The organism is Paenibacillus whitsoniae, assembly GCF_003955665.1.
Taxonomy (GTDB): domain Bacteria; phylum Bacillota; class Bacilli; order Paenibacillales; family NBRC-103111; genus Paenibacillus_E; species Paenibacillus_E whitsoniae.
Genome location: NZ_RXHU01000034.1, coordinates 57672 through 173014 on the forward strand (window position 1 = coordinate 57672; position 115343 = coordinate 173014).

Genomic DNA, 115343 nt, shown 5'->3' on the forward strand with positions numbered 1-115343 from the left:
ATCCAGATAGTTCAGCACCGGATTCCCATCTACGTTCATAATAAAACGTACGCCTGCCGGGGTCTGAATCGCCCCGATGTCAATTTGATATTCCCCATGGGGCAGCAGTGCGGTATTCGGCAGGATTTCCAACATCTTCTGTCCCGGCTTCCAGGATTGCAGCTCAATCTGGTTTTCCTTGATGACTACCAGGTAGCCTGTATTGGACCCCACCCATGCAGGATCACCGGTCCTTTCGGAGCGTACCGCAAAGCCATACCACCCGCTGGTTGGCCCGTACTCGTCGATTTTGGCTTTAAACCGGATCAATCCGCTGCCAAACTTCGCACCGTTGTAGCCATATACACCGTTGCTCTTCATCTTGACGGTGCCGTTGCCGAAAGTCACCGATTCCGACTTCGTCCAGTGCTCTCGGTCGTTAAGATGCTCATCCAAGTTAAAAATGGGGTATTCCGCCGCAACAACCGAAACCGGTATCTCCGCTTTCACCGTTTCATCATCCAGGGAAACGACCGTAATGACTGCCGTACCCGATGCAACAGCGGTGACCATCCCGGTGTCCGTAACCGTGGCCACAGCCGGATTGCTGGTGCTCCAGCGGATCCTGCGATCGGTCGCGTTCGCCGGCATGACCGTTGCCTCGATTTGCCCGCTTCCGCCCGGCTCGAGGGAAAGGTTTGCCGGAGTCGCTTGAATGGCCGTTACAGGTAATTTGACAATCGATACCACTACATCGTCAAACCACATTTCACTGAAGCCGCCCACGTAGAAGCCGATAGTTCCCGATGGATTGGAGGTGGGATTAGAGCCTTCCAGCCGCAGCACGCCATTCACATATACGCGGATATTCGTGCCGTCGGCAATGATGCGAATCTGATATTGGGTATCCGGCTTCAAGTCCTGATCAGGCATATTTACAGCCTTGAGTGTGGCCCAATCCTTGTTATATAAAATCCATTGTGATGTGCCGTCGGCTAATTTCTTGTATCCGATGATGCCCGACTTGCCGGAAACCTGACGGTCATACACATAGAACGATCCCAAATCCGGCATCACGGCCGGCGTCTTCAGCTTGAAGGTCAGATCGTAGTTCTGGAATATTTTCGGATGAAGCGCATTCGCGCCTTTGACAATCCTGTACATCTTGTTGCCATTCACCGTCACGATGCTGCGGTTCGGATCCACCGGCCACCCGTTGGCGCCCGAATCGAAATTCGTGGAGAGCATAATGTCCGATACGTTGATCGTAACAGAAGCGGTGGCAGCCGGATTGACAGCCGATGTAACGGAAATCACCGTCTCTCCTTTAGACAGAGCAGATACTACGCCATTTTCATTTACAGTAGCGATCTCCGGATGGGAGGAATGCCACACGACTGCACGGTCGGCGGTATCCGACGGGTCGTAGCTCACCACAAGCGGCAGTTCTTCTCCCATCACCATGTTGTAACTGCTCTTATCGAACAATAAACCGGTAACGTCCTTACCTGGGACTGAGAACTTGATGTCGTCGAACAGCAGATTGTTGAAGCCCCCGGCATAGAATCCGACTTGGCCCGATGCATTATGCGTCGTGTCGGTAGCCTTCAGCTTGAGCTTGTCGTCAACATATACGCTGATATCCGCTCCCTTGACGATGATTTTGAAATTGTAAACCGTATTCGCCTGCAAGTCCTGGGTAGGGAGCTTATTCTCTTTGACGGTCGCCCAGGTTCCGTTATAGAGAATCCAGGAGGAGGTACCGTCTGCAACTTTCCGGTACCCGATGCGGCCTCCGCTGCCGCTCTTGTTCTGCCGGTCGAAGACATAAAACGTTGCCGTCTCCGGAATAACCGGCGGTGTCTTCATTTTGAAGCTCAGCTCATAATTACTGAATTCGCTTTCATTTAGCGTCGTTGCGCCCATCAACAGCTTATACATATGGTTGCCGTCGCCCATATCCACGATGCTTCGATTGGCATCGCTCGGCCATCCGTTCCGGCCGCTTTCAAAATCCGTATAATCCATGATCCCGTCACCGACTTCAACCGTGACATGAATTTCATCCTTCAACAGCGGGTTGTCTGCAGAAACCGCAGTAATCACTGCTTCTCCCAAATTAACCCCTTTCAGCTTACCGCTCGCATCCACCTTCACGATATCGGGATTGCTGGAAGTAAACTGGACGGCTGGATTGGTTGCGTTCCAAGGAAGAACGGCATAATTCAAGGAATACAATTTTCCGATTCCAATAGCGACCGCATCCTCATATAGTTTGACGCCGTTAACAGGGATCAGGTCGGCGGACAGCAATGGCCCCACCTTGCCTGAGGTTCCCATCTCACTGAACGGGATATTCGGGAATCCCGGAATATGCTGGAATACTTCCGCATCCGGTTTCAGATTCAGATCGCCGCCCGCCAGGTTCACGAAGCCCGGATCCCGGTCCGCCACCCAGTTGCTCGCATACTGCAAAAGATTGCGGGGATCAAGCGCCCCTTGCGCATTTGTGCTGGCATTTCTCGTCTTCGTCGGGTTGTAGACCACATTATTCTGGAACGTGTTGGTATCCGGATAATAGCGGTTTTCCGTGAAGAAGTCTGCCAACTCCGGGTATTTCTCCATATGCGGCGTGCCTACAAAGTTATTGTTTTTCTCGAACAAAGTATGCCACGGCCCCATATAGTTCTTGTTAATCTGTTGATCCGGGCCGTCTCCCAGGTAGAGATCCGCAAATTCGTAAGGAACCTTGGCATCGATGAACAGATTGTTGCGGGTGCTGATATGAGAGCCGCCATTATTCAGAACCGCGGAGTTGCCCATCTTATAGAAGACATTCTCTTCAATGGTAATACCCATAGTGAAGTTGTCGGGATAAATCCCCTGCACCCCGGCTTTGCCTTCCCCGATGTTATGGAAATAGTTCCTCCGGATCACAGAGCCCCGCTCCTGCGGCGATGCGCCCAGATTCATATAGATGGCGCCGAGATCCGAGAAGGTTTTGCAGACATCATAGATATTGTTGTATTCCACCAGATGGTCGTTGCCGAAAATCAGGATACCCGGATGAGGGGCATCATGTATCTCGCTGTGTGTGACTCGGTTCCCCACCCCCGTCAGAATCACAGCCGGGTTATACGCCTTATGATAATAGGCGAAATCATGAATGTGGCTGTTCACCACGGCATTGTTGCCTGGTACGAGCGACTGCTTATCGCCGCCGTTCAGGATGACGGCCGTTCCCCCAATATGGTGGATATGGGTGGAGATGACGGCATGGTTAACGCCATCGGCCTTGGCGAAGTCGTTGTACAACCAACGGCTCGGAGCATTGATCCGTACGCCGCCGTTGGTAAAGTTGCGGATTTCGCTATTTATAATTTGCACATGGTCGCCGCCCATGATCACTGCCGCCGAATCCCGGCCATTCTCCAAGATCAGGTCCTCAAAATTTACAAACGACGTATTGACCGTATTGATAAGCGGAGTTTTCAGCATGGAAACGGTAATCTCGGGATTATCGGCTTCAAAGGCAGCCGTTGGCAAGAAATACAGCTTGCCCTTGCTTCTGTCGATATAATATTCCCCCGGCATATCGATTTCTTCCAGCAAGTTTTGAGCGAAATGGAAATCCGGATACCAGTTTTTGAACAAGCCGCTCATTTCTCCATAGGCCAAGGTGATGGTTTTATTGGTTGTGTTAATGGCGGCAACTTTGTTGTAGGACCATTCCCAGCTATAGCCGAAAATCCCATCCAGCCAAATATCGTCCGCCTGTGTCCACAAATCTGGACGTTCATAGGGGTACTTGAAGGTGCCTCCACGAGTCTGCAGGTCGGCATCCTTGCGGGTCGGGCCCGGATCCAGGATGTCGCCCATCTGGACAGTTCCGTTGTTGGGCCAGCGGGCCAGCGTCATGCCTTGCCCGTCGATGTAGAGCTCCATCGGCGGAACATCGCTGACATCATTGGCCAGGTAATATCCGTGCCGGCTCATGACGCCGTAATCGGTGATGCCATGCCCGCTCAGATCCGCCTGCATCACCTTGGTTCGGGCATCCGTGCTGATGATCCGGTTCAGAACGGCAGTGTCCGTCACAGGGGTGAACCAGCTTTTCTCCAACTCCAAGCCCCCGTTCAATCGTACACTTTCACCCGGATAGGCTTTGTAGGTAATCGGCTTATCCGCCGTTCCGGAATCCTGCTCCCCCAGCAAAAAGCTGGACAACCTGCTGTAGTTCCCGCCACGAAGATAGACCGTCACGCCGCCGTCCGGCAGACCTGAGGTTTGCTTCAGTTGGCGGATGACATCTCTAGCTTTTTCCAAAGTTTGGAAAGGTGACGCCAGTGTGCCAGAATTGGAATCGCTTCCATTATTCGATACATAAAAAATGGCACCGGGTGCAGAAGCCTCCTCCGCCTGAACTCCCCCGAACGGGATGCCGGTGAGCAGCAATGCGGTAAGCAAAAAGACGATAACCTTTCTTCTCCACATGATCTTCATTCCTCCATTCAAATATGGCATGGAAAAGCCGCAGGCCGGCCATCTGTTTCCGTTTGATGACTGAACCTGCAGCACTCCTTAAACCCGATGATTGGCTATCCTTTCATAAACGGCCGCCATCCCAACTGCACAACCGCTTACTTCACCAGTCCCTTTTTCGTCAGGTACTCGTTAAACTGCTTGGTAACCTCTGCCACGTACTTGTCTTCGCCCGCTTTCTTCAGTCTGTCGTACAAAGCCGGCCACGTTGCGTCAAAATCAAGGGTACCTGTCGTAAGACCCTTCTTATATTCGCCCCATACCGCGTTCAGATTGGCGATTTCCGTGATGACCGGCTCGGAATTGAATTTAAAGTCGCCGATCGGATTTACGTTCTTGGTAGCGTTGATTTTCTTAGTCTCCTCCCAGATGTTGGCCGGTTGGCCTTCCTTCAGATAGGAGTTGAACACGCTGCCGAATACCCAATCCATATTCGGTTTGTAGCGGGAATCCGCCTTCGCTTTCACTACATTGTCGGATAGCTTGTCGTAGTGGACACCCTCAATGCCGTTGGCAATCAGGTTGTACAGCGTTTTGTCGGAGTTGACCAGATCAAGCAGCATCATAGCCCGGTCCGGATTCTGGGACGTTCTGCTGATCGCCTGGTTGGTCGTGGCGGAATAGCCGTTAGAGAACCAGTCGGTTACCGGAATGGAAATGATATCATTGCCGCCGTTTTTCGCCTTCACTTCCGCTTCGACGCCCGGCTTCAGGACATTGTTGAATTGAACGGCCATTTGTCCCTTTGTTTCATAATCAGCCATCTTGGCCGTTGCCGCATCTTTAAAGATATAGCCGGCCTTGTACCATTTGCTGGCCAGTCTGAAATTGTCAAGATCCTCTTGCGGGTAGCGGTAGAGCTTGTAGCTGTTATCTCCCTTTTTGATATAGAAGTGATCGTCGAGCCCAGGCACAACCCAGAACATCTCGCTGTTCAAGCCGGTCACCGCGCTGCTGAATGTACTGCCGAACGGAATGATATCCTTCTCGTTTTGCTTGATCTGCTCCAGGAACGGCTCGATATCCGTAATCTTTTTGATCGAAGCCGTATCTAGCTTGTATTTGTCCGCAAATCGCTTTTGAATGAGGAAGCCGAGGCGGTTTCCGTTAATCTGCTGGTTGGGGATGCCGTAAATTTTGCCGTCGATGCTCAGTCCGTCCCACATGACTTGCGGTACATCCTTCTTCAAGTTAGGTGCGTTCTTCGCCAGCAAATCATCCAGGGGTTGAATGGCGCCCTTCCGTACCAGTTCCTCCTGCTTAAGCAGATAGCCGGTCCAGAGAATATCGAACTTCTCGCCTGCGGCCAGAATGGTGTTCATTTTTTGAGGATAGTCGCTGATCGGCACCGGCATCATCTTTACCGTCGCATTCAGTTTTTCCTTGGTGATCTTGTTGACTTCTTGCTCTACCGTCTGTTGATCCGGCTGCATCTGGGACAATGGGTAATACCAGGTGAGCTCGACCGGAGTCAGCTTTTGGTTTGCTGCCGTCGCAGACGCGCTGCCCGAAGGTGATGCGCTTCCTGCAGCGGTTGAACCGCCACCGTCTTTTCCACAACCGGCGATGACCGTAGCGACTAGCGATAGTGCCAGAGATGTCTTTATCCATTTTTTCATTCTGCATGACCTCCTGAAATTCTCGTTATGTTCTATGTTAACCCTTAAGGGAGCCAACCGTTAAGCCTTTTACAAAAAATCTTTGGAAAAACGGGAAGATGACCAGCATAGGCCCCCCGGCCAAAACCGCAATCGCCATCCGGGCGGAGTTATTCGGAAATTCCGACAAGTTAATCCCCATCTGACTGGAAAACTCCGAATTGGAGGTCAAGTACTCCATACTGTTCAAAATCCGTACCAAGAGGAGCTGCAGCGGAACCAGCTTCTGATTGTCGATATACAGCATCGCATTGAACCATTCATTCCAATAGGTGAATGAAATGAGCAGACCCATCGTAGCCAAAGCCGGTTTGGAGAGCGGAATGATGATCGTAAAGAAAATCCGGAATTCTTTGGCACCGTCCATTTTGGCAGATTCAATAATCTCCTGCGGAATCTTGGACATAAAACCTTTCATAACCATAATATTAAAAGGTGAGAGCAGCACAGGGAGAATAAGGGCAAACAGCGTATCCTTCATATGCAGATACTGCGTGATGAGAATGTAGACCGGAACGAGCCCCCCGCTGAACAGCATGGTGAAAAAGACATAAAAAGTGGTAATCCGGTTATAGCGGTAATCCTTCCTGGAGATGACATAAGCGGTCATAGCCGTCACGAACAGACCGGACAAGGTGCCGACTACTGTGATGAAAGCCGTGATGCCGTAGGCTTGAAGGATAATTTCCGGAGTCTCAAGAACATATCGGTACGCATCCAGGCTAAAAGATTCCGGGATAAACCGGTAACCGTTCTTGAGAATACTGGCTTCACTCGTCACCGAAATAATGACAACTAACACAAAGGGCAGCACCATCAGGATGGAAATGATGATAAACACCAGATGGATAAGACCCTGATACGGTTCGAATTTGGTTTTCATACAAGGCCTCCTTTCAGTACTCCCACCAAAGTGACGCCTATGCTCTGAAGCTTATTCCGATTACTTTGGCGGGGACCCTCAATTTTACTTACCATAAAGAGTGATCCGGGTTGATTTTTTTGACGATGCCGTTAGCGAGAAGCACCAGCACCAGGCCCACAACGGACTGGTATAATCCGGTGGCGGCGGACATCCCTACATTGCCCAGCTCGCGAAGCGAACGGTAGACATAGGTGTCGATGACATCCGTGGTCCCATAGATGAAGCCGGAATTATTCGGAATGAAATAGTGCAGACCGAAATCTCCCCGGAACATGCCGCCAATGGACAGGATCAACATGATGATGACCAGCGGCGACAAGAGAGGGATGGTAATGCTTACGGCCATCTGTCTTTTGGTTGCGCCGTCAATCTTAGCGGCTTCGTAATACTCGCTGTTAATGCCCATAATTCCCGCAAAGTAAATCAGCGTGGAGAAGCCGACCGCTTTCCAAATATGAAAGATGACCAGAATAAAGGGCCAGACTCCCGGTCTTTGATACCAACTGATCGGATCCACCCCGAAGGAAGCCAGCATCCCGTTCAGAAAGCCTTCAGAATGATTCAGGAACGCATACGCGATATATCCGACCAACACCCACGAGAGAAAATGAGGCAAAAACAGCGAAGTCTGATAGAATTTCGTCCATTTGGCCCGGATTTCATTCAACAAAACAGCAAATAAGAGCGCGATACAGGTCGTCAATATCATATAAGCGGCATTGTATAGGACCGTGTTGCGGGTGATGCGCCAGGCTGCATCCCCGGTGAACAAGTATTTGAAGTTATCCAGTCCCGCCCAATCGCTTCCGAATATTCCTTTATCGTACCTGTATTTTTTGAAAGCGATGATTAACCCGACCATGGGAAGGTACGCGAAAATCAGTTTGTACACGACACCCGGCAGGGATAAAAGAAACAGCTCCCGGTTTCTCCAGAAATGATGCAGTTCTCTTCCTACAAAGGATTTAGCTTTGGGCTTCCGGCTGAGCGCTCCGGATAAAGCGGCTTGGCTCGTTTCCCCGCTCATAGCGGAATTCTCTTTACTCAGCATTAATTAGCTCCTCCTGTCCGATATGCTTGCTACCGCCTTGCAGGTCTAACAATAGGGGAAGGATGGGAGAAACGCTACTGTACATACGCAAGATTTCTGTAAAAACACCTGTACATATTCCATTTTGCTGAAGCCGAAGGCCTTTCCCGCCAAAGATAAGCTCGCTGACATGTAAAAAAGCCCTCCGTTCATAGAACGGAAGGCTTGGACTGTACAAAGGTTTTGAGCAGGAAAAAGGTTCGAGAAATGTGAACGCTGGGCTGCTTCAGGAATTACGATTGATGGCCGACTTCAGCCGGTACTCCTTGGGGGTTGTGCCATACTGCCGCTTGAACAGCCGGTAAAAATAACTTTCATTGCCGAAGCCCACTTTCTCCATGATCTCCGTCACGGTCAAATCCTGGTATTCCAGATAGATTTTCGCCTGGGCCAGTCGGGTCCGGTTAATGAAGTCCACCACGGTTGCGCCCTCCTGCTCCTTGAAAACCTGACCAAGATAAGTATGACTCATCCGCAGCATGTCTGCAATCTTCTGCACGTTCAGGTCCGGGTCGGAATAGTGCTTCTCTACAATCTCTTTAATCGTATCGGCGATCAGCCGTGACTTCTCGTCGCGTCCGCTTTGACGCTTATCAAATACTTCACCGATCGCATCCATCAGTACTTCATGGATTTCCTCCAGAGTTTCCATTTCCAGGATACGCCGGTTGATGGCCTGCAAATTGACGGAAACCGGATTAAGCTTGTTATGGTTCATTTCACTGAGCGTATTGTTAAGCGTCACTACCATGTGCAGCAGAGCGGAAAACATATTCTCAAAACTGAACGTGCGGACAAGCTCCATCCACTTCAGCACAACATCGTTAATGCTTTCCCTGTCGCCACTTTTTATACCATCTGTCAGTTGGCGTTCCAGCTCCTGAGGGATGTGAAATTGCCCGCACTCTTCGTTATTTTTTACTCTATCGGGATCAATAATTGCCTGCTTGCCCACGATCATCCGGTAATTGGCATGCCGTAGATCCTGCGAATAATGGGCCGTGATGTCCCGGTAAGAGTCAAAGACGCTGCTCAGCGTAACGGAAAAAGTAATGTGGTAATAATTGCGGACGGTCCCCTGCATGTCCCGGAATACCTCATGCAGCCCGTCAAGCCCCATCCCCCCGCTCTTACTGATGACAAAAACCAGATGGTCGCTCTTCATATCAGCAGCTTCACAGCTATAGCGGCGGCGCAGCAGTTCCTGCCCGATGTTCGAAATAGCAAAATAAAGCAGCGACATGGCCGTGTCAGCAGTCCGGCTGGAGACATCGCGCAGGTTGTCGATCCGCACCAGGGCAACAACCAGGCTTCCTTGCGGTTCGATATCGATGTCGTACTGCTCTCTGCTTTGTAAGAATTCCTGTTCGGATATACTTTGACTCGCCGTGATCAGGCTCCGCAGTTGGTATACCTTGGCGATATTGATTTGGACTGCCTGGTCCTTCTCCAGGTCCTTCAGCTTGTCCATAATCTCCGAGTAACTTGAGGCAATAACAGACAGCTCGTCCCGGGGCTGGTTCGTTTCTTGGAACCCATCGCGTCTGATTAATGTCAGCAGATGGCCTACAGGCCGGTAGAGCCGGATGGAAAAATAGATGGAGATCAGCACCGTCATCAGTACGACAGAAAATGTGACTGCAGCCGCCGTCCATTTCAACTGCCGTACGTTGCTCATCATCCGGTCGTAATCCTGGAGGCTAATAATCTGCCAATCATTCAAGCCCCGGGTAAGGTACGTCACCTTATATTTTTTATCCTCATGACTATAGGTGAAATTATCCAGCATTTTGCCCGAGGAGGTAATGCGCTGAAGCAGGGAATTCTTGATATCCATCTGTTTTGGGAGCATTCGGTCATTGGATATAAGCACCTTGCCTTCGCTGTCCGTTACAAAGATCACATCATTCTCCCGCTCCGCCAGCGCATTAAGCGCTTCCAGATTGTGAAGCATCCAGGTCGGCTTAATATTGAGAACAAGAAAATTCCCGCTAACCGAGTTGACGGAGGGGCCATCGTAGACAAAGAAGGAAAACACGTCAAAGCTATCCTCCTTTCCATCCAGCTCCATAGGAATCAACTGCAGCTTGGGCACCGTTTCATGTGACTCCACATAATGGCTAATGGCGGCGTACAACTGATTGTTATCGAGATCATGATTAAGGGAGGAATAATAGCGACCTTGCTTGGAATTATAAAAGACAATCGAATGGAGATACGGGGATGTCGCAACAAGCCGGTTCAGCTTATCCAGCTTCAGGATGCTCTGCTCGAAATCGGTCCCGGATTTTAATGCGATCATATCATCCTCGTTAAATAAAGAAATGGCCAAATCCTTGACGATGCCATTCATGTTCTCGATGTTATAATTGATCTGGGTCAGCAGCTTGCGGTCCGCGTCATTCTGCATGCTGATTACTTTGCTTTGGGCATTGAAATATTGGACGACCGACGTGACCACGAGGATAACGACAACCAGCATGAAGCTCAGCACAATCCGCTGCAAATATTTCCGTGACCGAAGCGATTGAAGGACCCTCATTTGAAACCTCCCCGAAGTAAACTTGTGCCAATACTATATATTGTAAGGTTCCCCTTGTCAATCTTAGTTACAACCTAAATATATAATTTCCGCGCTCGGCCGGACAGGTTCATGGGCGACTTTTTATAGCACATTTTCTACCATTCAACTCATTCGTGACCACCATCAAGAAAATCCGATGATTGCAGCACGATCTATGTCTGTACCGGTGGATGTTCATTGACAGATTTGGTAACACTACTCCTGTCCATTCTGTTTCTCATCCTACTCTCATGAACTCTTCTCCTTCTTGTGATAACATAACGGTAAGGCAGGTGAGAAAACATGCATCATCTTCACTTCATCACAATGTTGACTCATTACGGTTATGCAGGAATGTTCCTGTTGCTCTTCTTAGGCATCGTAGGACTACCTTTTCCCATTGAAATGATCCTGCTGGGAGCAGGCTATATCGTTACAAAAGGGCATATGCAGTTCGCTGCACTGATCGGTATCGCTTGGCTTGGTGCTAGTGCTGGAATGATGTTTAATTATATGTTGGGCAGAAAGATTGGAATTCGTCGTATCAGCCGGATCACGAAGTGGATCGGCCTGACAGAACGTAAACTTGAGGGGTGGGCAGCCCGTTTCACCAAGCATGGCTCCTTCATTCTACTCATTGGATTTTATATTACAGGGTTCCGTCATGCCGCTCCTTTTATCGCTGGGGCAACCCGAATGCGGCCGATTAAATTTATGACGATTTCAACGATCGGCGCTTTATCCTGGATTCTAATCCTTGTTTTTCTAGGTCAAAAGCTCGGAATCGTCTGGGATCTTCTTGCGCATCATCTAGATCATCCAAGAATGGTTGTTGCAACTGCAGCTGGTGTTTTACTTAGCCTAGCAGTCGTTAAACTTCTAGTTCGCCAAAGAAGGTTATTCGCATGAAAAAAAACCTTCAAAACCATGACTATCCAAGTCTTGAAGGAAGCTCCCAGCCCATAAAATTTAAATTTCGACTTGCGTTTGCACTCGTTTTAAGCATCGTTTGTGCAACTGGATTTGGCTTAATCGGAGTTATCATATCTGAGAAACACATCAACTATTTCGATGAAGCGATCATAACGTCTATACAAGGGCACGAGTCACCCATGATCACCTGTATGATGAAGGTATTCACGTTTATAGGTGGCGGCATTCCCGTAGGCATTATCACGATCCTTGCGATTCTATTTCTATATTTCGTGCTCCACCACCGGGTGGAGTTGACCTTACTCATTGCCGTTGTGATTGGATCGGCTCTAATTAACACTGTGCTTAAAACAGCCTACCATAGATCCAGACCCATGATTCACCGCATCATTGAAGCAAATGGCTTCAGTTATCCAAGTGGACATTCTATGACTGCATTTAGTTTGTATGGCGTTTTGGCGTTTTTACTTTGGCGCCATATCAAGACGAGTTCAAGCCGCATCACGCTGGTTGTGCTTAGTAGCTTGATGGTTCTGCTCATTGGTGTCAGTCGCATTTATCTCGGTGTCCACTATCCGACAGATGTTCTTGGAGGTTTCCTGGCAAGCGGTTGTTGGTTGACGGTTGCAATCTGGTTCTATCAATGGTTACAAGAAAAAAGGTGGGAGAGACGAAAGTTCGGACAGTAGCTGTCCGGACTTTTTGTTAGGCCTAACGCTTTTTTGGAGATCCCTCGCCGCGACTAAGCTGGAGCTTACTCCTCCACCCGGCTGTACAGCAGCGGGTTCTGCGGCGAAGCGGCCAGGTCCCCCGGCTTCAGGCCAGGCAGCCAGCTGTTCAAATCATTTTCGCGCGCCCGGCTGTCCGGCTCTGCAACTTTCGTGCCGTCAGCGAAGTAAATGACGGTCATCACCTTGCGCATCGCATCCGTGGGATTGCCCGGCGCGCTGTGCAGTGTCCAGCCGCATGGAACGTTGCATCCCCGGCAGCCATGGCGCCATGCGACACCGTTGCAAAGCCTTTGCCCTCGATGTAGCCGGCGAGCGTACGATGGGACTCATCCGAGATGACCATCTTGTTGATATAGCCTATGAGCTGCGACTCCGAGGCAAACGTCATCGAGCCGACTTCCTCCGGAATAGGTACCAGCGGCATCCACATCGTGATCGTTTTGTCCGTATCGAGCGGCCAATAGATCTGATCCTGATGCCACGGCGTGTGCCCGCCTTGCGGCTCTTTGTACAGCGCTTGATCATGATACATGCGCACGCCCTCCACGCCCAACAGCTCCGCGGCGATGCGAGCAAAGCGCTTCGCAAAAACAAAACGGCGGATCTCCTCGCTTTTTTCCCACAAATTCGAAATCTGAATGAACGCTTTCCCGTACGTGTCACGCTGATCCAGCGGTTTGTCCTGATTGTTCAGCTGCTGCACCCATCGCGTAATAATCGGCTCATACATCTCAATCACAGCCGGGCTCGCTACGCCGCGCAGTACAATGTGCCCATCCCGCTGATAAGTGGCCACTTGCTCCTCCGATAGCGCATAAGGGTCTGCCAATTCCGGTAATTCTCGTTCTGACAACTTTTCTTGATTGCTCATCTCTTAACACCTCATTATTTGTCGATTTCTATTATGAGTATAGCGGTGAGAGCGATAACAATCTTTGTCAAACCTCACTGAATGATTGTCAAAAACAACTGGATTTTCCTCCCCGTCGCAGCTACAATGGAAGCTGATCCTGACCAATTCCCAGCAGAAGGGAGTCGCTCCGCCATGTCATTACCTCCCGGCCCCACGCAGTTCCCCCAGGCTTTAAGCCCGATCGTTCCTTACATACGCGAATCCGATTTTGCCGTAAGAAAACCCTGGAACTATCCCAAACGCAGGCTGCTGGATTATTTGCTCGTCTACATTCAGGAAGGCACCTGTCGGTTCTGGATAGATGACGTGCCTTATTTGTTCACGCCGGGGCAATTTTGCCTGGTTCAGCCGAACCGCCTGCTCTCCCTGGAAGGGCTGACCGCTACCGTGACCCCGTATCTGCATTTTGATCTGGCCTACAACTCTGACCGCGAAAACAGTTTTCCCACACGCCCCGGCCAGATCGACCTGTCTGCCTATCAGCATCTCATGCAGCCGGATCTGCTTGAGCTGTTCGGCATCCAGGTGCCGGTTCATGTGCAGCCCCTGAACCCGACGCACGTGAAAGAAGCGATGCTGCAAGCGATCGAAATCACGCACTTGTCTGACGCGCTTGCCCAGCTGCGCATTCAGCATCAGATGCTGGACATTCTGATGGCTTTGCTAGAGCCCTATCACAGAGCAGTTGCCAAAACGCCGTCGCTGAACTGGATGACTTCCTATTTATCCAACTACCTGAGCGAGCCGATCTCGATCCGGGATATGGCAAACCGGGCGAATTTGTCCGTGTCCCGATTCAGCGCTATATTCAAACAACGTTACGGGCTGCCGCCGCACCAGTACTTGATGAATTTGCGGATCAACCATAGCAAAGAGCTGCTGACAGGCACAGATCTCTCCCATGAGGCGATTGCCGCGTACTGCGGATTTGCCGATTTACATCATTTTTCGAAAATATTCAAGCAGCGCACCGGCTCAACGCCAGGCGATTACCGGAAATCGACGCAGAAGTAGATCTGGGGGCTGCCGCTCCTTCCCCATACAAAAAAGCCTCCCTCCCATACCGTGTACAGGAGAGAGGCAATTGCCCGGGAAATAGACTTCGATTAGTCGAAATAAACAGCTTGTCCCGTCCGCGCCGATTCGTAAATCGCTTCTAAAATCTCCGACACCACGCAAGCCTGCTCAGGCGTTACCACTGGCTCGGTATCGTTTTCGATCGCCTGAATCCATAGACGCATTTCCAGATCGGAAGGACTTTCCGTCTTCCCATCATAGAATGCAACGCCGCCGGCCTTCAGCTCTACTTCCGTCGTGAACAAGCGGCTATGCTTCTCGCCGTTGATGCGCAGACCGTCCTTCATGTCGGCGCCGCCTTCCGTTCCGCAAAGCGTACATTTCGCTTCATCGACTTCCAGCGTATTCAAAGCCCAGCTCGATTCCAGAATAATCGTCGCGCCATTCTTCATCGTTATCATACCGAATGCGGAATCCTCTACAGTGAACTTGCTAGGGTCCCATGGGCCCCAAGCGTTCGCTGCGTTCTCGCGCTGCGATAACTTATGGTACGACGTACCCAGCACGACCTTCGGCTCATAGTTGTTCATCATCCAGAGCGTCAAATCCAGGGCATGGGTGCCGATGTCGATCAACGGGCCGCCGCCTTGTTTCTCCTCATCGAGGAATACGCCCCATGTCGGAACTGCGCGTCGGCGAATCGCATGCGCCTTCGCAAAATAAACCTCGCCCAGCTCGCCATCCTGGCACAACTTGTACAAGTGCTGGCTGTCGCTACGGAATCGGTTGTTGTAGCCAACCGTCAGCTTTTTGCCGGTACGCTTGGCCGCTTCCACCATGCGTCTTGCATCCTCCGACGTTTTCGCCATCGGCTTCTCGGACATCACGTGCTTGCCCTCTTCCAGCGCAGCAATCGTAATCTCCGCATGCGAGTCATTCGGCGTACAGACGTGCACAATGTCGATGGAGCCGTCTTGCAGCACCTCGCGATAGTCCTCGTAGACACGCGCTTCGCCTTTGCCGTATTTCTCCGCGGCTTCACGCGCACGCTCCGGCACGATGTCGCAGAATGCGACCATTTCCACATTGTTCAGCTTGCTGAGACTCGGCATATGCTTGCCGTTCGCAATGCCGCCACATCCGATAATTGCGATACGATACGTTATTGACATAATAATCCTCCTCGGGACGTTCTTGGATTGAGTCCTACATTCATTATGTAACCTACTCTTCCAATTATACGAAACCCGATATGGAAAGAAATTTCAGATTGTGCGGAGATCCTATTCAATTGTGCTGTTTCACTTTTTGATCATGCTGGCGATCAGCTTGTAGCCGACCCCGCGAATCGAATCGATCTGCACCGATTGCTGATTCATTTCCAGCTTCTTACGCAGCGAGCTTACGTGAACGTCCACCGTCCGCTGCCCGCCGATGTAATCGAAGCCCCAGACGATGTTCATCAGATCGTCCCGCGTCACGACGACGCCAGGGCGCTGCACCAAATAGAGCAGCACTTCGAACTCCTTCGGTCGGAGCGGAATCGACTCGCCGTTCAGCACGACTTCATATTTTTCCGGATATATATAGAGCTCGCCGGCTTGAATGACCTTCTCGTTCGACTTCATCATGTCTGGCGCCGCATCATCCGATTGCGTACGGCGAAGCACCGCCGCGACGCGCGCCAGCAGCTCGGCCACCCCGAACGGCTTCGTGATATAATCGTCTGCGCCATGCTTGAGCCCCTGCACGACCTCGTCTTCAGCGTTGCGCGCCGTTAAAATAATGACCGGCGTGCGGTTCCCCTTTTGCCGCAGCTTCGTCAACACCTCAAACCCGTTCAAGCCCGGCAGCATAATGTCCAAAATGATCAGCTCATAAGACTGCTGCAGCGCCTCTTGAAGGCCATCTCCGCCATGGTCGATGACTTTCGTGTCGTAGCCTTCCTGCGAAAGGTTATACGAAAGCAGGCGAGCCAGCGTCGGCTCATCTTCAATGACTAAAATCTTGTGTGCCATGGGATCCCCCGCATTTACAGATTATTAACAATTGCACAGTTCCAGTGTACCACAGGTTTGTAAAATCATTGTAAAGCGATTGTTACCCCCGTGTAAATCCGCTCGATAATCCGTCTTTTTTTAATGAATCACGGGCAGTTCAATCGTAAATCTCGTGCCGATACCGACCTCGCTGTGCACCCGAATCGTGCCTTTATGCAGCTCCACCAAATGCTTGACAATCGACAAGCCCAGCCCTGTGCCGCCTGAGCTGCGCGAGCGCGCCTTGTCCACACGGTAGAACCTTTCGAAAATGCGCGGCAAATCCTTCTTCGGAATCCCCATCCCGGTATCCGAGACGATGAGACGCAAGCGTTCGTAATCGCCGTCCGCGTTGGCATCCAGCGGTTCAACGCGAACACGCACCTTGCCGCCCTCCTGCGTATACGCAATGCCGTTCGACAGCAAGTTGATCATAATTTGCCGCAGCCGATCCTCGTCCGCTTCAATATATATATCGTCATCGACCTGCATGCTCAGCTCAATATGCTTCTTCTCGGCTTCTTTGCGCAGCACGCTCAGCGATTTTTCCAGAAATTCGGGCAAGTATATTGGGGAAAAATTCATCGGAATCCGCTTCGACTCAATCTTCGAAAGCTCCAAAATATCGCCGATCAACCGGTTCAACCGTTCACTCTCGTCCAAGATAATTTGCAGAAACGACACCGCCGTTTCCTTATCGTTCAGCGCGCCCGCCAGCAGTGTTTCCGCAAAGCCTTTAACGGCCGCAATCGGTGTCTTCAGCTCATGCGACACGTTCGCTACGAACTCGCTGCGCATCCGCTCCAACCGCCGCACGGCGGTAATGTCGTGAATAACGATCAGCACGCCCGACCATTCCTCATCCTCATGCGCAATCGGGCTGAGATGAATGTCCAGAATGCGCTCCTCCGGATAATAAAAAATCATTTCATCCCGAATGGTGTCCTGCAGCTCGATACATTCCTGAATCAGCTGCGCAAATTCGTACTGCTGCTTCGCCTCATTGTACCGCTTGCCCAGCAGCTCTTGCGAAGAGAAGCCGAGAATCGTCTCCGCCGAAGGATTCATCAGTGTAATCCGCTCGTCGCGGTCGATCATCATAATGCCGCTCATCATATTTTCCATAACGCCATTCAACCTGCGCTCGTTCTCTTGAATGCGCGCCATTTGCGCCTGAAGGCTTTCAGACATCCGGTTGATCGCCTGCCCGAGTTGGCCAACCTCGTCGTTGCTGTAGGCGGGAACGCGCGACGCATAGTTCATATTCGTAATCTGCTGCGCCACCTTCGTCATCCGCTCAATCGGACGCGTAATGCCTCTGGCAATCCGATAGCTGACAATACCCGCGATCAGGAACAGCAGCGCCAAGCCGCCGATCAGAAACAGCCACACGCTGCGGATCGTTTCCTCCACCTGTGCCAAACTCATGGAGATGCGCAAGTAGCCGAGGATTTGTTGATTCTTATCCTTAATCGGGATGGCTGCATACAGCATATTCACATGGAGCGTATCGCTGAATCGGGTCATATATCCGACCCCCTCGCTCCTTGCTGCAGCGATTTCCGGGCGAGTGAAATGATTATCCATGTGCGTCGGATTCTCGTCGGAATCCCCGAGCACCTTGCCGTCTGCGCGCACGAACGTCACCCGCTCATTCGTCGCCTGTTTCAACCGAATGGCCTGGGATGAGTAGTACGACACCAGTTCCTCTTCGGTCCCGGTGCGATCCCAAACGTTTGTGGCAGCGATGACCTGGAGCTCGCGCTCCATATTTTGCTTTAAAGATTCGGTATGCGAATTCTCCAGTACTTTCGCCATAAAAATGCCCGCAACCAGCATCGAACAACCTATCAGTACAATCAAAATCAACGTGAGCTTCGCTCGAAATTTCGTCATCATAAATGGAAAACCTCCGGATGGTTGTCTAACTCCCTTAAACGATGAATAAAGAAAAAAGGGCTACTCTAAATAGTAACCCTTTCCATCCGGAATAATCCAGTTATTATTTTGTAAAGATGCGCTTATTTGAACACGGGTTCTTTAAGCAGAGACAGCTTCTCGAATGCATTTTTTTCCACGTCGGCATGCAGGCTGTTGCCGTGTGAATCCATCGTCACAATGGCCGCAAAACCTTCGGTCTTCAGGTGCCACATCGCTTCCGGAATACCGAATTCCATGAAATCGACGCCTTCGACTTTTTTGAAGCAGCGTGCGTAGTATTGTGCGGCGCCGCCGATCGCGTTCAAGTACACCCCGCCGTGCTCTTTGAGCGCAGCCAGCGTCTTCGGACCCATGCCGCCCTTCCCGATGACCGCGCGGATCCCGAATTTCTTGATAATGTTGCCTTGGTAAGGCTCCTCCCGAATGCTCGTCGTCGGGCCGGCCGCCTTCACATGCCATTCGCCCGCCTGATCTTTGCTCATCACCGGACCGCAGTGATAGATCGCAGCCCCGTTCAAATCGAGCGGCGCATCGTGATCCATCAAATATTTGTGCAGCGCGTCGCGGCCTGTGTGCATCGTGCCGTTGATGACGACCACGTCGCCGACTTTCAAGCTGCGGATCTGCTCTTCGGAGATCGGCGTCGTCAGGACGATTTCACACGGCTCTTCATCCGGATTTTGCGCTTCCGCACTGCTGGCTTCGAACGCATCCTTGAAGGAAACTTCAGTGCCGCGCGGGTAGGACCAGCCGTTGATTTCGCCGGTTTCCGCATTCAGGATCACGCCCTGACGACGGAACGCCCAGCAGTTGTACGCCACGGAGACGAAGAAAGAAGCCGGCAGACGGTTCATCACGCCGACTTTGCAGCCGAGCAGGGTCACTTGGCCGCCGAAGCCCATCGTGCCGATCCCGAGCGTGTTTGCGTGCTCCATCACGTACTCTTCCAGTTGACGCAGCTCCGGATGCGGGTTCACATCGTCCACATGGCGGAACAGTTGATGCTTCGCCAGCTCATAGCCGGTCGTACGGTCGCCGCCGATGCCCACGCCGATAAAGCCGGCGGAGCAGCCTTGGCCTTGCGCCTGATAGACCGCGTGCATGATGCATTTGCGGATGCCGTCGAGATCGCGGCCTGCTTTGCCAAGCCCTTCCAGGTCGGCCGGAAGGCTGTATTGGATGTTTTTGTTCTCGCAGCCGCCGCCTTTGAGAATCAGTTTCACTTCAATATCCTCGCGTTCCCACTGCTCGAAGTGTACAACGGGTGTTCCTGGTCCAAGGTTGTCCCCGCTGTTCGCCCCTGTCAAGGAATCGACCGAGTTCGTGCGCAGCTTGCTCGCTTTCGTCGCATTCGCGACAGCTTCGAGAATCTGCTTTTTCATAATGATTTGGTTTGCCCCGACCGGACAGTGTATAATAAACGTTGGCATGCCCGTATCCTGGCAAATCGGAGATACGTTGCACTCCGCCATATGAATGTTATCCGCAATTCGGGACAGCGACAGCGCGGAACGCGTGCCTTTGTCTTCTTTGTCCTGCGCAGCCTGCACGGCGCGGCGTACGTCGCCCGGCAAATTCGTGGACGTTTCCACAATCAGATCATAGACGCTTTGATAGAAATGCTGCATGATGATTTCCTAGCTCCTCTCAATTTGAAACAAAATTCATTGCCCTCGTATCTATGATTATATCATACCTTTTTAGAAGAGTTCGAATCTTATTCCACTTCAAGGATACTCTTTCCGATATGCTGAGGCAAACAAGGAGATTCTCTGACATGTCCAAAAGATTGCTGCTTACAGCGCTCATCGGCCTGATCGGCATGACGCTTCTGCTCTCGCCCTTGCAAGCCGAAAAGGCGGGCGATGTGTATTACCAAGACCAGGTTGCAGTACTGATGTACCATCACGTTCACGATACGGATACAAGCTCCAGCACCATCACCCGCAAGCTGCTGCAGGATCAATTGCAGACGCTGCTGAGCCGCGGGTTTCATTTTATCACGCTGGATGAATTCAGGCAGTATATGAACGGCGCGTCCGTGCCGTCCAATGCGGTGCTCGTGACGTTCGACGACGGCTATCAAAGCTTCTATACATCCGCTTATCCGATTCTAACGAGCCTGCGTGTACCCGCGGTGAATTTCGTCATTACGACGGATCTGGCGAATCCGCTCGGTTCTTACATCCCGTCCATGTCCAAGGAGCAGATCAGCGAAATGACGCATAACACAAACTTCATTGATATCGGCTGCCATACGGACAATATGCACCATAAGCTGCCCAGCGGTGAAGCCGCCCTGATCGGCTTGGACCGCGGCGAGAGTGAAGCCGATCATGAGCAGCACGTGCTCAAGGACGCGAAGGCGTGCGTCGGCAAGCTGACGCCGCTGACGGACCGTCCGCTCGACGCGATGGCGTACCCATTCGGCATCACGTCGCCGGCGGCGACGGCGCAAGTGGCGAAGGCGGGCATCCGCTACGCCTTCACGATTTCGCCGGAGATGGCGACGCGCAGCGCCGATCACCTGCTCATCCCGAGGATCAACGCAGGCAGCCCGAACATCACGCCGGAGCTGCTGGTGCGCTCGATCCAGCGCAGGGTTGTCGCGCAGCCGGGGCACAGCCCGCTGCGCATCGATGCGGCCAGCGCCGCCGCGCAGCTCGGCGGCACGGCCGCGGTGGAAGGCGGAGCGCTGCAGCTCCGCCTTGGAGACACCGCATTCACCCTTGAGGTGAATGCGCGGACCGCCACGCGCGGCGACGCGCGCGTGAAGCTGCAGGAGCCCGTGCTGCGCAGCCACGGGCAGGTCACGATCGCGCTTGACGACTTGCAAGCGCTGATCGGCCGGCCGCTCGTGTACAACGCGGCCACAGGCACGATCGCTGAGCGCGTGCCGCTCAGCGTGAAATAAAGGTAGCAAACCGCTTCTATATTAAGGTTAGGTTGTCATCGATTTACTTGGAAATAAGCGTGGCAAACTACGCCTAACGAGGCGGAACGCGGCTATTTTGACTGCGAATCGACATCATAAGCGTGGTTTACTACGTCTATTTTATAAATAAAACCTGATCATCACAAAATAGCGGTAGTTGACCACTTCTAATTTCCCATCTGCCGGCCATCTGTCCCCTTAACAAAAAGCCTTCGAGTCTGCCGACAACGGCAAGCTCGAAGGCTTCTTCTATTGCACAATCACATCGTCGAATTTCGCATTGGCGCGATGGGCGTTTAGTCCGATTTTACCGGAGCTGAGGCTCGTATCGGTTGCCGTTAATTCCAAATTCCCGTTCACCCAGAATTCCAGATTACTGCCGTTCAGCACCGCTTTCAACGTGTACCAGGTGCCGGTCGCAAACGGGTAGCTCTTGACCGCAAGTGTCGTGAACACTCCGCCGATCTCTTTCTGGATCTTCAATTGGCCCGTCAGTTTATAGTACTGGAAGCTGTAGCTATTATTTGCATCCTGGTACCGGGCATCGAGGCCGACACCGGCATAGCCGCCGGGATCGAACGCGTCCACCTTCACTTTGCTGCTTACCGCATAATTCGTCCAGCCCGCATTCCCGTTCAGCGCGTGCGTATCCGTGGCTGTAGAAGCACTTTGCTGATACACTTTCGAGCCATCCGTCACCACAGCCCAGGTGCCGCCGGTCGTCGTCCACCCGCTCGCTGTGCCGGATTCAAAATTGTCGCTGAAGGTAGCCGGCGGCGGCGGTGTCGTCGTCGTTTGGACCAGCTTGATGACGTCGAAGTACAGCTGATAGCCGGTACTTGCCGCATTTTTCCCCGTAACCGTGTACTTGAACGTATGGTTGCCCGCTGTCGTGAACGTGACGGTACCCATATCCGTTTTCTTATAGCCGAGTCCATTCTGGGGGTGAGCCGGCGCCGCTTCATAAAGCGAAACGGGACTGCCTTGATTTACCCCGTCAATACTAAGCTGGAAGTCACCGGCTGCCGGGCCTGTCGCGTTGTAACTGTACAAATGATACGTCCCCGCTGTCGGCACATTGATGTTCAGGTTCACATAGTCGTTGACCGCCGTTGACGTCATCCGCATGCCGAAGCCGTAATTCACGGAATAAGGTACGGTGTAGTCCGAATAGAAGCCGATGCCCGGCGTATGTGTCTGATACGGCCATTGATACGAAATAATGTAGGTCGTCGGCTTCGGAGCCGGCGTACCGGTGAAGCTCCAGTCCCAGCCCGGACTATTGTCAGGCACCGATTCAGCCGGATAAGTCGGGTCTATCACTGTTCGCGTCGTTGTCGTATTCGTCACCGTAAGCGGTGCGGATCTCCTTCGCGTCAGCTCCAAATAAATCGCATTGCTGCCGATAATATACGGACTGAACGTATCCATATCCAGCGCCGAAGCGTAATAAAACCAGGATAAATCCGTGTTCGTGTACAGTGGCGTCCAATCCTGCAGCGTCAACGAAGTTGCCGAAGCAATCGTGTTGTTATACATCATAAGGTACTTGCCTATGACGGAGCTGTAGAACACATAACCGTTTGAGCCATTAACCAGGTCTGAAGCATACCCCCCGCGGCCCAGTTCATTCCAATTGCCTAGATAAAAGTTCCGCCAGCACGTCGGATCGCCGAGCTGATTGATCGGGCATCTCGCCACCCGCTCGCTCTTGAACATGCCTTGCGCAAAGGCCGGAGATCGCAAATCCGCCCAGGCATGCACATAGAAGATATATGCATACCCACCGGCTTCATCCACATAGAAATTATGGTCGCCTGCGCCAAAATCATAGTAATTCCCTGTGTAATCGACATACCCGTGAATGTCCGAGTTATCGCTCGTAATAATATCACCGACTTTAGTCACACTGGCGAGGCCATTCGTCGATTTGTACATTTTAATTTTCCGGTAATGGTGTGCCGCCACGCTGCCGAGGAAATAGTCATACTCCACATGCGCGGTGACATAGAAGGTGCTTGTCGCGTTATCGTAATACAGTCCGACGACCCAATCGTCCGGGTCCATCCCCGTAACCGTCGTTTCCGCGGCCGTTTCGAGTCCGGCATACGACGTAGCCTTGCGCAGCTTGAAGGCGTTGCCCCGTCCCCACACCGCATATAAGTAGCCGTTCGCCGTCGCAAATCCGGGTCTGGCGTCCCCGCCTCCCCAAGTCATCGTCGTGAGCGGCCCCATTGTTGTCTTATACGGCGTGTTTACGGTTGCGGCTTCCGCCGTTCCCGCTTCGATAACAAGCATCCCCACCAGCATGGATACAACAAGCGTGAGCGACAAGAGACTTAACCAAATTTTTCTCACGTTACATCCCTCCTTTTAACATTCAATTTGTAAAGTTTAAGAACCATCATCCCTTCACTGCGCCTAAAGACAGCCCTTTCACGAAATATCTCTGCAAAAAAGGATACAGCACCACGATCGGTGCCGAAGCCAGCACAACCGTCGCCATTTGTGTGGATACCGGAAGAGGAAGCGCCTCCCCTGCACTGAGCTGCGAATAGATGTCGCTCTGCCCGACGAGGACAACCTGCCGCAGCAAAATCTGCAAGGGCCAGAGCGACGATTTGTTTAAATACAAAATCGCGGAAAAATATTGGTTCCAGTTGCTGACCGCGTAAAACAACGTAAACGTAGCCAGCGATGGAACGGATAGCGGCAGCACAATTTTCATGAAAATGCCCAGATCGTTGCAGCCATCAATCGTCGCCGATTCAATAATACTTTCATGAATCGATTCGAAAAACTCGCGCATCACGAGCAGGTTAAACGCCGAGACGGCCGTCGGAATAACGAGCGCCCATAACGAGTTCATCAAACCGGTTGCTTTGACAACCAAATAGGTCGGTATCATCCCGCCGCTGAACAGCATCGAGAACAACACCATGAAGAGAAGCGCCCTGCGTCCGCTGAAACGCTGCCGGGAACACACATAAGCGAGCAAGGCAGTGACAGTCAAATTGACCAAAGTACCTACCACGGTAATCCACACTGTGTTGCGAAGCGACGAGAAGAACACACCTGTGTTGAAAATGTAATGATAAGCCTTCATGTCCATCTGTTTGGGCCACAGGATGAACTTGCCCGAGACGATCTCATTTAACGAAGCGAACGACATCGCGATCACGTTGATAATCGGCAGCAGGCACATGAGCGTCAGCAGCGCGAGCACAATAACAATCGCGATATCCATCAGACGGTTGGACAAGCTGTGCGTTCTCATTGCCGTGCCTTCCAGGCTTCCGTCATTTCGGTCAAGGCATCCTTGCCGCCACGCGCCTTCCACTCCTCGAATATTTGATCCAGATAATCGACAGGCTTATCACCGACGATAATTTTCACAACGCCGTCCACGGTAAATTTGTACAGCTCTGCACCTTTTTCCGCATACGTCTTGGAGTACAAGCCCACATCCTGCGGCGAATAGGCTTTGCCTTGCAGCGCTTTGGCGAAGGAGTCCTGCTTCAGCTTTGTCGTTTCCGGCGTATCCGAAGCGCTCAGAATCCATTCGCCTTCATTGGCATGATTCGTCAGCTGATATTTGTTCGGTCCTTCGGTTGTACCAAGATCGGTAACGACCTTCTTGCCATTCTCGGTTTTATAATGAACGCCATCGACGCCCCATTTGAAGAAATCCGCACCCGCATCCCCGATCTGATCGTCCAACATGTGCAGCATCTTATCGAGCTTCCCGGGATCCTTCTGCAGCTCTTTGTTCAGCGCAAACACCCCGAAATAGCCGCTGCTCTTGACGTAACCACCCTCGGAGCCGTCCGGTGCCTTGAGCGGCGGAACCGCGATCAGCTCAAACTTCGGATTGGCGGCTCGCGCTTTGGCAAGCCGTTCCGGCGTAAAGCTTGTGTAGCCCCAGCTCGCGACAACGCCCGCTTTGCCCAGCAGGAAATCGTCCTCGACCTGTTGGTCCTTTTTAATGGCAAAATCCTTCGCAATCAGCCCGTCTTTGTACAGCTTTGCCAAGTAGCCGACGGCCGTTTTATTGTTCGGTGCAAACTCGCCCGGCACAATGCCGCCTTTGCCGTCTTCGACCCAGCCAACGCTAGGTCCCGCTTTCATGCTCGCCATAAGCCCTACGAACGGGTATGCGCCGTTGACGCCTGCTGCGCTGTTGACGCCGGCCGCCAGTCCGTACGTATCCTCTTTGCCGTTGCCGTCCGGATCTTTTTCTTTAAACGCTTTCATGACCGCATACAGCTCATCGTATGTCGTCGGCACCTGGAGCCCCAGCTTATCGAGCCAATCCTTGCGCATGACAAGCGTTGCCCCAGGAATGCCCCGAAGGCGTGGGATACCGTAAATATGGCCTTTATATTTGAGCGTATTCATCACGTCCTTTGGCAATTTGGCCAAATTCGGATATTTCGCGCTGTCCGCCAAATAGCTCTCCAATGGAAGAAACTGATCGCTGCCAATCGCGTTAAAATAAACCGCATCGAGATAAGGGAACAGCACGGTATCCGGAATATCGCCGGAGGCGAGCGTGACGCCCATCTTGTTGTTATACTCGCCGGAAGCGACAGGCAAATAGTCGAATTCGATATTATAGCGATCCTCAATCGCCTTCTTACCTGTACTGTTGTCCGGCGGCGCGGCCCCGTACAAAATATTCATCGCACGAATTTTATACTTTTTATCCGCTTTCTGCGCAGGCTGCGAAGCTGACGCCGATGGCGAGGTACCGCCGTCCGTCTGCTGCGGCGCCGGATCGCTGCCGCAAGCTGCGAGCAGCAAGCTTATCATCGTTACACCGGTTGCTGCTGTAAGGACTTTCTTCATGCTTTTCATGGTCAAGATCAACCTTTCGCCTATGATATGGTCTTAATACACGCCTTTCTCGCCGAACGACCGCGCCAGCCGATTAGCCGCCACAATCAAAATCATACCGACAAGCCCTTTAAGCAGCCCTACTGCTGTCGTAAAGCTGAAATTGCCGTTAACAACGCCCATGCGGTACACGTACGTATCCAGCACTTCCCCCACTTCGGACACGCTTGCATTCAGCATAAGGTACACCTGCTCAAATCCGACATCGAGCACCGTACCCAACCGCAGGATAAATAAGATAATAATCGTTGAACGAATGCCCGGCAGGGTCACATGATAGATTTGCCTCAGCCGGCCTGCGCCGTCCATTCGTGCAGCCTCGTAAAGCTCGGGATCGATACCGGTGAGTGCGGCCAAATAAATAATCGTGCCCCAGCCGGATTCCTTCCAGATCACCTGCAGCACCAGCATCGCCCGAAAATTATGCTCATTAGACAGAATGTTGATCGGCTGCAATCCCCAGTCCACCAGCAAATGATTCACTTGCCCATCGCTTTGAAAGAGCAGATAGAAGATCCCCGCCACGACGACCCACGACAGGAAATGCGGCAAGTACAGAAAGGTTTGCACGATTTTTTTGAAAAACGCAAACTTCAGCTCATTGAGCAGAATCGCAATGAGAATCGGCACCGTGAAAGCGAATACAATTTGATAAAAGCTAATGATTACCGTATTCATGAAATATCGGCCGATTTCCGGCGAATCAAAAATGCGGCTGAAATTGTCCAGCCCGACCCATTCGCTCCCCAGAAAGCCTTTGGACGGAATGTACTTCTGAAACGCAATGACGATGCCCAGCATCGGGACATACTTATAGATTAAGAAATAAACGATGCCCGGTAAAGCCATGAGCCACAAATACCTTTCTTTTACGATACGCCTCCGCCACGTTACCCCTCGTCTTTCCGCTTGCCTTTCCATAAGCTGTACAGTGCCCCTCTCCTCATTGTCATCTGTTGTCACCCCCTTGCCACTCATCATAGGCAGAGGTTAGCCGCACGGCAATCAACCATTTTTACGCAAAAAAAGCGCATGACAAAGCCGCGTATTCACAGGGAATACACAGGCTTAAACGGGCGGATACACTTTTTTTGCAGCCGGCGCCCCGCCTTGTAAAAAGTGTGTGCGGCCAATCGCACAAGAAAGCTTTCTCGTTGTGATATACTGAAGCCAATAGGATGCGAACTACTACCCGCGAAGGAGATCGAACATGGATACGCATGCATGGCGCCGACTCAAGCATTTCCTCGAAACGAAAACGCCGGGCTGGAAACTCCAAAACCGGCTGCTGATTTCACTCATCCTTTTGTCCAGCATTCCTGTTGCCATAGTGGCGATTTCCTCCTCCCTCATCAGCAACCGGATTCTCAGTGATCAGACCGACCAGATGCACCAGGTCTTCCTGAATCAAGTCGAGAAAGAAATGAACAATCAATTCAAAAAGTTTGACGAGCTAATGCTGCAATACACCTACGATAACTCCTCGCTCAGCCGATTCACGAATGAGGATTTGACCTACCGCAATTTCGGCCTTGTCAACGATCTCTACACCGTTTTGACCAATTTAAGAAGCGGCATGGAAAATGTCGTGGAAATTGATTTTTACAGTACACCGTATCAAAAAATCGTGACCTCCAGCGGTCTGCTGCTGCAGCCCGACGAATTTATGGATCCAGCCGCGCTGCAAAGCTCCCGTTCGTTAACCCGATACGGCAGCTGGATCGATACACGTACGCACCTCAATTCGCGCTTGGAGCGCCCGGTCATTACGTACATCAGACCCACGACGATTGCCGGTTCGAATGTTGTGAACAGCTTTTTTATTGTTTACTTGGACGCTGCTTCGTTAAGCGCCAAGCTGAAAGCCAACGTAAGCGACCCCGCAACGTATTTGGTGATCAACGCTTCCGGCAACGCTGTGATGCATTCCGTTCCGTCCAAGGTGGGGACCGTCGTCGATTTTCCGCATTTTCGCGAGGAGCTCATGAAAGGCAAAAACATGGCGAATTACCGCTTCACCCTGCCGATCGACGGCAAAGCCTCGCTTGTCAATTCGGTCTATTCCGCCAATCGGGACTGGTACTATGTGTCCATTCTGCCAATCGCACTGGTGAAGAAAGAGACGAATCTGCTGCGCAATCTTTTATTCAGCGTCAGCATCGCGTTTATTCTGCTTGCGGTTCTCATTGCCATTCGCACGTCCAAGCGTATTTATCTCCCTGTTCACAAGCTGACGCAGCGGGTGTTCAAGCAGAAAGCTGTTGCCGACAGCAAAGATGAGATCGTTTACATTACCGAACATATCCAACACATGGAAGCGCGCAACGATCGTTTGCAAAAAACGGTCAGCCAGTATCACTCCCATGCCGAGCAATATAGCTTGATGAGTCTCTTAGTCGGTACATCCAGCGACACGACCCTGCATCAGGATACGTTTCAAGATCTGCCGGTCTGCTTGCTTCTGCTGGAAACGGATGCTGTCTACCTGCAGGCGCACTACTCGCGAAACGACCAATTCCTGCTGTACTATGCGATCGAGAATATCGCCCAAGAGGTGTTAAATGCGAAAGGCATCACACGCAGCCTGATGATTCAGCCCGGTCTTTTTGCCATTGTGTATCAGCCGCCATCAGCTTCCCCGCAGCAGTCCCGGGCCGATGCAACCGAGCTGCTGGATGCCGTTCGTTCTTATTTAAAACTGAATATCGTCATCTCTGCCGATTATTCGGAGCGCGGCCTGCAAGGCATCCATGACGTGTTCCAGCAAGCCAAGCATGCGCTCCGGTACAGCTTCTCGCTCGGTACCAATCAAGTTATCATTGGCGGTGAGCTGGACCCTTCCGTCTCCGATCAAGCCGATGCCCTGGTTGAAGTTGAGACCCTCATTTTGCATTCACTGCAAAGCGCCCAGTACGGCGAAGCGCAGGAGTTGTTCGCGCAAATCATTCAACTGCTGAAAGATGACAGCTCGCTGACTTCCGAGGTCGTGAAAGCCTACTGCTCGCAACTGCTCGGCGCCATGATGCACGCTGTCGGAAAAGACTTCCACAGCGACACAGAGACGATGAATATGAAGGCGTTGACCGTCGAGCTGGATCGGCAGCGAAATTTGCAAGAGATCGAGCGCTTCTTCCATACCCGTTTCTTTGACAACTTGATGGCCTCCCATCCGGAGAAGTCCTCCCTGGAACGGCTGCAAATCGAACAAGTCGTCACCTTTATTCGGAATCATTACGATCAGGACATATCCCTGCAATTGTGCGCGGACCTTGTCGGCCTCAGCAGCTCGCAGCTCAGCCGCACTTTCAAAAAAATCATGGGCATGAACTTCGTCGATTATGTCATTCAACTGCGGGTGAACATTGCCAAAGAGCTGCTCAGCGATTCGGCCAATTCGATTCAAGCGGTGACCGATAAGCTGCGATATACGTCCGTCAATAGCTTTATCCGGATTTTCAAGAAAATTACCGGCACCACGCCAGGCAGTTACCGGAAGGATGCGCAGGACATGAAGCTGTAGCCGTAGACGCGCAAGTTGACATCGATTCGCCTAAGTGATATATCTGTTAGGATAATCTTTTGCAGATGCTTTAGGAGGAACCGATGAATCATCATTTTTTTGCCTACTTATACCGTCTCAAATATATTGACCGCTGGAGCCTCATGTGGAACATGCGCCGCGAGAATGTCGCAGAGCACTCGTTCTACGTCGCCTCCATCGCCCACATGCTGTGTACGATTGCCAATGAGGTCTACGGCAAGCAAGTGCCGACCGACCGCGTCGTTTCGATTGCCTTGTTCCACGACGCTTCCGAAGTGCTGACCGGCGACATTCCGCAGCCTGTGAAACACAACAACAAGGAAATCCTGCGCAATTTCCGGGAAATTGAAGATGTCGCCGCCGAGCGCCTCTTGCAGACGATTCCACCGGCCATCCGGGATACGTACCGCAAGCTGATTCAAGAGCCGGAGCCGGAGCTATACACCTGGGTCAAAGCCGCCGACCTGATTGAGGCATACATCAAATGCCTGACCGAGCTGTCCACAGGGAACCGCGAGTTCGTCGTCGCCAAACAGCAAGTGCTCGCTTCCCTGCAAAAAATGAACATGCCGGAAGTCGACTACTTCCTGAAGCATATGAGCGCCTCTTTCGAGAAAACACTCGATGAAATCACGTTGACGGAGACGGATGCCGCGTCCGACAGTCAACCAACTTAACAGATGCTTTAACTCCAGAACTACTTCTCCTGAACGTTAAAAAGCTCCCGGACCCACTTTTGGAAGTGGGGCCGGGAGCTTTTCACTGCGTGGCCTTAGGATAAAATTTGCGGATTCGTCATAATCAGAATCGCCAACACGACTGCGATTGCCGCGATCCAGGAGAACGATTTGATTTTACCTGCATCTTCCGATGCCGATTGGCCTGCTTGGCTGTTCTTCACCATTTTCTTGATGCGGCTGCCCATCATACCGGTTACTGCGCCAACGATCAGCAGAAGCACAACCGCAACACCCATCCACAGACCGGATGGCATCGGATCGATTTGGCTTACCATCGCACCTCCCGATAAGAAAGCGACAATCAAAGCGAATTGTCCCACACGGTTCAGCGAGGACAGCAGTCCTGCAAAGCCTTGCAGCGCCGCGCCGGACAGACTTGCTGCTCGTCCCACAATAAACGGAAACACTACGTAAGCTCCTAGTAATAAGGCACTAAGCACATGCAAAAAAATCATAACCTGATACATTTCGTCAACCTCCGCAAGTTCTTCATTAGAATCGTTCTCTTGTAGTATACAGAATCGATACGATTTGAACAAGAAAGCGATGTCATCCCGAAACGAAATTCACGATTTCTCCATAAAAATGTGACGGAATCGGGCAGCAAGAACCCCGTTCACCAGATTTCCAAAATGCCGCCTCCCCATCCGCATCTGCGCCGTAATGACAAGAGCCCCTCTTCGCATAGGAAGAGGGGCTCTTGCGATTATCGTCGACGGGTGGTTACCCGGTAACGATTTTCACGACATTCCGAACGGAACTCGCCGTTTTATCCAGCGCCGCTTTCTCGGCATCCGTGAGCTCGATGTCCATGATTTTCTCAATGCCGTTCGCGCCAAGCACAGTCAGCACGCCCATGAACAAGTTCTCATACCCGAATTCGCCTTCGAGCAGCGCAATGGTTGGGATAATGCGTTTCTTATCTTTCAGGATCGCTTCTGTCATTTGCACAAGGGAAGCTGCTGGGGCATAATACGCGCTGCCGTTGCCGAGCAGGTTCACGATTTCGCCGCCGCCGGTGCGGGTGCGCTGGACGATCGCTTCAATCCGATCCGCCGGAATCAGCTTCTCGATCGGAATGCCGCCAGCGTACGTATAACGCACGAGCGGTACCATGTCGTCGCCGTGACCGCCGATCACGACCCCTTGAACGTCCTCCACCGACACGTTCAGCTCCTGCGAGATGAACGTTAAGTACCGAGCCGTATCCAGCACGCCGGATTGGCCGATCACGCGGTTTTTCGGGAAGCCCAGCGCTTGATACGCGACGTAGGTCATCGCATCGACCGGGTTGCTCAAGATAATGACGATCGCGTTCGGCGCGACCTCTTTAACATTCTCGCACACCGATTTGACGATTCCCGCATTCGTGTTCACCAGGTCGTCGCGGCTCATGCCCGGCTTGCGAGCGATCCCCGCGGTAATGATCACGATATCGGAATCCGCCGCGTCCGCATAGTTGGATGTTCCCGTGATTTGCGCGTCAAAGCCTTGCACAGGCCCTGCTTCGAGCATATCGAGGGCTTTGCCCTTCGTCGGATTCTCCAGCTGCGGAATGTCCAGCAGCACGATATTCCCCAATTCTTTCTGAGCAAGCATCAGAGCTGTTGTCGCACCGGTGAACCCAGCGCCGACAACCGTAATTTTATTACGACGGATAGCCATTTAAAATTACCTCCTGAACGACAAATTTGCGGATCTATCGTACCTTTTTCAGGTCAGTCAATTACATGTTTTTGATGATTTCGTTCGCGAACTCGGAGCACTTGATTTCTTTCGCGCCTTCCATCAGACGTGCGAAGTCATAAGTAACGGTTTTGTTATTGATGGAAGCTTCCATACCTTTGTAGATCAGCTCAGCCGCTTCCAACCAGCCCAAGTGCTCAAGCAGCATAACGCCGGACAGAATAACGGAACCAGGGTTTACTACGTCAAGACCTGCGTATTTAGGCGCCGTACCGTGCGTAGCTTCGAAGATCGCGTGACCCGTCAGGTAGTTGATGTTAGCGCCTGGTGCGATACCGATGCCGCCAACTTGTGCTGCAAGCGCGTCGGACAGGTAGTCACCGTTCAAGTTCAATGTCGCGATGACGTCGAAGTCAGTTGGACGTGTCAAAACTTGTTGCAGCGCGATGTCCGCGATTGCGTCTTTTACGATGATTTTGCCAGCAGCTTCAGCATCTTTTTGCGCTTTGTTAGCCGCTTCAACGCCTTGCTCTTCTTTGATGCGGTCATATTGTGCCCAAGTGAACGTTTTGTCGCCGAATTCACGCTCAGCCAGCTCGTAACCCCAATTTTTGAACGCGCCTTCTGTGAACTTCATGATGTTGCCTTTGTGAACCAACGTAACGGATTTGCGGCCGTGTTTGATTGCATACTCAATCGCAGCGCGGATCAAACGCTCCGAACCTTCGGAGGATACTGGTTTTACACCGATACCGGAAGTTTCTGGGAAGCGGATTTTCTTAACGCCCATTTCATTTTGCAAGAAAGAGATCACTTTTTTAACCGCTTCGGAGCCAGCTTCCCACTCGATGCCCGCGTAGATATCTTCTGTATTTTCACGGAAAATAACCATGTCAACCAGCTCAGGACGTTTAACCGGGGACGGTACGCCGTTGAAGTAACGAACCGGACGGGAGCATACGTACAAGTCAAGCTCTTGGCGAAGCGCAACGTTCAGGGAACGGATACCGCCGCCGATTGGCGTAGTCAGAGGTCCTTTGATGGAAACGATGTATTCGCGCATAGCTGTCAATGTGTCGTTAGGCAGCCAGTTGTTGAATTTGTTGAAAGCTTTTTCACCGGCATAAACTTCGTACCAAGCGATTTTTTTCTCGCCTTTGTACGCTTTCTCAACTGCAGCGTCAAGCACGCGCACGGATGCGTTCCAGATGTCTGGGCCTGTGCCGTCGCCTTCGATGTAAGGGATGATCGGGTTGTTAGGAACTTGCAGAACACCGTTTTCGATCGTGATTTTTTGACCTTCTGTTGGAAGCTCGTAAGTTTCGAATTGTGGCATGGATATGGTTCCTCCTAATGATATATGTAAAATTAGTTAAACACCTGGACACACAAAAAGTGACGGGAGTCGCGGTACTCCCCGGTAAATCCTGCCGGGATCGGGTACCGAACTGCCCGCACCTTGAGTTTGAAGCTTAGCCAATCAGCGTTCGCTGATGGGTACGTATTTTTGGTTAACCGGACCTGTGTACTCTGCGCGAGGACGAATCAGGCGGTTGTTTTCATACTGCTCAAGGATATGCGCCGTCCACCCGGAAGTACGGGAGATTGCGAAGATCGGCGTGAACAAGTCGCGCGGAATCTCAAGCGTAGTGTATACGGATGCGGAGTAGAAGTCAACGTTTGGTTTCAAACCTTTGAGACCTGTTACGAGTTCTTCCGTTTTGATGGACATTTCGTACCATTTCAAGTTGCCTGTCAGTTTGCCCAGCTCCAGGGACATTTTTTGAAGGTGCTTCGCACGCGGATCGCCGCCTTTGTAAACGCGGTGACCGAAGCCCATGATTTTATCCTTGCGCTCAAGCTTGCCGTTGATGTAAGGCACAACGTTCTCGATCGTGCCGATTTCTTCGAGCATCGCCATAACCGCTTCATTGGCACCGCCGTGAAGAGGCCCTTTGAGCGTACCGATCGCGGATGTGATACCGGAGTAGATGTCAGTCAATGTTGCAACGGTAACGCGCGCCGCGAACGTGGAAGCGTTCAGCTCGTGATCGGCGTGAAGCACAAGCGCTTTATCCAACGCTTCGATCGCAATTTTGTCCGGCTCTTTGCCTGTCAGTTGGAACAAGAAGTTCGCTGCGACGGAGGAATACCCTGGGGACGCGAGCGGCTCTTTGCCTTCGCGAATGCGTGCAAATGCGGCCACGATCGCCGGAATTTGCGCTTGCAGTTTAATCGCTTTACGCACGTTCGCTTCTTGGCTCATGTCGTTCGCTTCCGCATCATACAAAGCAAGTGCGGATACCGCCGTACGCAGTGCTGCCATGGAGTTTACATCTTTTGGAAACAGTTTCATTTGGTTGATCACTTCAGCCGGAATGGTGCTGGCAGCGTTCAAGTCGCTTTGCAGCTTCTCAAGCTCCGCCCCAGTAGGCAGTTTTCCGAACCAAAGCAGGTAAATCACTTCTTCAAATGTCGCATTTTCAGCGAGGTCATCAATATCAATGCCACGGTACGTAAGAACACCATCCACAATGGAGCTGATGGACGAGGTTGTGGCTACAATTCCTTCTAAACCTTTGGTTGCAGTCATTTGGGGAATCTCTCCTTAGCTACTCTATTAGCAAAAAATTGCTGCTTTCCTTTTCTTAATAATAAAGTATTTTACGCGCTAAGTGAACAAAAGAAGGCATAAAACTTTATTTTCACTACCATTAAATATTCTTTTTGGCGAAAATGAGCTATTTTCGTTGCTTTCCGCCTTAAAACACACGATAGAAGTTTTTGTAGATTCCGCCGATTTATGCAGATACCTAGGAAAAAATTTGTAGACGCAAACAGAGATTGATACAATGGGTACACAAAGATTAACGGCTATCCCTCCTATCCAGGACGGAAAGCCAGACCCATGATTCCCGCTAACAAAGGAGATCTGCATGAGCACATCGTCTTCCCAACACATCGGCATTATCGATATTGGCTCCAACTCCATCCGCCTCGTCCTTTACGAAGTGAATTCGTTCGGCGCCTACCGCGTCGTCGGTGAATATAAAAATTCCGCCAGACTCAGTGAGCGCATGGGGCCTGACGGCCTGCTCCCTACAAAAGACATTCTGTCCATCGTGCCGATTCTGGCCCATTATCAGCGACTTTGCCGCCTGCATGGGGTCGGCACCATTCGCGTCGCGGCCACCGCGGCGATCCGCAACAGCGGAAACACCGCCGACATCGTTCGGCTACTGCAAGAGCATACCGGGCTGCACATTGAAGTCCTGAGTGGATACGAGGAAGCCAGATACGGCTATCTCGGCGTCATCAATGCCATCGACATTCGCGATTGCCTCATCATTGACATCGGCGGCGGAAGCACCGAAGTAACCCTCGTGCAGGGCCGCGAGCTGATCCAGAGCGTATCGTTTCCTTTCGGCGCCGTCAATACGACGAGACAATTTGCCAAGGGAGACGTCCTCAGCGAGCAGGCGTCTCACAATATCCGCAGCATGGTCGTGCAGGCGATTGCCGAGCATCCGTGGATTCGGGAAACGCCGGGCTTGCCGATGATCGGACTGGGCGGTACGATTCGAACGCTCGGCAAAATGAGTCAGCGACGCAAAAAGCACTCGCTTTCCCTTGCGCATAACTATGAGCTCAGAACCGGCGAGCTGCGCGAATTTCTATCGCTCCTATCCGCAATGCCTCTGGAAAAGCGCAAGAAAATCGACGGTCTTTCCAAAGACCGCGCAGACATCATGGTACCTGGTTTGCTCATCATGGACACGATCTATGAAGCGGCAGGCGCATCCAAGGTCGTCATCAGCGGCTCAGGGCTCCGCGACGGTCTCTTCTACGAGCTGTTCAGACCTGAGCAGCCGGTCAAACCCGATGTGCTGGAAGCGTGTCTGGATAACCTGCTTGGTTTGCATCCGAACGCCGCTGTGCAGCATGTGCGTCACGTGGATCGCTTCGCCATGCAGTTGTACGACGCACTGGAAGCGACGGCCGGCAACGGCAGCTCCCGCGACAAAGAGCTCCTGCATACAGCAGCTCTGATGTATCGCATCGGCGCGAGCGTCCACTACTATCAGTTCCTCAAACACACCCAATATGTCATTCAGGGCGTTCATCTGGAGGGGCTCAGCCACCGGGAAATCGTCATTGCTTCACTGCTCGCTACGTTCAAAACAAAAAGCCGGACCCAGCAGCAGGCGCTTGCCCACAAAGACCTTTTGCTGGAATCCGACCTCTCTCTGATCGTCAAACTGGGGATATTGTTAAAAACGGCTATTGCGTTGGATATCAGCGAGACACAGCCGGTACAAGAGCTCCGAGTGGCGAAAAGCGGCAACCTTCTTACGCTTCACCTGGTCTGCACCCACGATGTGGGTCTCGAGCTTAAAGAACTGTCCAACATTAGCAAAGATCTGGAAAAAGCCTGGAACCACAAGCTTAAGATTGATGTCGCAGCTTCTTCCAGGAAGTAATGCGCAGCGCTTCGAACTGGCTCCGATAAGGGGTCAGTTCATTTTTTATCCGCGTGTACATGCCATTAGATTGAAGTTCACGGGCTTTCACATTATCGTTCAACGTGACGTTCAGAATCTGAATCATGATCTTCTTCACATCCCGATCCAACACGGGACACATCAACTCGATGCGGCGCGTCAAGTTCCGCGTCATCCAATCCGCCGAAGACAGATAGACGTCGGTGTCCCCACCATTCTCAAAATAATAAATCCGCGAGTGCTCCAGGAACCTATCCACGATGCTGCGTACCGTGATGTTCTCGCTTAGCCCCGGTACGCCTGGACGAAGGCAGCACACGCCGCGAACGATCAGTTCGATCTTCACGCCGGCTTGCGAAGCCGCGTAGAGGTGATCCACCATTTCCTGATTGGAAATGGAGTTCATTTTTGCAATGATCCGCGCCGGTCTGCCTGCTTTGGCATGAGCGGCCTCGCGCTCGATCAACTCAAATAATTTATCCTTCAAATCCGTCGGTGCCACGGCAAACGACTGCCAATCATGCGGGGCCGAATACCCCGTTATCTCGTTGAAGAGCGCGGAAGCGTCCTCCCCGATGATACTGTTCGCTGTAAATAGACCGACATCCGTATACAAACGGGCGGTGCTGTCGTTGTAGTTCCCTGTTCCGACATGCACATAGCGGCGCAGCGTCTGCTCTTCCTGACGAACGACTAACGTGATCTTCGCGTGCGTTTTCAGGCCGACGAGTCCGTAGACGACGTGACAGCCCGATTTTTCGAGCATTCTTGCCCAGGCGATGTTGCGCTCCTCGTCAAATCTTGCTTTCAGCTCCACCACGACTGTGACTTGCTTACCGGATTCCGCGGCCCGCGCGAGCGCCTGAATGATCGGTGAGTTGCCGCTTGCCCGATACAGCGTCATCTTGATCGCCAGCACCTGCGGATCGTACGCCGCCTGAACGATAAAATCCGTCACCGCATCGAACGTCTCATAAGGATGATGAACGAGAACGTCCTTTTGCCGGAGCGTAGTGAAGACGTCTTCCGCCTCTTCAAATTCAATCGGATACTTCGCCGTGAACCGCGGGTATTTCAGATTTTCAAACCCTGTCAAAGACCCCGCCAGCTTCATAAAATACGTAATATCAAGCGGCCCGTCAATTTCGAAAATTTGATCCTCCAGTTCAAACTCCTCTTGCAGCTGAGCCAGCGCGTAGGGATGAATCCCTTGCTGCACTTCAAGCCGCACCGGAGATCCCCAGCGGCGGCGGCGAAGCTCCTTCTCAATCTCCTCCAGCAAATCCTCCGCGCCCTCCTCATTCAGCGTCAGATCCGCATTGCGCGTCACTCTGAAACCATGAACGGAAATCGGAATGTAGCCGCTGAACAGCGACTGGATATGATGTTCGATCAGTTCTTCCAGCAAAATAAATTCCGTCTTCTTGCTGTTCGTCCGGGTCGGCACCGGGATACAGCGCGAGAGATTGCTCGGCACTTGAATAATGGCGAAATACGGCTCCTCATCCAATTCCTCGCCATCGCGAACGAGCAGTACCGCCAAGTACAGCGACTGATTATGTACAAGCGGGAACGGCCGGCTCTGATCCACCGCCATCGGCGTCAGCACCGGAAATACAATATCGTGATAATAAGCGTCCATCGCCTTTTTCTGCGAGATGTTGAGATCTTCATAATCCGTAAAAATGATGCCTTCCTTGCCGAGTAGACGGGTCACTTCCCGGAACGTTTTATATTGCTCAGAGACCATTTTGGCCGTGCGCTTCATAATGCGCTTAATAAGTCCGGCCGGCGAATAGCCTGTAAAATCTTTTTTCGCATACCCGGCTTTAATCTGATCTTTGAGTCCTGCGACACGAACACTCATGAATTCATCCAGATTGCTCGATACGATCGACAGAAATTTGACTCGCTCAAGAAGTGGTGTGCTCGGATCCTGCGCCTCCTCCAGTACACGCCAATTGAACTCAATCCAGCTCAAATCCCGGTTGATATAGCGGGTCGACACCTCTTTGAGTTCCTTGAGCTCTTTAACTTCCCTTAAGTCTGGTTCGCGCGCGATACTCATACGTCCTCCAATTTTATTACAAAATTAAATAGATGATGACATTATTGTACTATGCGACACCTTAAGCGACAATCTAATCCCCCCCATTTCACTATATTAAGATTTTGTAAATCTCATGATATTTCCGTATTTATCCATGTTCATGCTACAATAGAAGCAACCTTAACAAGGAGCGAAAAGGCGTATGGGAATTCTCAATCCGAGGCTGGTTCATCAAATTTTCAGAGGCATTTGGGTCGCCATGATCGTCGCGATGATCGGATTGGCCTTCTACTATATCATTCCCCTCATTTATCCGTTTATTTTTGGCTGGGTGATCGCGCTGCTGCTGAATCCGGTCGTGAACTTCTTTCATTTCAAATGCAAGCTGCCGCGCTGGCTCTCCGTGACGCTCTCGATGGTATTATTCCTGGCGCTCGTTGCCGCGGTCATAACCCTGCTTGTCGCCAACATTATCGTCGAGCTCGGCGCGCTTTCCGACAAGATTCAAATCCAGGTCAACAAATGGGTGGAACAATTCAACGTCTTTATCAATTCCACCACATTTCAGGGCTGGATCAACCGAATGAACGAGTTTTTTGAAAATAATCCGAAATACCAGGAGACGGTAAACAATCATTTGTCTTCCTCTGCCGGCTCCATTGCCGATGTGAGCAAATATGTAATTGCCACAATTTTTGACGCGCTCAAGGCGTTCCTAACCTCCTTGCCGAACATTGCGACCATCACCATTATCGTCATGCTGGCGACGTTCTTTATTAGCAAGGACTGGTACGGGCTGATCACCAAATACAAAGGACTTACGTCCGATGTCATCGTCCGCACGACGAAGCTGATCCGCAACGATTTGCAAAAAGCGCTATTCGGCTATATCCGGGCCCAACTCATTCTCGTCTCGCTGACCGCGCTCGTTGTCATTATCGGCCTGCTGATTCTGCGCGTTGATTATGCCATCACCATCGGACTTCTCACGGGACTAGCCGATCTGATGCCCTATCTAGGTACTGGCGCCGTCATGGTACCTTGGATCCTGTACGTCTTCTTCGCTCAAGGCGACATCGGCCTCGGCATCGGGCTCAGCGTCCTGTACGGCGTCATCGTCGTCGCCCGGCAAATTATGGAGCCGAAAGTGCTCGCCTCTTCGGTCGGGCTCGACCCGCTGGCTACGCTCATCGCGATGTTTGTCGGCCTCAAACTGTTCGGTCTTCTTGGGCTGATCATCGGGCCGGTTTCGCTCATTCTGATCGGCGCCTTCTACCGGGCACGCATCTTCCATGACATTGCAGCGTACATACAAAAAGGCTCGACGCCTCCCTCTTGAGGGGGCCCGAGCTTTTTTATATCGACGTAAGATAGCGAACTTTCCGCTACCTCCGTCGGATGATTTGCATGTTGCCTTTGCTGATCATGCGGGTGATCAACGCAAGCAGCAGCGCCTTGAAGATGGGCCGGGTATACGGAAAAACAAGCAGAAACCCGACGATGTCCGTCAAAAAGCCTGGGGTAATCAACAGTATGCCGCCGAGGAAAATGCAGATGGCATCCATAATGTGCCTTGTCGGCAGTTGCCCCTGCGACCACTCGAATTTGGCATATTCCAGCACTTTACGCCCCTCGCGTTTGGCAAAGAAAGCGCCCAGCACACCGCTGACGATGATTAACGCAAACGTCGTCCAGCCGCCAATGGCATGTCCGAGGGCAAACAATACAATCAATTCAACAATCGGTATTCCGATAAGGATCGCAAGGATGATTCGAAACATCGGCTCCACTCCTTTACGTCATATACGAAGCTAACAGCGCCCATAATTCAGGGGCTTCTCTCTCTATACGTACCGGCCGCCAGGATGGGTTCACCCATACATGACTCGTGGTGCCGGTCACGAGCAGCTCCTCACTCTCTCCGTGACGGATTTCATAGCCGAATTGAAGACGAACGCCGCTAAGCTGTGTGACCCGTGTCAGCACCTGAACCAGATCGTCGTAGCGCGCAGGCTTCTTGTACACGAGATTCGCTTCCGTAACCGGGAGCAGCAGCCCCATTTCCTCGACTTTCCTGTAAGGAAAACCCAAGTCCCGTATCAGCTCCGTTCGTCCAATTTCGAGCCATGCCAAATAATTCGCATGATATACCACACCCATCTGATCGGTCTCGGCGTAGCGCACCCGCAGCTCATGACGGTGCCATTTGTCCTGTGTCATCTCCTGCATCCTCCCTGCTAATAAAAAGAGTGAAGCCACGGCTGGAAGATCAACCTGCTTCACTCTTGGTTCTATGCACTTACAGCACGCTGGCCAGCCCGGAGTAGATCACGCCTACTTCCGGATAAATGGATACTTCCGTGCCGTCTTTAATCAGGTTTACTGCATCCTCAACGCCCACGATAACCGGAATGCCCAGGCTCAACGCCACGACAGCCGCGTGAGAGGTAATGCCGCCGACTTCGGTAATGAGCGCAGCTGCGCGTTGTACCGCTGGCATGTATTCCTTGTCTGTGGATACCGTTACGAGAACAGCGCCGTCTTTCATTTTCGAGATCGCTTCTTCCGGTGTGCGTGCAGTTACGACAGTCCCGGTTGCCGTTTGGCGGCCAATCCCCGTGCCCTTTGCAATCATTTCGCCCACATGGTGAACTTTGATCAGGTTCGTTGTTCCGGAGCGGCCGACAGGCACGCCAGCGGTGATGACAACGAGATCACCATAAGTAACCATGCCGGTCTTGATGGAACTGTCTACAGCAAGGTTGAACAGTTCGTCGGTCGTTTTCGCTTGTGTGCCGAGAACGGGCTTAACGCCCCAGATCAACGACAAGCGGCGAATAACGCGCTCGTCCGGTGTGACTGCGATAATCGGCGCTTTCGGACGGTATTTGGATACCATGCGCGCTGTATAGCCGCTTTCTGTCGCGGTCAAGATCGCTTTCGCATTCAGCTCCAGCGCAGAGTTCGCTACCGCTTGAGAGATCGCTTCTGTAACTGTCACTTGCTGTGCTTGCGCTTGACGAAGGAAAATTTCTTTGTATTCGAGTGCCGCTTCCGCACGCTCTGCAATACGCGCCATCGTCTGCACGGACTCTACCGGATATTTCCCTGCCGCCGTTTCGCCGGAAAGCATGACGGCATCCGTACCGTCGAATACGGCATTTGCCACGTCGCTCGCTTCCGCACGTGTCGGACGCGGGTTGCGCTGCATGGAATCCAGCATCATCGTTGCCGTGATAACCGGTTTACCGACCAGGTTACACTTCTTGATCATTTGCTTTTGGACAACTGGAACGTCCTCTGCCGGAATTTCAACCCCTAGGTCGCCGCGGGCAACCATCAAGCCGTCGGAAACTTCCAAAATCTCGTCGAGGTTGTCGACGCCTTCCTGGTTCTCGATTTTCGAGATGATTTGGATGTGCGATGCATTGTGGCGCTCCAGCAGCTCGCGAATTTCCATAACGTCGCTAGCTTTACGTACGAAGGAAGCAGCGATAAAATCTACACCCTGTTCGATTCCGAACACGATGTCATTCGCGTCTTTTTCCGTAATGCCTGGAAGGCTGATTTTCACACCAGGCACGTTCACGCCTTTTTTACTCTTAATCGTACCGCCGTTGACAATGCGGCATTCGATTTCTGTTCCGCGAATGTCCACAACCGTCAGTCCGATCAGACCATCATCGATCAGGATGGTGGAACCGACCTGCACGTCGTTCGGCAGATCAGCGTACGTCACGGAGATCCGGTCAGCATCGCCGAGAATCTCATCCGTCGTCAAGACGATGTGTTTGTCTTGCACAAGCTCGATCGGCTCTTCTTTCAGTTTGCCCGTGCGAATTTCCGGACCTTTGGTGTCCAGCAAAATCGCAGCGATTTTGCCTGTCTCAGCGGAGGCAGCGCGAAGGTTGCGGATCCGGGAGCCGTGCTCCTCAAAATCTCCGTGGGAGAAGTTAAGGCGCGCAACGTTCATTCCCGCTTCCAGAAGTTTTTTCAGGTTTTCTTTTGATTCGCTGGCTGGTCCGATGGTACAGACAATTTTCGTTTTACGCATGATTACCCTCCTGAGTGAATGTGAAACGGCCGATCTCTCTAAATTTGCGGTAACGGTCCTCTACAAGTTCCTGCTCGCTCATCGCGAGGAGAGGCTGGAGCTGCTCCCATACCGCTGTTTTAATCATGTCCGATTGCGCAGCAACATCGCGATGCGCGCCGCCTTTCGGCTCCGGAATGATGCCGTCGATCACGTTTAATTCCATGATGTGGTTTGCTGTAATTTTCATGGCTTCTGCAGCATGAAGCGCCTTGGAAGCGTCTTTATAAAGAATGGAAGCTGCGCCCTCCGGAGAGATAACGGAGTAAATCGCGTTCTCCAACATTAACACCTTATTCCCGACGCCCAGCGCGAGCGCGCCACCGCTGCCGCCTTCCCCGATCACGATGCAAATAATCGGCACGCGAAAAGAGGCCATCTCGAGCAAGTTGCGGGCGATCGCTTCGCCTTGACCGCGCTCTTCAGCCGCGTTGCCGGGGAATGCTCCCTTCGTATCGATAAAGGTCACAATCGGGCGTTTGAATTTATTCGCTTGGCGCATCAAGCGCAGCGCCTTGCGGAAGCCCTCCGGATGCGGACAGCCGAAATTGCGGGCGATGTTGTCTTTGGTATCTTTCCCTTTTTGATGGCCGACAACCGTCACCGGTATGCCGTTCAGTTTGGCAATCCCGCCAACGATCGCGAGATCATCCCCATACAGACGGTCACCGTGGAACTCAATGAAATCGGTAAAAATCGCACCGATATAATCCAGTGTCGTCGGCCGTTGCGGATGACGAGCCAGCTGCATTTTCTCAGCGGACGACATCGTAGCGTAAAGCTCGTCCTCCAGCTGAGCGTAGCGTTCCTCCAAACGGCGAATTTCCTCGGAAAAGTCGATTTGCTTCTCCGTACCGAATTTACGCAGTTCGGCAATTTTGCTTTTCAGCTCCGCGAGCGGCTGTTCAAACGGCATTTCACCCGGCATTCGTCGTTTCCTCCTTCGCTCCGTGCATCTCGAGCAGCTTAATTAACGTAGGTCGCATATCCTTACGGCTCACGACCTTATCGAGCTGACCATGCTCGAGGTTGAACTCAGACGTCTGGAAGTTGTCAGGCAGCTTCTGCTTAATCGTTTGCTCAATGACACGGCGACCTGTGAAACCAAACGGCGCAGCCGGTTCAGCTAAAATAATGTCGCCCAGCATCGCAAAACTTGCCGACACCCCGCCGAAGGTCGGATCGGTAATAATCGAAATGAAAAGTCCGCCTGCTTCGCTGTGTTTGGAGAGTGCCGCACTGGTTTTCGCCATTTGCATCAGACTGAGAATACTTTCCTGCATACGAGCGCCGCCCGATGTCGAATAAATAAGAACGGGCAGTTTATGCTCGGTCGCATATTCAATCGCGCGCGTAATCCGCTCACCTACAACGGAGCCTAGCGATCCGCCCATAAAGTCAAAGCTCATGGCGGCGACAACAACCGGATGGCCACCAATCGTCCCGTGTCCGGTCAGAATGGCATCCTGCAGCTTCGTCGCGTTCTTGGCTTTATCCAATTTGTCAACATAATCCGGAAATTGCAAGGGATCTTCTGAAATCATGTCCGCATCAAATTCAACGAATTCACCTTCGTCTAGCGTAATCTGGATGCGTTCCGACGCGCTTAATCGATAATGATACCCGCAAGCCGTGCACACTTTCAAATTCTTCTCAAGCTCTTTGCTTGTCTGAATCGTGCCGCACTTCGGGCATTTATTCATTAAACCTTCAGGGATTTCACGTTTCGTACGTTCGGAAGGAATCGTTGCGTATTTCCGCTTTTGAAATAAATCCTTTAGCACATTTCCACCTCTACTTGGCTATTCTCTCGGTTTCCTCGATCAGCCAGGGTTAGTTACTTCTATCATCGCTATTTATGTAAAATAGAGTTCAGCACTTCCTGTACTTCTTCAACTTCACCTGCAGGAACGACGATTTCAAATTGATTCTTGGATAATGAAATGCCCCGGACTTGTACCAAAAACCCCTCATCGGTAAGTCTTTGCTTGATCCGTTCTGCGATCTTCGCAGTAGGAGCTATATAAATCACCGTCCACATGTAAGAAACCTCCTATGACGAACAACTTCAACCATTAAGGCGATTTAGCAAATAGCGATGATAATTATCACAAATACGCATAGGCACACACAATGGAATAATGATAGCATAATTTCACTTTTGCCCGCAACAGAGTGCTGGGGCAAAACAGCTGCCCTATGGAAACGCTTGGAAAAAAGCAACGCCTGAACTTGCCTCGGCTAGTCCAGACGAATTTGGCTACTATAATCGGGCGCATGCTCGTTCTGATGAGCAATGCGGGCGGATGCGGCAGCGGCCAGACCGCAAACCAGGTCATCCAAGAAGACGTGCACGGCGGAACGATTATCGTTCAGTTCGCGAATAATGCCAATTTTTTCTTTGTCCAAAAATCCGAAGCTCGTCAGTCCAATCATGCCGTACACGTGGACGATACCGAGCGCCAGCGTCTCATCGACGCCGTACAACGGTTCGTCGGCCTCGAGAATCGCTTGCAGCGGCTCAGGCAGCAGCTTCTTCTCCGCCATCTCATCGAGGGCGATGCCCGTGTACAACGTGTACTGTACCTCCCGCTTGGACAGTACCGCCAGAACGCTGTCGACGCAATCCTCCATCGCGAGCTGCGCGTTGTAAGGCTTTTGCAGCTTGTAGACGATCTCCGCCACCTGATCGACGGATACGCCGCGTTTTTTTAAAAGCTGAACCATATGTTGTTCGGTCATAGCTCCTCCTCCTTGCGTGGGAACCCGGAAAACAGGACCAGCCCTCTTAGCTACCGCCGTTTCATGCGTAATCAGCTTGCACGGTTACTGTTAAGCGGGGCCATACTGGTCAAGAACTTTCAAAAATACCGGGTTCCTATATCTATGCAGGAGGAGCCTTTTTTATTTCACGCGTACGCAATCTTTTCCCATGATCGTCTCGATCATGCGGAACAAATCGGGCGACGGATTCACCAAATATTGGTCGCTGAGCGCGAGCAGCTTATTGCTGCTTTCGTAGAACAACGCGACCGCGAGCGGGCCCTTATGCAGCTTCAGCAGCGCCTTCAGCTGCAAGAGCTTATCCGGCTGCTCCCGGTCAGCCGGGATCTTCACAAACACCCGCTGCGGCGGCGCAGCCGCAGCGGAGTCCTCGCGCGGCGGGGGCACAGCCCCTGCGCCGCGGGCGTCCGGGCGGCCTCCCGCAGGGGCCGCCGCCTGCGCGGGAGCGGCGCTGCGCGCGCCGCTCGGGCCGGCCGCGGGCGCCGGACGATCGCTGACACGGTCAGCGGATCGTCCACGCGCGCCAAGCGGCCGGCGCAGCCGCTGGATGCCCGCAGGGTCATCCAGCGCGGCAAGCTGCTCCGCGAGCAGCTTGGGCGGGTCCTCGTCCTGCAGCTGCAGCTTCCCGCGGACGAGGACGAGGCGCCCTTTCTGCACCAGCGGAGCGGCGGTTTTCCAGGTCTCGGGGAATAAGACCACCTCGACTTTATCAATGCGATCCTCCATATCCATGAAGGCCATGGGCTGTCCTTTTTTCGTCACGATCGTTTTGCTGCCCAGGATCATGCCGGCGACGAGCACCTCGCTGTTATCCGGCAGCTCGACTAATTGATGCAGCATGACAGCGTCCAGGGCGGCCAGCTGTTCCGTGAAGCTGTCCAGCGGATGACCCGAAATGTACATGCCGAGTAGCTCCTTCTCCAGCTCGAGCTGACGGCTCTGCGGCAGCGGCGGGATGTCCGGGATCTCGACCTCCCAGTTTGGCTCCTCGACGAACCCGAACAAGTGGAGCTGCAAATCGTCCCGCTCCTTGCGCCATTTGGCCGCGGATGCGATCGTTTCGTCCAAAATCGCAAGCAGCTGCGCGCGATGACCGCCTAAGGAATCGAATGCGCCGCCTTGAATTAGCGACTCGATGACCCGCTTGTTGCACACCCGCAAATCGACGCGGCGGCAAAAATCAAGCAGGCTCTCGAACGGACTCTTCTTCCGTTCGCTGAGAATCGCATCAATCGCATGCGTGCCGACATTCTTGATCGCGGCGAGGCCGAAGCGGATAGCGCCAGCCTTCGGATCAGGCGTAAACACTGTGCCGCTGCCGTTCACGTCCGGCGGCAGCACCGCCAACCCGACGCGGCGGCATTCGTCGACGTACTCCGCCACCTTGCGGTGATTGCCCATGACGGCCGTCAGCATCGACGCCATGAAATAGATCGGATAGTGCGCCTTAAGATAGGCCGTCTGGAAGGCCAGGACGCCGTAAGCCGTCGCATGCGCCCGCGGGAAGCCATAGTCGGCGAAGCGCACGATCATATCGTACACACGGTTGGCTTCCTCCGCGGTGAAGCCTTGCTTCAAGCTGCCAGCCACAAAGTGTGCGCGCTCTTCGTCCAGCACTTCGCGCTTTTTCTTCGACACAGCGCGGCGGAGCAAATCCGCTTCACCGAGCGAGAAGCCCGCCATGGAGGAGGCGATCTGCATGATCTGCTCCTGATACACGATAATGCCGTACGTATCCTTCAAAATCCCTTCCAGCGTCGGATGCGGATAGACGACCTCTACCTGTCCGTGCTTGCCTGCTATATATTTCGGGATGAACTCCATCGGGCCCGGACGATACAAGGCCAGGACGGAGATAATGTCTTCGAACTCCGATGGTTTAAGCTCCTTGAGCACCTTGCGGACGCCGCTCGACTCCAATTGAAAGACGCCTGTCGTTTCGCCGCGGCTGAGCATCTCGTAAGTAACCGGATCGCGGTCCATGTCCAACGTCTCGAACGCGATCTCGACGCCTTCCATTTCGGCCAGCCATTCGACGGTCCGTTCAATAATCGACAGGGTCCGCAGACCCAGGAAGTCCATTTTCAGCAGCCCGATCGATTCCAGGTGCTCCATCGTGTACTGCGTCAGCGCAGTTTGCGCTGTGCCTTCCTGCAGCGGCACATACTGCGTCAGCGGCTCCCGCGAAATGATAACGCCTGCGGCATGCGTCGAAGCGTGCCGCGGCATGCCTTCTACGCGCATCGCCATGTTCAGCAGCTCAGCGGTTTTCGGCTGTCGCAGCACAAGCCCTTTGAGATCCGAGCTCGTCTGCAGCGCCTCAGCCAGCGTCACGCCGAGCTGGTGCGGAATCGCCTTGGCCGCACGATCCACATCGCCGTAAGGGATGCCAAGCACGCGCCCTACGTCGCGCACCGCCGCTTTGGCCGCCATGGTACCGAATGTTATGATCTGCGCGACATGCTCGCGCCCGTACTTGGCCACGACATAATCAATGACTTCGTCCCGACGCTCGTCGCTGAAGTCAATATCGATATCCGGCATCGTGATCCGTTCCGGGTTCAGGAACCGCTCGAAGAGCAGCTTATACCCCAGCGGATCCACATTCGTAATCCGGAGCACATACGCCACGAGGCTGCCTGCCGACGAGCCCCGACCCGGACCGGTCATAATGCCTTTTTCATGCGCATAGCGAATAAAATCCCACACGATAAGGAAATAGTCCGAAAACCCCATATTTTCAATGACGCCGAGCTCATAGGCGAGCCGCTCCTCCGCCTGCCGTTTGAGCGGGTCCTCGGCATCCTGCCACTGCGGTTTGGCGCCGTAGCGCTGCTCCAGTCCATTCTGACACAACTGCGCGAGATAAGCTCCCGCCGTCATGCCCTCGGGAATCGGCCGGAAGCTTGGCAAAATCGACTTTCCGAACGTCAGTTCGAGCTCGCAGCGATCCGCGACAACCGCGGTGTTCGCCAGCGCTTCTGGCGCGTGCGCAAAAAGGCGCCGCATCTCCTCGTCGCTTTTCAAATACATTTGACTGGTGCCCATTTTCAAACGATCCGTATCGGCCACGGTTTTGCCCGTTCCAATACAAATCAGAATATCCTGCACGACATGATCCGGTTCCTTCACATAGTGCACGTCATTTGTCGCAATAAGGGGAATGCCGGTTTCCCCGCTTAGCTTGATCATGGCGGCCATCACTTTTTTCTGCTCGATCATCCCGTGATCCTGAATTTCCAGGAAATAATCGTCTCCGAAAATGTTCCTGTACCGCTCCGCCGTGCTCCGCGCCTCCTCATAGCGGTCGTGCAGCAGATGCTGAGACACTTCGCTGCCCAGACAGGAGCTGAGGCAGATCAGCCCTTCGGCATATTGCGCAAGATGCGCCATATCGATGCGCGGTCTATAATGAAAACCTTCCAGATGCCCGATCGAAACGAGCTTCATCAGATTATGATAGCCTTGCATATTCCGGGCCAGCAAAATCAAGTGATAGATCGGCTGCTCCTGCCTCGAGCCTTTGTCATGCAGAGAGCCTGCGGTGATGTACACCTCGCACCCGATAATCGGCTTGATCCCTCGCTGCTTGCAAGCTTTGTAGAACGCAATCGCCCCGTACATGACACCGTGATCCGTCAGCGCCAGCGAGGTCATGCCAAGCTCAGCCGCCCGGCCGACCAGTTCCTCCATGCGTGCGGCGCCGTCGAGCAAGCTGTATTCACTGTGAACATGGAGATGGACAAATGAACTCATCCGCTTTTCCCCCTTCCGTCCATAATTATTCCTTCTATTTTATCATAATCCACCCGGCCAGTCCCATAGAGTATAAGAGGAAGTTGTCCTCATACCATCACTGGAAAGGAAGCGAGCAGACCATGGTTAGCTTTTGGGCCAATGTTATTATGCATTTCGCCATCGCCTTCGGCGTCGTCTTCGGAGGCAGTATGCTCAGCGGCGTCGCTGCCGTCCTCACCCTTCAATCCCCCACGGAAAAAATGCTAACCATCGCCGAAAACATTAAAATCTGGGCAATGGTCGCCTCCATCGGCGGTACCATCGACCCCATTCGCTATATTGAAAGCCATGTCGCCATCGGGCACCTGAACCCGGCGATCAAGCAGATTGTGTATATCGTCGTCGCCTTTATCGGCGCGCATTTCGGCACCTCCTTGATCCAAATGATCTGCAAGGGAGGCACCCAGCCTTGAGAATCCCGCATTTTGCGTTGTATGCGCATCTCTTCAAGGGCTTCGCACTCGTCTTGTCGGGCGCCATTATCGGGAGCGCGGTCTATATGAGCATCCACCAGCATGCGTACAATGAACTATATATTCAAATGCACAAATATTTGGAGGAGAACGCCGAACTCAAGGACGACCTGGACAGCTTGACAAAAACGAAAAACAAGCAATCCCTTGTCAGTGTCGTTAACGTCCACCTGCTCCCCAAAAACCAGAACGAGCTTATCAGCGAGGATATCCAAAAGGAAATCGAAGGTGACGTAAAGGGCGAGCTCAAGCTCGTCATCGGCCAAAAAGCCGCCTATGTCCGCGACTCCCAGCCGCTCTACGAGAGGCTCATCACCCAACGGACCTACATCCTTCACGAAAAAAAATATGTGGTAGAAGTAAAATCCATCGTCCTGATTCAGAACGAGCTGACGGTCTGGATCACGGCGGAAGAGAAGCGCACATAATCGCGAATGCCCGCGAAATATTGCAATCTCCGGTGAAAATCGCTAAAGTTAACAGTAAAACGGACTAAAGGACGGTTTTCACTTATGCTTGCAGCTCAAACGATTCTCTTCTTGCTCATCTGCGTCATGCTGGCGCTGACCGTATTCTACAGCTTCCGGTACCGCCGGGAAGCGGAGCCGGTCAAACGCGGCCTCTATACGGCGCGCATGAACATTTGCATGGGTCTCATGCTGGTGCTCATCGCCATTACGCAAATTTTCTTCTTCAGCGAGTCCAGCTTCCGCCGCATTTTCGGCACCGTGCTTGTCTTGATCGGCGTCTTCAATTTCTTCGTCGGCGTGCGCAACCACGGTCACTACGACCGGCAGCTGCGCGGTTAAGGCGACTTCCCAAAGCCCCCTAAATGACCTGTGCGGTCAGCATCGCCTTGGACACGAGCGAACCCGCGTGATAAATTTCAACATCAATTTTACCGAACTTCCGGCTCACCTCGATGATGGTGGGCTTTATTTCGATTTTTGCATCGATCTGCAGCGGTTTGAGGAAGTAGGTCGACATGTTATCCATCACGAGATCGCCTTTCTTGAACTCCTGCACGATCCGATAAGCGGCCTGCGTCATCAGCGTCGTCAAGACGCCTTCCGATACGGTCCCGAGGTGGTTCGTCATCTGCGGGGTAATGACGCCATGGAACTGCAAAGTCCCCTTCTCATCCCGCACCTCTTCCAGCCCCGACCAGATCAAATCCTCGAACGTCTCGCCGTTCTGCGGCTGCTTCTGGATATACTGCATCGCCTTGAGCACGTCGCTGCGGTTGAGGACGCCAAGAATTTTGCGGTTGCCGTCCACGACCGGCAGCAGTTCAATGCCTTCCCACACCATCATGTGCGCCGCCGAGGCGACGGAGGTTTGCGGTGTGACCGTCAGCGGATTGCGCGTCATTAATTTATCGACCGTCTGCAAGGCATGTGCGCCGACCATGTCTTTGGAAGTTACGACACCGATAATCCGGTTCCACTCGTCGACGACGGGAAACCGGCTGTAGCCGGTATCCTCGGACAGGCGCTGCCAATCCTTCAGCGTACTGTTGGCTTTTAAAGCGGATATGGTGACGCCCGAGGCCAATATGTCCTCCACGAGCATAATTTTCTTCTTAATTAAACGGTCGTAGATCGCCCTGTTAATCATGGACGCGACCGTAAACGTATCGTAGCTGCTGGAGATAATTGGAAGTTCCAGTTCATCTGCCAGCACCTTCACTTCCGTGGAGGTGTTGAAGCCCCCGGTGATCAGCACGCCGGCCCCTTGTTCCAGCGCGCCCAGATGGGCCCGGTTGCGGTTTCCGACGATGAGCAGACTGCCTGCCTCAATGTAACGCATCATCGCATCCTGCTCCATCGCGCCGATGACGAACTTGTTCAGCGTTTTGTGCAGCCCGCGCGCACCGCCGAGCACCTGGCCGTCCACCATGTTGACGACCTCGGCGAACGTCAGCTTGTCGATATTTTGCCGCAGCTTCTTCTCCACCCGCACCGTGCCGATCCGTTCCTTCGTCGAAACGAGCCCCTGATTCTCCGCTTCCTTAATCGCGCGATAGGCCGTCCCTTCGCTGACGTCCATCCCCTTGGCGATCTTGCGCACGGAAATCCGGGTCCCCAGCGGAAGCTCCTCAATGTGCCGCAGGATCTGCTCATGCTTCGTCGTCGTATCTCCCGTTTGCAGTTCCAACTGTACCACCTCACCCATCGTATCCTGTACTATTCTGTACTACCAGTATAGCGTTTTTGCAAGAGGAGGACAATCTGCTTCCGGCTGTGGCTGTGGAAAAAGAAACATCCAACCCTATTCAGGATCGGATGTTACATTCTCATTATAACAAACATATGTTCGATGTCAAAACCTTTAAGGCCTTCTACTTATTTGCGGAATTGCAGCAGCTTTTTGCGGCCTTGGAGCAGCTGCTCCGTTTGCCACTTTTTCATCCGGTTGATCCGGCTGAGCTCTCTGCGCTTCTCCTCGTCAACGCCTAGAATTTGATGCAGATGCGCCGCAACCACCAGCAGCGCCATCACAATCCAGACGCAGCTGAACACCATCTGAATGGAACCGACGTCCCTGAACTCCAGCATCGGAATGGAATAGAACAGCATGCCTGCCGCCATGCTCATGAACACGACATTTTTGAATCCTTTCATGGGATCATCACACCTTTCCCTAGCAAAATAACCACACCTTCTCCCAATGTATGAGACAAGTTGTGGTTATATGACTGGGGGCGGGACGCGCGTTCGCTACTCGATCTCGAAGCCTTGCCCCTGCAAAAAGGCTTTCATATGCTTGCGCGGCCGCTGCGTCTTCGCGGCCATCTCCTTGGACCACGTCGTATCGGCCTTGCCGCCGGTCCGACGGTCCATATAGTCGCGGATCGTCTCGTCGTAGACGTCGATCGCGACGGGGTTGTCCGTGTACCGATTCTCGTGGTACACGGCTTCGAGCGGGAGCCGCGGGCGCAGCAGCGGCTCCTGGTCCGGCATGCCGATGCACATGCCGAACACCGGGTACACGAGCTGCGGCAGGCCCAGCAGCTCGCTGACCTCCGCGGGCTTGTTGCGCAGCCCGCCGATATACACGGCGCCGAGGCCGAGCGACTCGGCGGCAACGGCTGCATTTTGCGCAGCTAATGCAGCATCGACGGTGGCAATGATGAAGTGTTCAGCATTGCCGGTGATCGGAGCGTCCGTGTGACGACCGGCCGCCGCCGCGAAGCGGTGCAGGTCCGCGCACCACACGAGGAAGAGCGGGCACTCGCTGACGTAAGCCTGGCCGCCGGCCAGCTCAGCGAGCTGGTTTTTCAGCGCTTGATTCGTCACATGGATCACGCTGTAGGCTTGCATGTTGCTCGAGGTGGATGCGGCCTGAGCCGCTCGTAAGATCGCCGTACGCTGCTCAGCTGTGACCGGCTCCGACGTAAATTTGCGTATGGAACGGTGCCGGAGAAGTAAATCGATGACTTCGTTCATGATTCAAACTTCCTTTCTGCAAAGCACTACACTTTCAACATGTTCCGCCCCTGCCGATACAGCAAGGTCAACAGCCACGGGATCGTCACGATCAGCACAAAGACGATGAGATTGTATAGGTTAAAAAGGACGATCGAGCCCGGCGTCTGCACTTTATACTTCCAAAGCGAGAGCAGGGCGGGGTGCATGAGATAGACGCCGAAGGAGACCGAGCCGAGGGAAATGAACATTTGCCCGATATGCGCCCACTTCTCCAGCAGCCACTTTGACAACCAGATCAGGCTGATGCCAATGCCGAGGCTGTACAACAGCCAGAACAGCTCGTACCATGTATTTTCAAACGTATAGCCCTTCAGCCCCGCTAGATAGAGCCCGGTATAAATCAGGCCGCACAAGAGGGAGGCGGGAATGAACCAGCTCTTGCTGCGCTCCAGCCACGCCCGAAACGCCGTGTAGTTCATACCGATGGCGCCCCCAATCAGGAAATAGCCGAAATAGGTGATGCACAGCTCAGGCTTATGAGCGATGGTGCCGAACCAATGCGTATAAATGTATACGCCAACTTGGATGGCCAGACCCCAAAAAGCGAGCGTTCGGCGGAACCAGGCCGCATTGCGGACGGCCCACACGAGCAGTGGGAAGAGCAAATAGAACTGCACGATGATGATCATAAAATACAAATGATAGCCGGAGTCAGCCCATTTCAACTGCTTCAGAAAAACTTCCGGTTCGATCTTGATCGGATGTCCGGGCGTCCATAACCACGGATTGTATATATAGTAGAAGAATGACCAGACGATATACGGCACCAACACTTGGCGGACGCGCTTCCAATAGAAGATAAACGCCTGTTTGCCGCTCCAGTTATCGGTATAAATATAGAACAGCACGATACCGCTCAAAAAAATAAACACAGGTACAGCAAAATAGCTGATCTTATTCAAAAACAGAACCAACAGCGCCGTACTGCTCCCTTTCAGCGCCGGATCAACGGTCCAATCGGCTGTGACGTGGATTAACACCACCGCCAGAATGGAAATCGCTCTTACGATGTCGAGTTCGGTAATCTTTGCTTTTTTGGCCACGTTGTGATGCGATCCTCATTTCCTGCTCAGATACCTATTAATATAGCCCCTTTCGACGCTTTTCGCAACGCATCGACACGTAGCGTCCTGCTGTGGCCGCGATGAGCGCGAGCACGGCTGCTGTATACATCGCCTGCACGATGCCGAGATGCCGGTCGGTTCCCAGCATAAGCCCGTGGATCAAAGCCAATACAAAAATCGGATACGACAGCATATGCAGCGTAAGCCACAGTTTTCTGCGAAGCTTCTGGCGCAGATCCGTCGTGAGCAGCACAAGCAGCAAGCCGTACAGCGCCACGGTCCCGATTCCATTCAAAACAGGATTGTGCTCAGCCGTAAAAGGAACCAAAATCTCATGCCAATCAAACGGCATAAAGGTATCGATGATGAGCAGCACGGCATGCAGAAGCGCCAAAGCAGTCCCCGCGTTGTTCAGATACGTATGATAGCGGTGTAGCTGCGCTTTCTTCTTTCCTTTCATTTGCGGATAGCCATACATAATTCCGATAACCATACCTGCCGATAAGCTCAGAAATGAGCCGATGCCCAAAACGCGTACCAGCGTCCATACCGGCAATTGCACGAACCACGTTATCATCCTGTCTTCACTCCCTTCAGTCCGTGCCAAGCGAGCTCCAGCTTTGGACTGCTCGCTTGAATCAAATAGCTGTCTCCGCATTTCGTATAAAGCAAAGCTTCCAAATCCGGCGCATTTTTCTTCAATAGTGCCGCACCTTCCTCCAATCCTCGCAGGCAGAGCACCTTGGCCCACACCTCGCAATCCTGGAGATTGGAGCCTGCAACCGTACACTGTACGACGGAAGCTTCGCTAGGCCGCATCGTCCGCGGATCGATCAAATGATGCCGCCATCCTTCCGCCCCTTGCCATCTGCGGCGCAATGTACTTGAAGTTGCAACCGCGCCCGTCATCAGCTCGGCAACCGCCTCTTCCTCAGGCGGAAGCCCAAACGGGTGCGAGATCCCAATGCGCCACGGTTCATCAGGGGCCGCTCCGCCCCACACCGCAACATCGCCGCCGGCGTTCACAAGCCCTTGCGGCATTGCCCACCATTTGCGAAGGCTCGAGGCGATTTGCGCCGCTGTCCAACTCTTGACAATGCCGCCCAAATCCATCGCGACGTCCGCAGGAATCTGCACGGATTTCATCACCGGATCGAGCTTAAGGCGCACATGTTGAACAGGAGGAATCTCCAGCCCCGCAGTGCCAGTAGCCCTTGCAACCTGCGGCAGCTTTTCAAACGAGCGGTCATAGCCCGCAAGCTGTAAGCTTCGGAGAATAAAAATGTTAAAAGCGCCTTCGGTTACTTCCATATAATGCTGCGACAGCGAAAGCACGTCCAACATCGCTTCGGAAATAAAGCATCGTTTTCCCGCCTCCCGATTCAGCCAGGAAAGTTCACTCTCCGCCAGAAAACGGCTGAAACGCTGCTCGCTGCGGGCAAACCCCTGCTTGATCCGCAACTCCAGTTCCGGCTCATCCCGTTCCGAGCCCAGCACCACTTCAATTGCGGTATTCATGGCACGAAAGTGATACGAACGCATCATGCCTTCTCCCTCCGTCTCGATCAAGATGCCGTGCTCCGCGTATGGGTTCTGGTCTGGCCTTGAGAGGATTGCGGCGATGTCTGCGACTGGGGCTGCTGTATTTGCGGCTCTGTTCGCTCCTGCGTATTCGGCTGTGACTGCCTTTCGCCGCCGAAGCTGCTGCTGCGACCATGTCTCCCCCTACCCTGACTCGGCGGCTCCAACAGCGGGTCGCTTTGGCGTTCCGGAGCTGCCGCAACGGCAGGCTCTTCCTGGGCTTGGGAAGCTTTCTTCACTGCGGTTAGAAATTCGGGGCTGCCTTTAATGTGCTGAAACAAATAAAACAGCACCACAGCCAGTACGATGCCAATTTGCCACTTTGTCCATTTCGTCCATTTCCCTATCGCGTTCATCTATGTTATCCCTTCCTCTCAATCTTGGCGATCTACTAACTTGATTATAGCGGGAACTTTAATCTTCGTCCTGAGTACTCCCTAAATCCTGGCTGAATCTCTGCTGAACGTTTAACAGCCCAAAGATTGGGCGTTTTGGGCTATCCGCCTAAGCACCAAGGAATATATGTCCTCATATGATGGAGTAGTTTACTTTGCTTAAGCAATGCCATTTTTGATGCTGGAAGGAGTGTATGCTAATGACCAGAACGAAAGTTGGAGTATCCATTCAAAGCCCCAGCATCTACTTGGATGATCGGACCGTTGTTCTAAGTGAAGGCATAGCAAGAAAATGGAAAGTTCCGTCTAATCAACCAATGACCTTGCGATTTGGTTCTTCGATTCATGATGTCAGAGTGGTTACAGCGAAAGTCTCGAATTGCCTTCGTGTAGACCCGAAGCTCGCGAGCCGATTAGGGTTACACCAAGGCGCAAAAGTCAACCTCCACTATAAACAGCAAGCCAATACGCTGTCGGTCGGACCTTTAATCGGCGTTATGATCAGCCGTGTCTATGCAGGCTCGCCAAGCCGCCCTTTCGGCGCGATTACGGCCTTTTGCCGTGAATTGACGACTGCTTGCGAGCAGGCAGGCGCGGTCGTTTACTTTTTTCCGCCTCAAGAAATGCATGCCAATGCCCAGTCCATTGCGGCTTATTCCTACTCAGGCGGCAGCTGGACGAAAAAAACGTTTCCGATTCCCAATGTGATCTACAATCGGCTCACTTCCCGCAGATATGAAAATATGCCGAATGTACAGCAATTTCTGAAAGATGCCAAGACGAACCACGGCACGCACATTTTTAACGAGAAATATTTGAATAAAACGGAAGTGTTCGATGCGCTGCGCAAAGACAGTTCGCTTCACCGCTATTTGCCGGAATCGCACCTGTTCAAAAACTATACGATGCTGCGTTCAATGGCTTCACGTCATCCGGTCTTATTTCTGAAACCGATCACGGGCTCGCTCGGCAAAGGCATCATCCGTATCCGCCGTGAAGCGGGAGATGTCTTCACCGCGCATTCCACGACGCTCTCCGGCGTGCGGAGACAGACATTCCCGAGTCTCTCCGCCGCTTTCCAAGCAATCGCCGGCAAGCTGCGGGCGCAGCGCTATCAAATTCAGCAGGGTCTAAACCTGATTACGGCGGAAGGCAATCCGATCGATTTCCGTGCACTTGTACAGCGCGGAGCCACCGGGCAATGGGAGATTACGTCGATCGTGGGGCGCATCGCCGGCTCCCAGCACTTTGTTTCCAATTTGGCGCGAGGCGGCAGCCTAAGCACGGTGCCAACAGCGTTGGCCAAAGCAGGCTTCAGCCCTGAAAACCGTTCAGCCATTAAAAAACGCTTGCGCAAAGCGGCCCTGGATATTGCCAAAGGGGTCGAGACGCAAATTCAGAGCCATTTTGGCGAGTTAGGCATTGACCTCGCCGTCGATACCAGCGGCAGAGTATGGCTGCTGGAGGTCAATTCCAAGCCGTCCAAAGACGACAATACCGCCCTGAATGCCGATAAAAAAATTCGGCCATCTGTCAAAACATTGGTCAAATACGCACGTTATTTAGCGAAGTTTTGAGGTGAGCTTATGCGCTGGACACCGCATCACCGTCCCCGACTCGGGGTTATGGTGACAGAACGAAACCGGCCGCTTCCTTTTGCCGATGCCGCCTTCTACCGCAGGCTGAGCGTCTACGGCGCCGAACAGGGCATCGAGGTGTTCGTCTTTTCGCCGAACCGTATCGATTGGGCGCAATCGGTCGTGCAGGGCTACGTCTACGATGAAGCTGGCGGTTGGCAGGCGCGTCAGTTCCCGCTTCCTTCGCTGATCTATGATCGCTGCTTTTTCTCCAGCAAAGAAGGTTATACCGCTTACCGCCATCACGTTCGCAAACTGCGAGCCCGGCGGGATATCCGGTTTCTCGGCAACGGACTCGGGGGGAAATGGGAAGTCGCCCGGATGCTGGCGAAAGACAGCGCCCTGCTCCCTTACTTGCCTGAAACCGCAAGACTGCACAGCGGCGCACAATTGAAAGCGTGGCTGGCAGAGAAGCAGGAGGCGTTTTTAAAACCGGAAGGCGGCAGTCAAGGCAAAGGCGCCCTGCATGTGCAGCGCACAGAAGAAGCCGGCAGCGAGCGCTACGTGGCGGAAGGGCGCGATGGACGAAATCAGCCGTTATCAAGGGCGTTTCCCGACTTCCTAGCCTGCTGGCAGTGGCTCCGCATGATCATCGGCGCTAGACCTTATCTGCTTCAAGCGTACTTATCGCTTCATACCGCTGAGGGGATCGCCTACGACGTCAGATCGCTCATGCAAAAGAACGGGCGCGGCTTGTGGGAAATGACCGGGGTCGGCGTGCGCGCAGGCAAACCCGGCAGCCTGACATCCAACCTTCATGGCGGGGGCAAAGCAGAGGAAGTTTCTTCCTTTTTGACGCGCCAGTTTGGCGAAGCCAAGGCGAAAGAATTGCTGAGCGTCATCACGGAGCTATCCTTGCGCATCCCGCCATTGCTTGAAAACGACCACGGACGGCTGGTCGAGCTCGGCCTTGATTTTGGCATCGATACCCAGGGGCGTATCTGGATTCTCGAAATCAATTCCAAGCCGGGACGCACCTTGTTTGCCGAGCTGCGCGATGAGCGCGCCCGAGCCGACTCGATCGCCAATCCGATCCGATATGCACGTTTTTTGCTTCACTGAATGCCTGGCTAGGGCAACTTAGCGAACCAGTCCGCGACAAGGAGGCAGAGCGCAATTCGCTGCCTGTTTTGCCACGGAGAGCCCTGGAAGGGCAACAAGTTTAGGAGGGTAACCTAATGAGTTTGACATCCTGTATGCTCCACGCCGTACCTCGAACCGACAAATCCGTCTACTTGACCAGCGATCTCGCCAAAGCTTTGCGGTTAACCGGCAATCGCACGATAACCTTGAAGGTTGGCAGTAAATCCGCCCTGCTCCCGATCCGACTCATCAAAAAAAGCGGCCAGCATATGTACATTCCGGCATCCCTCATGACAACGCTGCGCATCCCGCGCGTCGGCAATGTCATGGTCGTCAGCAATTCCAGCCGAGAATTGCGCATCGGGCCGGTCATCGGCGTCCTCACCAACATCGAAGGAAGCTCCAGACCCTTCGGATCCATAACCGGATTCATTCGGCAGGTCATCAAAACGAATTCCGCCAAATCGTTCAGCTTCGCCTTCAGCCCACGCAACGTGAACTGGATTCAGGGGACGGTGACAGGCATCGTTCCGACCGAAAGCGGCGGCTGGGCGCGCAAAACGTTCCCGCTGCCGGACGTCGTTTACAACCGGCTTTCCTCCCGGAAAGCGGAGAAATCGGCGGGCATGGAGCATTTTAAAAATCGCTTTGTCCGCAAAGGCATTCCGATCTTCAACTGGAGCTTCTTCGACAAATGGGACGTCTATAAGCTGCTCGACGGCCACGACGCGTTCCGTTACGTACCGGAGTCGCGCATCAATCCAACGTCCGAACAGATTCGAGAAATGCTCGATAAACATAAATTCATCTACCTTAAACCAACGGCCGGCAGTCTGGGCATCGGCATCTTTCGCGTTACCTACAATCCGAAGCGCGGCTATTTTGTCCGCTATCGCAAAGCCGGCAAGAACGTCCTGATCCGCTACGCCAAATTCGAAGGGCTTATGGGCATGCTCGGGACCGATCGCGGACGCCTCTCCCATTATGTGGCGCAGCAGGGCATCCGGCTGATCGAGATCGACAACTGTCCGATCGATTTCCGGTTCCACCTGACCAAGAATGGCAGCAATCAATGGGTCGTCGCGGCCATCGGCGCGAAGAAATCCGGCAAAGGCAGTGTTACGACACATATCCGCAACGGCGGTATGTTGATGACACCGGAGCAAGTGCTGCGGCATGTGTACGGCTCTCGTTCGGAGCAGATTTTGCAAAACGCCAAAGATGCCGCGATTCAGCTTGCGTCGGGCATCGAGAGCAATTACAGCCATTTGCTCGGCGAGCTCGGTTTCGATATTGGCATCGACCAGAATGAGCGCGTTTGGATGTTCGAGGCGAATGCGAAGCCGGGACGCTCCATCTTCAAGCATCCCTCGCTCAAAGCCGGTGATACCGCTACGATTCAGAACGTATATGAGCATTGCTTGTTTTTGAGCCGCTTCCGCTCAAGGAGGGATGGCTAGATGGGACTCACCCTTCATGAAAAAAGGCAACGCCCGACATTGGCGATTCTGACGGTGAAAGACAGCGATCGCGTGTTCCGGGGGAATTTAAATAACTTTGTGGATTTGATCCGTACCGGCGAACAGCATGGTGTCGACGTCTACGTGGCCACGACGAAAGACCTCAAGCTCAGCGGCGCGGACATGTACGGTTACCGCTACCACAGCGGTTCCAAACGCTGGATTCGCGAGCTCGTACCTGCGCCTCAGGTGGTGTACAACCGCATTCCATACCGGAAAATGGAAATGAGGCCCGAAGTCCAGCAGACGCTCCAAACGTGCAAGCGAAGCACCAGCGTGGAGCTGTTCAATCCGTCTTTTTTTAACAAATGGACGTTGTTTAGTTGGCTGAGCAGCGCCCCAGAGAGCAAACCCTACATTCCCGAAACGGTTCAGCTGAACGGGGTCAGCGATCTGTCCCAACTGATTCAGAAACATCCCGTACTCTATCTGAAACCTGTCAAAGGCAAGGCCGGCAAAGGCATTATGCGTGTGGACCGACCGGCCGGCCGCCCCGACAAAGCGTATCGCCTCAGCCGCCAAGAGGATAAAAAAATGGTGCACAGCTTCCATCTAACGGCGGACGATATCTGGAGGGAATGGAACCGGCAGCGGATCGGCCAGGACTATATCGTCCAGCAGGGCATCGATCTGGCCCGCCACAATGACCGCGCCTACGATCTTCGGGCGTTGATTCAGAAGAACAGCAAAGGCAACTGGAGCGTCTCCGGCATCGGCGCCAGAGTTGCCGGCAAGGCGAGCATCACGACGCACGTCCCCCGCGGCGGATCCATCGGAGAGCCGCAAATGCTGCTGACGCATGCGTTCGGCGCCAAAGAAGCCAAGAACATGCTCAAAAAAGTTCGCACGACCGCGATCACACTTGCTAAACAGATTGAGAAATCGTCAGGCGCCCAGCTCGGAGAGATGTCCATGGACATTGGCGTTGACAGCAAAGGGCACATCTGGTTTTTTGAAGCAAATTCCAAGCCGATGAAATTTGACGAACCAACCATTCGCCGTAAATCGCTCGACCGGATTATTGAGTACAGCTTGTATTTAATCCACAACCGAAAAAGAAGGTGATGAAGCTTGGCTCCATTACGACTCGGCGTACTAGCGATATATATGGGGGGATCGCGGCTTGAAGAACTGGCGTTCTTTAAAAGGCTCAGCCAGGAAGGCAGAAAAATCGGGGTTCAAGTTGAAGTATTCACGCCAGGCGATGTCAGAGGGGAATCGGCGCGTACGCTGACTTATGTCCCGGAAAAGGGGACTTGGATGCGCAAGCTTGCCCCCCTGCCGCCGATCATCTACGATCGCTGCCGGTACAAAGCCGCAGCGAATTATCAGATGCTGAAAGCTTTCCGCAATCGGCATTCCAAACTGATTTTTTTAAGCAGGCCGCTCGCCAATAAATGGTCGATGCATCAGACGCTGTCCCAAAGCACGGAGATTAAGCCGTATTTGCCGGCGACGGTCCGCTATACGTCGGTCCCCGATCTGCTTCGCTTTTTGAAAAAGCATAAGCTCATTTACGTCAAGCCGAAAAACGGCACCGGGGGCCGGGGCATCCTTCGCATCGAACAGGTCGGGGCCGATCGGTATCTCCTGCAGGGCCGCAATCATAGCCGGACGATCATCTCGCCGTTTCGGGCAAATGAAAGGCAGCTTGAAATCAAGCTGCATTCGCTGCGCCTAAGCCCCGATTATGTCGTGCAGCAGGGCATTCCGTTGACACTGCGCGACGGACGTGTGCATGACTACCGGCTCTTGATCCAAAAGAACGGGCAAGGCGAATGGGAAGTCACAGGCTGTGCCGGTCGGATCGGCCCACATCGCAGCATTACGTCCAACTTGCACGGAGGCGGAAGCGCCGTTCCCCAGGACCGGCTGCTCGGCTATCGATTCTCGCCGGATAAGATTACCGGCATTAAAAACGAAATGAATAATTTCGCCCATAAGCTGGCCGATTTCCTCGAGGGCAAGTTCGGCAAGCTCTGCGAGCTTGGCATGGATATTGCCGTCGACCCCAAAGGCGGCGTCTGGCTGTTGGAAGTGAACCCGAAGCCGTCGCGCGAAGTGTTCCGCCGTATCGGACAGCACGGTGTTTATCAGAAGGCGGTTTCCCGTCCGCTGGAGTACGCGCTGTGGATGTCTAAACAAAAAAAAGCTCCGCTCTCGGAAGAAACCAAGACGGAGTCCAACTAAACGAGAAGAAAGCCTGGTGAGCGTTCAAAAGGCTTTCTTTTCGCGTTAAATGCAGGAAAGCTATGTTTCCAAATGCCCCAGATGCCCCATCGTTTGGACGAAAATTTGCTCGATATGCTCATCGTCCAGGGAGTAGTAAACTGTCTTGCCTTCCTTGCGGCGCTTCACGATACGCAGGTCGCGCAAGTACCGCAGCTGATGGGAAACCGCGGACTGCTCCATGCCAATCAGCGTCGCCAAATCATGGACACAAAGCTCTTGCTCAACGAGGTAAAATATGATTTTTACCCGCGTCGGGTCGCCCAGCGCTTTGAAAATATCGGCCATGCCCGCTGCTTGCCGATCTGTAATCCGGCGGTCAGCCGGAATCGCATCGGCATGTGAGCAGGAGCAGGTGGCTTCCGAGCCTGTTGGCATCACCATGTTTTCCATTGCATGAATCCCTCCGCTCCTTCTGGTTATACTGGCAATGCGGAGTGTGCGTTCGTAGATTTCTCGATCTGCACCGTCGCATGCGTAATGTTGAAACGCTTCTCAATCCGTTCAAGCGCCTGCTGCAAAATGAACTGACTGTCCTGATCATCCTCAATCAGCAGATGACAGCTCAGCGAATCCATACCCGACGTAATCGTCCATACGTGCAGATCGTGGACATCACGAACACCGGCGATGCTAGCCAGCGTCTGCTTGACGGTTTCCAGCTCAACGGTTAGCGGCGCCCCTTCCATGAGTATGTGCAGCGTCGATTTGAGGACGTCCCATGCGCCACGTAAGATAAGCAGCGATACGATGACACTGATAATCGGATCAGCCACATACCAGCCGAAGAGCAGCATCGCAAGGCCAGCCAGGATCGCTCCGACGGAACCGAGAGCATCGCCGAGAATATGCAGATAAGCGCTGCGCAGGTTCAAGTTGCCGTGCACGTCGCCTTTGCGCATCAGCGACCACGCGCTGAGCAAGTTCGCAAGAAGCCCGACGAGCGCAATCACCATCATCGTGCCGCTGGCCACCGGGGCCGGGTGCCGAAACCGTTCAACGGCTTCCCAAATGATGAAGCCGGCAATGACGAACAACGTCACGGCGTTGAACAAAGCAGCCAAAATTTCAAACCGGTGAAATCCGAACGATCTCCGCGGCGAAGCCGGTCTTGCCGCCAGCCACATCGCAAACAAGCTAAGCGCCAACGACCCGGCGTCGCTCAGCATGTGACCGGAATCCGACAGCAATGCAAGGCTGTTCGTCCACAGTCCGCCGACAAATTCCAGAATCATGATGCCGGCTGTGATCAACAGCGCATAGGTCAAGCCTTTGCGATTGCCCGCTCCGTGGTGGTGGTGACCGTGATGCCCATGATGATGACCATGATGGCCGTGGTTGTGGCCCGCGTGACTGTGACTATGATCGTGGGCATGGTCGTGATCGTGATCGTGATCGCCACCATGCTTATGACTGCACGCTTGCCGATGTTGAGATTCTTGCGGCATGGACTCCCCTCCTTATGTGACCATCTATTCATATGAACAATTACTCATATGTTCATCATAACGAATCGTGCAAGCCAAAGTCAATAGACAGGCGCGAAACTTGTCGGTAAAACAAAAAGACCGCCTCCCCCCATGTTTCAAAGAAGGGGAGATCGGTCTTTAAATAGGAAATGGCCCGATTGTTTCCTAGTGTGACGTTTTTTCTGGATTCGTGCCGTCAAGGCGCAAACCTGCAATTTGGCATGCCCCGAAAATAGGCCATGCCAAGCACAATTCCTGCTTACATGCAGGTTTAGAAGACTAACCCTCACGAAGTCCCCTCATAGGGGTTAGCCATTTACGTTCCTGTTGCCGTTTTGTTCGCCCCCGCATCGATGCCGTCGGGATCAAACGTGATTGTAGCGCTAAACAGTGTCGTCGAGATTGAGAAATCACCCGTGATGCCGCCGCCCGCACCCGCATACGACTTCGAGGCGCTGGTCGGAGCGATAACGCAAGTATCGCCGTTGACCAGGTTTCCTTCATTCCTGATGATGTTGAATATTCCTACAAAAGAAGGCATGCTGATCAGCACCTTTACATCAATGTGCTACAGTCTATGCCGGGCGGGCGGCGTTTGCGACAGTTTATTGCGCAGGCACGTGATCCAACAGTTGGGCAAATCGTGTCAAACGAACATGCGCCCCCGCCAGCTCGCCGGACTCCCTGAATCCGGCATAGTCGCACGCAACCACTGTCAAGTTGTTGCGCAGCCCAGCCTCCACATCGGAGGAGCGGTCGCCGACCATCCACGCGGATTCGATGCCGTGCGTCTCCAGCAGGATGTTAACCAGGTCTACTTTCGATTTCGTCTGGTACTCGCCGGCGCTGTACAAGCCCTCGAACAAAGGGGCGACCCCCATAGCCTTCGTCACTTCTTTGACGTAGTCTTCAAGTCCGTTGCTGGCAACGAACAACCGGATGCCTTGCTCATGCAGCGCGCGCAGCGTGTCCGCAACGCCTTCATACAAGACGCCGCGACCTTCTTTGAGCCCTTCCATTTGATAATGAATCAGAAGTCTGTCCGCTTCCTGCCGCACTTCCTGCGGCGAATCAGGCATGACACGCTCCCAAATCTGCTCCAGAAGCATACCCAGTGCCCCGAGAATCCGCTCCTCCGGCGGTGTTGCCCCTTCGTATAAACCGCGTGCTCGCAGCGCGTCAAACGTGGCGTGATATGCGGGCAGAAGCAGCGTTTCCGTTTGAAATAACGTGCCGTCCAGATCGAACAGCATCGCTTGTGGTTTCGTCAAAGTCAGCATGATTTCGCTCCTTTTTTTCTCCAAAGATAAACGGCTTCGCCGTCCTTTCAAGGACGGGAGCGTGTACGGATGGCATAGAGCCACTTCGAGGATATACGTCCTGATATGCGAAAAAAATCGTCATGATCTTCATTAAGGATGGCAAACATACCCTTAGAAGTCAATGCACAGTCGGGTAAAATGGTTATTGCCGTAGGAAATAAATTCAGTTATGATTGAAATGTGAAGTATTTATATAACAAAATGAAATTTTCATTCAATAAAACGATCATTTTCACTCACCGAAAGCGAGGAACACTTTGATGAACATTCATGTTTTTCAGAATCAGCAGGAGCTTAATGAAGCCGGAGCCGGCATTATCACCTCTCTCGTCCAAATGCAGCCGAAAGCGGTGCTTGGCTTGGCGACCGGCGGCACGCCTGTAGGGATTTACGAGGAGCTTGTCAAGACGTTTAATAAGGGACGCGTCAGCTTCAAGCAAGTCACGTCGTTCAACCTTGACGAGTATGTCGGCCTGCCGATCGATCATGCCGAAAGCTACCATGCTTATATGAACCATCATTTGTTCTCACACATCGACCTTCCTGCAAGCTCCGCACATATTCCGAACGGCAACGCGGGAGATCTGGAAGCAGAGTGCCAGCGCTACAACGACCTGCTTGAGGAAGCCGGGCAAATTGATCTGCAGATCCTCGGCCTCGGTCATAATGGCCATATCGGCTTTAACGAACCTGACGACGCGTTGACCAGCGGCACGCATATTGTCGAGCTGAAAGCGGAAACGCGCGAAGCGAACGCCCGCTTCTTCGACTCCATCGACGAGGTGCCGACGCATGCGCTGACGATGGGAGTAGGGACGATTTTAAAAGCGAAAACCATCCTGCTCATCGTCCGCGGCGCCGATAAAGCGGAAATCGTTCATCGTGCGCTCACCGGCCCGATTACGACGGAAGTGCCGGCCACGCTGCTGCAAACGCACCCGCACCTCGTCGTACTGCTGGATGCGGAAGCTGGGAGGCTGTTCAAATGAGCGAACTGCTGATTACAGGCGCCCGTATTGTGACGGAGCAAGGCGTGATTGAAGACGGCGTGCTTCACGCCACGGAAGGTCGCATTGCCTTTGTCGGCACTAAAGCGGCGTGGCAGCCGGAGACGGCAAGCACGGCTGCCGAACGGATCGACGCGGCAGGCCGCTGGCTGCTGCCCGGGTTTATCGACGTGCATGTGCACGGCGGATACGGCGCGGATTTTATGGATGCGAATCCGGAGACGCTGGAGACGATCACGAAGTTTCATGTACAGCACGGCACGACCGGCATGCTTGCGACGACAATGACGCAAACGCGCGAAGCGATTGATCGCGCGCTCGGCGAGATCTACGCTTACTCACGCAAGGAAATGCCTTATGCGCAGCTGCTCGGCGTGCATCTGGAGGGCCCTTTCGTGTCGCCGAAATGGGCCGGGGCGCAAGACCCCAAGCTGATGCTCGACCCGCAGCTGGACTGGCTCCAGGATTGGGATGAGCGCCATCCGGGGCTCATCAAGCAGTTGACACTGGCCCCTGAACGCGAAGGGGGCCTGGCGGCGATCGCGTGGCTGCGCGATCGCGGCATCGTTGCCGCTTGCGGCCACACGGACGCCACCTACGCCGACATCGTGGCGGCGGCGGATGCGGGGCTCTCGCAAGCGGTGCACACCTTCAACGCGATGAAGCCCTTGCATCATCGCGAACCCGGTACCGTCGGTGCCGTGCTCACCGACGCCCGCATCAGCGCCGAGATTATCGCTGATGGCATTCACGTTCACCCGGCTGCGCTCCGGCTGGTGACGCTGGCGAAGCCGCCGCAGAGCGTGCTGCTCATCACGGACGCAATGTCCGCCGCCGGGCTCGGCGACGGCCAATACGACCTGGGCGGCCAGGCCGTGACCGTCACTGCGGGCGTCGCCCGCTTGACGGAAGGCGGCGCGCTCGCCGGCAGTACGCTGACGATGATCGATGCGCTCCGGTTTATGGTGCGCGAGGTCGGCGTCAGCGTTGAGGACGCGAGCCGCTTCGCGAGCGGCAACCCGGCGCGGCAGCTCGGCCTCAGCGCAACGCACGGCTCGCTTGCGGCAGGCAAGCAGGCCGACGTGCTGCTCGTCAGCGAAGACCTTGCGCTGGACGGCGTATGGGTGCGCGGCAAGCAAATGCTGGCTTAATGATGAATACATTCAAAAAGCGGACAACCAATGTTCAGGCATCGGTTGTCCGCTTTTTTTAAATCAAATCGCCCGTCGTCCCTCCAACGGTTCCTCCTGGCGGGAACGCATGTGCTTTCCTATACTCGCCCGGCGTCATCGCCTTCAACTCGCGGAAAATACGCGAGAAGGATTTAAATGAGCCGAAACCGACCTCGATGGCGATGTCGATCCCCGGCATCTGCGTCGATGAGAGCAAACTGCACGCATGGCGAATGCGAATTTCGTGCAAAAATCGAACAAACCCCGCCCCCGTATGCCGCTTAATCTCCTCGCTCAAATACGAGCTGCTGATCGCGAATAACTCCGCTACGCTCGACAACGTAAGCGGCTCTCTATAATGGGCATGGATATGGTGTATGATCGGCCATACGGACTTTTTGCCATTCCCGCTTGGCGGCCACACCTGATGCTCCCCCGCTTTCCTCCGCATCCGGTCAAAACGAGCAAGCGATTCCAACAGCTTCAGCTTCAGCAGCGTCATACGCCACACCTCACCGCCGGCATATTCGGACAGCATGTCCTCAAACGCGCCGGCCAGCAAGGCAGTCTGCTGCTCATTCAGATGCACCTGAGCGGACAGCTCCTCACCCGTCAGAAGTTCTTTCAGCCCCGGTCCAACCTCCAGCGATTGATACAACAGTTCCATGTCAAACATACAGTTGTACAGCCGCAGCGGCTCGTACGACTCCACGTACAGCTCATGCACCTGATAAGGCAGCAAGAAGGTCGCCGTCCCCGGCTTTAGCGAATGGCGGACGCCATTGATAATTTCAACGCCGCAGCCTCCAATGACCAATGAAAATTCAAGAAAATCGTGGCGATGCGGTGGAAAATGCCGCACGACCTCGTTAATCGAGACATGAAACGGAAAACTGGGGTGAATCCAAGGATAATCGGTCAAATGTTTGTTGGTTGGGTATAGGCTCATGCGTTCGGCACGCTCCTGTAACGAAAAATTGGGATAGTCTCACCGGAAACTGTCCTATCTGTCTTTTGATTGTAGTCTATGATAGGGCTATCAGCAACCTAATCATGCCAACACACAAGGAGGCTACACAATGTCCAGTCCAATCATTGGCGCACTCAAGTCCAGCTCGATCATTACGCGTCATCCAGCTAACCCGATTCTCACCGCAGGCGATGTGCCTTATGCCCCGGCCCTCGTTTTCAACGCGGGCGTAACCAAATTCCAAGGCCGTTATGTCATGGTATTCCGCAACGATTACGGCGATCCCCAGAAGCACACGCTGCTGCCAAGCTCGACCACGAACCTCGGACTTGCCTACAGCAGTGACGGTATTCATTGGGATGTGCAGCCGGGTCCCTGCTTCGGGCTCCAGGACGAGGAAATCGTCCGCACCTACGATCCGCGTCTAACCGTCATGGACGGGCGCGTGTATATGTGCTTTGCCGTCGACACCAAGCATGGCGTCCGCGGCGGCATCGCCGTTACCGACGATTTTGAAAAGTTTGAAGTGCTGCATATGACGGCGCCGGATAACCGCAACATGGTGTTGTTCCCTGAAAAAATCGGCGGCAAGTACGTACGACTGGAGCGCCCGTTCCCGGTTTACAGCCGCGGCGGCAAGGATCGGTTCGATATGTGGATTTCAGAATCCCCCGATTTGAAATACTGGGGCAACACTGATCTGCTGCTCGCCGTGGAGCACGTCGCTTACGCGAACGACAAAATCGGCCCTGCCGCCCCGCCGATCAAAACGTCCAAAGGCTGGCTGACCACCTTTCACTCGGTTGACCTCGATCCGAGCCGAGGCAAGAACGGCTGGGAAGACAGCTGGAAAAAACGCTACTGCGCTGGAATCATGCTGCTCGACCTGGAGAATCCGAAGAAAATCGTCGGCATGTACAAAGACCCACTGATTGCGCCGGAAGCGAGCTATGAAACGGACGGAGGATTCCGCAACGACGTGATTTTCCCTGGGGGTATGATTCTGGAGGACGACGGTGAGGTCAAAATCTATTACGGTGCCGCCGATACCGTAGAATGCTTGGCCACCGCGCACGTCGACGATCTGGTTCGTTTGTGCTTGGAAGGCAAATAAAAGAGGGGGTTCCCCCCTCTTTCTTCCCCATATCTTCTCACCCTCATGCAGAAGCACCGACGGTCCGGTGCACTCAAAAAATCTTCTTCGTCTCTCGATCCTCCTTCAAAATTTCAACCGCTTCCCGGAAGCGCATGGAGTGCACGATTTCCCGCTCGCGAAGGAATTTCAAGCTATCCTGCAGGTCTACATCATCCGTGAGATCGATCAGCCACTGATACGTCGCCCTCGCCTTCTCCTCGGCCGCGATATCCTCGTACAGATCCGCAATTGGATCCCCTTTGGCCTGGATATATGTAGCCGACCACGGCACGCCACCGGCGCTCTGGTAGAACAGTCCTCGGTCATGGGCGGCATAGTGATCGTCCAGCCCCGCGGCTTTCAACTGCTCCATCGTGGCATCTTTTGTCAGTTTATACACCATTGTCGCAATCATCTCAAGATGCGCGAATTCCTCCGTGCCAATATCCGTCAACAGCCCGATGACCTTGCCTGGAATCGAATACCGCTGATTCAAGTACCGCAGAGCGGCCGCCAGTTCTCCGTCTGCGCCGCCGTATTGCTCCAGGAGCAGTTTGGCCATGCGCGGATCGCATTTGCTGACCCGAACCGGATACTGCAGCTTTTTCTCATAAACCCACATGCCGCTTCCTCCTTCCTTTTCTCCGCTTGCCTATACTTCCCACGGCCAAGGCGACTCGATCCACTGCCAAGGCTGTCTGGTAAAGCTGTGCCCAAATGGCATGAGCGGGCCGAATTCCAATTCAAACTGCTGCACCATGCCCATTCTTTTTTGCGCAAATTGGTTGTATTGCTGGATGACGGCAAGGTCGTTCGGATGGGTATCCAGATACAGCGTCAGCTCCACCAGCACAAAATCGACCGCTTGCAGGTCGTGCAACTGTTTGTAAAAGCTCTCCGGCATGGCATGCGTCTCTTGTGAACGCTCCTCCATCAGGCAGGCCCTCCTACAGTCAGATTCGGCGTGTATGGCCCATACAACGCAGGCCACAGCGTGCCGGTGCGAAGCGCTTCATACGGACTGAATTGGGGCAGACCGGGGGGCTGAAAAGTCATATATAGTTGCGGCGGGGTGTTATACCATTTACAGCGGATCGGCGGACAAGGGTCGAATGGACCGATGTAGGGATACCATTTTTTGAATTGCGTATACATACGTCTCCTCCTCTACAGGACCTCTCTGTTCTTATATGCGGGAGAACTTGACCAAAATCACTCTTTTTCGAACTTCATCGCCGGAAAACCGCATAAACAGCAAAAGTCCCCGCCCGATTGCCGCAGCAACCCGAGTAGGGACTCACCTGAATCAATCCAATTTGAAATTAAAATGCAGCACACCCGACTTCCGCAGCGATTGATAAATGATGACGACCAACGGACCGAGAAATAGCCCTGCGAACCCGAACCATTCAAACCCGATGTAGAGCGAAATCAGCGCCGCCAAGGAGTTGATGCCAACTGCATCGCTAAGCACCTTAGGCTCGATGATCCGCCGCATAATCGACAGCACCAGGAACAGCACCAGCAGCCCGATCCCCATTGCCGTATGTCCGACCAGAAACTGATAGAGCATCCAAGGGATAAAAACAAGCCCGGTTCCGATAATCGGCGCAAATTCCATGATCATCACCAGCATCGATATCGCCAAAGGATAATCCGCCCGAAGCACGAGCAGACCAATAAACGTCACGATATAGGTGAACAGCGCCATAATCAGCTGCGCCCGTACGAACCCGAAAATCGCTTCGCGCAAATAGCTCAGCACCCGCTCCATCTTCACTCTCGCGGTCTCCTCGAACATAGAGAGGAATGCTGCTTTCATATTCGGCAGGCTGTACAAAGTCAAAAACAACGCAATTACATAAATCAACATCAGCAGGAAAAAATTCGGGATTTTACTCGCCATATTGAGGAAAAATCCGGATACACTGCTCAAAAAGCTGGTTAAAGCGCCTGTCAGCGTTTCCGTGCCCTTTTCCAGCCAGGTCTGGACTTGTGCCGCCATCTCTGGGGACAGCGAGTTATAGAAGCCCTGTGTACGGTCAACGGCCTGATCCACATAGAGATTGACCTGATCCATGTAATTCGGCGCCTTGCGGCCAAGCTCGATTAGCTCGGTCACGACGTTCATCCCGATAAAATACATAAGGGCCAGCAGCACCAACGTGAACAGCGTGCCGATGATCGTCGCGGCGATAAACCGGGTCATTTTGGCCCATCGAACTAGCAAACCGATCAGCGGATCGAGAAAAATCGCTGTCACGAGTGCAAGCAAGAACGGCAGTCCTATTGTAAACAACCCATACAAGACCACAACGCCAAGAAGCAAAAGTATGGTCGTTTTCGTCGACATAAGGACTCCTCCGATTATTCATTTCCAGGCAGCACGGTGTTGTTCTTCGTAATATGTATACGCAAAATACGCAGACGGTCGACCTCCGAAATTTCAAATACATGGTCGCCGTAAGTAATTTTCTGTCCTTTGACAGGCTCGCCTTCGACTTTCTTGAAGAGCCAACCGCCGATCGAATCGACGTCCTCATCCACAATGTTCAGATCGAGCAAATCATTCAAGTCCTCCAGCATTACGCGGCCGTCGACGGACGTATATTTGTCCTTCACTTCGACACCCGGACGATCGGTATCGAACTCGTCGTGAAGCTCACCGACAATTTCCTCCATGATGTCTTCCAGCGTCAACAGCCCCGCAGTGCCGCCGTATTCATCAATGACGATGGCGAGCTGGGAATGCATTTTCTGCATCAGTTTGAGCACGCGGCTCACTTCCATCGACTCCGGCACGTTCAGGATCGGGCGGATAAAATTGCGAATATCCTGCTCCACGTCAGGATCGGCCGTCAGCAGATCGGCAATATGCACGAACCCGACGATATTGTCCTTATCCTGATTAGCAACGGGATAACGTGTATGCTTTGTCTCGTGAACGTGCCGCAAATTTTCGATAAAGCCGACTTCGAGATACAAGCAGTCCATATCGGTGCGGGGGAGCATCACTTCGCGGGCGACCAGATCTGAGAATTCAAAAATATTGTCGAATAACGTCATCTCATCTTCATTGATATGACCGCTTTTGACGCTTTCGTCCATCAGAATGCGCAGTTCTTCCTCCGTATGGGCGGCTTCATGCTCACTGGCCGGCTCTACGCCGATCCACGAGAGAAACTTGTTCGCCGTACCGTTCAAGAGCCAGATAATCGGACGAAACAGCTTGTAAAAGTAAAGCAGCGGTGCTGACAGCCACAACGATGTAATCTCCGCTTTCTGGATGGCGAACGATTTCGGCGCCAGTTCTCCGAGCACGATGTGCAGGAACGTAATGAAACCGAAGGAGACGATAAAGGAAATCGCCGATGTGTAGACCGAAGTCTCAAGTCCTAACACATGAAACAAAGGCTCCATGATCAACTCTGAGACCGCAGGCTCCCCGATCCAACCGAGACCGAGAGAAGCCAGCGTAATGCCGAGCTGCGTCGCAGATAAGTACGTATCTAATTGTGAGGTCACTTTGCTCGCGTACTTGGCTTTTCCGCTGCCTTCGTTCACCAATTGCTGAAGGCGGGACTGACGCACCTTCACTAAAGCGAATTCCGCTGCGACGAAAAAGCCGTTGAGTAAGACCAAGACAATCACGAGAACCAAATTGAGCACGATCGAGCCGATGTCAAAGGAAGTATGCAACAGGGACTATCTCCTTCAAAAAAGAAATTAAATGATAGCTTTGCGTTTTTTGAAATCCACCGTCTTATAATACGAATCTGCAACCAGCAGATTCGGTCCGCAGCAGGCAGCCGCAGGGCAGAAGCAGTTCACGCGCTGGTTCAGCGGATTATGCTCCCAACGGGCAAAAATCGTGTCGAGATCATCGAGATGAATGCTCCCAAGCGGAGGTTCGTCCGCAAAATCCGTCACAAACACTTCGCCGGTAAACGTCGAGACGTTCAGCCTATTGCGGCCGTCCGGATCGTTGCGCACCGTCACATTCGGTTCCTGGCGCAGCCTGCGCACCAGCTCCCGATCCGCCTCCACTTCGCTGCAAGCGAAGAACGGCAAAGTGCCGAACAGCATCCACATCTCTTGATGACGGCTGTCGAGCAAGCGGTGAATGCTCGTACGCAGCTCCTCCAGCGTAACCATCGGCAGATGTGCGGCGAACGAACTCGCATACATCGGATGCACTTCATGGCGCTGACAGCCCATCTCATGAATAAGCTGGTGAATTTGCGGCAGCTTTTCATGTGTGCGGGTGTTAATCATCGACTCCGCCGAGACATACAGCCCGCCCTTGCTCAGTGCGATCGTATTGTTCACCATTCGCTCGTACATCGCTGAAGCCGTGACGTGCCCGACAGGCCGCTCCGAATTCACGAAGCCGACCCGATGGAAATCGTCCGCATTCAAATAGTTGAACGAGATGTGCATCACGTCCAGATAAGGCGCGAGAATCTCGTAACGGGCCAGATCCAACGTCAAATTCGAGTTGATTTGCGTCCGAATGCCGCGCTCTCTGGCGTATTTCAGAATCGGCAGCATGTATTCTTTGACGATTTTAATATGGTAGGAAGGTTCTCCTCCCGTTAGCGAAAGCGTCTCAAGATGCTCGACTTCGTCCAACCGCCGCAAGATGTCCGCTACGGGAATCCGAGGGCCTTCCGACATCGTCAGCGAGTCGCCGACCGCGCAGTGCTCGCACCGCATATTGCATAAATTCGTAATGGTAAGCTCCACGCTTGTCAGCACGTGCCTGCCATATGTACGCATAGACCGAAGAGGATCCCAAGGATCGTACTCCGGGGTAATCGCTTGTAAAATGACATTACTTCCGTTCCTGTTCATGCTGTTTACACCTGACCTATCATTTCCTAATCATGCGTATCGCTACGCTTCTTGCCTATACCTATGCCCTATATTGTAACTTATGATTGACAAAAAAGGAAACCGTCATGTATGACGGCCTCCTTTCCGCTATGGCGTATCCTTGATTTGCGGCTTCACGCGCAGCCATTTGGGCGCCCACCAGTTCGCATCGCCGAGCAGTTTCATCAGTGCCGGAACGAGCATCACCCGCACAATCGAGGCGTCGATCAGGACAGCAAGGCCAAGACCGAGCCCCAGCGCTTTCATGATTTCAATATCCGTGAAAATAAACGATCCCACAACGACGACCAGAATAAACGCCGCACTTGTAATAAGACTGCCTGTTTTCTTAAGCCCTTGTGCCGTGCTCCGATCATTATCGCCGCTTTCCTCGTACTCCTCCATGATTCTTGAAATGAGAAACACTTCGTAATCCATCGAGATCCCGAACACGACACAGAAAATAATGACGGGCAGCGTGGCGCTGACCGAGCCGATCGACGTAATATGCAGCATATCGGCCATATAGCCGTGCTGGAACACAAGCACAACGATGCCTAGGCTTGCGCCGAGACTCAGCATATTCATCAACACCGCTTTCAACGGCAGCACGAGCGAGCGGAAAGCCAGCAGCAGCACGAAGTAGGTGATGCCCATGACAAAAAGCAGAACCACCGGAATTTCATTCTGAATCCGATCGATAATGTCGATCCGGTACGCTGCGCCGCCGGTCACAACCAGATCAAGTCCAGGCTGTTCCAGCTTCCTCAGTTCACGTACGAGCGCATCCGTCGCCTCATCGTCCGGCTGTGAGTCCGGTGTCACAACCACTAGCGCTGTATGGCCCTTTGCGAGCTGCTTCGCTTCGAGGGAAGCGCGAACGTTCGCGCCTCCCAGCAGCTGCGCAAGTTCAGCATCTGTCTGCGCGCCAGAGCCAAGCACAGTGACCATGCTTTGCACGTCCTTAACGCCTTGCACGCCCTTCACCTGATCGGTCAGCGCACGGATCTGCGCAACCGACGAGGCCTGCCACACTTCCTCCTTGGCGGTGGCGACAATCTGAATCGGATTCATCGCGCGGGCATCATAGGCTTCCTTCATCAGCTCCGCCCCATAGCGTGATTCATAGCTAGGCGGCAGTACCTCCGCATTCGGCACGCTGAGCTTCATATGACTGACCGGCACCATGCTGTAGATCAGCAAGCCGCCTACAATAACGATCAATGCAACAGGCCGACGCATGACCGCGTAGGCGACGCGCTCCCAGAAGAGCGAAGACTCCTTTTTCCGCAGCCGTTTGGGCAGCACTTGCAGCGCATTGATGCGGTGCCCAAGGAGACCAAGTACGGCAAGCAGCATCGTGTTAGCCACAATCACCGAGATCGATACGACGATGACTCCACCCAAACACAGCGAACGGAAGAACGTCAAGTTGACGAACAGCATTCCGAATAGCCCTATCAATACGGCGATTCCAGAGAAGAAGATTGATTTTCCGGCCGTTTGGCACGTCATCGCAACAGCTTCCGCGACGCTCTTCTGAGCGCCCAGTTCTTCACGAAACCGGCTGACGAGGAACAGTGCATAATCGATGCCGACCGCCAGCCCCAGCATCGTCACCATATTGGGCAGGAAGTTCGATAACGAATGATGCTGGGCAATAAAATACGTGATTCCCAGCGTAAATGTTACGCTCATGAGACCGACGATCATCGGCACGAAAGCCGCCACCAGCGTCCCGAACACCACAAGCAGGACAACTAACGCAATCGGTAGACCGATCGACTCCGATTTGGCGATGTCATGCTTGCTCGCCTGCTGCATATCGTACAGAATGGCCGGCCCCCCGGTCACGTAAACATTCATCCCCGGAAGCTTATGTACCGCTGCCTTCAGCTCCGGATATTTGTCCAGCGCCTGATCGGTGTCCAGCTTCAGCGAAACCGCCACCGCCTGCGTATCCGCGAAGCCTTCGCTGCGCGGCGCTGCAACAAACGCCACGCTTGCTACGTAGGGCAGCTGTTTCAAGTCTTGCAGCGAATCCATAATCGCCTGCTGATTCGCCTTGTCGGTCAAGTTCAATGATTTCCCTTCATACACGATGCTCAGCTGTGTTTGCGACATGCCAAGCTCATCCCGCATAATCGCAAGCCCTCGATCAGATTCGCTGCCTTTCGGGGTGAATCCGTTATCCTTCAGCATGCCCGGGGTTTTCTGGGCGAATCCGGCAAACCCGATCAACAGCAGCACGCTCAGCACAACAACGAGCCAGCGGAAGCGATACATCGCGTAGCCCCAATGCCAAAATAAGCCTTTTACGGTCGTTTCCCTCATGGACGACTTCCTTTCCGCTTCCATATCTAGTTACGTAGGCCGTTTGCAAAAAGAACCTGGTTGCCCAGGTTCTTCTCGCTGTTTTCTCTATTTATTTTAAGATTGTCGGATTATCCACATCCAGTTTGAGATCGTCTACCTTAATTTCCCCAATTTCAGAAATTAATGTGGACAATTTTTTGGACAAGTCAATCTCATAAGGCTCTTTGAGGACAATGCCGGAAGCATTCTGCAAGACCCGAACAATCGGACGATGCGGAACCGCGATATTTAATTTTGATACGATCCCATATTCGCCGGTATTCAGACGTACCATGATTCCCAGCGGGTAAATGGCGATCTTATCTCGGAACAGTGCAATTTGGCTTTGATCGTACATCGTCCCGGAACCCGTAAACAGCTGTTCCATCGCTTCATGAGGAAGAAGCGGCCGGCGATAGACACGCGTCGTCGTCATGGCATCATAGGAATCGACCAGACCAATCCACTTGGCAAATTCAGTGATTTCATCTCCGTGCAGCCCTCGCGGATATCCGGAGCCGTTGATGCGTTCATGATGCTGATAAGCGCAATGCGCCGAGAGAAGCGGAATATTCGGTTCTTCCCTCAAGATGTTAAAACCATAGGTCGTATGATTCTTCATCTCGTTGTATTCTTCCGTCGTCAGCTGCGACGGCTTGCGGAGAATGCCAAGCGGCACTTTCGTCTTGCCGATGTCGTGCAGCAGCGCTCCGAGTCCCAGCGCCTCCAGCTTGTCCCGGCTGTACCCGTAGCTGATGCCGAGCATCAACGCATAAATGCTGACGTTCACGGAGTGTTGGAACAAGTAATTGTCTTTCACATTAATATTATTGAGCATCACCATCGCGCCTTCATGTGCGCTAAGGTCATCGATAATCATTTTCATGACATCGCGAAAGTTCCGTCCAATATCATAGTAACTGACGGCCCCGCGTTTATTCGAATCTTCCATGACTTTTTTGAACGTATTGCGAATTTCCGTAACAGCCCTCGTTCTTGTCTCGTCCTGAATGATATCCTTCTGAATGATATCGTCTGTGCGCGAATCTTCAATGTAAATGTAGTCAATCCCGTAGGAAAACAATCGGTCGATCAATCGCTGGGACAACTCAACATTAACGGCTAACAGGACCATACCATCGTCGTTGTAGATATTCTTCGCCAACCGCATTCCAGGTCGACACATGTTGATCGGCATTAACAGCATTTCAGGACCCCCGCCTAGGTGAGCATTACGTTCTACTTAAATGTAATAGATTTTAAACAAAAGTTCAACACAAAAAACCGCGTCGTTCGACGCGGTTCGAGGATACAGCGGTGCTTTTTCGGCTGGTTTTGTCGCTTTTATTGGAAGAACATATAGATGGCGAAAATGATCGCTACCGCAAAGCGGTAGTAGGCAAAATAGGTTAATTTCATATTTTGCACCAGTTTAATGAAAGTGACCACTGCGAGCAGCGCGACGACGAAGGCGACAAGGAAGCCCGTAATGAAAAAAGGCAAGTCGGTCGAAGACAACGCATCGTAATTTTTGAGGAAGTATACCCCCGAAGCTCCGAACATAATCGGAATCGCCATAATGAACGTGAAATCCGCAGACGCCGCGCGGCTGACCCCGGAAAGCATCCCGCCGGCAATGGTCGAGCCCGATCGGGAGAAGCCCGGCCAGATGGAGACGAGCTGCCACAGCCCGATGAAGAACGCCTGCTTATACGTAATATCGTCAAGTACGGTTGTCGTTGGCGCTTCTTTGCGACTTTCGGCAATGATCAGCAGAATCCCGCCCAGCACGAGCCCGATGAGCACCGTCGTGGAATTAAACAGCTTTTCATCGACGACATCGTTGAACAGCACGCCAATTACCCCTGCCGGCAAAATGCCGATCAGGATGTGCAGCAGGTTCAGCTTTCTGCCGTGCTTGCTTTCCGATCTGCGTTTGACAAGCCCGAACAACGATAAGATGCGTTTCCAGTAAATGAGGACGACCGCCATGATCGCTCCCAATTGGATTACAAAGTCAAATGTTTTCATCACGGCATCGTCATGCGTGCCCAGCAAGCTTTGTGTTAAAATCATATGCCCCGTCGAAGAGACGGGCAAAAACTCGGTCAACCCTTCCACGATCCCGATGACGATCGCTTCAAAAATAGTATGCATGTTATCCCCCTACTTGATATGGCTGTCTTCAACTTCCTATTCCGCCTTCTATTCTACCTTTTTCCCGCTGTTTCTAGCAACATCTTCGAACCTCGCGCGATGCGCCTCCGCGATCAGCGCTTCATCCTGCAGCTGCGACGCGAGCACGTCGCGGATGAATTCCGGGAGCAGATACGTAATCTGCTCCCCACGGCTCAGGGACAAATAGCCTGAGCCGAACGTGAACATGTCGATCGTGCCGACAACGTACGATCGGTTCGGCTCCAGCGGCGCCTCGCCGACGTACACGGCGAGCACCCGCTCGTAAGGTGCGCGAGCGCTGTCCACCTGGACGGTCAAGCCGTCCACGCTCAGCACGCCCAGCACCTCGCCCCGGAAGCCGAAGCCGCGGATCGGCTTCTCCATGAACTCGTCAAGCAGCGACTCTTCGAGCGCTTGCAGGAGGTCCGAGCCGCGCAGCAGCAAGCGGCACGGATTGATTGGCCCGGGGCAGATTTCGAGGAGTCTGCCCCGCGTAAGACGGCCCTCCTTCAGGGACTGAAGGAGCTGCCCGCTGTTGACCAGCCCGATGTCGGCGCTGGTCCAGCGGCGAATCCCGGCGGCAAGCAAGTTGCCCAGGGGGGATTCGCCGTACCAATCGAGGCGCAGCGGCTGCCGCAGCTGCGCGACTTCCTCGTCCAGCGCCGCGCGGCTGGCGATGCGAAAATGATCCAGCAGCGTCGTAATGCTGCTGTCCTCTTCGCGGCCGTCCGTCATCGGGATGACGCGGCCGTTCATCTCGACGATCCGGCGCTGCGCCGGGTCGTACGCCAGTTCCACGTGACCGGCGTATTGGCCGAACTTGCCGGTCGCACATACATAGGTGCCGCCCAAGTACAGCGGCTCCTCCAGCAAGTGATGCGTATGCCCGCCCAGAATCAGGTCAATGCCATCAAGCTCCTCCGCCATCCGCTGATCCATCCGCAGGCCGAGATGCGACATGACGATGAGCAGATCGACTTCTGGCCGGAGCTGCTGCGCATAAGCGGCAACGGCTTGCATCGGATCCGTCACCTGCCAGCCGAGCAGGCCGTAGTAATCCTGATACGGCGCGGTGACGCCGATCAGGCCGATCCGCAGGCCCGACCGCTCGAGGATCAGACTCGGCACCATCCAGTCCGGCGTCTCGCCCGTGGCACTTTCCAGAATATTGCTGCCGATAAGCGGAAAACGCGCGTGCTCTCGGATCACGCCTCGCAGCCACTCCGGCGTAAAGGTAAGCCCTTCGTTGTTGCCAATCACCATGGCATCATAGCCCGTCGCATTCATGATTTCGATATTGGCAATCGCATGCGTGCCTTCCGTCTCCGGACGCATCCGATCCATGTGGTCGCCAATATCGAGCGTCAGCACCTGATCCGGCGGCCACAACCTGCGAACACGATCGAAGTAAGCGCTGATTTTGGGCATCTGTTCAAAATGGCTATGCAAATCGTTCGTATGTAAGATAACAAGTCGCTGCAACGTGTCCGACATCCCGTCACCTCTCTTCGTATTTGCCTCAACAGCATGTCAATGATATGTATGCGCCCGAGGTGGGGCTCATTTCTTTAATTTCAAGCGGTTCCGCGCTCCGTACGCAAACTCACCACTCATTATACCATTTTCAGGCCAAAATATGATATGCTGTAAGGGATTCTAACACCAACCTTTAGGAGCAGCAGCTATGAACCTATCGATTCAAGTTTTTGCAGGTCTTGTCGATCTACTAGGGACGAACGTCCTTCACATACAGATTGAGGCTCCGTCCATTACCGTAGAGGCGCTGAAAAAGCAGCTGACGCGCGACTTCCCCGATGCGGCGCCGCAGCTCGCCATCTGCTTTTTGGCTGTCAATCAAGCCTATGCAGGCGATCAGGAGCTGGTTTCCGAAGCGGACGAGCTGGCGCTCATTCCGCCCGTTTCCGGCGGACAGCCCGCCTTGTATGAAATCACTTATGAGGCAATCGATGCCGCCTCCGTGGCAGCGAAAGTGAACCACCCCAACCATGGGGCGTCTCTCGCTTTTATCGGGACAACCCGCGAGCTGACATTCGGCCAACGCACCGTGCTGCTCGAATATGAAGCTTACGAACCGATGGCACTCAAAACAATGGCAGCGATCGGCGAAGAAATCGACACCCGTTGGCCCGGGACGCTGTGCGCCATTACGCACCGCCTTGGCCAAGTCGCCATTGCGGAAGCGAGCGTCGTCATCGCCGTCTCGTCCCCGCATCGCGCGGATTGCTACGAAGCAAGCCGTTATGCGATTGAACGCTTGAAACAAATCGTACCGATATGGAAAAAAGAAATTTGGGAAGACGGCTCGGAATGGAAGGGCAGCCAAACCGGCCCTTGGAATCCGCTCCAGCCCCCAGTCTCCCAAGAAGAACGGAGCTAACCGCGATGACCTTAGATTCATCTCATCTTACAGATCAACCTACCGATGCCGCTGACATTGATGCACGTTATTCCCGTCAGGTGCTCTTTGCGCCGATCGGAGCGGAAGGGCAGCGCAAGCTGGGGAGCGGCCGTGTCGCGATCGTCGGCATGGGTGCATTAGGCACCGTGCTGGCGAACCATATGGTCCGAGCGGGCGTTGGCTTTATACGACTCATCGATCGCGATTTTGTCGATAGCAGCAATCTCCAGCGGCAAATGCTTTACGACGAGGAAGATGCCGCCTCCACCACGCCGAAAGCGATCGCGGCAGCCGCACGCTTGTCCCGAGTCAATTCGCAGGTCGTGATTGAGCCACACGTCACGGATCTCAATGCACTGAATGCGGAGTCGCTTCTGCAGAACGTTGACGTCATTCTCGACGGTACCGATAATTTCAACGTCCGCTTCCTGCTGAACGATGTCAGCCAGAAGCACGGCATTCCCTGGATTTACGGCGGCGCTGTCGCTTCAAGAGGCGTCGCACTCACCATTCTGCCTGGCGATACGCCTTGCCTGCGCTGCTTGTTTGCAGGAGCGCCCGCTCCCGGAACGACGGATACGTGCGATACCGCCGGGGTCATTGGCGGCATTATTCATTTTGTCGCTTCGTTCCAAGCGACAGAAGCGCTAAAGCTGCTGGTCGGGGCCAGAGAGCAGCTTAATTTAGGCATGCAACAGTGGGACTTATGGTTCAACCAACAGTCCGCCATCCGTGTCGGAGGGGCTAGAAAAGCCGATTGCCCGGCCTGTGCGAAGGGGCAGTATGACTATTTGGACGCGATCGTGGACAGCGATACGATTCAGTCGTTATGTGGTAGAAATTCTGTGCAAATTTTACCCGTTGTTCCCCATTCCCAGCCGCTTGACTATTGGGAAGCTCGCCTGCAACCTCTCGGACCGGTGGAAAAGAATCGCTTTCTGCTAAAATTCAGTCCGACCCCGGACATTCAAATGGTCCTTTTCCCGGGCGGGCGGGTTGTCGTTCAAGGAACGGATGATGTCATTCACGCCAAAAGTCTTTACAGCCGTTATATTGGGATGTAGTATAACTACTATATACCTACATAGACCTACATGAGTCTAGGACTTGGAAAGGAGCTTCTATGCGTGTTCATGTGCTTCAGTTGATCGTTGGCGACAAATTGATTTCCGATTCCTTCAATTCGGTAGGACTTCATCTCATTTCGGCCGGTACGGTGTTGGATTCATCAGACATTCATATGCTCAATCGTCACAACGTCGATTATGTCGAGATTTACCCAAGGACAGACGATCCGGCGCCGGCTCCCTCCCAAGAGGCTGACCGGCCTATACATAACACCCAGCTTCGTTTATTTGAAAACGCAATCACTGGCATTAAATCGCTATTTGAATCGATTCAAGGCGGGTCTGCTATTCATGACGATGAAGTGGAATCCGCTTTCAATCCGCTCCTCGAGGATATCAAGGAGGAAAAAGATGTCGTCTCCCTGCTGCTTACGTTGAACAGTACGGATGACTACACCTTGCAGCATAGCGTTCAGGTCGGCATGCTCTCCTATTATTTGGCCAAATGGATGAACAAAAGCGAGAAAGAAGCGCATCTCATTGGAAAAGCCGGCTACTTGCATGACATCGGAAAATGTAAAATTCCCCCGGAAATTCTAAATAAGCCGTCCAAACTGACGGCGGATGAATTTAATGAAATTCAGAAGCATACCATCTACGGCTATGACATTATCCGCAAATCGCTGAAGGACGAAACGGTTGCGCTTGTTGCGCTGCAGCATCATGAGCGTATGGACGGAAGCGGTTACCCGCTTCGCAAATCCGGAACGGACATCCATTCCTATTCCCGTATTGTTGCGGTGGCCGATGTCTACAGCGCCATGATTTCCAAACGCGTATACCGCGACAAGCGCGATCTGCTCTTCGTGCTGCGTGAACTCCACAAAATGAGCTTCGGTGAATTGGATCCGAAAATCACGCAGGTGTTTATCCGTAACATGATCCCGAATTTTATCGGGAAAAAGGTGGTGCTGAGCGACGGGAGAGAAGGTGCAATCGTCATGACCAATCCTAGCGATTTTTTCCGGCCGCTCATAAAGATCAACAACCAGTTCCTGGATCTAAGCCAACTGGTCGACGTTGAAATCGCCACCATCTGGGTTTAAATAATCAGGGAACTTACCGCGATCGCAATCCCGATATAGACAGAAGCAAGCAGGATTCCGACGGCAACATTCCCTTCTTCTAACTGATCAGAAAGCTTAAATTTGGGGGTTACCCAATCGAATACCCAATAGGACGCAATCAAACATACATACCCTACCGCAAACCAAAGGCTCATATGTGCGATGGACGAGTTCGTATAGGCGGCAATTCCAAGAATGATGGCAGTTGCTATGAATTTGCCGCCCATCGTAATGCCCACGGCGACGTTGCCTTTATTGATTTCCTCCATGTCACGGAAAGGGGTCATGAGACTGAACACGAACATCCCTGCGAATTGTAAAACCACGATTACCACCAAGCTAATCAAAATATTAACTGCGATCATTGCGCCCACCCCCGAAATTTGGCCATGGATTCATCATAATTGTTGTAATCGTGCACTTCCTCCAGCACAACGCCAACCTCTTTTTTATTCTTAAAATCTTTGTAGTTCGCTTCTGTAATCGGCTGCTTCACAGCCTGCCCCGTCGGCAGCTCTACGACTGCAAAGTAGCGGAATTTGCCGCTTTGCTCCGTTTTGTACACGCCGATCAGCTTAACGTCTGTTTTAATCTCCACTTTCAGCTCGCTTAAATCCTTCTCCGCATCTTCTTTGGTTTTAAATGTTTTAATCGGATTCCAATCGGAAACCGTGCTTTTGCCGTCAGCATCCGTCGTAGCCTGCTTATAATCCATGACCCATAGGGAGTCGCCGACTGCCAAGTTCTGATCGTTGGAAATCCGGCCATTTCCCGGAGCCAGAATCAGATCCCCGCCATCTATGCTGCCCACTTTCGCTTCTTGAATTTGATAATCCCACGGCACCGTTGCTGGTGCGGCGGTCTCGGCACGCGATGCCACGCTCTTGCTTTCCGGGTTCGCTTTCGAATAGATCGTTTGGCAAACCCACACGAATAACCAGATAATCGCAATAATTCCGATCAACTTGAGAATCTTGCCTGATAACCCTTCATGCTTCAAGCTGAACTCACTCCAATTCCAACAAATTGACTTGCATTTCCTGTAATCATACCGCCTGCTCTTCCCAAGAGGCCGCAAGGCGTTCCGTTTAGCATAAACAGCCCGGTGAGCAAATGCCCGCTGCCATGGGCAAACTGAAGCTCGGGAAGATCAGCCCGCTGCTGATACACCCTTTTGAAAAAAACGCTCGTATCGTAACCTGCGTCATCCTTTTGCTCAAGTTCGCCCTCCTGGTTATACAGCTCCACTGAGCCGCCCTCTCGGCCGAACATCGCTTTGGACACATAATTGCCGGCCAACACCGGCTCCGTATACGTAGGCAGCATGTAAGCCTTAATATACAGCTGCTCCTCTTCCGTAAAGAGCTCGCCCTGCTCCTGCAGCTCCCAGATCAAAGCCTGCAGCCCTTTCGACTGCAAAATAACGGCGTGTAGCGGGTTAAACAGCTCGATGAACCCCTCCTCAATCGCATAAGACAGCGCTTCGCCGCCGTCATCGACGCCCATCCACTCCTTCGGATAGAGCGCAAACATTTTACGAATGATATGATCCTGACCGCTTCGAACGATGCCTTCGTCGACCCAAAGATCCAATACATCCAGACAGGTAATGTTTCTGCCGCTGTGCTTGACCAGTGCATCGATCGTCCCGGAATCCTCCAAATGCGCGCCGTACGCGATGCATGAAGCATAATCCGGCGCTTCCTTCGCCCATGCCGCGTGAATGTAATCTTTCATCGCCACATTGGGCGAGTCCACTCTGTATTGCTTACACAGCCAAGGCGTGGCGATAGCGGCTTCCACATAGCCCGTCGGCGTGTCGCTGTTCAGCTCCAGGAGCTTGATTTCTCCATACTGATTCACGCTAAAATCAAATCTGGCATAGCGGCTGATATAGCCCTTTTCGTTCATTGGCAGCCGATCCAAGCCATCCCACAGCACTTCGGGGATGCTCAGGTGTGCGTAAAACTCTCTATTGCCTTGCACATAACGTGCAGCTTTGTCAAAAATCAGCCAAAGCTTTTCCGCGGCCCGAATCAACTCTTCATAGACATCCCGCTCCATGCACACCAATTGATCGATCCAGTACGCTTCCTCTTCCAAGTCGGCCCAGGTGAACCCGAGTTGAGCCAGCTGCCGAACCCTTTCTTTACGATCCGCTGCCGGCGTTCCGATAAGCTGAAATACCATAGGTGATTAACTCCCTGAACTGGAGCTGGAGCTCGAACTGAATCCGCTCGATTTGCCGCCGATGCTGCCTGACGACGTCGAGGTCGATTTCGAGGAAGAACTGGAGCTAGAGCTGGAACTTGAGCTCGATTTGGTACTTGAGCTCGTGCCGGAGCTCGTGTTTGAGCTGGAATTGGACCCTGTGCTCGTGCCGGTTTTGGAACTGGATACGCTTGATCCGGTACTGCTGCCTGACGTTGTGCCGGTCGTTTTGCTGCCGCTCACCGTGCCGGCGCTGCTGGAGCCGGTGCTGCTGCCGCTCTTTGGCGTGCTGGCGCTGCTTGACTTGCTTGCGCTCGTTTTATTCACCGTGAACGTCCCTGTTCCGCTGGATGTTGTCGGCACTTTTGTCGTCGTTTTATTCGAGAATTGGCTCGGTTGATACTTCTTGCTCACATATGGCGTGTTCGACCGATAATAGGTTGTCGTGTGCGTATTTGTCCATCCGCTGGAAGAATACGGCCGCATGCTGTTAAAAATCAAATGGTACAGCAGCAGATCGTCCCAGCCGAAATGGGAACCTCCGTAGCCATAGCCGTTATTATTAATAATGGTCGTGTTGTTGCTGGAGTTGGACCCTGACGTTGGTGTCGGTGTCGGTGTCGGTGTCGGTGAACCGGCTCCCACTTCGTCTGGAATCGGCAAACTCCAGTCTACCGTCGGGTCGTAATATGCTTTGACCTCATCGGTCGACCACTCTACCAGTGTAGCCCCGCTTGCAGCCGGTGATGGCGATTCCGCCGCGTTAGTCGCCGAGACCAGCATCAATTGACCTGCCAGCAAAAGCGTTAGCGAGGCTGAGAATACTTTAAGCGGTCGTTTCACGCTTCAGCCCCTCCCTCATCGGAGCCTGCTTTGACCAACAAAAGCTCAAAAACATACAAATCCAGGTTCAACCGTCCCTCGATCATTTCATACTCTTTTCCATCAATGTAAATATAATTGGCTGACTGCAAAGATTGAATCACCTTTTCATCCCACGGGCGGTCGCTGATTTTGCGAAGCTCGCCATCTGGAAGCTTTTCATAAAGCGTAATCGTCATACTGATTTCCTCCCTTGCCTTACACGATTAATTCAAACTGATAATTAAAACGCACGAAAGTCACAAATGTTTCATTTTTCGTAAAAATAGTTAGCTTAACAACCATACAGAAAGAAAAAAAGTCTATCCCTAAGGATAGACGCAATCGGATTAATATACAATTCTTTTTGCTTTCAGAAACGTTTTTTTCCAGTATGCTTTATTAATATCCGTGATCTGTACGCCGTTCTTTGGCTCAGGAGAAGCATGGAGCATACGCATATTCCCGATATAGATCCCTACATGCCCGACGGTACGATTCGATTTAAAACGGCCCGGCACGTAGAAAAACATCAAGTCCCCTTTACGCAGCGACTTTCGGCTAACCAAATTGCCGCGCGTGCCCTGTTGGCGCGCTACCCGCGGCAGACTGACGCCGTACTTGCCGTATACGTATTGCGTGAAAGTCGAGCAATCGAAGCGTCCGGTTTTCGGGTACGGCCCCGTTCCAAAAAGATATTTCACCCCGAGATACTGCTTGCCTTTTTGAATCATGGCATTGATATTCACATTTTTCAGCACAGGGATGTCCTGTTCATTCCCCCATGTTGTCCAGGCCGGCAGGGCTTTGTCTAGCTGTGGGCCTAAGGCTTCCGCATTCTCGTCGCCGCGGAACGGATCTGCAGGATCATCGTTGAAGTCCAAATCGGGCGAAGTACCGGCCGGATCAGGAGCGTCCTCGTTCGGAGGCGTCGAAATGGTCGAAGGATGGATGCGCAATTCCTGATTTCTCACTTCGAACGACATATCATCCTGAAACAGATCCCCTACCGCAGATACTGGCAAATAGGCATTGTCGCCTTCTTGGACGACCGCATGTCCGAGCTGGATTTCAGCGCCGTCTTTTACCGCTTTGTTCGTATTCATGATCAGTTCGAAATTCGCATCATTATCGCCAATCTGCAGCTTCGTGTGGCCGTCTTCCCAATTGGATTGGTAATTAAGCGTTTGAATGAGCTGCGAAACCGGAATATAGTTGGTGCTGCCGATCACCTTAATGGGAATGACCGCATCCTCGTTAGTTCCTTGCGCGATAATGCCGCCGCCCTTCCGTGATAAGCTGCGCGCCGAATTGCCGTTCGTTGTCGACTGAGCTTTGGGCTTCGTCGTCGGCGATGGGGTACTGCTTGGGCTTGCTCCATCCTTCCCACAGGCCGTCACCGTTAAGAGCACAAAGACCATACCGCCAGCCGCCGCTGCTTTCCATATCCTCCACATGCGCTTCTCTCTCCTTCAGGAATCCATTGTTATCCTTCATAGAGTGAAGCAAGCGGGGGGCAAATATGCGCCAACTCCCGCCCAAAGGCATGGTGCTTACTGGAAAGAAAACTACTTTGGTACCTGCTGTGGTGGGCATATGAATCCTGCGGGGCGGAAAGCGAGGGGCACACGAATGCGGCACACTAGGAAAGTTCCTGCTTATTTGCAGGTTTTGATAACCAGCCTCTCGAAAGGCACCTCATACTGATTACGACGCTCGAAAAAGACCTTTGATCCAGTTAAAAAAATCGCCTAGAATCGGTATCAATCCAATCCCGTGCTGACCGATCGCTACAATGGCATAGGCCGATTCGCCAATGCCGATGACACCTACCGCGGTTTGACCAATGGCGACCGCGCCTAGCGCCGCTTCCCCGATGGCAACAGCGCCTGCGGCCCAATGTCCTATGGCGACCGCCCCAACGGATAGCCAACCGGAGACGGCAACAGCCCCTCCTGCCAAGTAATGCGTGACCGCAACGGCACCCAAAGACAGCAGCCAAGAAATCGCAACGGCCCCAATCGATATGAGCCCGAAGGCTACGCCTCCGGCTGAAATCAGGCCAATCGCGATATCCCCGACTGCGATAAGTCCGATGGCCACCTTTTTCCTGCCCGTGTGCGCTCCGCCGATCCGAATGCTGATCAGCGGAAGCGACGGCGACGGCCACTGATAATCAATCTCCCGTTGATTCCACCTACTCGTCTCCCACATCCCGTTATGCCAGCTCCGTTTGTGCATCGTACATAACCTCCAAGGTATCACCGTTTAAATTCGTTATATATAAGCATAGCATGTCTTTAGGGGTTGTAGAACCGTCCACAGGTCCCTGTGATCTCGGTCTCGGGACGGAGCTCTATTCAAAAGGAAGACCCGCTGCAAGCCTTAGTTGGTTCGCAAGCCAGTTATAGTAGGTCTTCTGCTCTTGCAACTTGTCCGTTGCTGTTGCGTCGTCTTGGCACGCCTTTTGTGCCTTATCCGCTTCGTGCCAAGCCGGTCCAATCCACGTATTGATAATCGTATTTGCGACACCCGGGTCTAATTTCAAGCTTTCCTCCTCCGCTCTTTGCAGTGTAAAGCCTTGCTGTTGGTTGCTGATCAGAATCTTAACCAACTTGTTCGCATAATTAGGATCTGTCGCCCATCCCGCGGCAGCGATCGCCTGGATCTGATCCATTTCAGTCAACTTCCATCTGACGTCGGCATACCGTCTGTTTTGAAGAATAAAATCCACATATCCCTCAATAGGGTCATCATACTTGATATAAAAGCCTCCTTCGGAGGCAGGGCGGGGCGTCCCCTTCAGGGACTGACTCATATAAGGCTGCCACGTCTGGCCCGCGATATTATTGTTGACGCGCAGATTTGAACTCGTAAAGTTGCCGGTTTCAAGCTGCCACTGGGCTAAAATGACTGTCGGAAACCAGCCTATTTCCAGGCTAGCTTCCCTGGCCTTGTTCCACCAATCAATCATGTTCATTTGGATGTGCCACCGACTTTACTTTTGATTAGCCGAATCGCTTCTCGCAATGGCTTGGGAAGCGGCAGCCCCAGCTTGCCGTAATTTTCACTGATCGAAATCAATTCGTTCGCTAAAAATGAATAAATAGCCCCCTGCATAATTATCGTTGTTCCTTGAACCTGGTCGAGCCGATGCGCGAGCATGATTGCGGTAAACATGAGCGCTTTTTTAATAAGCCCCCAGAAGCCGATGCTGCTTTGCGGCTGACCCGATTTAATCATGGCAAGAACGCCGGTGATATAGTCGACACCTGCGGCTATCGCCAATAAAACTAACAAACTCGTCCACCCCCCGAATGCATAGGCTCCCAATGCTACAAACAATGTCGACGCGATACTTTTTTCCATCCTCAACCACCTCCATTTCTAGTTAACAAGTTGGCTGCGAAAATCGTAAAGCCCTCGAACATGTAATTTTCGTAAAGTTACAGGAATGAAAAAGACGACTGAACCGAATTCACGGATAGCCGTCTTTATTTACATCAATAGTATGATTGCTTCCACCTACGTACCCAATAGCGCCGTTCTTAAATCTAGCCAATGTTGGCCTTTGCGGTTCTTCGTCGTGTCGATCACCGTATCAGGTGCCCATGAAGGTGCTGCCGTAGACAGCACTGTGTAAATGTCCGTGATTGCCTGTCTCAACTCAATTAAATGGACAGCCCTGACGTTTGTGGCCGATGCCCCGTTCGTCCAGTCTTGAATCGAAGTATCTGTCCATGCTGCAGCAGCCAAGCCCCGCGCCTGTCGGATTGCGTTAACTTTTGTTCGCAAATCATCTATCGTACGCTTGCTAATCGCTGTATCGTCTGCCACAATGACAGTAGGCCACGAAACGGCCTGAATCGTAAATGCCGCCGTCGCGCTCCACGTCCCCCAATCCTTGCCATCGTACGCCCTGATCCTGACGTAACGTGTGCCCGTTGACAAATCAGCTTGCGGCGTATAATAGCCTATGCTGCCGCTTGGTAAGCTGGTCGCGCTCCAACCCGCAGAAACAGCGCTTGACGTTGTGTCAATTAGCGTCGAAGAGAAGTCATTGACGGCGCTCACCTGAATTTGAAAATTAGTCAATGTGGCGTCGTTGGCATCCGTTACTGTAAACTTAAATTTAGGTCGCTTGTTGAGCGTATAGCCCAAGGCTGATAGATTGACCGATGTCGAAACGGAATAGCTGTTCGTTGTGAATGTCGTATAGTTCAACGTACTAACATTTCCGGCGTTGTCCGTATACGTCACTCCCCATCTATACTGTGTCGCAGGTGTTAACCCTGTCATGTTGTTTGTAAGGCCGACAACCGATTTAGGATAGCCGGACACGTTAATCCATGAACTCCCGTTCCATTGCTGTAAATACAGGGTTGTGAGCAGCAGGCCGGACGATGGCGCGGGATCGTTAAAAGCTGACCACGAAACGCCGTTAGAAGTCGCATATACTACGCCGTTTGTTTGCGTCGGCGCGTTTGGCGCTAATGTGTCGGTTGTAACTGTTGAGGCGGCGCTAGGTATGCCCCAATTTCCCGCGTTATCTTGGTAAACCACGTAAACGCGGTATTGCGTGTTAGCCGTTAGTCCTGTTATCGTGTATGACGTTTGACCAACAGCCATTTGTGTAGTTTGTATCCTTGTATTTCCGGCCGCATTATCAACGCATACATAAGCGCCGCCCGCTTGCCCTGAACTCGGCACCGGATCACTAAACGCGGAAAATGTAATTGCTGCTGTCGTGCCTGTTACGGTTCCAATTGTATGCGTCGGTTGATTGGGAATTACTGTATCAATTAATGTCGGCGTACTTCTCCCGCCGAAATTAGGATCTGGCCCCGCTCCGTTGGCGATATTAACCGTGCCTGATGCGTCCCACACCTTGACCCTAAAATAATAATTCCCATCCGCTGTTATAACCCCTGCGGGTATCGTGTAACTCGTTGCAGCCCCCGCGATATAACCAGAGTCCCATAGCTGCACTGTGTAGGAACTGTTGACAATACTAACGGCAAACCCCGCTTGCGTGTCCCCACTGTCTGGATCGCTAAATGTCCATGAAATTGTAGGCGTCCGCGTATTTGCGTATGCTGTCGGGCTTGTTACTGTTGGCGCGTTCGGTGCTGTATTAGCGACATAAGTAAATACTCTTGCGCCTGTTGATGATGCTCGGTAAGAAGCACCAACGATAGGAGAATACCCAACACTTCCGTTAGAATGTTTGACGAATCCGTTATAAGTCGTATACGTTGAACCAATTAATATAGGCGCATTTCCGACCGTTCCGTTGTTCGTGATTGTTTTGTAATAAACCGTACCCGTTGAACCGCCTGTAATAATAAAATAAATGTGAATTGTGCCTGAACTGTCCATCATGTAATGGTAGTAATAGCTTCCCGCAACGCCGAGCGTTGTCGAAAGTGTTTGCGTCCATGATGAACCGTCAAAACGGTTTATAGTAATCGTACCGCCTGAATTTGTAAGTATCACATGGTAAAGTTTGTTGTCTGTTGGATTTACAAATAATTGACCGCCTACAGGAGAAGCAGAAGCAACGGACGGGTATGCAATTTCTGTATACGTCATTGCATTAGAGTCAATTTTTCCAATCATGTAATTTGGGTATGAATACACTGGATAATAAACATATCCGCCTAATTCTACAGGCTCGGCCATACCATATTGCGGCGTGTACGATGACGTTCTCCACAATGAAAATGTACCATTCCAAGTACCTTGGTATAGACTGTATGTGTATGTGTCCCCACTTTCTCCGTCATGATAGGTTACGGAAACAAATATTTTGCCGTTTGATGCCATGACGGGATAAGCCGCCGTTGGAACATACCCGTAGGCGAGACTTCTTGACCACGAATTAGCTGACGTAACTTGGGAACCCACTGTAATTGCCGCCATATCGAAGCCGCCAATAGAAACAGTATCATAAGAACCCGCACCACCTGACGTTCCAAGAACATACGTATCACAAACCGTAATGTAAGATTTCACCATAACTGATGTTGAAGTAAGATCAACCCAACAATGTAAATAGAATGACGCTCCCTTGTCTTGGGAAACCCAAAATTGTAATCTATTATTATTGGTTCTATTTGTGTAAAAAACCCAACCATTACTAAGATAATAAAAATCCTGTATAGTATAGTCGGCCCCGCTTGGGAACATTTCGACATAAGTAAGTAAGCTAGAAGCCATTCAGTATTTCACCCCTTACGGCGCATATTTTTTAGCTAATGCAACCTGCGCCTCAACCCACTGCTTCGTCGCCGCATGCATGGCTGCAGTTGGATCGGCTGGCAACATAACTCCGCTGCCAGTAAACACCGGATTATTCTTTGGGGCCTTCCCCGCAACCGCTGCATCTAAAGCATCCATATTGTCATCAATCAGCGTTTTCAGGTTAACGTAGGTCGTCGTTGGTGAACTACGGTCAACTTTGTTTAATCCAAGATTCGGAGTAGTAGGCGTGGCCATACCACATCACCCCCATGCAAGATAGTCGAGCACTGTGTGCTCAAGCTGGTCAATCGTAAGCGCTTCTACCTCGGAAACAGAGAGGTATCGAAATGTATAAACAACTTCGAGATGTGCCGGTACAATATCGCCCACAGCAGCATAGACGTCGCTAATATTAGGAGGCGAACCGAGGACGCCAGAGAACCTCACTGTAATTTGATACAGAGACGGGTTTTCCGCGACATCAATTTCTCCATTTTGATAACTACTTACCACTTTCTTTAGCAGGTTGACCGTGACAGTTCCCGTCCCCCTGATCTTTGATTTAATCACTGATCGCCGTTGATCGTATGGCTTTGCAATGTCCGTAGCGATACCAAGGAACTCCTCCCAATACGAAAGCCCCCATGTTGCTCGATCAACAAATGCCTGGTCAACTACACCACTGAGTACAGTGGACAAGTCGTCTACCTCCACGCCCTCTGTTTGAACAAGGGCTCTCGTCTCATAAATGCTGTCATAAAATTGCGGCAGCTCATTTAGCATTCTGGCGCCAGCCGGACTTGTAATATTGACATCAGACACTTAGCGTCACCGTCCCCAAAACACCTAGAGCTTCGGCATCAATGCTTGCATTCCCACTAGCTCCATTGAGCAACAGCGACGAATAATCGGCCACGCCAGCCACATTCAACAGCATAGCCCCGACGCGCGCATATTTCACAGATGGGTCGGAGCTAAAGGCAATATCGGCTAGGTATTCGGTCAGCGCTGATTCAAAATCGATTTGCACCTGAGAAAGTGTTCTCGAGCCGTCTAATGAGATTGTCCCTGTGATGTTAATCTCGACGCTTGTTGCAGCGACGACCGTCACGGCAGCACCGATTGGTGCTTGGCCGTCCCCAGTGCCAGCGCCCGGGTCAATGTAAGCCTGGACGTTCGAGACGAGCGCCGGACTCGCCGGCTGCTTGTTGGTGTCGATAATAATAACTTTGACTGTGCCAGGTCCGTCCCACAGCGGAATCACCTGCGCGCCGCCTACGCCGTCGACCTCCAAAGCCCATTTTTTATAATTCGCCTTGTTGCCGCTCGTTGTTGGCTCCCTAACCTCCGAGAAGAAACGTGCCCGATAACTAGCGTCGCTCTCCCGCCCGGCGCCGGGGATGAGCACATCCGACAGGGTCGCACTCACCAGTCCGGCAATGTAATCGATGGGCAGCATGGTGCCATAGTGTTGATTTCCGACAACGCCTAGCGTCTCGCAGCGCATTTCAAATTGGCCGGCAGCTATTTTCGAAACGGCCGCATACGTCACTCCCGAGATGGAAAACCGGCTCCCGACAGGTACATCGAGCAGAACGCCTGCAGCCCCTGCAAACACGCCCTTCCTTACTGCGTAAGTCGCCTGATTTCGCGTCAGGCCAAACGGCTCGGTTAAATCATCCAGATGATCCTCTACAGCCGTTTGCGGAAATACAGAACGGAGTCCCATGTCCAATTCGACGTAAAGCTGGGCAAGCTCGGAAGCCGCAGGCGCCAAAGCATCATAGATCATACTCCCCTGGCGCTTGTCCACATCGTCCGGGATCCGATCCAACATGCGTCTCAAAATGACCGCGTAGCTTTGTGATTCATACATCGGCGTTACACCTCTTTCCTCATTTCAAAATTCCCATAGATCGTGATAACCGTAAACGTTACGATTGCGGAATCACCATTCAGACGAATCGTCAGATCTTCAATAGCTTTAATCCGATCATCTTGGAGCAACGCCTCTTGAATCCGCCGGTTAAGCTCAGTCCGAACAAAAACCGCACTCTTCCCAATAAGTGATTGCAGCTCGCAACCGTAGTCGGGCCCATAAATCAAATACGTAAATCGCTCTGTTTGCAAAATTTTATATACCGCTTGCCGTACCGCCTCCAACCCGTCCACACGCCCAATGATTCGCCCCGCAACCGGATCGAGCGCATAGGTTACAGAAGGCTCCTCAACTTGCTGCAGCACTTTATTGCCAACTCCCCCAGAAGGAATCATGCCGACACCACCCGATCCAAAATCAAAAACTGCTGACCGCCCTGCAAGCGAAGCAATATCAAATCATCCCCGGCCTCAAGGCCGCGACGAATAACCAGCGGTTCCGGCAGCGCCTCACTCTCTACCCGATATGCCGTCAGACTCTCAGGCACAATCAAAAAATCCTCATCGAGCGCGAATCGTTGATCAACGAACACCTCTAGAGGATCAATCCCTGTGACTTTTGCAAAAAGGAGCTGCAGCGGCTTCCCCGCCTCCGTCGCCCCAACGCCAACCTGTTTAATTAGGTTGTTCAGTTCCGCTATTTTTTTCATAGTCGTATATCCTCAATTCTAGTGACATGGTATGGTCGGCCCCGCTAAACTTATGCGTACATTCATCCACCAGAAAATAACTGTTCAGCCCTAGCTCCCCGATATTGATCGATACAGAACTGCCGGCCCGCACCCGAATTTCCCCAATGGCATCTATGGAGAAGGTGCGCGTTTCACGGTTTTTCAGCTCAATTAAGTTATTCAACATTTGCTTAATCTGCGCTTCGTTCAGCTTCTCATTAACCTTCTGATAAAATTGCAGCCGCCCCCACCTGGCGATATTCCCGAGATCCTGAGCGACATACAGGCTCCGCGATTTCGTCGTTTTATTGTCCTGAACGAGCTTGATGCGGTTGTACGTATCGGAATCAATGGATCGCTGCATGCTATAATCGAGCGCAAGACTCTCATCGCCGATGGAAAAATCCAATTTCCAATCCGCAATATCCCGCAGCGCCAACTCGCCGAAATCGTCGTAAAAAACGTAAGATCTCCCCGTTGCAACTGTCGTATCCGCCAAAGCATCGCAAATCATATCCAGCAGCTTGGTGCCGTCCTCCAGCCTTTGAGGGAACTTGTGAGCCGTATCGGCAAGCTTTCCGGTTTTTAGTTCCAAATCATCGGCAATCTTCTGAATGATCTCTGTGGCTGTCATATTTTTAAAAACATACGTCTCATTCCCCATCAAATACCGAACTTGATCGTAAGCGGTAATTTTGACGCCGTTGTCTCGGCCATCGTCGACGACAAAAATGTAGCCGTAGAACAGCGGCTGCTCGTTATACCGCAAGCGCACCACGTTGCCGGGCGCATACTTAAAAGCATCGCTTTCATAGATCCCTCCCTTCAAGAGGGTAAAATCCAACCGGGAAGCCTTGCCAACCCTGCTGGTTTTCACCGTCACCTCGGCAAAAGGAGGCTCCCACATCATTCCGTCCCGATTGTCAATCTCTAACGTTAACATGGCAGCACCTCAATGGGCAGGAAGCTTGATCAGCGTGCCCGCCTTTAATTTTCTGACATCCGCATCCGATAGCTTATTTAGCTTTTGGATATCCAAGTATCGTGAACTGTCCGGGTCCCCATTCGGAGTCTCATAAAACTTCTTAGACACATCCAACAGCGTCTCTCCGTCTTTCAGCATGTACGTTTCCGGCCTGATGCGATCATCGGGCCGACGCTTCTGCTGAGAAATCGCAACCGACTCACCGTTACTGTCTGTTTTGACCACCACTCTGCGCGCCGAGTAGAATACATACTCCTTCAGCGACAGCGAGTATTCCAGATCTCCAGAGCTCCCCGCATCCTCTTTCCAACTGAACTTTTCAATCGAAGCCGGAAAATTAATATCATTTCCTCGAAAATACTGCTCAACCAGATGCTGCTCATAATGCGCGCCATACACAAACCGGATCGGATGTTTGGTCGCCATCCATTTTTCAATCAACTTCACATAATACATCGGTTCATAGAGCTTCTCACTCGTCACGAACGGATACAACTTGGCTGGAAAAATGCCGCTAAACGACACCTCCCTCAGTTTCGGGCTCGTAATCACGTTGATTTCGCCCGCACGTGTTTCATTCGTCCCTCCGTTCGGTCCGATGATGTCGTACGTTTTGCCATTGCCGCTGGCCGTTAGCTCAATCGTTTCGGGGTTGACAGGAATTTGGAACCCTTCCTCGTTGTTGTTGAAGCTCAAGTGAATTTCATAACTCACGCGATCACCCCGCTCACGGAACTGGAGACTTCCACTTGCAACGCTTCCACAATCTGACCGAGCATATCCTCGACATCGCCCGTGTTATTGTTATGAATATCCCCTGTCAGCTGGACAGTCGGCGTGAGGGAGACGAAGTTTTGAATGCTCTTCATCTCGGCTAAGTCGCGCATGACCTTCAGATCCTCGCTGGAGATGTCTACGGTGTCGTCGATGGAACCGACCTCATTGACCCGGTTAATGATAGCGTTCTGGTTCATCCAGCCGTCGAGAGCCGACATATCCGGGCTCGGCATGCTGAACGAGAGATTTTTCATAAAATCTGTGCCGCCTTTATAGCCGTAGTCGAACTCGTTTTTGAGGTTTTTGTAGCCCATCTTGGCGCCGGAGAAGTCCACCTTCTGTTCCATCGGTTTGTCCATGCCGTCCAGCATCGCTTGCATGGAATCGCTTATCGCATGAACATTTGGCTCCTCAAACAACTTAGCCGGTTCAAGATTTGTGCCGAATTTACTATTCAAAAAATCCAGAAGCCAGTTAAAACCTTTCAAAGCAAGATTAATGGCTCCAATAATTCCTTTCATAAAACCGCCTGCAAATGTTTCTGCGTTCCGCAACATGTTAATCGCCGCTTGCGCCCAGGTGAGTGCCAATTCGTAGCATGCATTTTTCACGGAGAAGAAGGCATTAATCATGATTTCGGCAAAGCCAACTAAACCATTTGAAATACCTGCAATAACGTTCCAGATCACGCCAATGAGAACCATAAAACTCCCCGCTATGAACCCCACAACCTGCTCCGTCGTGACTCCACACTGCATCAAAATATACACAAGTGCCCCGACCGCAGCCATAATCAATAAAATCGGCCAGTTGATCGCAAGCCACGCGATGGCTTGGGCAATTAGCGGCGGCACTGCCATCCACAAGCTGACAACCAACCCAGCAATAACAGCAACAGCGATAGCTGTTAGAATATTACTAATTAATGGCCAATGTGTTTGAATCGCAGTCGACACAGCTAGAGCCGCTTCTACCAGCGCTTTAAAAATTAAAGCCGCTCCACGCAACCCCACGGACAAAGCGTCGAAATACGGTTGGAACTTACCACTTTGAAAGGCCGTATTCAAAAGCTGAATGAGCGGCATGAGCGCTGCCGTCGCCCCTTGACCCGCATCCGACATTGCGGATTGGATGCCGTTTTTCATCGTTTGGATCTGATTCATCGGGCTGCTCATTAATTTTTCATAGGCAGCCTGGCCCATGTTTTGCTTTTCCATCAATTGATCCAACGCTTTCATAGCACCTTCCACATCTCCGCTTTTCCCCAAATCTTCTAGCTTAGATTGGCTGATGGCCGCTTTGGAAATATGGAAGTCACTTTCCAAGGCTCCGGTATCGCCTGTCACCGCGTCTCTAACAGCCGAAGCTGCGCCTTCAAAATCTTCACCGCCCCCGAAAGCGTTAAGCCGTTGCGCCATTGTGTTCATTTTGGACAAGTGATTCGTATTTTGTGCAACCGGGAGAAAAGATAGTGTATTTTTCAAAGATTGATTGACGTCAGCGCCGGCTGCAATCGCTTCTTTTTTGAATTTAGCAAACATGGCAGAACCAACTTTGTCGTTGCCAGTTCGAGCCTGAAACATGTACAACAGATCTTGCTGTTCCATATTGGGAATAATCGTCTTCTCGGCAAGCTTGCCCCCGTTCGAGATCAGGAAGTTTGCTGCGCCTTTTGCCAGGCCTAGTATACCGCTGCCAGCTTTAGCAGCACCATCAGGTGCGGCTGCAGCCAGTTTATCGCCCGCAGCAGGTGCAGGCATCCCGCCTTTACCTCGGAAAAGTGATTTTACCCCGGCAAAGGCCCCTCCAAGAAGGCCCTTCACACCAGTGAGGGCTCCGCCTAGAAGACCTTTCACGCCAGTGACGACTCCCCCAAGAAGAGCTTTCATACCAGCGGCAACGCCTCCAAGAAGAGCCCCAACCACACCTTTTAGCGCCGAAAGGACTTTAAATATATTCAAAATAGGACCAACCAGCTTGGCAACCCTTAATAAAAAGGTAAGTAAGTTTAATGGAAAATTGATACGAATTTTCGATAGAAAAGTCCCTAACGTACTTGAAATACGAGAACGCAGGGATGTGGCCTGTGTCATCGTTTTGTCGGTATCAAGTGCAACTGCAGCTTTGCCTTTAGATGCTTTGAGCGCCTTACTGCCTGCAGTGCTGCCATCGCGGCCGAATTTAATGTTCCCAACCAGCACCGCCAATTTTTTTACAGTGCTCATAATCGTTTCAAGCAGCTTGTTGACTTTTGTCAAAAATGCCATCAACGCAACGGGAATATCCACTTGAATTTTTGACTGAAAATTCCCCATCATTGCCCCAATACGGGATTTTAGCCACCATGCTTGAACCATGGTTTTAGCCGTATCCAAGACAAGCGTGGCTTTGCTAAACAATTTAAGGCTATTACTAACCGTCGCCATCCGACACTCCTTTCCCGCAAACAAAACGCCTCCAAGAGGCGTTTTATTTCCGAGTCTTTTTGGATTCATCCGCCTCGCGTTTCGCAAATACCTGGAGCGAAGCGAACACGAAGGCCCGCTCGGTCCGAGGCAGCTGCAAAATTTCGTGAGGCAGCCTTCTTAGTTTAAACAAGGCGTAGTACAGGAGGACAGCGGTCGGGTCCGGCTCGCACCGTTCCCCGTCCGTGCCCCATCCTCCTTCGATTAGTTTTTTGCCTCGTCGACCAGATCGTTCATGTCTTTATCAAAGCCGTTGATTTCCTGCACCTTGAGCAGCAGGTTCGCATATTCGCCGGCGAGCAGCATTTTGCGGATCAGCGTTTCCGCGCCGAGCACGCTGTACGATTTTTGCAGGTCCGCATCCTTCAGATTCGGGAACTTGACGCAGGCCACTGCGAGCTTGGACAAGTAATCCGTCTGATCTACTTCTGCCACCTGCTGGCCGCCTTTGCTTTTGCTGCGCTTGGTAGCCGATTTGCGGATCGCGTCGTTGTCCTCCTCCGTTATGGAGCGAAGCACCCAAGCGACCGGTCTGCCCTCGCTATCCTTAAAGCGTTCGGAGACGACGAACTCCTCAGTCGTTTCCACCGCGACATTGCCAGCCAAAAATACACTCATTTCACTCATGCCAGTACCCTCCCTCTATGAATTAGCCTAATGTAGGCGCAGAAAATTCCGTCGGCATATCCCAATCGTCGAACGTAAAGGTCACTTCTTCTTCCATGGCCTCGGATTCAACGTCGAAAGCAGCGATCGTAATTTCGTCCAGGTTGATGTTTTTGACCGTCGTCACCTGCTGGCCGATCGAGGAGCTCGGATCTTCATTGGTCACCTGCACGTCAAAATACACGTCAACACCGTTCTTGGTGTATTCCAGCATCATTTTACGAAACAGCGAAGTGGTGTAATAAATCGTCATGCTGCCGGTTCCGCTGAAGCCGTTGGCTTTGTTTTGCGTGCCGCGTTTGCCGAGCGTCTTGATTTCTTTCTTGTTTTTCTTCACCTTCGCCTCGAATTTCTTGGCATAAAACATCAGTTCGACCGAACCGTTAATCGTGGCGTAAGCGCGAGCGGATTGCCCGGAAATGGTATCTTTCGCATAAAGGAAACTCATCTTAGTTCACCTGTACTTTCGTATAAATTTTTTCGATGGCATCAACCGGCTGTACGGATACTTCAACGAGTACGCTGTCTGCCGATTCGCCTTGACCAATGACAATGTCTGTTTGCGAATTGAAGTTTTGCACCGCACCGATCTCCTGCAGGGATTCCAAGTACTTCACATATTCGTTCTTCAAAAGGTTGCGACCATCGCTGTTGTTATCAAGTTTGCCGATATAAAAACGCTCGAAAATCCGCTTCAAATCGTTATTGATCGCATCCAGGACGCGAAGCACACGGTTTTTGGCGAACACGGTCCCCTTCGTCACAGTAAACGACGTCAAAGCATTAATATCCTGCTCCACGATCGCCTTGCCGTTGTTATGGGTGAACAAGAACTCGCCGGATTTCAACGCCGTTTCGATTTGGCTGTTCGTGTACCTCGGGTTCGCATCCACCGCATCGTCATACGCCTGGTAGGTGAGCGTTTCATTCACTTGCGCTGCGGCTGCGGCCCCTGCTACCCAAGCGGTGGCTGACACGGCATCAAGATGCGTTCCATCGCTCAAAACAACCCCGTTTTTGACGGAGATCACGCCTTCGTAATCCGCTGTTGGATAGTTCGCGAGGACAACCTGAATTTTCTTGCCCTCGTCATCCCGCAAACGCTTGGCAAATGCCGCATACGTCGCTTTCAGCGCCGCATCGCTCGACGGCAGCGCCATCGTCTGAAAATCGTAAACCTCAATCGCCGTCAAATAATCGACGTGGTCGGCATTCGTCACCGTACCGTCGGCTCCGCCGGTCAAGGCTGCGCCGGCTGTAGCGGTCAGATCGCCTTCCCCGCTCCAATCGATCCAGGCATTCGCCGCAAGCTCCGCAATGGTGCCTACGATCTGCTTGTCCACGACCTCCGAACCGAGCAGCGTCGTAACGTCAAACTTGGAAGGCGTATCGACGTTCGGCTGAATCGTCACTTTCAATTGGTTGCCGCGCTCCCCACCGTGCTTCGCTGTAGCCGTCAGGCCATCCACCGTAACAGCAGCTTTCGTTCCGCTGTTCAAGCAATAGAGCAGCAGCGTGCCGGCCCGCTTCAGCGCCTCTTTGACCAAGACGAGCTTGCTGTCCGTCACATCATAACCAAGCAGCGCCTTAACATTATCGCCTGCATGAATTTCAAGCACTTGCTTGGCCGGGCCCCAGCTCATCGCGAGCGCCATCGTCGCGATGCCGCGATCTCCCAGCGTGCCCAACGAACTGCTGCTTGCGAAATTAAAATATGCGCCCGGGCGCACCTTATTTTGAATTGTAAAAGTTCCACCTGCCATCTTACTGCACCGTCCTTTTCAAAAATGTTGTGATCATCTGTTCCACCTGTTGGTGGGTGTAGCTTTCGCCGTCTGCGAGCTGAGACTTCAGCACATCTTTCAGCGTCCCTGCCCACCGGGTCGAGCGCAATAGCTGCTCTTTCGTAAATACGGGCTCTCGTCCCGCTTCGAGTTCCTGGTTCATACGCGAACCTCCTGTTCAAGCTTCATCGTCTGAGGGTGCGCCGCTTTTTCTCGCATCACATGAACATCCGCCGTTACATAAAAGCGGAGGACATCCTCGGCGATTTCATACTTCATCGTGTGCAAGCGAAAGGGTTGCTCGCCTGCCCCTATGTTCCCAAGCGGTTCAAAAAGCTGCTCAGCCACGCCCCGGCAATCGGCCTTTTTCGTCAAGCTCTCCGGCTCCGGATAAAAGGAAATGCAAAACTGCATGACGCGCTTGCTCCTTCGATCCAAACCGCCGATTTGTTCGCTGCTCGTCAACGCGACGAACAGATGCGATTCCTGGCTTCCCGGCTCTTCGGTATAAACCGGAATACCAGCCACCGTCTCGCCGAGGCAAGCGGCAATGCCTGCCATAATCTGATCGACAATGATCGTTCATCACCTCCTTAGCGAACTTATGTTCTCATCTTACACTATATAGGGGCGAACGTGCGACAAACTAACTTTTTGTAAGTAGATTCTTTCTCACATGCTCAATCTTCTGCTCGGCTCGCTGGTAATGCGTACGCACAGTACGAATCGTAATGTTTAATTCCCGCGCGACCTGTTCCCAACTGAACTCAAATCCGATGTGCAAAATGTAGCACTGACGCTCTCTCTCCGAGAGCGCGGCCATGGCATCGTGCAGGCCGAACTCCTCTTGAGCCGTGAACTCCCGCTCAGAAGGCGCAATGGGGAAGCCTGTAAAGCTCTCAAACCAGCTGGGATCCCACACTTTGGTAAGCTCGTAGACCGAACGCCGCTCTACGCCCCTGCGGTTGCCCGGCGCTCGCCCTGTCCTTAGCCAGTGAATAACGTATTCACAGTCACTGATCATTTCGGCGAGCAGTTTTTGATCCTCTTGACGTTCGGCCTGGCCTTTCAAAGCCTTGAGATCTTGAACGGTTTTCATATATTGAAGCAGCAAATCATGCAGACTCAATGAAATCCACCTCCAGATTAGCTTGGCCATCATCCAGATCAGGGCCGTCATCCAACTTCTGAATGTTTTTCACATACACCCCGATTCCAGTTCTCGAAGCAAGTCCCTCCGCCGCAAAATAGAGCGACACCCGCCCATACATACCGGCATAAATGTCATTTGGATTCAATATAGGCTGGAAATCCCTGTCCACGATCCCTGGCTTTTCGCCGGGTCCGGCTGTCACCGTCAATACCCAGTGCCCCTTGTACACCTGATCTGTCATGGTATCGCCATCGCGAACAGGACTCGAAACTGTCAGGCAGTTCGTATCTTGCCAACGAACCCGTACACCTTCTTCAATCGCACTATGAACGGCTGCATCCATTTTCCGCTTCGTTGCCGCGTCTGTCTTGGGAATGAGCATCGTGATATGATTCGCTGTGTCTTTCTCCAGATTGCAGTTGCTGGCAGCATGCAGCTTGAGCTGCATGAATCTCACCTTTCCAGTTATCACTCTTTGCTTATCATGAATATTTAGCATTGCAGTCCCTCCGTTATTTTCGTCTTGTATTTCCGACGTGAACGCTAATACAATACACCAAACATACGTTCCCATATCTAAAAGGTACAATATTCACGACAGTTCTGTCCAAACTCATTCTGCGCGATTTTTACCCATTTTTACTGGAATCTCCCAATCTAGCTCTGCAACACCATATATTCCCTTAAAATAACTTGTATTTCCGTCTTTTCAGTCTTGCCCTCCCGACGTCCACTCGTTATACTAATTCAATAGTCGGAATAACCGACATGAAAGCGAGGATTCGATCATGTCCATAGGCGCCAACATCAAGCGTTTTCGCAAAGAACGGAAATTAACGCAAGTCGAACTGGCGGAGAAATCCAGTCTCTCTCGTTCGTATCTTGCCGATATAGAAGGAGATCGGTACAATCCAAGTGTAGAGACGCTCAAGTCCATTGCGGAAGCACTGAACATCCCCACGCATCATCTCCTGGATGAAGACAACGCTCCTCCGCCGGTATGGGCAACATCCAAGGACTTGCGGGATTTTAAAAAGATGCTGCTCGAAGATACGCCTGTCATGTTTGACGGGGTTCCGCTGGATCAAGAGGATAAAGACAAAGTGATGAAAGTGATGGAAGCGATTTTCTGGGATGCCAAGAAGAAAAACAAGAGGAAGCCTATCGAAGAGTAGTGGAGGACCTGAATGGACGAACTTATTAATAAGCTCATTCGCAAATATAAAACGAATAATCCATTCGAGCTGGCCAAATGCCTGAAAATCAACGTTATGTTCCACGATCTCGGCGACAACACCCGCGGGTTCTACACCAAGAAGCTGCGCCGACGCTATATTGTGATTCATAATCAATTGGATGAAAACTGGCAGCGTTTCGTCTGCGCGCATGAACTGGCCCATGACAGGCTGCATCCCGGCATCAGCCGCTTCTGGATTGATGAGTCTTCCTTCTTTGTCGCAGGCAAATTTGAAAGACAAGCCAATCGGTTTGCGATCCGACTGCTGACCGCGGGAGATTCTCCGCAGCAGGGCGAATCTTTGCAGAGCTTTTTCAACCGGCATAACCTTCCGGAGAGTATGGAGGCTTTTTATTAGCGCTTCTGAAGGCGAGGCTGTAATGCGACTTGGATCAGTCAGATGCGAAGCCATAAAAGGCAGATTCGGTCCGCCATCAAACCTGCAAATATGGGTACTGCTCAGGTACCTAGCATGGTGGGCATTCGAATTCCTGCGGAAAGGCTTGCCTACCCAATTGGCTCGAAGTAGGCACCTCTTGGCAGGGCTTGCCACTTGGTAGAATAACATCGCGGCAGGACCGGTGTGAGAAAAAGCTGTAACGGATGTCACAGCGCTTATTGCCCTGAAAAACGGGCAATTTTTATTCTAACGGTTGCCGCAGCGCTTATTTCGATGAAATCCGGTGAAATCAGGCCGAGTTCATAACAATAGGCTCGGTGGCAACCGTTACAGTTTGAAAATGCGGATTTTGAGCCAAATAGTCGCTGTGGCAACCATTAGCCCTAGCAACGTGCCTTCACCGTCCCCCACAAAGCCAGCATTTATTAAAAGCCTGCGCAAACAAAAAAATACGTGTCCGCGCGCCTTGAGCATACGAGCATCAAGGTCACGGCGGACACGTATTTACACATCATCAGGAAGATTGAGTACGAAACCTTGAATTTTCAAAGCTTAACCAATGCTTCCCTCCATCTCAAATTTGATCAAACGATTCATCTCAACCGCATACTCCATCGGCAGCTCTTTCGTGAACGGCTCGATGAAGCCCATAACGATCATTTGCGTCGCCTCGGCTTCGGTCAAACCACGGCTCATGAGGTAGAACAATTGATCCTCAGACACCTTGGAAACCGTTGCTTCATGCTCAAGCGTAATGTTATCGTTCATGATTTCGTTATACGGAATCGTATCCGATGTCGATTCGTTATCCAGAATCAGTGTGTCGCACTTAATGTTCGCTTTGGAGCCTTGGGAGTTGCGCCCGAAGGAAGCGAGACCGCGGTAGGTTACTTTACCGCCGTGCTTGGAGATCGATTTGGATACGATCGTGGATGTGGTATCCGGTGCAAGGTGCGTCATTTTCGCGCCCGCGTCTTGGTGCTGGCCTTTGCCCGCAACCGCGATGGAAAGCACCATACCTTTCGCTCCGCGGCCTTTCAGCACAACAGCCGGATATTTCATCGTCAGCTTGGAACCGATGTTGCCGTCGACCCATTCCATTGTTGCGCCTTCTTCAGCAACCGCACGTTTGGTAACAAGGTTGTAAATGTTTGGCGCCCAGTTTTGGATCGTCGTATAACGCGCACGGGAGTTCTTTAGGCACACAATTTCAACGACCGCGGAGTGCAAGGAGTTCGTGCTGTAGATTGGCGCTGTACAGCCTTCTACGTAGTGTACGAAGCTCTCTTCGTCGGTGATGATGAGCGTACGCTCGAATTGCCCCATGTTCTCGGAGTTGATGCGGAAGTAAGCCTGCAAAGGCACTTCGCATTTGACGCCTTTCGGCACGTAGATGAACGAGCCGCCGGACCATACGGCGCTGTTCAGCGCGGCGAATTTGTTATCGGACGGAGGAATAACCGTACCGAAGTATTGTCTGAAAAGCTCAGGGTACTCGCGCAAGGCAGAGTCGGTATCCATGAAGATAACCCCTTGATCTTCCAGCTCTTTTTGCATGCTGTGGTAAACGACTTCGGACTCGTACTGAGCGGAGACACCGGCCAAGAACTTCTGCTCTGCTTCCGGAATACCGAGCTTATCGAACGTTTCCTTAATTTCCGTAGGAACTTCCTCCCACGTTTTGCCTTGCTTCTCGGATGGACGCACGTAGTACTGAATGTCGTTAAAGTCCAGATCGTCCATGTTGCCGCCCCAACGCGGCATCGGCATTTTGAAGAATTGCTCCAAGGACTTCAAGCGGAACTCCAGCATCCATTCCGGCTCGCCCTTAATTCTTGAGATTTCTTCAACGATTTCACGAGTCAAACCTTTGCCCGATTGGAAAATGGCTTTGTGCTCATCCCGAAAACCATACTTATAATCTTCAAGATCCGGCATTTGTTTCGCCATGGTTGATTCCTCCTTCATGTGTAATGTTTATATGTGCTTCACGAAAAAAATGTGCTTAGTGTTCGGTTTTGTGCGTATGCTCGATCCCTTTGCGCAGCGCGTTCCAGGCCAGCGTAGCACATTTGATTCTCGCGGGGAATTTATTGACGCCTGACAGCGCCTCAATGTCCTCGTACTCGAATTCAACCGGCTCACCTTTCATCAGGCCTGAGAAATCCTCCGCCATTTTCAGCGCTTCTTCCAACGTCTTGCCTTTAACGGCATCCGTCATCATCGAAGCGGAAGACATGGAGATGGAGCAGCCTTCGCCGGTGAACTTCGCCAATTTGACAATCCCGTCTTCCACCTGCATTTGAAGCGAAATTTTATCGCCGCAGGTCGGATTGTTCAAGTCGATCGTTACGGCTTCATCCGATTCAAATTTCCCCCGGTTGCGAGGCGTTTTGTAGTGATCCATGATCACGCGACGGTACAAGTCATCCAATTGCATGGCCGAAGTACTCCTTTGTCTTTTGTAAGGCCATCACGAGACGGTCTATATCTTGTTCGGTGTTGTACAGGTAAAAACTTGCGCGCGCCGTTGAGCTGACTTCCAGCCATCTCATTAGCGGCTGGCAGCAGTGGTGGCCTGCACGAATGGCGATGCCTTCCGCATCCAGCACCGTAGCCACGTCGTGCGGATGCACGTCTCCGAGGTTGAAGGTCACGAGCCCGGCACGATTCGTCATCGGGCCGTACACCGTCAAATCTTCAAGTTGCGTCATGCGGTCCAGCGCATATTGCGTAAGCTGAACGTCATGCTGATACACGTTCTCAATCCCGACTTCCTGCAGGAAGTCGATGGCCGCGCCAAGCCCTACAGCGCCGGCGATAATCGGCGTGCCGCCCTCGAACTTCCAAGGCAGCTCTTTCCATGTGGAATTGTACAAATCCACATGGTCGATCATTTCGCCGCCGAACTCAACCGGCTCCATTTCCTCGAGCAGCGCCTTCTTCCCATACAATGCCCCGATTCCGGTCGGCGCACACATTTTATGGCCGGACAGCGCATAGAAATCGCAATCCAGATCCTGCACATCCACTTTCATGTGCGGTGTGCTTTGCGCACCGTCGACGACCATCTTCGCACCGTGTTTGTGGGCGATCTTCGCGATCTCCTTCACAGGATTCACGACGCCCAGCACGTTGGAAATATAGACAACCGAAACGATTTTGGTGCGATCCGTAATCGTGCTTTCCACATCCGCCAGTGCAATCGAGCCATCCGGCTGAAGCGGAATATATTTTAAGGTAGCGCCCGTCGCCTTAGCGGCTTGCTGCCAAGGAATCAGGTTGCTGTGGTGCTCCATCGGCGTAATGACGATCTCGTCGCCTTCTTTCAGCACCGACCGCGCATAGCTGGACGCTACAAGATTGATTGCCGTTGTCGTACCTCTGGTAAAAATAATTTCCTGCTCACCGGCTGCGCCGATAAATTTCGCCACTTTCGCTCTGGCGCCTTCGTACGCATCCGTTGCCCTGGAGCCGAGGGTATGAACACCGCGATGAACGTTAGCATTGTCCCATTCATAGTAATGCTTCAGTGCCTCGATCACCTGAATCGGCTTCTGGGAGGTAGCAGCGCTGTCCAAATATACCAGGGGATGACCATTCACTTCTTGCTTTAAAATGGGAAATAGTTCACGTATCTCGGCTGTATTCATTGTCCCAGCTTCCTCTCCACTAAGCTTTGCAGCTGATCTTCAACGCTTTTCACCGGAATCTCGGAGACAACTGGTGCCAAGAAGCCGTAAATGATCAGGCGTTGAGCCTCTTCCTTCGTAATCCCGCGCGACATCAGGTAGTGAACCTGCTCCGCATTCACTTGACCTACGCTGGCAGCGTGGCCGGCTTTTACATCATCTTCGTCGATCAGAAGAATCGGATTCGCGTCCCCGCGAGCTTTCGGGCTCAGCATGAGCACTTTCTCCGTTTGTTGGCCGTTGCAGCCTGTCGCGCCCTTCTCGATCTTCGTGATGCCGTTGATAATCGCCGTCGCGCCGTCACGCATAACCGCACGCGTAATCATATCGCTCGTAGACGCTTTGCCCCAGTGAACGGCGCGTGTCGTCAGGTTCAGCTTCTGCTCTTGCGTGCCGACACAGATTACTTTCGCATCGGAGTCGGAGCCTTTGCCGCGCAGAATCGACGTCGTATCGGACATCGAGTTGCCATAGTTCAGCTCGCCGACAACCCACGCGATCGCGGAGTCGTCTTCGAGAATCGCACGACGGTAAGTCAGGTCCGTCACGGACTCTTCCATACTGTGCACGGAGGAATAGCTTACGCGCGCGCCCGGTTTCGTGAACACTTCCACGACGCCGTTTTGCACGAGCGGAGCGCCGCCAAGCGCGGATACGAAGTTCTCGACAAAGCTGACGGAACTGAACTGCTCAGCTACGATCAAAATATGCGGCGCAAACGTCGCTTCCGCATCGTCCGCGATGAACAATGCTTGAAGCGGAGCTTCTATCACGACATTTTTCGGGACGTAGATGAATACGCCGCCGTTCCACAGTGCTGCATGCGTCGCCGTCACTTGATTTTCGTTCGCTTCAACGGCTTTCATGAAGTAAGGCTTCACGAGATCCGCATGCTCGCGTACCGCTGTTTCAAGATCGGTGAAGATCACGCCTTGCGCTTTCAGCGCTTCGGACACTTGTGTGAACACGATGCCGGAGTTGCGCTGCACGATCACGTTCTCCCCGCCAGCCAGCCCTTGGCTGACAGCCGGAAGTGCATCCACAGACGCCACAGGCGACTGGGCTTTATAGGAACCGTAGGAGGAAATGCTCCAGCGGTCAATTCTTGTTTTTTCAAGCGTTGGTAAGTCCAGCGAATTCGCCAGGGAGAGACCTTCGGAACGAAGTGTCGTCATCCATTCCGGTTCTTGTTTGCTTCTGGAAAGCTCAAGCACCGAGTTCGAATCGATGGATAGGGTCGTTTGATTGCTCATAATATCCTCCTGATTTCTACTTCGGCGTTGATTAATATTTCGGCGCTGTGGTGTTCATTGGAATTTTGAATTCTTCTTCGTCTTGACCAACCGTTTCGTCCACGATGCCGAGTTCTGCTTTCACCCAGTCATAGCCTTCCGCTTCCAGACGCTCTGCAAGCTCAGGACCGCCGGATTTAACGATGCGGCCTTGCATCATAACATGTACAAAATCAGGTTTAACGTAGTTAAGCAGACGTTGGTAGTGCGTGATGATCAAGAAACCGCGCTCTTCACTGCGCATAGCGTTAACGCCTTCCGCAACGATACGAAGCGCATCGATATCGAGACCGGAGTCGATTTCGTCCAAAATAACGATTTTCGGCTCAAGCAAGAGCATTTGAAGAATTTCATTACGTTTCTTCTCACCGCCGGAGAAACCTTCATTCAGGTAACGGTGCATGAACTCTGGGTTCATTTCAAGCTGCTTCATTTTCGCTTCCATTTGGCGGATGAACTTGATCAAAGAGATCTCATTGCCTTCGCCGCGGCGTACATTGATCGCACTGCGCAAGAAGTCAGCGTTCGTTACGCCCGTAATTTCACTTGGGTATTGCATAGCCAAGAACAGACCTGCGCGAGCGCGCTCGTCAACGGCCATTTCCAGCAAATCTTCGCCGTCGAGCGTTGCGGAACCTTCCGTCACTTCATATTTCGGGTGGCCCATCAAAGCGGATGCCAGCGTACTTTTACCTGTACCGTTCGGTCCCATGATCGCATGCACTTCGCCGCCCTTAACTTCAAGGGAAAGACCTTTCAAAATTTCCTTTCCTTCGACGTTCGCCTTCAGCCCGTCTATTGTAAAAATTGGGGAATTTGCCATTTCAATAAGCCTCCATAATGTTGAGTGTACTTTTAAAACAAATGACAACCATAATCTAAACTGATTATCACTGATTCTCATTAGAATAATTCTATTATAACTCACTACTGTAAATCAAGAAAGGGCATTTCCATGCAAAACGAGAGCGTTTTGTGAAAAAAACCATGGATTTTATGCTAAAACCCGTTTAATTTCGGCAATTTGCGCGGCAAATTGTTCGTCATTCAAGACAGGCTCCAGCCCATCGTCCCCAGGCGCCTCGCTTCCAAGCTGGATCCAGGATTTGCAGCCTATATAGGCCTGTTCGATCCCAATGGTGATCGGCTGCTTCAAACGATATACCCTTAAAAGCATAATATGCAGCGGATTTTTCCGTTTCCACTTCAATCGTTCTTCCGTGAAATTTTCCGTCCAAATGTGAAAGGGAAATAATTGGTTGAGCCGTTCCTGCTCCATGATCTCGATGTCCTCAATCAACCGGGCATAGCTTGTAATCGTAACTTGCGTATCTTCTGCCGACCAGCCCGCAAGCGTCTCGTCAATGACACCCCGGTACGCTTCCTTCAACAGTTCCCGGCGTTGGTGCTCATAGGTCGGATACAGCAGGAAATCATGCGACTGCACCTGGAAGTCCCGCGTCTCCTCAACAATCCCTCCTTTGCGCATAATAAAAATCTGCTCGCCAGACTCCAGCGCTTTGATCGCCGATGCCCATTCCTTAAGCGCCACTGCGTTCCCCATTGTCCCGACGCCTCCGTTCTCCTCATTAATCTATCTATTATAAATAATCTTGCCTTGTAAAACAAATCAGAGAGCGCTTACGAAGAAAAAAAAGAACAGCCTCGCTGCCGGCAAGACTGCTCTCCTCATTTATTTGACGATTCTGCGTAATACGTGCTCTGAATTCGGGCAAACTGTTCCTGATTTCCCTTCAGCGGATTCGGGTCCGCAGCCGGTCTTTGGGGTTCAGCCCCATACGCAACGAGCAAAAGCCCTGCCAAGCTCGCGGCAACGAGGATCACTTGCACCAATTTCATCATTAGCCCTTCCTCCGATTCTTCATCTATTGTTCTAGTTTACGGAAGATTCGTCAGAGGCATGTTCGGGCAAATTAAAATTCGTGTAAATTTTCCGTGAAATTTAACCGAGGAACGCTTGCAGCATCCAGCGATGCTTTTCCAAGCTCGTCTGAATGCCCAGCAGCATATCCGAAGTCGTCTCATCCCCGACTTGCTCGCAGGCTTTCATGCCGACTTTCAGTTCTTCCGTAACCGTTGTGAAATCGGCGATGATCGCCTCCACCATCTGATTGGCCGCCTCGCTGCCGGAAGCTTCCTTAATCGAAGCTGTTTCCAGATACGCTTTCATTGTGGCCGCAGGCTTCCCGCCAATCGTAAGCAAGCGCTCCGCCAGTTCATCGATATGCAGCGCAGCTTCGTTGTACAGTTCCTCAAATTTTACATGCAGCGTGAAAAACTGATTGCCTTTTACGTACCAGTGATAGTTGTGAAGCTTCACATAAAGCACGTTCCAGTTGGAAATTTGCTTGTTCAGGACAGTATGAATCGTTTGCGGGGAAACCGTTGTTGCCGTTGCCATCCTAATCCTCCTTCGAAAATAGCCTCAAACGCCAAGCTTGTACACCGTAGTTTAGGCTTTAGCCCGCGATTTTATGTAAAATATGAAACAATTGCATCCAGAGTATTTCAAGCTGCCGCAATATGCCTTATACTAGGAAAGGACTCATCAAAACAGAGTAATTTAGTTGGAATTAAATCCAATATTAATAGGAGGAAAATCAATGTCAAACTACCATCCGCTGACTGAAGCGCAAGCGATTGCGTATGCGCGCCAAATTCCGCAGTTGTTTCAGCCAGGCTCCGAACTGTCCAGCCAGGAAATCGGGGACGGCAACCTTAACCTCGTGTTCCGCATTACCGAAGCCGGGACGGGGAAAAGCATTATTATAAAACAGGCGCTGCCTTATGCCAAAGTTGTCGGCGAATCATGGCCGCTTACGCTCGACCGCGCCCGCATTGAAAGCGAAGCGCTGATGATTGAAGAAGCGCTGTGCCCGGACCTCGTACCGCATGTGTACGCGTACGACGCCGATTTGGCCCTGACGGTCATGGAAGACCTCAGCGATCACGTTATCATGCGCCGCGGCTTGATTGAGCGCAATCAGTATCCGCTTTTTGCCGAGCATATCGGACGCTTCCTGGCCCACACCCTGTTCTTCACTTCCGACCTTGGGAAAAATCAGCAGGAGAAAAAGCTGCAGCAAGGCCGCTTTATCAACCCGGAGCTGTGCAAAATTACCGAAGATTTGATTTTCGACGATCCGTACCGCAATTCGGACAATAATAACATTGAAGCCCACATCCGCGATGCCGCCGAGGCGCTGTGGAACGACAGCGAGCTTCATCTCGAAGTCGCGATTCTCCGCAATAAATTTCTGACGCAGTCTCAAGCGCTGCTGCACGGGGACTTGCATACGGGCTCGATTTTCATCAAACCGGATTCGACGAAAGTAATCGATCCTGAGTTTGCTTATTACGGTCCAATGGGCTTCGACATCGGCGCTGTACTGGCGAACTTGCTGCTGAACTACGCCAGTCAAGAGGGCTGGAGTCAGGATGAGGAAAGCCGCTCTGCGTACCGTGCTTACCTGATTCAAACCGTGAAGGACGTTTGGACGCATTTTGAAGCGAACTTCCGCGCGCTTTGGAACGAGCGGGGTGTTGACCGCGTATTTGCAACGCCTGGCTACCAGGATTATTTCGTAGCGAATTTGCTGCGCGACACTGTAGGCTTTACCGGTGCGAAAATGGTGCGCCGCGTCGTCGGCCTCGCCCATGTCGCCGACATTGATAAAATCGAAGACGCCGCTGCCAGAGAGCGCGCTCAGCGTTTGGCCCTGCGCATCGGCACCATTGCGATCCGCACGAACCGCCAAGTGAACAGCATCGATGAACTGATCGCCTTGGCGACGCAAGCTGTAGAAAGAGGTTTTGCCCTATGAGTTCTGCAGAAGCAACAGTAAACAACCAAAGCGCATTAGAATCCTTGCGCTGGAACGGCCAGCAGCTGGATCTGCTGGATCAACGCTTATTGCCGGAAGAGATCGTTTATCTTCCGCTTGAAACCCCTGTAGAGGTGTGGGAAGCGATCCGCCACCTCAAAGTGCGCGGTGCCCCGGCGATCGGCATCGCCGCCGCGTACGGCGTGTACCTCGGCATCCGCGGCGTGGATGGCGGCGTAGATGCGCTTCTGGCCGAAGTCCAGAAGCAGGCGGACTACCTGGCGACGTCGCGTCCGACGGCCGTCAACCTGTTCTGGGCGCTCGACCGCATGCGCGCGCGCGCCGTTGCACTCGCTGCCGAGGGCGTGAGCCCGGCGGCGTTCCAAGCGGCGCTTCTTGCAGAAGCGCAACAGATTCAGGCGGAGGACGTGGAGACCAACCGCCTGATCGGCGAACACGCGCTCGCGCTGTTCGAGGATGGCTTCGGCGTGCTGACGCACTGCAACGCCGGCGGTCTGGCCACCGCCAAGTATGGCACGGCGCTCGCGCCGTTCTACTTGGCGAAAGAAAAAGGGCTGAACATCAAAGTGTTCGCCGATGAGACCCGCCCCGTGCTGCAAGGCGCACGGCTCACTGCTTTTGAACTGCAGCAAGCGGGCGTGGACGTCACGCTGATCTGCGACAACATGGCCGGCGCGGTCATGGCCAAGGGCTGGGTGCAGGCGGTCATCGTCGGCACGGACCGCGTAGCGGCGAACGGCGACGTGGCCAACAAGATCGGCACGTACAGCGTCGCCGTGCTGGCGAAGGCCCACGGCATACCGTTCTACGTGGCGTGTCCGCTGTCCACGATCGACCTGAACACACCGACCGGCGGCGACATTCCGATCGAGGAGCGCCATGAAGACGAGATCACGCAGGGCTTCGGCAAACGCACGGCGCCGGAAGGCGTGAAGGTGTTCAACCCGGCGTTTGACGTGACGCCGAACGAGTATGTCACCGCGATCATCACGGAAAAAGGCATCGTGCAGGCGCCTTATACCGAGAACTTGCGCAAGCTGTTCGAATAATAAAAAAAGGGTGCCCCGGCCATTTCGATAATGGTGAGGGCATCCTTTTTTTGGCATTCGCTGTTGCAGCTAGGATCGTCAATGCTGCAGCTGATGCCCGCGATAAGCGTTCGGTGTGGTGCCGAACG

110 protein-coding genes (2 of these 110 cut by a window edge) are annotated in these 115343 nt (G+C 52.5%); 26 read left to right on the top strand and 84 right to left on the bottom strand.

All coding sequences use genetic code 11. The annotated features are described in order from the left end of the window. From EJQ19_RS12615 to EJQ19_RS12635, 5 genes are all read right to left on the bottom strand, one after another. On the bottom strand, nt 1-4473 hold the 5' portion of the coding sequence (locus EJQ19_RS12615) for an Ig-like domain-containing protein (protein ID WP_126141584.1). Its footprint begins 1266 nt before the window's first position; 4473 of the gene's 5739 nt are visible here — the first part of the coding sequence; its start codon is at nt 4471-4473; its stop codon lies beyond the left edge, outside the window. 146 nt (nt 4474-4619) lie between these two features. Beyond that, on the bottom strand, nt 4620-6140 hold the full coding sequence (locus EJQ19_RS12620; protein WP_126141585.1) for an ABC transporter substrate-binding protein: 1521 nt from the start codon (nt 6138-6140) through the stop codon (nt 4620-4622). 37 nt (nt 6141-6177) lie between these two features. After that, on the bottom strand, nt 6178-7062 hold the full coding sequence (locus tag EJQ19_RS12625; protein WP_126141586.1) for a carbohydrate ABC transporter permease: 885 nt from the start codon (nt 7060-7062) through the stop codon (nt 6178-6180). An 88-nt stretch (nt 7063-7150) separates the two neighbouring features. Then, a complete protein-coding gene (locus EJQ19_RS12630; RefSeq protein WP_420901678.1) occupies nt 7151-8131 on the bottom strand; it encodes an ABC transporter permease in 981 nt (326 codons plus the stop codon). 289 nt (nt 8132-8420) lie between these two features. Then, the gene (locus tag EJQ19_RS12635; RefSeq protein ID WP_126141588.1) at nt 8421-10736 is read right to left on the bottom strand and encodes a helix-turn-helix domain-containing protein; all 2316 of its coding nucleotides are present in this window, start codon (nt 10734-10736) and stop codon (nt 8421-8423) included. A gap of 324 nt (nt 10737-11060) precedes the next feature. Here EJQ19_RS12635 and EJQ19_RS12640 point away from each other — a divergent pair, with 324 nt between their 5' ends. Together EJQ19_RS12640 and EJQ19_RS12645 are read left to right on the top strand one after the other, a co-directional pair. Continuing rightward, a complete protein-coding gene (locus EJQ19_RS12640; protein ID WP_126141589.1) occupies nt 11061-11666 on the top strand; it encodes a DedA family protein in 606 nt (201 codons plus the stop codon). Next, nucleotides 11663-12379, top strand: a complete 717-nt coding sequence (locus EJQ19_RS12645) for a phosphatase PAP2 family protein (protein ID WP_126141590.1) — start codon at nt 11663-11665, stop codon at nt 12377-12379. The genes EJQ19_RS12640 and EJQ19_RS12645 overlap by 4 nt, the downstream gene beginning before the upstream one ends. A gap of 65 nt (nt 12380-12444) precedes the next feature. Here EJQ19_RS12645 and EJQ19_RS32520 read toward each other — a convergent pair whose 3' ends face one another. After that, entirely contained in the window at nt 12445-12603 is a 159-nt protein-coding gene (locus EJQ19_RS32520) for a hypothetical protein (protein WP_241242875.1), read from the bottom strand. Further along, the gene (locus EJQ19_RS12650; protein ID WP_241242876.1) at nt 12600-13292 is read right to left on the bottom strand and encodes a phytanoyl-CoA dioxygenase family protein; all 693 of its coding nucleotides are present in this window, start codon (nt 13290-13292) and stop codon (nt 12600-12602) included. Before EJQ19_RS12650 ends, EJQ19_RS32520 begins: the two co-directional genes overlap by 4 nt. 174 nt (nt 13293-13466) lie before the next feature. On the opposite strand from EJQ19_RS12650, the gene EJQ19_RS12655 reads away from it, so the two are divergent. Beyond that, nucleotides 13467-14348 carry an AraC family transcriptional regulator gene (locus EJQ19_RS12655; protein WP_126141591.1) on the top strand — a complete coding sequence of 294 codons (882 nt, stop codon included), beginning with the start codon at nt 13467-13469 and terminating at the stop codon, nt 14346-14348. Between the two features lie 92 nt (nt 14349-14440). On the opposite strand, the gene EJQ19_RS12660 is transcribed toward EJQ19_RS12655, so the two are convergent. From EJQ19_RS12660 to EJQ19_RS12675, 4 genes are all read right to left on the bottom strand, one after another. Beyond that, on the bottom strand, nt 14441-15523 hold the full coding sequence (locus EJQ19_RS12660) for a Gfo/Idh/MocA family protein (RefSeq protein WP_126141592.1): 1083 nt from the start codon (nt 15521-15523) through the stop codon (nt 14441-14443). Between the two features lie 129 nt (nt 15524-15652). Next, nucleotides 15653-16369 (bottom strand): response regulator transcription factor, encoded by a 717-nt coding sequence (locus EJQ19_RS12665; RefSeq protein WP_126141593.1) that lies wholly within the window; start codon nt 16367-16369, stop codon nt 15653-15655. 120 nt (nt 16370-16489) lie between these two features. Further along, nucleotides 16490-18286, bottom strand: coding sequence for a two-component system histidine kinase PnpS (gene pnpS, locus EJQ19_RS12670; protein ID WP_126141764.1), 1797 nt, complete (start codon nt 18284-18286; stop codon nt 16490-16492). 125 nt (nt 18287-18411) lie between these two features. Next, on the bottom strand, nt 18412-19959 hold the full coding sequence (locus EJQ19_RS12675; protein ID WP_126141594.1) for a fumarate hydratase: 1548 nt from the start codon (nt 19957-19959) through the stop codon (nt 18412-18414). 149 nt (nt 19960-20108) lie between these two features. Here EJQ19_RS12675 and EJQ19_RS12680 point away from each other — a divergent pair, with 149 nt between their 5' ends. Further along, nucleotides 20109-21245, top strand: a complete 1137-nt coding sequence (locus EJQ19_RS12680; protein ID WP_126141595.1) for a polysaccharide deacetylase family protein — start codon at nt 20109-20111, stop codon at nt 21243-21245. Nucleotides 21246-21515: 270 nt separating this feature from the next. Here EJQ19_RS12680 and EJQ19_RS12685 read toward each other — a convergent pair whose 3' ends face one another. From EJQ19_RS12685 to EJQ19_RS12700, 4 genes are read right to left on the bottom strand one after another with little or no spacing between them, the layout of a single operon-like run. After that, a complete protein-coding gene (locus tag EJQ19_RS12685; RefSeq protein ID WP_126141596.1) occupies nt 21516-23624 on the bottom strand; it encodes a 3-keto-alpha-glucoside-1,2-lyase-like domain-containing protein in 2109 nt (702 codons plus the stop codon). Between the two features lie 46 nt (nt 23625-23670). Beyond that, entirely contained in the window at nt 23671-24543 is an 873-nt protein-coding gene (locus EJQ19_RS12690) for a carbohydrate ABC transporter permease (RefSeq protein WP_126141597.1), read from the bottom strand. Next, nucleotides 24540-26123: an extracellular solute-binding protein gene (locus tag EJQ19_RS12695; RefSeq protein ID WP_126141598.1), complete on the bottom strand. Its 1584-nt coding sequence runs from the start codon at nt 26121-26123 to the stop codon at nt 24540-24542. The genes EJQ19_RS12690 and EJQ19_RS12695 overlap by 4 nt, the downstream gene beginning before the upstream one ends. Before the next feature lie 33 nt (nt 26124-26156). Beyond that, nucleotides 26157-27083: an ABC transporter permease gene (locus EJQ19_RS12700; RefSeq protein WP_126141599.1), complete on the bottom strand. Its 927-nt coding sequence runs from the start codon at nt 27081-27083 to the stop codon at nt 26157-26159. A 289-nt stretch (nt 27084-27372) separates the two neighbouring features. Here EJQ19_RS12700 and EJQ19_RS12705 point away from each other — a divergent pair, with 289 nt between their 5' ends. Next, nucleotides 27373-29682, top strand: coding sequence for an AraC family transcriptional regulator (locus tag EJQ19_RS12705; protein WP_126141600.1), 2310 nt, complete (start codon nt 27373-27375; stop codon nt 29680-29682). A gap of 83 nt (nt 29683-29765) precedes the next feature. Further along, entirely contained in the window at nt 29766-30380 is a 615-nt protein-coding gene (gene yfbR, locus EJQ19_RS12710) for a 5'-deoxynucleotidase (protein WP_126141601.1), read from the top strand. A 95-nt stretch (nt 30381-30475) separates the two neighbouring features. Here yfbR and EJQ19_RS12715 read toward each other — a convergent pair whose 3' ends face one another. The 4 genes from EJQ19_RS12715 to citZ all read right to left on the bottom strand — a co-directional run bounded on the left by EJQ19_RS12715 (nt 30476) and on the right by citZ (nt 34722). Then, a complete protein-coding gene (locus EJQ19_RS12715) occupies nt 30476-30850 on the bottom strand; it encodes a hypothetical protein (RefSeq protein WP_126141602.1) in 375 nt (124 codons plus the stop codon). 316 nt (nt 30851-31166) lie between these two features. Then, the gene (mdh, locus tag EJQ19_RS12720; RefSeq protein WP_126141603.1) at nt 31167-32108 is read right to left on the bottom strand and encodes a malate dehydrogenase; all 942 of its coding nucleotides are present in this window, start codon (nt 32106-32108) and stop codon (nt 31167-31169) included. A 61-nt stretch (nt 32109-32169) separates the two neighbouring features. After that, entirely contained in the window at nt 32170-33465 is a 1296-nt protein-coding gene (gene icd / locus EJQ19_RS12725; RefSeq protein WP_126141604.1) for an NADP-dependent isocitrate dehydrogenase, read from the bottom strand. A 144-nt stretch (nt 33466-33609) separates the two neighbouring features. Further along, nucleotides 33610-34722 carry a citrate synthase gene (citZ, locus tag EJQ19_RS12730; RefSeq protein ID WP_126141605.1) on the bottom strand — a complete coding sequence of 371 codons (1113 nt, stop codon included), beginning with the start codon at nt 34720-34722 and terminating at the stop codon, nt 33610-33612. Nucleotides 34723-35065: 343 nt separating this feature from the next. On the opposite strand from citZ, the gene EJQ19_RS12735 reads away from it, so the two are divergent. Continuing rightward, nucleotides 35066-36610 (top strand): Ppx/GppA family phosphatase, encoded by a 1545-nt coding sequence (locus EJQ19_RS12735; protein WP_126141606.1) that lies wholly within the window; start codon nt 35066-35068, stop codon nt 36608-36610. On the opposite strand, the gene EJQ19_RS12740 is transcribed toward EJQ19_RS12735, so the two are convergent. Beyond that, nucleotides 36576-38699 (bottom strand): RNA degradosome polyphosphate kinase, encoded by a 2124-nt coding sequence (locus tag EJQ19_RS12740; protein ID WP_126141607.1) that lies wholly within the window; start codon nt 38697-38699, stop codon nt 36576-36578. The genes EJQ19_RS12735 and EJQ19_RS12740 overlap by 35 nt on opposite strands. Before the next feature lie 184 nt (nt 38700-38883). Between EJQ19_RS12740 and ytvI (EJQ19_RS12745) the strand changes: the two genes are divergently transcribed. Continuing rightward, the gene (ytvI, locus tag EJQ19_RS12745; protein ID WP_126141608.1) at nt 38884-40020 is read left to right on the top strand and encodes a sporulation integral membrane protein YtvI; all 1137 of its coding nucleotides are present in this window, start codon (nt 38884-38886) and stop codon (nt 40018-40020) included. Nucleotides 40021-40066: 46 nt separating this feature from the next. Here the strand turns inward: ytvI (EJQ19_RS12745) and EJQ19_RS12750 are convergent, their stop codons facing one another. The 8 genes from EJQ19_RS12750 to EJQ19_RS12785 all read right to left on the bottom strand — a co-directional run bounded on the left by EJQ19_RS12750 (nt 40067) and on the right by EJQ19_RS12785 (nt 49314). Further along, nucleotides 40067-40462, bottom strand: coding sequence for an FxsA family protein (locus tag EJQ19_RS12750; protein WP_126141609.1), 396 nt, complete (start codon nt 40460-40462; stop codon nt 40067-40069). Between the two features lie 13 nt (nt 40463-40475). Beyond that, nucleotides 40476-40910, bottom strand: a complete 435-nt coding sequence (locus EJQ19_RS12755; RefSeq protein ID WP_126141610.1) for an acyl-CoA thioesterase — start codon at nt 40908-40910, stop codon at nt 40476-40478. A 70-nt stretch (nt 40911-40980) separates the two neighbouring features. Continuing rightward, entirely contained in the window at nt 40981-42735 is a 1755-nt protein-coding gene (gene pyk, locus EJQ19_RS12760; protein WP_126141611.1) for a pyruvate kinase, read from the bottom strand. After that, complete coding sequence (locus EJQ19_RS12765; RefSeq protein ID WP_126141612.1) at nt 42728-43702, bottom strand: acetyl-CoA carboxylase carboxyltransferase subunit alpha; 975 nt, start codon at nt 43700-43702, stop codon at nt 42728-42730. The genes pyk and EJQ19_RS12765 overlap by 8 nt, the downstream gene beginning before the upstream one ends. Then, nucleotides 43692-44558: an acetyl-CoA carboxylase, carboxyltransferase subunit beta gene (gene accD / locus EJQ19_RS12770; RefSeq protein WP_126141613.1), complete on the bottom strand. Its 867-nt coding sequence runs from the start codon at nt 44556-44558 to the stop codon at nt 43692-43694. Before accD ends, EJQ19_RS12765 begins: the two co-directional genes overlap by 11 nt. A 68-nt stretch (nt 44559-44626) precedes the next feature. After that, nucleotides 44627-44815, bottom strand: coding sequence for a glutamate decarboxylase (locus tag EJQ19_RS12775; RefSeq protein ID WP_126141614.1), 189 nt, complete (start codon nt 44813-44815; stop codon nt 44627-44629). Nucleotides 44816-45015: 200 nt separating this feature from the next. Beyond that, a complete protein-coding gene (locus EJQ19_RS12780; protein ID WP_126141615.1) occupies nt 45016-45516 on the bottom strand; it encodes a phosphatidylglycerophosphatase A family protein in 501 nt (166 codons plus the stop codon). Nucleotides 45517-45678: 162 nt separating this feature from the next. Beyond that, nucleotides 45679-49314, bottom strand: a complete 3636-nt coding sequence (locus EJQ19_RS12785; protein ID WP_126141616.1) for a DNA polymerase III subunit alpha — start codon at nt 49312-49314, stop codon at nt 45679-45681. 122 nt (nt 49315-49436) lie between these two features. Here EJQ19_RS12785 and EJQ19_RS12790 point away from each other — a divergent pair, with 122 nt between their 5' ends. The 3 genes from EJQ19_RS12790 (at nt 49437) to EJQ19_RS12800 (ending at nt 50638) form a co-directional block, all read left to right on the top strand. After that, nucleotides 49437-49769: a YtrH family sporulation protein gene (locus EJQ19_RS12790; RefSeq protein ID WP_126141617.1), complete on the top strand. Its 333-nt coding sequence runs from the start codon at nt 49437-49439 to the stop codon at nt 49767-49769. Then, the gene (locus EJQ19_RS12795; RefSeq protein ID WP_126141618.1) at nt 49766-50257 is read left to right on the top strand and encodes a sporulation membrane protein YtrI; all 492 of its coding nucleotides are present in this window, start codon (nt 49766-49768) and stop codon (nt 50255-50257) included. The genes EJQ19_RS12790 and EJQ19_RS12795 overlap by 4 nt, the downstream gene beginning before the upstream one ends. An 84-nt stretch (nt 50258-50341) precedes the next feature. Further along, a complete protein-coding gene (locus EJQ19_RS12800; protein ID WP_126141619.1) occupies nt 50342-50638 on the top strand; it encodes a YtpI family protein in 297 nt (98 codons plus the stop codon). Between the two features lie 19 nt (nt 50639-50657). Here EJQ19_RS12800 and EJQ19_RS12805 read toward each other — a convergent pair whose 3' ends face one another. The 7 genes from EJQ19_RS12805 to EJQ19_RS12835 all read right to left on the bottom strand — a co-directional run bounded on the left by EJQ19_RS12805 (nt 50658) and on the right by EJQ19_RS12835 (nt 56321). Continuing rightward, nucleotides 50658-51986, bottom strand: a complete 1329-nt coding sequence (locus tag EJQ19_RS12805) for a DRTGG domain-containing protein (protein ID WP_420901676.1) — start codon at nt 51984-51986, stop codon at nt 50658-50660. A 188-nt stretch (nt 51987-52174) separates the two neighbouring features. Further along, the gene (locus EJQ19_RS12810; protein ID WP_126141621.1) at nt 52175-52453 is read right to left on the bottom strand and encodes a hypothetical protein; all 279 of its coding nucleotides are present in this window, start codon (nt 52451-52453) and stop codon (nt 52175-52177) included. A gap of 96 nt (nt 52454-52549) precedes the next feature. Continuing rightward, nucleotides 52550-53278: an oxygen-insensitive NADPH nitroreductase gene (gene nfsA, locus EJQ19_RS12815; RefSeq protein ID WP_126141622.1), complete on the bottom strand. Its 729-nt coding sequence runs from the start codon at nt 53276-53278 to the stop codon at nt 52550-52552. 26 nt (nt 53279-53304) lie between these two features. Further along, on the bottom strand, nt 53305-54363 hold the full coding sequence (locus EJQ19_RS12820) for an acyltransferase (RefSeq protein ID WP_126141623.1): 1059 nt from the start codon (nt 54361-54363) through the stop codon (nt 53305-53307). A 37-nt stretch (nt 54364-54400) separates the two neighbouring features. Then, on the bottom strand, nt 54401-54961 hold the full coding sequence (locus EJQ19_RS12825; protein WP_164716520.1) for a ferric reductase-like transmembrane domain-containing protein: 561 nt from the start codon (nt 54959-54961) through the stop codon (nt 54401-54403). After that, nucleotides 54958-55929 carry an FAD:protein FMN transferase gene (locus EJQ19_RS12830; RefSeq protein ID WP_126141625.1) on the bottom strand — a complete coding sequence of 324 codons (972 nt, stop codon included), beginning with the start codon at nt 55927-55929 and terminating at the stop codon, nt 54958-54960. The genes EJQ19_RS12825 and EJQ19_RS12830 overlap by 4 nt, the downstream gene beginning before the upstream one ends. Before the next feature lie 20 nt (nt 55930-55949). Continuing rightward, nucleotides 55950-56321, bottom strand: coding sequence for a hypothetical protein (locus EJQ19_RS12835; protein WP_126141626.1), 372 nt, complete (start codon nt 56319-56321; stop codon nt 55950-55952). A gap of 239 nt (nt 56322-56560) precedes the next feature. On the opposite strand from EJQ19_RS12835, the gene EJQ19_RS12840 reads away from it, so the two are divergent. The 5 genes from EJQ19_RS12840 (at nt 56561) to EJQ19_RS12860 (ending at nt 62790) form a co-directional block, all read left to right on the top strand. Then, entirely contained in the window at nt 56561-57937 is a 1377-nt protein-coding gene (locus tag EJQ19_RS12840; protein ID WP_126141627.1) for a YheC/YheD family endospore coat-associated protein, read from the top strand. A gap of 9 nt (nt 57938-57946) precedes the next feature. Continuing rightward, the gene (locus tag EJQ19_RS12845) at nt 57947-59059 is read left to right on the top strand and encodes a YheC/YheD family endospore coat-associated protein (RefSeq protein ID WP_126141628.1); all 1113 of its coding nucleotides are present in this window, start codon (nt 57947-57949) and stop codon (nt 59057-59059) included. Between the two features lie 116 nt (nt 59060-59175). Continuing rightward, nucleotides 59176-60540, top strand: a complete 1365-nt coding sequence (locus EJQ19_RS12850) for a YheC/YheD family endospore coat-associated protein (protein ID WP_126141629.1) — start codon at nt 59176-59178, stop codon at nt 60538-60540. Beyond that, the gene (locus tag EJQ19_RS12855) at nt 60541-61665 is read left to right on the top strand and encodes a YheC/YheD family endospore coat-associated protein (protein ID WP_126141630.1); all 1125 of its coding nucleotides are present in this window, start codon (nt 60541-60543) and stop codon (nt 61663-61665) included. A gap of 6 nt (nt 61666-61671) precedes the next feature. Beyond that, on the top strand, nt 61672-62790 hold the full coding sequence (locus tag EJQ19_RS12860) for a YheC/YheD family endospore coat-associated protein (RefSeq protein ID WP_241242878.1): 1119 nt from the start codon (nt 61672-61674) through the stop codon (nt 62788-62790). Between the two features lie 60 nt (nt 62791-62850). On the opposite strand, the gene EJQ19_RS12865 is transcribed toward EJQ19_RS12860, so the two are convergent. From EJQ19_RS12865 to EJQ19_RS12880, 4 genes are all read right to left on the bottom strand, one after another. Further along, complete coding sequence (locus EJQ19_RS12865; RefSeq protein ID WP_241242879.1) at nt 62851-63222, bottom strand: ArsR/SmtB family transcription factor; 372 nt, start codon at nt 63220-63222, stop codon at nt 62851-62853. 26 nt (nt 63223-63248) lie between these two features. After that, nucleotides 63249-64277, bottom strand: a complete 1029-nt coding sequence (locus tag EJQ19_RS12870) for a cation diffusion facilitator family transporter (RefSeq protein WP_126141631.1) — start codon at nt 64275-64277, stop codon at nt 63249-63251. Between the two features lie 337 nt (nt 64278-64614). Further along, entirely contained in the window at nt 64615-64839 is a 225-nt protein-coding gene (locus tag EJQ19_RS12875; protein WP_126141632.1) for a spore germination protein, read from the bottom strand. 64 nt (nt 64840-64903) lie between these two features. Then, nucleotides 64904-65578: an HAD family hydrolase gene (locus tag EJQ19_RS12880; protein WP_126141633.1), complete on the bottom strand. Its 675-nt coding sequence runs from the start codon at nt 65576-65578 to the stop codon at nt 64904-64906. Between the two features lie 302 nt (nt 65579-65880). On the opposite strand from EJQ19_RS12880, the gene nagB reads away from it, so the two are divergent. Next, a complete protein-coding gene (gene nagB, locus EJQ19_RS12885) occupies nt 65881-66609 on the top strand; it encodes a glucosamine-6-phosphate deaminase (RefSeq protein WP_126141634.1) in 729 nt (242 codons plus the stop codon). After that, entirely contained in the window at nt 66606-67778 is a 1173-nt protein-coding gene (nagA, locus tag EJQ19_RS12890; protein ID WP_126141635.1) for an N-acetylglucosamine-6-phosphate deacetylase, read from the top strand. The genes nagB and nagA overlap by 4 nt, the downstream gene beginning before the upstream one ends. A gap of 58 nt (nt 67779-67836) precedes the next feature. Here the strand turns inward: nagA and EJQ19_RS12895 are convergent, their stop codons facing one another. Next, a complete protein-coding gene (locus EJQ19_RS12895; protein WP_126141636.1) occupies nt 67837-68748 on the bottom strand; it encodes an AraC family transcriptional regulator in 912 nt (303 codons plus the stop codon). Nucleotides 68749-68878: 130 nt separating this feature from the next. On the opposite strand from EJQ19_RS12895, the gene EJQ19_RS12900 reads away from it, so the two are divergent. Next, nucleotides 68879-69883 carry a glycoside hydrolase family 130 protein gene (locus tag EJQ19_RS12900; RefSeq protein ID WP_126141637.1) on the top strand — a complete coding sequence of 335 codons (1005 nt, stop codon included), beginning with the start codon at nt 68879-68881 and terminating at the stop codon, nt 69881-69883. Between the two features lie 73 nt (nt 69884-69956). Here the strand turns inward: EJQ19_RS12900 and EJQ19_RS12905 are convergent, their stop codons facing one another. From EJQ19_RS12905 to EJQ19_RS12950, 10 genes are all read right to left on the bottom strand, one after another. Next, nucleotides 69957-70526: a manganese catalase family protein gene (locus tag EJQ19_RS12905; RefSeq protein ID WP_126141638.1), complete on the bottom strand. Its 570-nt coding sequence runs from the start codon at nt 70524-70526 to the stop codon at nt 69957-69959. 30 nt (nt 70527-70556) lie between these two features. Then, nucleotides 70557-70838, bottom strand: a complete 282-nt coding sequence (locus tag EJQ19_RS12910) for a spore coat protein CotJB (RefSeq protein WP_126141639.1) — start codon at nt 70836-70838, stop codon at nt 70557-70559. After that, on the bottom strand, nt 70838-71059 hold the full coding sequence (locus tag EJQ19_RS12915) for a spore coat associated protein CotJA (protein ID WP_126141640.1): 222 nt from the start codon (nt 71057-71059) through the stop codon (nt 70838-70840). The genes EJQ19_RS12910 and EJQ19_RS12915 overlap by 1 nt, the downstream gene beginning before the upstream one ends. Before the next feature lie 151 nt (nt 71060-71210). Continuing rightward, a complete protein-coding gene (gene ytvI, locus EJQ19_RS12920; RefSeq protein ID WP_126141641.1) occupies nt 71211-72257 on the bottom strand; it encodes a sporulation integral membrane protein YtvI in 1047 nt (348 codons plus the stop codon). A gap of 14 nt (nt 72258-72271) precedes the next feature. Continuing rightward, the gene (locus tag EJQ19_RS12925) at nt 72272-73606 is read right to left on the bottom strand and encodes a hemolysin family protein (protein WP_126141642.1); all 1335 of its coding nucleotides are present in this window, start codon (nt 73604-73606) and stop codon (nt 72272-72274) included. A gap of 24 nt (nt 73607-73630) precedes the next feature. Beyond that, nucleotides 73631-74758: a radical SAM/CxCxxxxC motif protein YfkAB gene (gene yfkAB, locus EJQ19_RS12930; protein WP_126141643.1), complete on the bottom strand. Its 1128-nt coding sequence runs from the start codon at nt 74756-74758 to the stop codon at nt 73631-73633. Between the two features lie 129 nt (nt 74759-74887). Then, entirely contained in the window at nt 74888-77113 is a 2226-nt protein-coding gene (locus tag EJQ19_RS12935; protein ID WP_126141644.1) for an MMPL family transporter, read from the bottom strand. A 91-nt stretch (nt 77114-77204) separates the two neighbouring features. Further along, on the bottom strand, nt 77205-78341 hold the full coding sequence (locus EJQ19_RS12940; protein WP_126141645.1) for an HD-GYP domain-containing protein: 1137 nt from the start codon (nt 78339-78341) through the stop codon (nt 77205-77207). Between the two features lie 137 nt (nt 78342-78478). Further along, entirely contained in the window at nt 78479-79291 is an 813-nt protein-coding gene (locus tag EJQ19_RS12945; RefSeq protein ID WP_126141646.1) for an undecaprenyl-diphosphate phosphatase, read from the bottom strand. A 48-nt stretch (nt 79292-79339) separates the two neighbouring features. Next, a complete protein-coding gene (locus EJQ19_RS12950; RefSeq protein ID WP_126141647.1) occupies nt 79340-80806 on the bottom strand; it encodes a bifunctional metallophosphatase/5'-nucleotidase in 1467 nt (488 codons plus the stop codon). 190 nt (nt 80807-80996) lie between these two features. Between EJQ19_RS12950 and EJQ19_RS32835 the strand changes: the two genes are divergently transcribed. The 3 genes from EJQ19_RS32835 to EJQ19_RS12965 are packed head-to-tail and all read left to right on the top strand — an operon-like array spanning nt 80997 to nt 83904. Further along, nucleotides 80997-81710 (top strand): molybdenum cofactor biosynthesis protein, encoded by a 714-nt coding sequence (locus tag EJQ19_RS32835; protein ID WP_126141648.1) that lies wholly within the window; start codon nt 80997-80999, stop codon nt 81708-81710. 5 nt (nt 81711-81715) lie between these two features. Then, on the top strand, nt 81716-82795 hold the full coding sequence (locus tag EJQ19_RS12960; protein ID WP_126141649.1) for a ThiF family adenylyltransferase: 1080 nt from the start codon (nt 81716-81718) through the stop codon (nt 82793-82795). Between the two features lie 59 nt (nt 82796-82854). Then, a complete protein-coding gene (locus EJQ19_RS12965) occupies nt 82855-83904 on the top strand; it encodes an HD-GYP domain-containing protein (protein ID WP_126141650.1) in 1050 nt (349 codons plus the stop codon). Here EJQ19_RS12965 and EJQ19_RS12970 read toward each other — a convergent pair. From EJQ19_RS12970 to EJQ19_RS13090, 25 genes are all read right to left on the bottom strand, one after another. After that, entirely contained in the window at nt 83901-84290 is a 390-nt protein-coding gene (locus tag EJQ19_RS12970) for a DUF350 domain-containing protein (RefSeq protein ID WP_126141651.1), read from the bottom strand. The two genes, EJQ19_RS12965 and EJQ19_RS12970, sit on opposite strands and share 4 nt — an antisense overlap. After that, entirely contained in the window at nt 84287-84925 is a 639-nt protein-coding gene (locus EJQ19_RS12975; protein ID WP_126141652.1) for a hypothetical protein, read from the bottom strand. The genes EJQ19_RS12970 and EJQ19_RS12975 overlap by 4 nt, the downstream gene beginning before the upstream one ends. Further along, nucleotides 84922-86115: a glutathionylspermidine synthase family protein gene (locus EJQ19_RS12980; protein WP_126141653.1), complete on the bottom strand. Its 1194-nt coding sequence runs from the start codon at nt 86113-86115 to the stop codon at nt 84922-84924. The genes EJQ19_RS12975 and EJQ19_RS12980 overlap by 4 nt, the downstream gene beginning before the upstream one ends. A 6-nt stretch (nt 86116-86121) precedes the next feature. Continuing rightward, complete coding sequence (locus EJQ19_RS12985) at nt 86122-86979, bottom strand: hypothetical protein (protein WP_126141654.1); 858 nt, start codon at nt 86977-86979, stop codon at nt 86122-86124. After that, nucleotides 86976-87197 (bottom strand): hypothetical protein, encoded by a 222-nt coding sequence (locus tag EJQ19_RS12990; RefSeq protein WP_126141655.1) that lies wholly within the window; start codon nt 87195-87197, stop codon nt 86976-86978. The genes EJQ19_RS12985 and EJQ19_RS12990 overlap by 4 nt, the downstream gene beginning before the upstream one ends. A gap of 150 nt (nt 87198-87347) precedes the next feature. Beyond that, on the bottom strand, nt 87348-88454 hold the full coding sequence (locus EJQ19_RS12995; protein WP_126141656.1) for a C40 family peptidase: 1107 nt from the start codon (nt 88452-88454) through the stop codon (nt 87348-87350). 250 nt (nt 88455-88704) lie between these two features. Further along, a complete protein-coding gene (locus tag EJQ19_RS13000) occupies nt 88705-89238 on the bottom strand; it encodes a hypothetical protein (protein ID WP_126141657.1) in 534 nt (177 codons plus the stop codon). 115 nt (nt 89239-89353) lie between these two features. Further along, nucleotides 89354-89977: a glucosaminidase domain-containing protein gene (locus EJQ19_RS13005; protein WP_126141658.1), complete on the bottom strand. Its 624-nt coding sequence runs from the start codon at nt 89975-89977 to the stop codon at nt 89354-89356. Then, nucleotides 89974-90366 (bottom strand): phage holin family protein, encoded by a 393-nt coding sequence (locus EJQ19_RS13010; RefSeq protein ID WP_126141659.1) that lies wholly within the window; start codon nt 90364-90366, stop codon nt 89974-89976. Before EJQ19_RS13010 ends, EJQ19_RS13005 begins: the two co-directional genes overlap by 4 nt. A 156-nt stretch (nt 90367-90522) precedes the next feature. After that, on the bottom strand, nt 90523-92919 hold the full coding sequence (locus tag EJQ19_RS13015) for a fibronectin type III domain-containing protein (protein ID WP_126141660.1): 2397 nt from the start codon (nt 92917-92919) through the stop codon (nt 90523-90525). A gap of 312 nt (nt 92920-93231) precedes the next feature. After that, nucleotides 93232-93495 carry a hypothetical protein gene (locus EJQ19_RS13020; RefSeq protein WP_126141661.1) on the bottom strand — a complete coding sequence of 88 codons (264 nt, stop codon included), beginning with the start codon at nt 93493-93495 and terminating at the stop codon, nt 93232-93234. A gap of 6 nt (nt 93496-93501) precedes the next feature. Next, nucleotides 93502-94062 (bottom strand): putative phage tail protein, encoded by a 561-nt coding sequence (locus EJQ19_RS13025; RefSeq protein ID WP_241242880.1) that lies wholly within the window; start codon nt 94060-94062, stop codon nt 93502-93504. Next, entirely contained in the window at nt 94055-95116 is a 1062-nt protein-coding gene (locus EJQ19_RS13030) for a baseplate J/gp47 family protein (RefSeq protein WP_126141662.1), read from the bottom strand. Before EJQ19_RS13030 ends, EJQ19_RS13025 begins: the two co-directional genes overlap by 8 nt. Before the next feature lie 5 nt (nt 95117-95121). Further along, on the bottom strand, nt 95122-95514 hold the full coding sequence (locus EJQ19_RS13035; protein WP_126141663.1) for a DUF2634 domain-containing protein: 393 nt from the start codon (nt 95512-95514) through the stop codon (nt 95122-95124). Beyond that, on the bottom strand, nt 95511-95828 hold the full coding sequence (locus EJQ19_RS13040) for a DUF2577 domain-containing protein (protein ID WP_206438411.1): 318 nt from the start codon (nt 95826-95828) through the stop codon (nt 95511-95513). The genes EJQ19_RS13035 and EJQ19_RS13040 overlap by 4 nt, the downstream gene beginning before the upstream one ends. After that, nucleotides 95794-96792: an XkdQ/YqbQ family protein gene (locus EJQ19_RS13045; protein ID WP_126141664.1), complete on the bottom strand. Its 999-nt coding sequence runs from the start codon at nt 96790-96792 to the stop codon at nt 95794-95796. The genes EJQ19_RS13040 and EJQ19_RS13045 overlap by 35 nt, the downstream gene beginning before the upstream one ends. Nucleotides 96793-96801: 9 nt before the next feature. Next, entirely contained in the window at nt 96802-97548 is a 747-nt protein-coding gene (locus EJQ19_RS13050; RefSeq protein WP_126141665.1) for a LysM peptidoglycan-binding domain-containing protein, read from the bottom strand. Next, a complete protein-coding gene (locus tag EJQ19_RS13055; RefSeq protein ID WP_126141666.1) occupies nt 97545-100037 on the bottom strand; it encodes a phage tail family protein in 2493 nt (830 codons plus the stop codon). Before EJQ19_RS13055 ends, EJQ19_RS13050 begins: the two co-directional genes overlap by 4 nt. Before the next feature lie 243 nt (nt 100038-100280). Then, nucleotides 100281-100703, bottom strand: a complete 423-nt coding sequence (locus EJQ19_RS13060) for a phage tail assembly chaperone (protein ID WP_126141667.1) — start codon at nt 100701-100703, stop codon at nt 100281-100283. A 22-nt stretch (nt 100704-100725) separates the two neighbouring features. Further along, nucleotides 100726-101190, bottom strand: coding sequence for a phage tail tube protein (locus tag EJQ19_RS13065; protein ID WP_126141668.1), 465 nt, complete (start codon nt 101188-101190; stop codon nt 100726-100728). Nucleotide 101191: 1 nt separating this feature from the next. After that, on the bottom strand, nt 101192-102505 hold the full coding sequence (locus tag EJQ19_RS13070; protein WP_126141669.1) for a phage tail sheath family protein: 1314 nt from the start codon (nt 102503-102505) through the stop codon (nt 101192-101194). A gap of 1 nt (nt 102506) precedes the next feature. Further along, nucleotides 102507-102689, bottom strand: coding sequence for a hypothetical protein (locus EJQ19_RS13075; RefSeq protein ID WP_126141670.1), 183 nt, complete (start codon nt 102687-102689; stop codon nt 102507-102509). Beyond that, nucleotides 102686-103087: a phage tail terminator family protein gene (locus EJQ19_RS13080; RefSeq protein ID WP_126141671.1), complete on the bottom strand. Its 402-nt coding sequence runs from the start codon at nt 103085-103087 to the stop codon at nt 102686-102688. Before EJQ19_RS13080 ends, EJQ19_RS13075 begins: the two co-directional genes overlap by 4 nt. 85 nt (nt 103088-103172) lie before the next feature. Further along, nucleotides 103173-103655 carry a sigma factor-like helix-turn-helix DNA-binding protein gene (locus EJQ19_RS13085; RefSeq protein ID WP_164716522.1) on the bottom strand — a complete coding sequence of 161 codons (483 nt, stop codon included), beginning with the start codon at nt 103653-103655 and terminating at the stop codon, nt 103173-103175. Continuing rightward, complete coding sequence (locus EJQ19_RS13090; protein ID WP_164716524.1) at nt 103642-104178, bottom strand: ssDNA-binding protein; 537 nt, start codon at nt 104176-104178, stop codon at nt 103642-103644. The genes EJQ19_RS13085 and EJQ19_RS13090 overlap by 14 nt, the downstream gene beginning before the upstream one ends. A gap of 289 nt (nt 104179-104467) precedes the next feature. On the opposite strand from EJQ19_RS13090, the gene EJQ19_RS13095 reads away from it, so the two are divergent. Further along, on the top strand, nt 104468-104854 hold the full coding sequence (locus EJQ19_RS13095) for a helix-turn-helix domain-containing protein (protein WP_126141674.1): 387 nt from the start codon (nt 104468-104470) through the stop codon (nt 104852-104854). A gap of 12 nt (nt 104855-104866) precedes the next feature. Further along, nucleotides 104867-105274 (top strand): ImmA/IrrE family metallo-endopeptidase, encoded by a 408-nt coding sequence (locus EJQ19_RS13100; protein ID WP_126141675.1) that lies wholly within the window; start codon nt 104867-104869, stop codon nt 105272-105274. A gap of 594 nt (nt 105275-105868) precedes the next feature. Here the strand turns inward: EJQ19_RS13100 and sufB are convergent. From sufB to EJQ19_RS13140, 8 genes are all read right to left on the bottom strand, one after another. Continuing rightward, nucleotides 105869-107266: a Fe-S cluster assembly protein SufB gene (sufB, locus tag EJQ19_RS13110; protein WP_126141676.1), complete on the bottom strand. Its 1398-nt coding sequence runs from the start codon at nt 107264-107266 to the stop codon at nt 105869-105871. 55 nt (nt 107267-107321) lie between these two features. Beyond that, the gene (sufU, locus tag EJQ19_RS13115) at nt 107322-107756 is read right to left on the bottom strand and encodes a Fe-S cluster assembly sulfur transfer protein SufU (RefSeq protein ID WP_126141677.1); all 435 of its coding nucleotides are present in this window, start codon (nt 107754-107756) and stop codon (nt 107322-107324) included. Continuing rightward, nucleotides 107743-108969 (bottom strand): cysteine desulfurase, encoded by a 1227-nt coding sequence (locus EJQ19_RS13120; protein ID WP_126141678.1) that lies wholly within the window; start codon nt 108967-108969, stop codon nt 107743-107745. Before EJQ19_RS13120 ends, sufU begins: the two co-directional genes overlap by 14 nt. Continuing rightward, a complete protein-coding gene (gene sufD / locus EJQ19_RS13125) occupies nt 108966-110261 on the bottom strand; it encodes a Fe-S cluster assembly protein SufD (RefSeq protein WP_126141679.1) in 1296 nt (431 codons plus the stop codon). The genes EJQ19_RS13120 and sufD overlap by 4 nt, the downstream gene beginning before the upstream one ends. A gap of 31 nt (nt 110262-110292) precedes the next feature. Next, entirely contained in the window at nt 110293-111123 is an 831-nt protein-coding gene (gene sufC, locus EJQ19_RS13130; protein ID WP_126141680.1) for a Fe-S cluster assembly ATPase SufC, read from the bottom strand. A 171-nt stretch (nt 111124-111294) separates the two neighbouring features. Continuing rightward, nucleotides 111295-111864: a DUF1802 family protein gene (locus EJQ19_RS13135; protein ID WP_126141681.1), complete on the bottom strand. Its 570-nt coding sequence runs from the start codon at nt 111862-111864 to the stop codon at nt 111295-111297. A 125-nt stretch (nt 111865-111989) separates the two neighbouring features. Next, entirely contained in the window at nt 111990-112163 is a 174-nt protein-coding gene (locus EJQ19_RS31810; RefSeq protein ID WP_164716526.1) for a hypothetical protein, read from the bottom strand. 100 nt (nt 112164-112263) lie between these two features. Then, nucleotides 112264-112722: a Dps family protein gene (locus tag EJQ19_RS13140; RefSeq protein WP_126141682.1), complete on the bottom strand. Its 459-nt coding sequence runs from the start codon at nt 112720-112722 to the stop codon at nt 112264-112266. A 202-nt stretch (nt 112723-112924) separates the two neighbouring features. Here EJQ19_RS13140 and mtnK point away from each other — a divergent pair, with 202 nt between their 5' ends. Both mtnK and mtnA read left to right on the top strand, forming a co-directional pair. Beyond that, nucleotides 112925-114145: an S-methyl-5-thioribose kinase gene (gene mtnK, locus EJQ19_RS13145; RefSeq protein WP_126141683.1), complete on the top strand. Its 1221-nt coding sequence runs from the start codon at nt 112925-112927 to the stop codon at nt 114143-114145. Beyond that, entirely contained in the window at nt 114142-115215 is a 1074-nt protein-coding gene (gene mtnA / locus EJQ19_RS13150; RefSeq protein ID WP_126141684.1) for an S-methyl-5-thioribose-1-phosphate isomerase, read from the top strand. The genes mtnK and mtnA overlap by 4 nt, the downstream gene beginning before the upstream one ends. 78 nt (nt 115216-115293) lie before the next feature. On the opposite strand, the gene EJQ19_RS13155 is transcribed toward mtnA, so the two are convergent. Beyond that, nucleotides 115294-115343, bottom strand: partial view of an AraC family transcriptional regulator gene (locus tag EJQ19_RS13155; protein WP_126141685.1) — the 3' end only. 898 nt of this gene lie beyond the right edge of the window; 50 of the gene's 948 nt are visible here — the last part of the coding sequence; its start codon lies beyond the right edge, outside the window; the stop codon is at nt 115294-115296.

Bases quoted from the DNA above. Each gene is read 5' to 3' on its own strand.
- EJQ19_RS12640 (WP_126141589.1), top strand. From the start codon at position 11,061: ATGCATCATCTTCACTTCATCACAATGTTGACTCATTACGGTTATGCA.
- EJQ19_RS12825 (WP_164716520.1), bottom strand. From the start codon at position 54,961: ATGATAACGTGGTTCGTGCAATTGCCGGTATGGACGCTGGTACGCGTT.
- EJQ19_RS13055 (WP_126141666.1), bottom strand. From the start codon at position 100,037: ATGGCGACGGTTAGTAATAGCCTTAAATTGTTTAGCAAAGCCACGCTT.
- EJQ19_RS13045 (WP_126141664.1), bottom strand. From the start codon at position 96,792: ATGTTAACGTTAGAGATTGACAATCGGGACGGAATGATGTGGGAGCCT.
- EJQ19_RS12775 (WP_126141614.1), bottom strand. From the start codon at position 44,815: ATGTGGACGGTGATTTATATAGCTCCTACTGCGAAGATCGCAGAACGG.
- EJQ19_RS12945 (WP_126141646.1), bottom strand. From the start codon at position 79,291: ATGCATACTATTTTTGAAGCGATCGTCATCGGGATCGTGGAAGGGTTG.
- EJQ19_RS12810 (WP_126141621.1), bottom strand. From the start codon at position 52,453: ATGAAAGGATTCAAAAATGTCGTGTTCATGAGCATGGCGGCAGGCATG.
- EJQ19_RS12870 (WP_126141631.1), bottom strand. From the start codon at position 64,277: ATGCCGCAAGAATCTCAACATCGGCAAGCGTGCAGTCATAAGCATGGT.
- EJQ19_RS13030 (WP_126141662.1), bottom strand. From the start codon at position 95,116: ATGTATGAATCACAAAGCTACGCGGTCATTTTGAGACGCATGTTGGAT.
- EJQ19_RS13080 (WP_126141671.1), bottom strand. From the start codon at position 103,087: ATGGCAGGCATTGCCGCTTGCCTCGGCGAGACGGTGGCTGGTATTCCG.
- EJQ19_RS13060 (WP_126141667.1), bottom strand. From the start codon at position 100,703: ATGAGTGAAATGAGTGTATTTTTGGCTGGCAATGTCGCGGTGGAAACG.
- EJQ19_RS12910 (WP_126141639.1), bottom strand. From the start codon at position 70,838: ATGGAGGAGCGTTCACAAGAGACGCATGCCATGCCGGAGAGCTTTTAC.
- EJQ19_RS12650 (WP_241242876.1), bottom strand. From the start codon at position 13,292: ATGAGCAATCAAGAAAAGTTGTCAGAACGAGAATTACCGGAATTGGCA.
- EJQ19_RS12800 (WP_126141619.1), top strand. From the start codon at position 50,342: ATGCTTGCAGCTCAAACGATTCTCTTCTTGCTCATCTGCGTCATGCTG.
- EJQ19_RS12780 (WP_126141615.1), bottom strand. From the start codon at position 45,516: ATGACCGAACAACATATGGTTCAGCTTTTAAAAAAACGCGGCGTATCC.
- EJQ19_RS12855 (WP_126141630.1), top strand. From the start codon at position 60,541: ATGGGACTCACCCTTCATGAAAAAAGGCAACGCCCGACATTGGCGATT.
- EJQ19_RS12840 (WP_126141627.1), top strand. From the start codon at position 56,561: ATGACCAGAACGAAAGTTGGAGTATCCATTCAAAGCCCCAGCATCTAC.
- yfkAB (WP_126141643.1), bottom strand. From the start codon at position 74,758: ATGAACAGGAACGGAAGTAATGTCATTTTACAAGCGATTACCCCGGAG.
- ytvI (WP_126141641.1), bottom strand. From the start codon at position 72,257: ATGTCGACGAAAACGACCATACTTTTGCTTCTTGGCGTTGTGGTCTTG.
- EJQ19_RS12620 (WP_126141585.1), bottom strand. From the start codon at position 6,140: ATGAAAAAATGGATAAAGACATCTCTGGCACTATCGCTAGTCGCTACG.
- EJQ19_RS12705 (WP_126141600.1), top strand. From the start codon at position 27,373: ATGGATACGCATGCATGGCGCCGACTCAAGCATTTCCTCGAAACGAAA.
- EJQ19_RS13000 (WP_126141657.1), bottom strand. From the start codon at position 89,238: ATGCACAAACGGAGCTGGCATAACGGGATGTGGGAGACGAGTAGGTGG.
- EJQ19_RS12980 (WP_126141653.1), bottom strand. From the start codon at position 86,115: ATGGTATTTCAGCTTATCGGAACGCCGGCAGCGGATCGTAAAGAAAGG.
- EJQ19_RS12995 (WP_126141656.1), bottom strand. From the start codon at position 88,454: ATGTGGAGGATATGGAAAGCAGCGGCGGCTGGCGGTATGGTCTTTGTG.
- EJQ19_RS12750 (WP_126141609.1), bottom strand. From the start codon at position 40,462: ATGTTTCGAATCATCCTTGCGATCCTTATCGGAATACCGATTGTTGAA.
- EJQ19_RS12655 (WP_126141591.1), top strand. From the start codon at position 13,467: ATGTCATTACCTCCCGGCCCCACGCAGTTCCCCCAGGCTTTAAGCCCG.
- EJQ19_RS12990 (WP_126141655.1), bottom strand. From the start codon at position 87,197: ATGACGATTACGCTTTATGAAAAGCTTCCAGATGGCGAGCTTCGCAAA.
- EJQ19_RS12645 (WP_126141590.1), top strand. From the start codon at position 11,663: ATGAAAAAAAACCTTCAAAACCATGACTATCCAAGTCTTGAAGGAAGC.
- EJQ19_RS12900 (WP_126141637.1), top strand. From the start codon at position 68,879: ATGTCCAGTCCAATCATTGGCGCACTCAAGTCCAGCTCGATCATTACG.
- pnpS (WP_126141764.1), bottom strand. From the start codon at position 18,286: ATGACGAAATTTCGAGCGAAGCTCACGTTGATTTTGATTGTACTGATA.
- EJQ19_RS12625 (WP_126141586.1), bottom strand. From the start codon at position 7,062: ATGAAAACCAAATTCGAACCGTATCAGGGTCTTATCCATCTGGTGTTT.
- ytvI (WP_126141608.1), top strand. From the start codon at position 38,884: ATGGGAATTCTCAATCCGAGGCTGGTTCATCAAATTTTCAGAGGCATT.
- EJQ19_RS12765 (WP_126141612.1), bottom strand. From the start codon at position 43,702: ATGCCGGGTGAAATGCCGTTTGAACAGCCGCTCGCGGAGCTGAAAAGC.
- mtnA (WP_126141684.1), top strand. From the start codon at position 114,142: ATGAGTTCTGCAGAAGCAACAGTAAACAACCAAAGCGCATTAGAATCC.
- EJQ19_RS32835 (WP_126141648.1), top strand. From the start codon at position 80,997: ATGAACCTATCGATTCAAGTTTTTGCAGGTCTTGTCGATCTACTAGGG.
- EJQ19_RS12635 (WP_126141588.1), bottom strand. From the start codon at position 10,736: ATGAGGGTCCTTCAATCGCTTCGGTCACGGAAATATTTGCAGCGGATT.
- EJQ19_RS13040 (WP_206438411.1), bottom strand. From the start codon at position 95,828: ATGAAAAAAATAGCGGAACTGAACAACCTAATTAAACAGGTTGGCGTT.
- EJQ19_RS12675 (WP_126141594.1), bottom strand. From the start codon at position 19,959: ATGCAGCATTTCTATCAAAGCGTCTATGATCTGATTGTGGAAACGTCC.
- EJQ19_RS12690 (WP_126141597.1), bottom strand. From the start codon at position 24,543: ATGAGAACGCACAGCTTGTCCAACCGTCTGATGGATATCGCGATTGTT.
- EJQ19_RS12755 (WP_126141610.1), bottom strand. From the start codon at position 40,910: ATGCAGGAGATGACACAGGACAAATGGCACCGTCATGAGCTGCGGGTG.
- EJQ19_RS12895 (WP_126141636.1), bottom strand. From the start codon at position 68,748: ATGAGCCTATACCCAACCAACAAACATTTGACCGATTATCCTTGGATT.
- EJQ19_RS13015 (WP_126141660.1), bottom strand. From the start codon at position 92,919: ATGGCGGCAATTACAGTGGGTTCCCAAGTTACGTCAGCTAATTCGTGG.
- EJQ19_RS12735 (WP_126141606.1), top strand. From the start codon at position 35,066: ATGAGCACATCGTCTTCCCAACACATCGGCATTATCGATATTGGCTCC.
- EJQ19_RS12630 (WP_420901678.1), bottom strand. From the start codon at position 8,131: ATGAGCGGGGAAACGAGCCAAGCCGCTTTATCCGGAGCGCTCAGCCGG.
- EJQ19_RS13005 (WP_126141658.1), bottom strand. From the start codon at position 89,977: ATGAACATGATTGATTGGTGGAACAAGGCCAGGGAAGCTAGCCTGGAA.
- EJQ19_RS12695 (WP_126141598.1), bottom strand. From the start codon at position 26,123: ATGAAAAGCATGAAGAAAGTCCTTACAGCAGCAACCGGTGTAACGATG.
- EJQ19_RS12740 (WP_126141607.1), bottom strand. From the start codon at position 38,699: ATGAGTATCGCGCGCGAACCAGACTTAAGGGAAGTTAAAGAGCTCAAG.
- EJQ19_RS13065 (WP_126141668.1), bottom strand. From the start codon at position 101,190: ATGAGTTTCCTTTATGCGAAAGATACCATTTCCGGGCAATCCGCTCGC.
- EJQ19_RS12700 (WP_126141599.1), bottom strand. From the start codon at position 27,083: ATGGAAAGGCAAGCGGAAAGACGAGGGGTAACGTGGCGGAGGCGTATC.
- sufC (WP_126141680.1), bottom strand. From the start codon at position 111,123: ATGGCAAATTCCCCAATTTTTACAATAGACGGGCTGAAGGCGAACGTC.
- nagA (WP_126141635.1), top strand. From the start codon at position 66,606: ATGAGCGAACTGCTGATTACAGGCGCCCGTATTGTGACGGAGCAAGGC.
- EJQ19_RS12880 (WP_126141633.1), bottom strand. From the start codon at position 65,578: ATGCTGACTTTGACGAAACCACAAGCGATGCTGTTCGATCTGGACGGC.
- sufD (WP_126141679.1), bottom strand. From the start codon at position 110,261: ATGAGCAATCAAACGACCCTATCCATCGATTCGAACTCGGTGCTTGAG.
- EJQ19_RS13095 (WP_126141674.1), top strand. From the start codon at position 104,468: ATGTCCATAGGCGCCAACATCAAGCGTTTTCGCAAAGAACGGAAATTA.
- EJQ19_RS13100 (WP_126141675.1), top strand. From the start codon at position 104,867: ATGGACGAACTTATTAATAAGCTCATTCGCAAATATAAAACGAATAAT.
- EJQ19_RS12950 (WP_126141647.1), bottom strand. From the start codon at position 80,806: ATGTCGGACACGTTGCAGCGACTTGTTATCTTACATACGAACGATTTG.
- EJQ19_RS12785 (WP_126141616.1), bottom strand. From the start codon at position 49,314: ATGAGTTCATTTGTCCATCTCCATGTTCACAGTGAATACAGCTTGCTC.
- mdh (WP_126141603.1), bottom strand. From the start codon at position 32,108: ATGGCTATCCGTCGTAATAAAATTACGGTTGTCGGCGCTGGGTTCACC.
- EJQ19_RS12845 (WP_126141628.1), top strand. From the start codon at position 57,947: ATGCGCTGGACACCGCATCACCGTCCCCGACTCGGGGTTATGGTGACA.
- citZ (WP_126141605.1), bottom strand. From the start codon at position 34,722: ATGACTGCAACCAAAGGTTTAGAAGGAATTGTAGCCACAACCTCGTCC.
- sufU (WP_126141677.1), bottom strand. From the start codon at position 107,756: ATGCAATTGGATGACTTGTACCGTCGCGTGATCATGGATCACTACAAA.
- EJQ19_RS12940 (WP_126141645.1), bottom strand. From the start codon at position 78,341: ATGCTGTTAATGCCGATCAACATGTGTCGACCTGGAATGCGGTTGGCG.
- EJQ19_RS12680 (WP_126141595.1), top strand. From the start codon at position 20,109: ATGTCCAAAAGATTGCTGCTTACAGCGCTCATCGGCCTGATCGGCATG.
- EJQ19_RS12915 (WP_126141640.1), bottom strand. From the start codon at position 71,059: ATGTATACGCAATTCAAAAAATGGTATCCCTACATCGGTCCATTCGAC.
- EJQ19_RS13035 (WP_126141663.1), bottom strand. From the start codon at position 95,514: ATGATTCCTTCTGGGGGAGTTGGCAATAAAGTGCTGCAGCAAGTTGAG.
- EJQ19_RS12850 (WP_126141629.1), top strand. From the start codon at position 59,176: ATGAGTTTGACATCCTGTATGCTCCACGCCGTACCTCGAACCGACAAA.
- EJQ19_RS31810 (WP_164716526.1), bottom strand. From the start codon at position 112,163: ATGATGAAATTGGTGCAAGTGATCCTCGTTGCCGCGAGCTTGGCAGGG.
- EJQ19_RS12665 (WP_126141593.1), bottom strand. From the start codon at position 16,369: ATGGCACACAAGATTTTAGTCATTGAAGATGAGCCGACGCTGGCTCGC.
- nfsA (WP_126141622.1), bottom strand. From the start codon at position 53,278: ATGAACGAAGTCATCGATTTACTTCTCCGGCACCGTTCCATACGCAAA.
- EJQ19_RS12830 (WP_126141625.1), bottom strand. From the start codon at position 55,929: ATGATGCGTTCGTATCACTTTCGTGCCATGAATACCGCAATTGAAGTG.
- EJQ19_RS13020 (WP_126141661.1), bottom strand. From the start codon at position 93,495: ATGGCCACGCCTACTACTCCGAATCTTGGATTAAACAAAGTTGACCGT.
- EJQ19_RS13135 (WP_126141681.1), bottom strand. From the start codon at position 111,864: ATGGGGAACGCAGTGGCGCTTAAGGAATGGGCATCGGCGATCAAAGCG.
- EJQ19_RS12835 (WP_126141626.1), bottom strand. From the start codon at position 56,321: ATGAACGCGATAGGGAAATGGACGAAATGGACAAAGTGGCAAATTGGC.
- EJQ19_RS13010 (WP_126141659.1), bottom strand. From the start codon at position 90,366: ATGGAAAAAAGTATCGCGTCGACATTGTTTGTAGCATTGGGAGCCTAT.
- EJQ19_RS13075 (WP_126141670.1), bottom strand. From the start codon at position 102,689: ATGAACCAGGAACTCGAAGCGGGACGAGAGCCCGTATTTACGAAAGAG.
- pyk (WP_126141611.1), bottom strand. From the start codon at position 42,735: ATGCGTAAAACGAAAATTGTCTGTACCATCGGACCAGCCAGCGAATCA.
- mtnK (WP_126141683.1), top strand. From the start codon at position 112,925: ATGTCAAACTACCATCCGCTGACTGAAGCGCAAGCGATTGCGTATGCG.
- EJQ19_RS12960 (WP_126141649.1), top strand. From the start codon at position 81,716: ATGACCTTAGATTCATCTCATCTTACAGATCAACCTACCGATGCCGCT.
- icd (WP_126141604.1), bottom strand. From the start codon at position 33,465: ATGCCACAATTCGAAACTTACGAGCTTCCAACAGAAGGTCAAAAAATC.
- nagB (WP_126141634.1), top strand. From the start codon at position 65,881: ATGAACATTCATGTTTTTCAGAATCAGCAGGAGCTTAATGAAGCCGGA.
- EJQ19_RS12660 (WP_126141592.1), bottom strand. From the start codon at position 15,523: ATGTCAATAACGTATCGTATCGCAATTATCGGATGTGGCGGCATTGCG.
- yfbR (WP_126141601.1), top strand. From the start codon at position 29,766: ATGAATCATCATTTTTTTGCCTACTTATACCGTCTCAAATATATTGAC.
- EJQ19_RS12905 (WP_126141638.1), bottom strand. From the start codon at position 70,526: ATGTGGGTTTATGAGAAAAAGCTGCAGTATCCGGTTCGGGTCAGCAAA.
- EJQ19_RS13120 (WP_126141678.1), bottom strand. From the start codon at position 108,969: ATGAATACAGCCGAGATACGTGAACTATTTCCCATTTTAAAGCAAGAA.
- EJQ19_RS12970 (WP_126141651.1), bottom strand. From the start codon at position 84,290: ATGATCGCAGTTAATATTTTGATTAGCTTGGTGGTAATCGTGGTTTTA.
- EJQ19_RS12865 (WP_241242879.1), bottom strand. From the start codon at position 63,222: ATGGAAAACATGGTGATGCCAACAGGCTCGGAAGCCACCTGCTCCTGC.
- EJQ19_RS12875 (WP_126141632.1), bottom strand. From the start codon at position 64,839: ATGCCTTCTTTTGTAGGAATATTCAACATCATCAGGAATGAAGGAAAC.
- EJQ19_RS13070 (WP_126141669.1), bottom strand. From the start codon at position 102,505: ATGGCAGGTGGAACTTTTACAATTCAAAATAAGGTGCGCCCGGGCGCA.
- sufB (WP_126141676.1), bottom strand. From the start codon at position 107,266: ATGGCGAAACAAATGCCGGATCTTGAAGATTATAAGTATGGTTTTCGG.
- EJQ19_RS13090 (WP_164716524.1), bottom strand. From the start codon at position 104,178: ATGCTAAATATTCATGATAAGCAAAGAGTGATAACTGGAAAGGTGAGA.
- EJQ19_RS12790 (WP_126141617.1), top strand. From the start codon at position 49,437: ATGGTTAGCTTTTGGGCCAATGTTATTATGCATTTCGCCATCGCCTTC.
- EJQ19_RS12965 (WP_126141650.1), top strand. From the start codon at position 82,855: ATGCGTGTTCATGTGCTTCAGTTGATCGTTGGCGACAAATTGATTTCC.
- EJQ19_RS13140 (WP_126141682.1), bottom strand. From the start codon at position 112,722: ATGGCAACGGCAACAACGGTTTCCCCGCAAACGATTCATACTGTCCTG.
- EJQ19_RS12935 (WP_126141644.1), bottom strand. From the start codon at position 77,113: ATGAGGGAAACGACCGTAAAAGGCTTATTTTGGCATTGGGGCTACGCG.